This window comes from Natronococcus sp. JC468 (assembly GCF_012163165.1).
GTDB lineage: Archaea > Halobacteriota > Halobacteria > Halobacteriales > Natrialbaceae > Natronococcus > Natronococcus jeotgali.
The window spans coordinates 1-111,478 of sequence record NZ_JAAVUO010000005.1; the positions used below are offsets into that span (position 1 = coordinate 1).

Here is a 111,478-nt window from a genome sequence, read left to right on the forward strand (position 1 = left end):
ATGTTAATGGTTTCAAACTCAGATGTGCTATTGACTGTGGACGGAGGAGTCAATTGTTGGATTCATCCCCGTGCTAAAGCACGGGGCTTTCTCTTTGCCCTTCCGTAAACCGAGGGGTGAAAGTTGAGTGAGCGACTGCCGCCCTGGGGTCGCCCTCCCATAGACTCGGCGGGTATCGGTCGCCTCCGTCGGTTGGGCAGTAGCCGTCGAAATCGGGACGGAGAAGCGAACTCGGCGATCCTACGCGAACAGCTGTCTCGCGTCGTCGAGCGCCGCCACCAGCTTGTCGACCTCCTCCCGCGTGTTGTAGACGTAAAAGGAGGCTCGAGCCGACGCCGCGACGCCAAGCTTGTCGTGCAGCGGCTGGGTGCAGTGGTCGCCCGCCCGGATCGCGACCGTGTGGTCGTTCAGGATCGAGGTGAGGTCGTGGGCGTGGACGCCCTCGACGTTGAAGCTGACGAGCCCGCCCCGATCGTCGCCGGGTTCGGGGCCGTAGATCTCGACGTCGCCCTCGTCCTCGAGCTGGTCGTAGGCGTAGCGCGCGAGCTCCTGTTCGTGATCCCGAATGCGGTCCATACCGATCTCCTCGAGCCAGTCGACCGCCGCGTGGAGGCCGACGGCCTCGGCGATCGGCGGTGTTCCGGGCTCGAACTTCCAGGGGAGTTCGCCCCAGGTCGAGTCTTCGAAGGTGACCTTCCGGATCATCCCGCCGCCGTAGAGGTAGGGTTCCATCGCCTCGAGCAGCTCCCGCTTGCCGTAGAGGACGCCGATCCCGGTCGGGCCGGCCATCTTGTGGCCCGAGAAGGCGTAGAAGTCGGCGCCGATCTCCTTGACGTCGACGGGCTGGTTGGGCACCGCCTGGGCGCCGTCGATAAACGAGAGGGCGTCGTGCTCGTGGGCCAGTTCGGTCAGCTCGGCGACGGGGTTGATCGTTCCCAGCGTGTTCGAGACGTGGACCGCCGAGACGATAGCGGTGTCGTCGCCGATCAGTTCCCGGGCGTGGTCCATGTCGAGGCGGCCGTCCTCGTCGACGCGGACGTACTCGACGCTGGCGCCGGTTCGCTTGGCGATCTGTTGCCAGGTCACCAGCGAGGCGTGGTGTTCCATCTCGGTGAGGACGACCTCGTCGCCGGGCTCGAGTTCGTTCAGTCCCCACGAGTACGCGAGCAGGTTCTCGCTCTCGGTGGTGTTCTTCGTGAAGATGATCTCCTCGCGGCCGTCGGCACCGACGAACTCCGCGACGCGGTCGTGGGCGCTCTCGTAGGCCTCCGAGGCCTCCTGGCTCAGGTGGTGAATCCCCCGATGAACGTTCGCGTTGGACTCGCGGTAGTAGTCGCTCATCGCGTCGACGACGGGATCCGGGGTCTGGGTCGTCGCCGCGTTGTCGAGGTAGACGACCTGCTGGCCGTCGAACTCCCGCTCGAGGATGGGGAACTCGTCGCGGATGGCCTCGACGTCGACGGCGAGGTTCTGGTGGGTCATTACGCGTAGGGAGGATTCCCAGACAAAACACTCCTTCGGTCCGGCGACAGCGCGGCCGCTCAGTGGTTCGGGTGTCGAACTGAAAGGGTGGGTGGGTGGTGGTGTGTCACGACAGGGAACGCCGAACGACTCGGGTGTGTGACTCTGGTGTGGTGGTGGTAGGGCCCTGTCGTAGTTCCACGTAGGACCGCTCCGTAAATACCGTTAACCCCAACACACTTTGGTATCATTCACGATTGACGTAACATCAATAGGGAGTATACCGGCTCAAGAAGGCCGTAGACGGCCGCAACCGGCTACTACATCCGCAGCAGCTGGGCGTGTCTCGTTTCCCCGACCTCGAGGACGTTCGCCTCGTCGATAAAGCCCTCTTCGAGGGCGAGTTCGACGGCCCGCGTCCCGACGATGTTGGCGACCGTCGCGCGCGCGAGACTGTCGACGACCGCCGTCTCGTCGACGGCGTCGCCGCCGTAGAACTTCTCGGTTACGGTCAGCGTAATCTCGTCGCCCTCGAAGGTCTCGCCGAGGACGTCGGCGTCACAGACCGAGACGAGCAGGCCCTCCTGGGTCTCGCGTTCGTTGACGATCATGCCTCACTCGAGTTGCCACTCGTCGTCGGCCTCCGGCGCTCGGCCGGGATCGGTGACCTCGACGTCGTCGCGTTCGGGCGGGCGACGGCCGCCAGCCTGCTGGCCAGTCATCTCCTCGCGTTCTTCCATCACGCGCTGTTCGGCCCGCTCGCGCATCTCGTTCGCCTCCTCGGCGATCTCCTCGGCCTCGTCGTACTCGCCGAGTTCCTCCAAGATCTCGGCCTTCTCTTCGAGCACCCGGGAGTTGCGCATCCCCAGCCGGATCGCGTTGTCGATGCAGTGGAGGGCGTCCTCGGACAGCCCGCGCTCGGAGAGGAAGAAGGCGCGGTTGTACCACCCCTCGGCGAACCGCTCGTCGAGCTCGACGGCCCGCTCGGCGTGCTCGAGGGCCTGGGCGGTCTCGCCGAACTCCCAGAGCGCGTAGGCGAGGTTCGTCTCGGCGGTGGCGGCGTGCTCGCTGTCCTCGTCGATCGACAGCGCCTCGCGGTAGGCGCCGATCGCCTCGTCGTACTCCTCGAGTTCGGCGTGGGCGACGCCCTTGTTCGTCCAGGCCTCCTGCTCGAGGCGGTCGTCGTCGGCGAAGCGGGCGGTTCGCTCGAAGGCCTCGGTCGCCTGCTCGTAGCGGTTGATCTGCATGTAGTTCAGCCCGACGTCGAGCAGTTCGCTCGCGTCGACCTCGTCGCTGTCGATGCTGTGTCTGTCGAGGGTGTCGGTGACGACCCGCGAGTCGACGGGGTCGACCTTCGCGGGGTCGACGCCGAGCTCGGGCGGGTCGAGATCGAACTCGTCGTAGTCGTCTCCGAACCCTTCCCCTTCGGAGAAGGGATGGTCGGAGTCGCCCTCTCGGTCAGTCATTGATGGAAAGTGGGCGCGACGACTGTTAAGGGCTGCGACCTGGTGATATCTGCGTTCCGTACTCACAGCGTTGGCAACAGAACGAACACCACGAAAGCCCCGCCACCCGTCGGTCGAAGCCCTCGCTGCGCGCTTCCCTCGCTCGGCTCGGTCAGTGCTTGCATCGGCCATCTTCCCGACGGGTGGCGGCCCCTTTCAGTCCCACCCGTGCCGGCTGATCGGTCAAGCCACCGCGGGCGGGACTGAAAGGGGCTGCGTGCTCGACGAACCCGGACGAAGCGAGCACCGCCGGAGGCGGCGCACAGCGAGTCCTGGGAGTCGAGCACGCAGGGGCTTTCGTGGTGTTCTCGGTAAGCACCGTGTTCGCATCGGCTGGCTCTGTAGCGCTCTTCAGGTCGCGTTATCGTAGCTCTCCCGAGAGCACCTTCGCCGCGACGAGGACGGGATCCCACGTCGTGTTGAAGGGCGGCGCGTACGCCAGATCGTAGTTCTCGAGGTCCTCGACGGCCGCGCCCTCGTGGAGGGCGGCGACGACCGCGTGGCTGCGGTGGACCGCCCCCTCGCCGTACTCGCTGACGAGGCTTGCCCCGAGGACTCGCCCGGTGTCGCGGTCGGCGGTCAGCGTGACGGTGACGGTGCCGTCCTCGGGGTAGTAGCCCGCCCGCGAGTTCGCGTCGATCGTCTCCGTGACGGGGTCGAACCCGGCCTCGCGGGCCTCGTCGTGGTCGAGAATTCCCGTTCGGGCAGCCTCGACGTCGAACGCCTTGATCGCCGCCGTCCCCGCGACCGCCCCGCCCGTCGTCGGCTGCCCCGCGACGGTCTGGCCGACCGCGCGGCCGTGACGGTTCGCGGTCAGCGCCAGGGGGACGTACGTCGGCTCGCCGGTGACGGCGTGGGTCGCCTCCGCGCAGTCGCCCGCCGCGTAGACGTCGTCCGCGCTGGTCTCGCGGTAGGGATCGGTCGCGATCGCACCCGTCGGCCCGAGCTCGAGTCCCGCGTCCTCGGCCAGCTCCGTCCGCGGACGAACCCCCGTCCCGAGCAGCGCCATCTCGACGTCGACCCGCTCGTCGGCGGCGACGACCGTCTCGACCGCGTCCTCGCCCTCGAGGGCCTCGACCTCGCTGCCGAGGTAGACCCGGACGTCCCGCTCCCGGAGGTGGTCGGCGACGGCCTCGCTGGTCGCCTCGCCGAACGCCGGCAGCAGGCGCTCGCCGCGCTGGAAGAGGTGGACCTCGAAGCCGTTGGCGGCCAGCGCCTCGGTCATCTCGATGCCGACGTAGCCGCCGCCGACGACCGCGACGGGGCCCGTACAGTCCTCGAGGTACTGACAGGCCGGCCCGCGGTCGGGCTGTTGAAACGTCTCGTCTTCGCGAGCCCTGGCGACGTACTCCCGGAGCTCCTTCCCGTCGCTCATCGAGCCTAGCGTGTAGACGCCCTCGAGGTCGGTGCCCTCGACCGGGGGTTCGGTCGCCGCGGCGCCCGTCGCGAGCAGCAGGGAGTCGTACGACTGTGTAACGGTGCCGTCCTCGCTCTCGGCGGTGACCGTCCGTTCGTCGGGATCGATCGCCACGACCTCGTGGCCCGTCCGCAGGTCGATGTCCCGTTCCTCGCGGAACTGTTCGGGGGTCACGGAGACCAGCTCCTCGAGCGACTGGATCTCCCCCTTGACGTAGTAGGGGAGCCCGCAGGCGCCGTAGGAGACCCACTCGCCCTTCTCGAAGACGACGACCTCGAGGTCGGGGTCGTCGCGTTTGGCCTTGCTCGCCGCTGACATCCCGGCGGCGTCGCCGCCGACGACGACGAAGGTGTCGGACATGGCTCCTCGTTTCTCGCCCAGCCGCTTAAGCAGGGTCCACTCGGCTGCCGGATTCGGCCCCGGTCACCGTCACCGTTGAGTACGATCCCGTCCAAGGGACGCGTATGCGACTGTTCGTCAGTGTCGATCTCCCGGACGACCTCGCGGAGCCGGTCGCCGACCTCCAGGCGGAGTTCGCCGAGGCGAGCGGGCTGCGGTTTACCGACCCCGAGCAGGCCCACCTCACGCTGAAGTTCCTCGGCGAAGTTGCGGAGGACCGCGTGCCGACGCTCTCGAGGGAACTGCGGGCCGCGGTCGACGAGGCCGCGGTCTCTCCGTTCACCGTTCGGTTCGACGGACTCGGCGTCTTCCCCGACCTCGAGTACATCAGCGTCGTCTGGTTCGGCACCGAAGCCGGCGGCGCGGAGCTCACCCGGCTCCACGAGGCCGTCGAGCAGCGGACGACGGCGATGGGGTTCGACGAGGAGTCCCACGACTTCACCCCCCACGTCACGCTCGCGCGGATGGAACACGCCGGGGGCAAGGAGCTGGTCCAGAAGCTCGTCCGCGAGCGCGACCCGACGGTCGGTGAGATGCGCGTCGACGAGATCCGCCTCACCGAGAGCACCCTGACCGAGGACGGTCCCGAGTACGCGACCGTCGAGCGGTTCCCCCTCGAGTGAGCGGTGACGGCGCTGCGCCCCGCGAGATGGACAACATTTTAAGCCACCGCGGGCTACGTCCGGCTACTATGGGTAAGAAATCGAAGGGCAAGAAGAAGCGACTTGCCAAACTCGAGAACCAGAACAGCCGCGTGCCGGTCTGGGTCATGATGAAGACCGACATGGAAGTGCAGCGGAACCCGAAGCGGCGCAACTGGCGGCGCAACGACACTGACGAGTAACAATGAGTGCAAGCGATTTCGAGGAGCGGGTCGTCACCGTCCCGCTGCGTGACGTCAAGAAGGGCGCCAACCACGAGGCCGCGGACCTGGCGATGCGGCTGGTTCGGGAACACCTCGCGAAACACTTCGCGGTCGACGAGGACGCCATCCGACTGGACCCCTCGATCAACGAGGAAGTCTGGTCGCAGGGTCGATCGAACCCGCCGCGGAAGCTCCGCGTCCGCGCGGCCCGCTTCGAGGAGGAGGGCGAACCCGTCGTCGAGGCCGAGGTCGCCGAGTAAACTTGCAGCGTCTCGCCTTCGCCGGATCGGCCTACGTCGGCGTTTTCGCCCGCGCGACCGACGCCTGTGTCATCGTCCGCCCCGACGTCGACGACGACACCGTCGCCGACCTGACCGACGAGCTCGAGGTGCCTGCGGTCCAGACGACCGTCGGCGGCTCCTCGACGGTCGGCGCCCTCGCGACGGGCAACGAGAACGGCCTGCTCGTCAGCTCGCGGGTACTGGAGTACGAGCGCGAGCGACTTGAGGAGGAGGTCGATCTCCCCATCGCCGAGCTGCCGGGTAACGTCAACGCCGCCGGGAACGTCGTCCTCGCGAACGACTACGGCGCCTACGTCCACCCCGATCTGACACGGGAGGCGATCCAGGTCGTCAAGGACACCCTCGAGGTGCCCGTCGAGCGCGGCGACCTCGCGGGCGTCCGCACGGTCGGCACCGCCGCGGTCGCGACTAACAGCGGGGTGCTCTGTCACCCGAAGGCCACCGACGAGGAACTGGACGTCCTCGAGGACGCCTTAGACGTCCGGGCCGACGTCGGCACCGTCAACTACGGTGCGCCGCTGGTCGGCTCGGGCCTGCTCGCCAACGAGGCCGGCTACGTCGTCGGCGACGAGACGACCGGACCGGAGCTGGGCCGGATCGAGGACGCGCTGGGCTACCTCGAGTAACCGACCGCGGGACCGTCCGCTTCGTTTTTCTCTCTCGAGCAGCGTGCTCTGAGTCGACTACTGCTGGCGTTCGAACCGGTGGCGCACGACTTCGCTGTCGTCGTCCCACTCGAAGTCGTCGTGGGCGCGCTCGAGCAGGCGCTCGTAGGCCTCGAGGTCGTCCATCCCCTCCGCGCGGGCGTCCTCGTCGGTCAGATCGCCCAGCGTCCGCTCGGTGACGTCCGTCACCTCGAAGGTCGTCCCCTCGATCGCGAACGTGTCACCTTCCTCGGCGTACCGGCTGCCGCGGTGGATCTGGGTCACCTCGCCCTCGAGGGCCTGCTCTTGCATTCGCTCGTTGGGTAGCAACGCCGCCGGATCGTGTTCGGACATGATCGGGCGTACGCAACCTCGGGTGAAACCGTTTGGCCCTCCGGAACCGTCGGCGGCGTGAACCGTTCGTCCCGCCTCCTCGCCGTCCCGCCGTTCGACCCCCGTTCACCGGCCTCGCCGGAAGGGAAGATTCTTCCGACTGCCTGCCGCAAACAGTGCTATGGGACAACAGCAACTTCAGCAGCTCTCACAGGAACTTCAGGAGATCGAGGAACAGATCGAGACCCTTCAGGGGAACGTTCAGGACCTCCAGCAGGAGAAACACGACGTCGACGAGGCCATCGAGGCGCTCGACACCCTCGAGAGCGACGCGACCGTCCAGGTCCCCCTCGGCGGGGGCGCCTACCTGCGGGCGACGATCGAGGACATCGACGAAGTGATCGTCGACCTGGGCGCCGACTACGCCGCGGAGTTCGAGGAGGACGACGCCGTCGACGCCCTCGAGAACCGCAAGGACCGACTCGACGACCAGATCGAGGACGTCAACGAGGAGATCACGGAGCTCGAGGCCGAGAGCAGCGAGCTCGAACAGCAGGCCCAGCAGCTCCAGCAGCAGGCGATGCAACAGCAGATGCAACAGATGGGACAGGGGCAGGGCCCGGACGAGTAGTCTAGCGGGTCGCACCCATGTTCGACAACCTGAAGAAGAAACTCGGAAGCTTCCGGAAGGACGCCGAGGAGGCCGCCGAAGAGAACGTCGAGGAGGTCGAGGCGGGCGAGGACGACGGCCGGGTCGACGCCGAGTCGGCCGACGCTGGCGGTGCGGTCGCCGACGAGTCGACGCCGGGGGAGTCCCCGAGCGACGCGTCCGAGCCGACCGACGCGGCGTCGGAGCCCCGCATCGAGGACGAGCCGACCGATACCGGAGCCCGGCCCGACGACGCGACCGCTACCGACGTCGAGAGCGTCGAAACGGGCGTCCCCGCCGAGATCGAGGACGCGGACACGGTCGCGGAAGACGCCGACGCTACCGCCGAGATCGAGGACACCGATTCCGCCGCCGGGACGCTCGACGGAACCGCGACCGCGGCGCCGGACGAGGACGCCGATGCCGACAGCGGCGGTCTGAGCTTCGGCGACAAGGCTCGCTCGCTGGTCAAAGGCGAGTTCATGATCGCCGAGGAGGTCCTCGAGGAGTCGCTCGAGGAACTCGAGATGGCGCTGCTCACGAGCGACGTCGAGATGGAGGTCGCCCGGGAGATCATCGACAACATCCGCGACGAGCTGGTCAACGAGACCCGGTCGTTTACCTCCTCGACCGAGGAGGTCGTCGAGCAGGCGCTTCAGGACGCGATCCGGGACGTGATCAGCGTCGGACAGTTCGACTTCGACGAGCGGATCGCCGTCGAGGACAAACCTGCCGTCCTGCTGTTTACGGGCGTCAACGGCGTCGGCAAGACGACGACGATCGCGAAGATGAGCCGTTACCTCGAGGAGCGCGGGTACTCGACGGTGCTGGCAAACGGCGACACCTACCGCGCGGGCGCGAACCAGCAGATCCAGGAGCACGCCGACGCGCTCGGTCGAAAGTGCATCAGCCACGAGCAGGGCGGCGACCCCGCGGCCGTGCTCTACGACGCCGTCGAGTACGCTGAGGCCAACGACGTCGACGTCGTGCTTGCGGATACCGCCGGACGGCTCCACACCAACGAGGGGCTGATGGACCAACTCGAGAAGATCGATCGGGTCGTCGATCCGGATCTGACGCTGTTCGTCGACGAGGCCGTCGCCGGCCAGGACGCGGTCAACCGCGCCCGCGAGTTCGACGAGGCCGCGGAGATCGACGGCGCGATCCTCACGAAGGCCGACGCCGACTCCAACGGCGGCGCGGCGATCTCGATCGCCCACGTGACGGGCAAGCCGATCCTCTTCCTCGGGGTCGGACAGGGGTACGACGACCTCGAGCGGTTCGATCCCGACGAGGTAGTCGCTCGCCTCCTCGAGGAGGAGTAGCGACGCCGCCTCCGGTGTCGGATCGGAGCACGGCCCGATTTCGACCGTCGTCGACGCGGTTTTTCTCGAGCGGTGCCGTCGAGACGTCCCTCCTTCCAGAAACCGGCGGCAGTTGCCGCCATCTCCGACTCGAGACGACGTTCCGGAGCGACAAACGGCGTCCTCGAGCCCAGCTCGGCTACTCTCGGACGCAGCCCGGACGGGTAGTGGCAACTATTACCGCATCGGCCTAGCTCCGTCAGGGATCGCCTGTTCGCGGAGCCGTATATGTGTGGGATGGTATTACGCAGCAAATGATGGTCCCTCGAGAGGCCCCCCTCGGCGCGTCGATCGCCGAGCCGGTACCCCGACGGTGGTACAGATGAACGAGACCGAACGGCACAAGCAGAACAAACACCCGCTCGACGTGATCGACGACGTTTACGAGTACGCCGCCGACGGGCTGACGTTCGAGCAGATCGAGGAACGGGCCGGCGGCGGGGAGTGGGAGCGTCTGAAGTGGGCCGGGATGTACGCCCAGAAACAGGAGGGCTACTTCATGATCCGGACCAAGGTGCCGGGCGGTAACCTCACTCCCGAGCAGGCGGAGGTCATCGGCGAGTGCGCCGCCGACTATGCCGTCGCCCCCGAGGAGTACGGCGGAACGGAGCAGAACGAACTCTGGGGAGACGCCTACCTCGACATCACGACCCGACAGGACATCCAGAAACACTGGATCCGCGTCGAGGACGTCCCCGAGCTGTGGGAGCGTTACGACGAGGTCGGCCTGACGACGGTTCAGGGCTGTGGCGACTCCGCGCGAAACGTGCTCGGCTGTCCCGCGGCCGGCCTCGACGACCACGAGTGCTTCGACGCCCAACCGGTCGTCGACGCCGTCTCCGACTTTTTCACCGGAAACCGCGAGTACGCCAACCTCCCGCGGAAGTTCAAGCTCACGATCACGGGCTGTGCCCACGACTGCGCGCAGTCCCAGATCAACGACGTCGGCCTCGTCCCCGCGAGGAAGGAACTCGGGGGCGACCACCGCTACGGCTTCCACGCCCGTGTCGGCGGCGGCCTCTCGGACGGGCCGCGGATGGCCTCCGAACTCGACGTCTTCGTCCACCCCGAAGACGCCGTCGAGTTCTGCCGCGCGGTCGCACAGACGTTCAAGGAGCTCGGCGATCGGAACAACCGCGGCGTCTGCCGAATGCGGTACCTCGTCGAGCAGCTGGGGGCCGAGAGATTCGAGGAGGCGGTCCGCGAGCGCTGTACGGTCGACCTGCCCGACGGCGGCCGGAGTCTGACCGTCGGCTACCGGGGCGATCACGTCGGCGTCCGCGACCAGAAGCAAGACGGCCTGCAGTACGTCGGGTTCAACGTGATCGCGGGACGCATGGGCGGCGACGAGTTCGCCGCGGCGGCTCGCGCCGCCAGGGAGTACGGCACCGAAAACGCCTCCGTCCGACTCGCGACGGACCAAAACTTTCTCATCACGCACGTTCCCGAGGAGAACGTCGACGACCTCCTCGAGGAGCCGTTCGCCCGGGAGTACCAGCCCGACCCGGGTCCGTTCTCTCGGGGTGCGGTCGGCTGTACGGGCAACGAGTTCTGCAACTACGCGATCATCGAGACCAAGAAGCGCACCAGGCGCTGGGCCCGCGAACTCGACGAGCGTATCGACGTCCCCGACGACATCGAGGCGATCCGGATGCACATGTCCGGCTGCTCCGCGTCGTGTGCCCAGCCACAGATCGCCGACATCGGGTTCCGCGGGGAGACGGTCAAGCTCGACGACGAGGACGGGTCCGATATCGTCGAGGGGATGGACGTCGGCCTCGGCGGATCGCTCGGCGCGGACAACGAGTTCCTCGACTGGATCGAGAGCGCCGTCCCCGCCGACGCCGTGATCCCGGCACTCGAACAGTTGTTCGACGCCTACGCCGACGGACGCGAGGACGGCGAACGGTTCTACGGGTGGTGCCGTCGCGTCGACAACGATCGCCTGCGGACGATCATGCAGGGCGCCGAGGCGCCGGTTGCCGGAGGTGTGGCCCATGGGGATTGAGGATGAGGACGAACATAGTGAGTCCTCAGACACGCGAGCGGGAGCGGCGGGGACCGAACGGAGTGAGAGTCCCGATGATGCGAGCGGTGAAACCGCGAGCGAGAAGCGACACGCGAGCCGCGAGGCCGAGCGAAGCGAGGCCTCGAATCGAGTGAGTAGCGCGGAGCGAAGCTCCGCGGACCGTTCGAGCGGGCGAAGCCCGCGAGAAGACGGCGAAGCCGCGAACCGAGACGACTGCGTCCTCCCGGGCGTTCCGGAGTCCGAGGACGACGACGAGGCCGTCATCGTCCCCGAGACGAACGGCGCCGCGCCCCGTTCCCGCGAGGGGATCGACCGCGCCCGCGACGGTGCGATCGAGACTGCCGCGGGCGCGGGCTGTGGGCCTGACACCTGTACGTGCGGCGAGCAAGCCGCAACCGACGCCGACGATCGGTCCGTCGCGACTGACGGAGCTGGGGTCTCCAACGTCGACGAGAACGGTAGCCTGGGCGATCTCGAGTTCACCGAGCCCGCCGAGAACGTCAGTCAGAACGTCGACGACGGCGAGCCCGACGTCCGCGTCGGCGTCCCCGAGGGCGTCGACCTCGAGACCCCCGAGTACTCCATTCGCTCGGAGATGAACGACATCGAGACGCCCGACGAGAAGACCTGGTTCATGGAACTGGACGAGGCGGTCATCGACGAGGGGCGGTGCATCCAGTGTGGCACCTGCGTCGCCGCCTGCCCCTCCGATTCGATCGGCGTCGGCGAGGACGACCTGCCGAAACTCGTCAAGATGTGCACGGGGTGCTCGCTGTGCTGGGACTTCTGTCCCCGCGGTGGGCTGCGCTACGAGCGCCAGTGGGTGATTACGGGCGGCGAGGACAACGTCAAGGGCGCGGGCGACCCGATCACGGAGTTTTCCGCGCGAGTCGACGAGGACTGGACCGACGGCGCCCAGGACGGCGGCGTCGTCACCGGGATGCTCGCGAGCCTGCTCGAGGCCGGCGAGATCGACGGTGCGCTGATCGCGACCGAGAGCGAGGACGAACCCTGGAAGGCCGAGAGCTTCCTCGCGACCACCGTGGAAGAACTCGTCGAGAACGCAGGGACGGTCTACAACCAGACGCTCGCGCTGGGCAACCTCGACCTGAAACGGTGGGAGCACAAGCTCCCGGACAAAAGCTGGGACGAACTGAGCCTCGCCCTGGTCGGCACGCCCTGTGAGATCGAGGGGCTCCGCGCGCTGCAGGACTTCGAGTGGGACTACCAGGCCCACGACGAGGGGATCGGCGCCGTCGAGTACACGATCGCGCTGATGTGTACGAAGAACTTCAACTACTACAGCCTCATGGGCGAACAGCTCGAGGAGCAGCGGGGCATCTCGCCCGACGAGATCGGCAAGATGGACGTCCTCCACGGGAAGCTGATGGTCTACGACCACGACGGCGGGATGATCTTAGAGGAGGACATCGGGAACTTCCACGACGCCGCGCTCAAGGGCTGCGACGAGTGTGCCGATTTCACCGGGTTCTGTGCCGACGTCACCGTCGGCTCCGTGGGCTCGAGCGACGAGTACTCGAGCGTCATCCTCCGGACCGAGCGCGGCGTGCGAGCCTGGGAGCACACCGAGCCGAAACTCGACTACCACGACCTCGAAGACAAGTCGGCGGTCGGCAAGCTCCAGGGCTGGGACAAGAAGAAGGCCTTCGAGAGCCTCGAGCGCCCCTTCGATCCCGACGCGCCCCGCTTCATCGACTACGCCGACCACGCCGAGACCTACGGAACGGCGATGAACCCTCACGACGAGGGTCGCTAGCGGGGGTCGAGCACCACCGTTTTTGTACCGGTCGTCCGACGTGAGACGTACGCGATGATTCAGCACGGGTATCGTAGTCGACAGCCGATCGTGATTCGGGGTTCGTTCGATGGGTTCTAAACCGAACGAGGCGGGTCCGACCGACCCCGCGGATCGCATCGTCGGCCTCGACGCGCTCCGCGGGTTCGCCCTGCTGGGCATCTTGCTGATCAACGTCTGGGTCTTCTCGATGCCCGAATCGACCCTGTCGAATCCGACGCTGTACGGCGACTTTACGGGCGCGAACTACTGGGCCTGGTTCGTCAGCCACGTCTTCGCCCAACAGAAGTTCATCACCCTGTTCACGATCCTGTTCGGGGGCGGCGTCGTCCTGTTTACGCGCAACGCCGAACGGCGCGGGGACGCGGTCTCGGAGCTGTTCTTCCGGCGGTCCGGGTGGCTCGTTGCGTTCGGTCTCGCCCACGCGTACCTGCTGTGGTACGGCGACATCCTCGTCGCCTACGGGGTCTGTGCGTTCGGCGTCGTCGCCGTCCGGGACCTCCCGGCGCGAACGCTCGCGCTCGCGGGGATCGGGTTGGTTGCGTTTCCTTCCGTCAGCGAGGTCCTGGCCGGGCTGACGATGGATCCGTCCGCGATCGCGGGCACCTGGCAGCCCCCCGAGTCGGCGCTCCTGTCCGAGGTCCGGACCTACCGAAGCGGGTGGCTCGAGCAGATGACCCACCGGGTCCCGACGTCCGTTCAGCGTCAGACCACGGGACTGATCGGTTACACCGCCTGGCGCGTGGGCGGGACCATGCTGTTCGGGATGGCGCTGTTCAAGTGGGGCGTCCTGACCAACGAGCGCTCGTCGCGGTTCTACCGCCGGCTGATCGGGGTCGGCGCCGTCGCCGGACTCGCCGTTATCCTCGCGGGCGTCTGGTACATCGAGGCCAACGACTGGGGGATCGGGGCGGCGCTGTTCTGGCGGCAGTTCAACTACTGGGGGAGCTTTCCCCTCGCGGGCGCGTACATCGGCGCGGTGATGCTGTACTGTCGGCGGCGCCCCGAGGGGCTCGTCACCGGAGCGCTCGCGGCCGTCGGTCGAACCGCGTTCAGCAACTACATCCTGCAGACGGTGCTCGCGACGTCGATCTTCTACGGCCACGGGCTCGGCCTGTTCGGACAGCTGAACCGCCTCGAGCTGTTCGGCGTCGTCGCGGCGATCTGGGCGGTCCAGGTTCCGCTCTCCGTGCTCTGGCTGCGGTACTTTCGGTTCGGGCCGATGGAGTGGCTCTGGCGGACGCTCACCTACCGGTCGCGGCAACCGCTCCGCATCGATCGGTCCGAGTGAGCGCGGCCGCGAGCCGGCTCCGGCCCGTCACCGAACGACGGCGAGACGGACATCAGCCGAGTCCCCCGTCCGCGCTTCGGCGCGTTTATTCTCCGGGCGCCGAACCCTCGCGTATGGAATCGGAGTCCCGCATTCGCGTCGCGACGCCCGCGGACGCGCCCGCCGTCCGCGAGATCTACGCGCCCTTCTGCGAGTCGACCGCGGTGACCTTCGAGGAGACGCCGCCGACCGAAGACGAGTTGGCCGACCGCATCGCCTCGACGCTCGAGGACCACCCCTGGCTCGTCTGTGAGCGGGCGGGCGAGGTGGTCGGCTACGCCTACGCCGGCCCGCTGCGAAAGCGCCGAGCCTACCAGTGGGTGGTCGAGCTGTCGGTCTACGTCGCCGAGGGCGCCCGCCGGGCGGGGGTCGGCGAGGCGCTGTACGAGTCGCTGTTCGCCGTCCTCGAGCGCCAGGGGATCCGCGACGCCTACGCGGTGACGACGGTGCCGAACCCGTCGACCGTCGGCTTCCACGAGCGACTCGGTTTCGAGCGGCTGGTCGACTTTCCCGCGATCGGCTACGCCGAGGACGAGTGGCGCGACGTCGCCTGGTGGCGCCGATCGATCGGGGAGAAACGGTCCGATCCGAACCCGATCCGGCCGTTCCCGTCGGTACGCGAGGACGACGACTTCGAGGCGCTGCTGGCAACCGGGATCGAACGGCTCGAGTAGCGATCAGGCCTCGAGGGTGTCGGCCAGCTCGTCCAGCCCCTCGACGACGACGTCGGGGTCGGGCCCGAACGGCTCCTCGGGATAGCCCTTTCGGTCGAGCCAGGCCCCGCCCATGCCCGCGTGGACCGCTCCCTGGACGTCGAACCACAGCGCCGAAACGTGGACGATCCCGTCGATCGGGGTTCCCGTCCGGCCCGCGGCGTGGCGGTAGAGCTCGGGGGCGGGCTTGAATGTCTCGAGTTCGTGGGCGCTGATGGCGTCCTCGAGCAGGTCGCCGATCCCGGCGCTCTCGATCATCGATTCGAGCATCTCGGGGTTGCCGTTCGAGAGGACGTAACAGTCGTAGCCCGCCGTCCGGAGTCGCTCGACGCTCTCCCGGACGTCGTCGAACACCCGCAGGTCGTGGTAGGCCGACAGGATCTCCTCGCGCTCCTCGGGGTCGCAGTCGACGCCGTGAGCCGCGAGGGCGTACTCTAAGGCGTCGCGGTTGACCTCGTAGAACGTCTCGTAGGCGTCGAGGTGGTTCGCGACGAGCGTGTACTGCATCGAGCGCTCGCGCCAGGTCCGGGAGATCGGCGCGGGGTCGTCGACGGGAGGGTGGATCTCGAGCGCGCTCTCGACGGCGTCGACGTCGACGAGCGTGCTGTAGGAGTCGAACGTGACCGTTTCGACGGAGTCGGGCTCGAGCGCCATGTGCGCCCCGTTGGGAGCCAGCACCATTACTGCTCGGCTCCCTCGGTTTCCAGTCGAGCGACTTGGTCCCGTCGACCCGGCTCGGGAACGCCCCACGAACCGTCGTCTCTTTTGCCCGGAAGCGCGCAGTACCGACCATGGAGCCCTCGACCTGGCGAACCTACCTCGTCACGCAGGCGTCGATCGCCGAGGATCGGTCGACCCCCGAGGTCGTCCGCGCGGCGATCGAGGGCGGGATCGACGCCGTCCAGCTCCGCGAGAAGGAGACGAACGCGCGCTCGCGGTACGAGCTCGGCCTCGAGCTGCGCGAGCTGACCGCCGAGGCGGGCGTCGACCTGATCGTCAACGACCGCGTCGACATCGCCGAGGCGATCAACGCCGACGGCGTCCACGTCGGCCAGTCGGATCTCCCCGTCTCGGTCGCTCGCGACCTGCTCGGTCCCGAGGCGATCGTCGGCTGCTCGGCGTCGACCGTCGAGGAAGCCCGACGCGCCGAGGCCGACGGCGCCGACTACCTCGGCGTCGGCAGCGTCTACGGGACCACCTCGAAGGACGTTCCCGAAGCGGAGAACGGAATCGGCCCCGAACGGATCGCCGAAGTCGTCAAGTCCGTCTCGATCCCGGTCGTCGGTATCGGCGGCACCACGGCCGGCAACGCAGGTCCCGTCGCCGAGGCCGGCGCCGCCGGCGTCGCGGTCATCAGCGAGATCGCGGCGGCCGACGATCCCGCTGCCGCGACCGACGCCCTCGCGCGAACGGTCGAAACGGCGAAGGACCTCGAGCGCCGAGAGTGACGGAACCATGACGAGATCCGACACGACCCGGCCGACGCTCGCGGACTCCCTCGGGGAACTCGCCGAAACCGAGCCGCTGGTGCAGTCGCTGACCAACGAGGTGACGATCAACGACGTCGCGAACCTCACCCTTCACTGGGGCGGATTGCCCGTGATGGCCGACTCCCCCGGCGACGCCGGCGAGATGGCCGAACTCGCGAGCGCCGTCCTGCTGAACATCGGCCAGATTCCCGACTCGAAGCTCGAGGCGATGCGCGAGGCGGCCGAGACGGCCAACGACCGCGGGATTCCGATCGTCCTCGATCCGGTAGGCGTCGGCTCGACGCCGACGCGGGAGGCGGTCGCCGAGGAACTGCTCACCGAGTACGAGTTCGCCGCGATCAAGGGAAACTACGGAGAGGTCAGCGCGCTCGCAGGCGTCGAGGCCGAGGTTCGGGGCGTCGAGTCGGTCGGCGACTACGACGCCATCGAGTCGACGGCTCGCTCACTCGCCGAGTCGACCGGCGCGGTCGTCGTCGCCTCCGGCGTCGAGGACGTCGTCGCCGACGCCGACGGCGCGACACGGATCGCGGCTGGCCACGAGCGACTGGGCGAGGTCGTCGGCACGGGTTGTATGCTCGGCGGGACGATCGCGACGTTCTGTGGCGCCCTCGAGGACGCCCACAGGGCGGCGGTAGACGGAACGCTCGCGTTCGGGATCGCGGGGGAACGGGCCGCGGAACTCCCCCACGAGGGGCCGGCGAGCTATCGGACGAATTTCCACGACGCCGTCGCCGGGCTCTCCGCCGAAGCCGTCGCGGAGTACGACCTCGAGTCGCGGCTCGAGCCGATCGCGTGAGCGATCAACAGACCGGTTTCGGGTTCGCGCCCAGCTCCTCGAGGGAGGCGACGTACTCCTCGTAGGCGGCCTCGATCGCACCGCTGGCGGCCTCGAGTGCGCGCTCGCGGTCGGCCTCGTCGGGACAGACCTCCTCGAGCAGGTCGGTCGCGCGCTCGAGCTGGTCGTCTAAGTCGTCGCCGAACTCGCGGAACAGCCCCGCCGTCTGGGGGTCGGCGTCGCCGACGAAGTAGCCGACGATCTGGCTCTTCGAGCGCTGGCTCGCGAGGATCCGACCGATCAGCGCGCCGGTTCGTTCGACGGTGTCCTCGCGGTCGCGCAGGTATTCGTGGAGGTTCGGCACCGTCTCGGGCTCGTAGCCGTCGAGCTTCTCGGCGACCGTCTCGTAGTGATCTCGCTCCTCCGTGGCCGTCGCCTCGAAGGCCGCGCGGGCGTCGTCGTGGTCCTCGTCGTCGGCCCAGGCCTCGAAGGTCCGCCAGGCGGCGTACTCGGCGTCGGCCGTCGCTCGCAGGACGGGTTCGGTGTCGATCTCGCCCCCGGTGTCGGCGTACAACGACTTCGAGGAGCCGAGTCGGGAGAGTTCGGTTTCGTTTTCGGCGCGGACGGTCTCGAGGAATTCCTCGGCGTCTGTCATCGAACCACGGTTCGTTCGGAGACGGGTTATGCCTGCCGTTACCGACAGCCACGACCCGCCTCGAGGGGAGTCGTCGCTCCCGGAACCGATCGAACGCGAGGAAATCCGCAGCGCGGGCCGACCGCGACGCGTCGGTTACTCGCCGGTCTCGACCGGGGCGTTCACGAGATTGCCCCACTCGGTCCAGGAGCCGTCGTAGTTGACGGCGTCCTCGTAGCCCAGCAGCTCGTGCAGGGCGAACCAGGCGACCGACGAGCGCTCGCCGATCCGGCAGTAGGCGATGGTCGTCTCGTCGCCGTCGATGCCCTCCTCGGCGTAGAGCTCCTCGAGCTCGTCGCGGCTCTTGAAGGTACCGTCCTCGTTCGTGACGGCGGACCACGAGATGTTCCTTGCGCCGGGGACGTGGCCACCGCGCTGGGCGGTCTCCTGCATGCCCGCGGGAGCGAGGATCTCGCCGGTGAACTCCTCGGGCGAGCGGACGTCGACGAGCGGGACGTCGCGTTCGATCGCCTTCTCAACGTCGTCGCGGTAGGCGCGGATCGTCTCGCGCGGGCCGCCGGCCTCGTAGTCGGTCTCGGAGAACGCCGGTACCTCGTCGGTCGTCGGGTAGCCGTTCTCGAGCCAGTACTCGCGGCCGCCGTCGAGCAGGTAGACGTCGTCGTGGCCGTAGTACTTGAACTGCCAGTAGGCGTAGGCGGCAAACCAGTTGGCGTTGTCACCGTAGAGGACGACCGTCGAGTCCTCGGTGATGCCGTGGCTGCCCAGCAGCTCCTCGAACTCCTCTTTGTCGAGGATGTCCCGTCGGGTCTGGTTCTGGAGCTGCGTCTCCCAGTTGAACCCGATCGCGCCGGGGGCGTGTTCCTCGTCGTACGATTCCGTGTCGACGTCGACCTCCACGAGCCGGAGCCCGGGGTCGTCGCTCTGGAACTCCTCGAGTCGGTCCTCCACCCAGTCGGCCGTGACGAGCGCGTCGGTCGCGTAGTCGTTCGTTGCCATACCCGATCCGTGGCGTTCCGTCCACATAGGCCCGAGCTAACCGGTCAATTCGGTCGACGCTCGACTTTCCCGGAGTATATTGCCCCTACTCTCCCGTCCCCGAGCGCGGCGGCGAAGACGATCCGTCGTTCGCCCGTCGAACTCGGCGGCGGCGGCGGCGTTCGATCGGACGGCGCTGCAAGTATTGCCACGATCTCGGTACGTCGGGGAGACGTGCCGGAACCGGAGTCTACTCGGGCACCCCGCGACAGGTCGGAACCGATGGACGAATCCGTCGTCGTCTCGCCCGACTGGCTTGCGACCCGGCTCGAGGACCCCGACGTCGCGGTCGTCGACGTTCGAGACGCCTGGGAGTACGACGGGATCGGTCACGTGCCCGGCGCCGTGAACGTTCCCTTCGACAGCTACCGCAACGAAACGGGACCCGACCCCGGGACCCTCCCCGGACGGGAGGCGTTCGAGGAACTCCTCGGCGAGGTCGGCATCGAACCCGAGGACACGATCGTCGCCTACGACGACACCCACGGCGTCTTCGCGGCCCGGTTTCTCCTCACCGCGAGGGCGTACGGCCACGAGGACGCGCGTCTGCTCGACGGCGACTTCAGCGCCTGGAACCGCGAGCGCGAGACCGACACCGAGACGCCGACCGTCGAGCCGACCGCGTACGCGGCCGACCCCTTCTCGTTCGACGGGAGTCCGCTGATCGACCGCGCGGGCGTTGAGGCCGCCCTCGAGGGCGATGCCGTCCTCGTCGACACCCGCGACCCCGAGGAGTACGCGGAGGCTCACCTTCCCGGAGCCGTTCGACTCGACTGGCGCGCGGCCGTCGACGACGAGACGCGACGCCTGAAACCCACCGACGAGCTCGAGGCGCTGTTCGACGACCGCGGGATCACCCGCGATCGGGAGATCGTCCTCTACTGCAACACCGCCAGGCGGATCAGCCACACCTACGCGGTCCTCGCGGCGCTCGGCTACGAGACCGTCTCCGTCTACGAGGGAAGCCTGACGGAGTGGCTCGCGGCCGACGGCGAGATCGAGACCGGGTCGACCGCGTAGCCGGCCTCAGACGGTCCCGCTCGAGGCGTCGGGCAGGGTGAGTCGAAACGTCGTCCCCTCTTCCGGATCGGGCTCGATCCAGATCTCGCCGCCGTGGCGCTCGACGACCCGCTGACAGAGCGCGAGCCCGATCCCGGTTCCGGCGTGGGCCTCGTGGCTGTGCAGCCGTTCGAAGACGTCGAACACCCGCTCGCGGTCGTCGGGCTCGATCCCGATGCCGGCGTCGCTGACCGAAATCACCCACTTTCCGTCGCCCCGCGAGACGGATTCGCCCCCGTCGGGCGCCGAGCCCGACGCAGTCTCCCGATCTGCCGCAATCCGTACCGTCGGCGGCTCGTCGCCGCTGTACTCGACGGCGTTCTCGAGCAGGTTCTGGAACACCTGCCGGAGCTGGTCGGCGTCGCCCTCGACTCGGGGGAGCGAGCCGATCGACACCGTCGCGTCGGTCTCCTCGAGCCTGAACTGCAGGTCGTCGACGACGTCCGCGAGGACGGCCTCGAGGTCGACGGGCTCGAAGGGATCGCCCTGAGTCTCAACCCGGGAGTACGCGAGCAGCCCCTCGATCATCTCGCGCATTCGATCGGCACCGTCGACGGCGAACGCGAGAAACTCCCGGCCCTCGGCGTCGAGGTCGTCGCCGTAACGCCGTTCGAGCAGCGAGAGGTAGCTCGAGACCATCCGCAGAGGCTCCTGGAGGTCGTGGGAGGCCGCGTACGCGAACTGCTCGAGCTGCTCGTTCGAGGACTCGAGGCGCTTTCGGTAGCGCTGTCGTTCGATTTTGTACCCGACCCAGTTCGCCAGCAGCCCGACGAAGGTGCGCTCCCAGTCGGAGAACCCGCCGGGACAGGGCTCGCGGTCGTAGAAGCAGAACGTCCCGTACACCGAGCCGTCGACGAAGATCGGCGTGCCGAGGTAGCAGGCGACCGCGGCCGCCCCGTTCGCGACCCCGTCGGCCGGCTCGGGCGCGTCGGGGTCGGCCCCGACGTCCTCGATCGCGACCGTTCGTCCGGCGTCGACGACGCGCTTGCAGTTCGTCCGGTCGAGGGGCACCGTTCGCCCCGCCTCGAGGTCGATCCCCTCGGCCGCGTCGACGGCCTCGAGGGTGTACTCGTTGGTCCGTTCCTGAACCGACGACAGCGTTCCGCACTCGGTGCCGAGCGTCTCGCGGACGATGCTCAGTAGCACCTCGATCTGCTCCGAGAGCGGCCGGTTCGCATCCGCGAGAGCCTCGTAGGCGTCCTGGAGCGCGCGCTCGCGCCGGCGGAGCTGGTCCTCCCGGCGGACCCGATCGGTCACGTCCCGGAAGTGGACCGTCACGGCCGTCTCGTCGGGATAGACGCGCAGTTCGTACCAGGCTTCCAGCGAGTCGAAGTACTCCTCGAACCCGAGCGACTCCTGGGTCTCGAGGGCGTGTTCACAGCCCTCGCGAACCGTCGCTCCGACCCCGTTCGGAACCGCCTCCTGTATCGCCGTTCCGCGGAGCTGCGCACCGCTCGCGTCCAGTACCCGCTCGGCGCCGGCGTTACAGAACGTGATCCGAAACTCCCCGTCGAGTCCGACCACCGCGTCGGTGATCCGCTCGTAGGTTCGCGCCACCCCGTCGCTGCCCGGGGTCGTCGACCCCGATCGTTCACCCATTTTGGATACGTAACGGGCGTCCGATAAATAAATCACTCGTCACCGGCGTCTCGCCAGTCCGGCGCCGTCGAGTACGGCCTCGAGGACAGTTCGTCGAACGCCGCGTAGACGACCTCCGAGAGCGCGGGGTGGACGTGAACCGGGTCCGCGACGTCGTCGACGGTGCCGCCGCCGTCCATCGCGACGACGACCTCCTGGATCAGCGTCGGCGCCTCCGGGCCGACGACGTGACAGCCCAGGATCTCCCCGTCGGGCGCCGCGAGGACCTTGACGAACCCCTCGTCGGGATCGAGGATCAGCCCAAGCGGTGCGGCGTCGTAGCTCACGCGGACCGACTCGTACTCCCGGTCGGCCTCCTCGAGTTCCGCCTCGGTCCGGCCGACGCTCGCGACCCGCGGCGAGGTAAAGATCGCGTGGGGCATCGCCCCGTAGTCGACGGTCCGCTCGACCGTCTCGAGGACGTTCGTCGCCACGATCCGGGCCTCGTAGTCGGCCGCGTGCTTGTAGGGCTCGTCGCCGAGGACGTCCCCGAGCGCCCAGATCCCGTCGACGCTCGTCTCGAGGCGCTCGTCGATCTCGACGTACCCGTCCGCGTCGGTCTCGACGCCGGCGTTCTCGATTTCGAGGGTATCGGTGTTGGGCCGTCGGCCCGCCGCGACCAGAACATCGTCGGCCTCGAGCTCGACCGATTCGCCCCCACCATCGTCGGACGGCTCCGCGGTGACAGTAACCCGCTGCCCGTCCTCGCTCGCTTCGACGGCCTCGTAGCCCGTGTAGAGCTCGCAGTAGCGCTCGAGCCCGTCGGTCACCGCTGTGCTGACGTCGCCGTCCTCCCACGGGACGAGCTCGTCGCTCCGGCCGACGATCGAGATGTCGGCGCCGAGCGCCCCGAAGAAGTAGCCCAGTTCGGCCCCGATGTACCCCCCGCCGATCACGACGAGTTCGTCGGGTCGCTCGTCGAGGTACAGGGCGTCGTCGCTGGTGAGAACGTCGACGTCCTCGAGGCCATCGACCGGGGGCATCGTCGGGCGACTGCCGACCGCGATCACGATCGTCTCGCCGCGGATCCGTTCGCCGTCCCCGTCGTCGGAGCCGTCCCCGTCCGCGGGAGCGCCGTCCCCGTCCACGACGGGGTCGATCGCCACCGTATGCTCGTCGACGAACCGCCCCTCGCCGCGGTAGAGCGCGACGTTCTCGGCCTCCTCGAGCGATTCGGCCTGACGCTCGGCCTTCCCGTAGACCGTCTCGCGGATCGACGACGTGATCTCGTCGTAGGCGACGTCCTCGAGGGATGCGCCGACGCCGAACCGCTCGGCGCGGCGGATCCCGTCGACGACGTCGGCCCGGTGGATGAGCGCCTTCGAGGGGACACAGCCACGCGTGATGCAGGCGCCCCCGAGCGGTCCGGGTTCGATCACGGCCGCCTCGAGGCCCTCCTTGGCCGCCGCGGTGGCTACCTGGCTTCCCGATCCGCCGCCGATGACGACGACGTCGAACTCGTCCATATCGTGTACACGACCACGCTATCCACCGTAAAACGGCAGGCTGCGTACGAAACGGGGTGCTCCGGCGCTACAGCCAGTCGTCGCCGGTGTCGTCGGACTGACCGTCCGCGTAGGTGGCGACCGCCTCCGCGAGGTTCGCGATCGCTTCCTCCTCGGTGGGGCCCTGGCTCGAGACCCCGGTCTCCTCGTCGTCGGCGATGTAGAAGCCGTCCTCGGCGCGGACTGTGACGTCGGCGTCGGCCAGGGCGGGATACTCGTCGGCGTCGATGTCCGGGTTCGTCGGCATACCCGAACGTTGTCGGCGGGCGGCTGAAATACCCTCCGACGCCGCGGTTCGAACCGTCGGCCGTCCTCGAGGCGCGTAGGTACGCACTCGACGACAGCCCGCCACCGCGAGGGTCCGGGATCGCCGAAACGGAGGTCGGTCGATCGAAAGCGCTGGCGGTCGAGAAAAAGCCTTTAACGCCATCGCCCCGTACACCGGGCAAATGGTACTCGACGATCTCGGCACTTCTCTGCGGGGCACGCTGGACAAACTCCGCGGGAAGTCACGCGTCAGCGAGGAGGACATCGGGGAGATCGTCAAGGAGATCCAACGCTCCTTGCTCTCCGCCGACGTCGACGTCTCGCTCGTGATGGAGCTGTCGGACAGCATCGAACGGCGCGCGCTGGAGGAGGAACCCCCGGCGGGAACCCCGGCCCGGGACTTCGTCCTCCGGATCGTCTACGAGGAACTCGTCGGCCTGATCGGCGAGTCGACCGACCTCCCCCTCGAGGAGCAGACGATCCTGCTGGCCGGCCTCCAGGGGTCGGGGAAGACGACCTCCGCCGCGAAGATGGCCTGGTGGTTCTCGACGAAGGGGCTTCGCCCCGCCGTGATCCAGACGGACACCTTCCGGCCCGGCGCCTACGACCAGGCCAAGGAGATGACCGAGCGCGCGGAGGTCGACTTCTACGGCGATCCCGACGCCGACGATCCCGTCGAGATCGCCCGCGAGGGCCTCGAGGCGACCAGCGAGGCCGACGTCCACATCGTCGACACCGCGGGGCGACACGCCCTCGAGGACGACCTGATCGACGAGATCGAGCAGATCGAGGGCGTCGTCGAGCCCGACACCTCGCTGCTCGTGCTCGACGCGGCGATCGGGCAGGGTGCGAAGGAGCAGGCCCGCCAGTTCGACGAGTCGATCGGCATCGACGGCGTCGTCATCACCAAACTCGACGGGACCGCCAAGGGCGGAGGGGCACTGACGGCGGTCGACCAGACCGACTCCTCGATCGCCTTCCTGGGAACCGGCGAGGAGGTTCAGGACGTCGAGCGGTTCGAACCCGACGGCTTCATCTCGCGGCTGCTGGGCATGGGCGACCTCGGCCAGCTCGCCGAGCGCGTCGAGCGGGCCATGCAACAGACCGACATCGAGGACGACGAGGAGTGGGACCCCGAGGACATGCTGACGGGGCAGTTCACCCTCAACGACATGCAAAAGCAGATGGAAGCGATGAACAATATGGGCCCCCTCGACCAGGTGATGGACATGATCCCCGGCTTCGGCGGCGGGATCAAGGACCAGCTGCCCGACGACGCGATGGACGTCACCCAGGAGCGGATGCGCACCTTCAGCGTCATCATGGACTCGATGACCGACACCGAGAAGGAGTACCCCAAGGCGATCGGTGCGAGCCAGATCGAGCGCATCGCGCGGGGCTCCGGAACCAGCGAGGACCAGGTCCGAGAGCTGCTCCAGCAGTACAAGATGATGGAACGCACGATCAAGCAGTTCCAGGGGATGGGCTCGGACAAGGAGATGCAGCGGATGATGCAACAGATGCAACAGGGCGGCGGTGGCGGCGGAATGGGCGGTATGGGCCCGTTCTGAGCGCGTTCCGTTTCCCGAGCGCACCGACCCCGCTATCGAGACGAGAGGGCGACCGTCGCCGGAACCGACTCGCCCGTCTCAGGGGTCGACCGGTCGGCCGTCCTCGGTCGGCGGCGCGACGCGGTCGACGTAGCTCTCGAGGTCCGGCTCCCGGACGCGGACGCGGACGGCGATCTCCCCGAGCTCGTCGGGCTCGCCAACCGAGAAGTTGACGCGGTTCTCGAAGGCTGCCTGCTTTTTCAGCGCGAAGCTAAACGCCTCGCCCTCGCGGTTTGCGAAGAACTCCCCACGGGCGGTGTCGAGGATCTCCTGGCGGTGTAACAGTTCCGAGAGATGCTCGAGCGAGTGGGCCTCCCCCCTGATCTCGCCGAACTCCTCCTCGAGGTCGGCGTCGGGAAAGACGTTCGCGACGGCGTCGGCGACGCGGCTCGTTACCTCGGTGTCGTAGACCGGCGCGGTGATCTCGACGTCGACGCTGTAGATATCGGTCATGGTCGTTCGGCCTCGGATTCCGGTTCGTCGATCGGTTCCGTCTGCTCGCGGACGAGTCGGCGGATCCGCTCGCGGAACGCCTCGAGCGAGTCGGTGTTGTCGACGACGACGTCGGCACGGTCCATCGCGTCGTCCATCCCGAACCCGCGCTCGCGCTCGTCGCGTTTCTCGAGGGGCTCGCCGCCGTCGTTCGCGCCGGCGTCCCGCCCGCGCGCGTCGATGCGTTCGGCTCGCACGTCGAAGGGGGCTTCGATGCTGACGAGCGTAAACGCCTCGCCGAACCGCTCCTCGAAGGCGTCGACCTCGACGCCCGATCGGATCCCGTCGACCAGTACGGCGTCGTGATCCTCGAGACGGTCGTCGATCATCGGCAGCGAGCGCTCGGCGATCGCCGCCGGACCGTTCTCCTCGCGAAGCGCCTGGGCGACCCCTCCGTGGTCTTTCGCGGGATCTAACCCGCGGTCGGCCGTTTCCTGGCGGACGACGTCGCCCATCGTCACGACGGGGACCCCTTCCTCTCGCGCGACGGTGGCGGCCTCGCCCTTGCCGCTTCCGGGCAGTCCCACCGTTCCGATGACGTGCATCGATCGAACGTACCGTCGAGACGTGCATAAGACCTGTGTTCGTCGCTCACCGCGTCGACCCGCGGGGTCGCGGCCCCTCGGTTGCTTCTCCCGCAACCTCGTTATGTATCGGCATATCGGATCGAAACACGCCGATTTTGGAGCACAGACCGTCCGTAACCCCGAAACGACGGTCTCGAGTCGACCGCTCGACTCGGCTCGACTACCGGCGGTGCTTTCGGTTCTGAAACGGCGCCCCCGATCACAATCTCTCGTTTGCCGTGGCTCCGTCGGTTCAGAACTCGAGCAAATCGAGATCAATCGTCGAAACGGAACGTGGCTGTTATTTACTGACTCGAATTTGGCACCGGCTGCGTACTATGACAGCAATCGATAGACGGCGATTCACGATGGCGGCCGGCACCGGACTGATCGCGGCGATCGCGGGCTGTTCGGACGGCGGGACGGACGACGAATCCGAGAACGGGGCGGACGAGTCCGAAAACGGGATGGACGAAAACGGAATGGACGAGTCCGAGAACGGAATGGACAACGAGTCCGAGGACGGCGGACTCGGCGAGGACAACGAGTCCGAGAACGAAACGGACAACGAGTCCGAGGACGGCGGGCTCGGCGAGGACAACGAGACCGAGAACGAAACGGACAACGAATCCGAAGACGGCGGACTCGGCGAGGACAACGAGACCGAGAACGGAATGGACAACGAGTCCGAGGACGGACTCGGCGACTGATAGCCCCGTCGACTACCCGGGGATCTCGCGTCCGTCAGCCCGAACGCGGGTAGGCCGCGGCTCCCGCTCGAGCGGGGCGACGCGGTATCGGATCGCTACGGTTGCGAAGCGCCTCGGCGATGCGATCGGACGGGGACAAGAGCCCGCTCTCGAAGAACGGGTTTCGGCCCCCGACTGCGCCACCGGCGAATCCCAACCGCTTATACCGTTCGACGGACGACTCGTACTCGAGGGCACGTAGCTCAGTCCGGAAAGAGCGTCGGACTTCTAATCCGACGGTCGTGGGTTCGAATCCCATCGTGCCCGTGCAACGAGCCGCAGAGCGACGAGTAAACCGGCACGCGGGTTCGAATCAGGGAGCAGCCTGCTGCGACCGCGGTTCGAATCCCATCGTGCCCGCTGATTCTGCGACAGTTGTTAATCGGGTACTCGAATTTCAGACGCAGCTGTGTATCGCGCTCGGTGGCCGGCGTTCGCGTTCTCGAAAACGTCTCCCGAGACCGTCGACTGCGGAATCGGCGAGCGTCGCTGACGGTGGCCGATCCGTGCGATCGGCTGTGCAGGCCGCCGATACAACCCGCTCGAGTCGCTGTCACGAATATGGACGAAACGATCGCAGCCGCGGACACGTTCGCCGAACAGGCCAGTCGACGCGCGGCGACCGAGCGGGAGGCCATCGAGTGGGCCGTCGACGAACTCGCCGCCGCGATCGACGACCGCGGGATCGAGCTCGAGCCGCTGCTCGAGTACGGTCGGCGGAGCCGCGAGAGTCTGCCCGACCGTCACCGCCGGGCCTACGAGGCGATGGCCGCGGAGCTCGATGTCGATCGGGCAGTCTACGACGCGTACGTGTTCGCGTACTCCGAGCTTTGCGAGGAACTGGCCGACGGGAGGGGACGCTCCGAGAAGAACCCGAAAGGGTGTACGAACGTCCTCGTCACCCGACCGACGGTCGACTCGGAACCGTCAACGGACGCCGGATCGACGACCGGCGGGCCGCTCGTACTCAAGAACCGGGACATCGCCGGTCGGGGGTCCCGTCCGAAGTCGATCGTCGAACAGCCGCCGATCGACGACTACTACGGGTTCCTGACCGTCGACACCTGCGGAACGGTCTCGATCTTCAAGGGGGTGAACGATCAGGGACTGGTCGCGGCGAACACCTACATCGACAGCGAGCGAGACGACGTTGATCCCGAGGATCAGCTCCGGAACGGGACCGTCAGCCGGATCGTGTTAGAGGAGTGTGCTACCGTCGAGGACGCTCGGTCGCTACTCGAGTCCGTCCCGACCCGACGCCTGTGCGGGCAGACGCTGTTTCTCGCCGACGAAACCGACGCCGTCCTGCTCGAGATCGACCCGGTCGCCGAGCGGATCGGCGTCGACGACGCGGCCGTCGTAACGCGAACGAACCACTTCGTACTCTCGGAATCGACCGAGACGGAGAGTTCGATCGAGCGACGGGACCGGGCCCTGGCGCTGCTCGAGGACGCCGACCAAATCGATCGGGACGATCTGTGGGCGCTCGCGCGGGATCACGAGAACGGCCCGGGAGACGGCTCGATCTGCCGGCATCCGGAACCCGAGACGGACGAGCCACACGCGTTCGGTCAGCTGACGACCGCGAGCGCGGCCGTTTTTGAGGGGGGCTCGCCGACGATCGAGGTCGCGATGGGCAACCCCTGCACGGCCGATCGCACGCGGTGTTCGTTCGGCGACGAGGTCCCGACCGATCTTCGAACGGGGCGCCGGTGGCTCGATCGTCGGTAGCCCTCGCCGCTTGACGCGGTGGTCGTGCTGCTCAGGCTCGGACGCGTGCCCGTTCGAGGTCGGCCTCGAGTCGACGCGCCGCCTCGAGTCGGAGCCGCTTCGCTCGGCGTTTCGCGAACCGCGAGTCGGGGAGCCGATCCGCCAACGGCTCGTAGGCCCCGGGAGAGAACCCGAGTTCCCGCAGGTAGCGGCTCACGCTCGGGCTCTCGAGTCCGTCGTGGACTGCCGCGTCGGTGACCGATTCGACGGTTCCGAAGTCGGGAAGCGTCAGCTTCCCGTCGGCGGCGTCGGTCGCGGACTCGGCGCCGTCGACGACGGTACCGCGGGCGTCGGCGTGTGCGACGATCGATCGCACCGTCTCGGCCAGCCGGAGCACCTCGCTCGGCAGGGCCGCGTCCGGCGAGCGCCACTCGACGGTCGGCATCGCCTTCCGCAACCGAACGGGGGTCCAGACCGCGTCGTAGGGATCGAACTCGTCGTCGAAGCGAGCCGGTTCGACGCCGCGGTCGAGGGCGCGCTCGCGGAACCCCTCGTAGGCGTCCTCGAGTCGCCGTTCCCAGTCGGCGACGCCGTCGACGTAGGGCCAGAGCTGGCCCTGCTCGGGACAGGCCTCGTAGCACGAGCGCCGGTAGAGGTAGGGACGCGCACACTCGACGATGCGCTCCCCGCGGTAGTGCGACGAGCTGTTGAGGAGGACGAACGCGGGATCGATCGCCGTCAGGGCGTTGAGCTGAGCGGCGACGTTCGATTGCTCGAAGTGCATGTGCGTGCCGGCACAGATGCGGGCGTCGTCGAACGTCGGTCCCACGATCCGGCGCTGGAGATCGGTCCCACGCTTTTCCCGGTACGGAACGTCCGCCGGCGAGGCGTACAACGGGGTCGCGAGCGGAACGAGTCGCTTGTCCCGGTCGTGTGCCGCGTCGACGACGCGTTCGATCCGTCCGAGGAACTCCTCGCGGAGTTCGGCCGTCGACGAACAGGGCGTTGTCTTGATTTCGAGCATCGGCTCGACGAACTCGGGATCGACCTGCTCCGAGACGTCGAGCAGTGTTTCGGGTGGTACCAGATCGCCGCCGTCGTCGACGACCCAGTACTCCACCTCGAGGCTGGTTTTCATAGATGTCTCCGTTGAGCTGCGGTATCATCCGACCGTCGGGCGGATCGCCGTCGGGTCGTCGTTGCAGTCGGACGCTATCGACCGAACCGCGAGCCGGCGTCCGATTCTTTCTCTCCGGATGACGGGGTATGCCGCTCTCGGGTGAAGCGCTTGAGCCTGCACGCGACGGGCCCTTCGACTCCCGACGAACGACGGTTTCGGGTGTACGGACTCCAGCGCCGTCGATACTGGGGTCGTCCCGTCTCGTCGGTGCCAGGTTCGACAACCGAAGGCGGCAAGGAGTAGACCGCGACCGGGCGACAGTGGCGACGAGCGAACCGGCGGCGGTTCGGCTCCGATGGGAGGTGTCGCTTCGGCGGATGATCTCACGACCGTGGTGGTTGGATCGGGTCTTATCCAGTTGCAGCGCCTACGGACGACCGTGACCGCAGCCAGCCCGACCAGACGCCGCGCGCTCTCGCGTCTCTGTCTCGCGGCGGGGACGCTGCTCACCGCCGGGTGCGTCGGATCGGGCGACGACGACGCGGACGACGAGAACGAGGAGCCGATCGTCGACGCCGCGCGCTCGCTCGAGAACGACACCGACCCCGAGACGTGGCGGGACGTCTCGGAGATCCGCCTCGACGCCTACGTCGGCGGCTGGGTCGGCGTCGAACCCGCCCACGTCGACCGCGTCGAGAACCCGACACTGGTGCTGTTCGCGGATCGATCCTACGAGATCACGATCGAGAACCGCGACAACGTGAAACACAACCTGGCGATCTGGGACGCCGACGGCGAGCGCGTCGGGGAGCACGCGACGGACGTCGTCGTCAACACCGGGACGACCGAAACGCTCGCGTTTACGGCGACCGAGGAGATGGCGATCTACATCTGCGAACACCAGCCCCGGATCCAGCTCGGCGACCTCGAGATCGTCGCCGAGTGAGCCGGATCGCGGCTCGCCGTCGCTCACCGAACGATAGTCACCGGCACCGGCGCCCGCCGGGCGATGCGCTCGGCGACGCTGCCGAGCAGGACCCGGGAGACGCCCTCGCGGCCGTGGCTGCCGATGACGATGTGGTCGACGTCGTGCTCCTCGGCGAAGGAGACGACCTCGCGTTCGGGTTTGCCGACGGCGGTCTCGGTCCGGAACTCGATGTCTTCGGTGTCGATCTCCGCCGTGGCGTCCGCGAGCTCGTTCGCGGCCTTCTCTTCGCGGTCCCGCAGCGCCTCCTGCAGGAGGTTGATTCCGGCCTCCGTGGAGCCGTCCGCGGCCTCGACGACCCGCAGCAGGACGATCTCCTCGTCGGCGTGGGCGTCGAACGCGTACTCCACCGCCTTTCGTGCCGGCGCCGAACCGTCGTATGCGACGAGTACCGTCATACGACACCTACCCGGTTCGACGTTATAAACGCGATGCACGAACCGTCCTCGCGGGTCCTCGCCCGACGCTCGCACTTCGCCTCGAGCACGCGTGCCGGAGTCGCGAGGGCACCGCTTCGACTCGAGGCAGTTCAGCCGTCGAAGCCGTCCTCGAACCGGAAGGTGCCGTTTCGCTGGACGACCTCGCCGTCGATCTCGATGTGGGGGTCGCTCCAACCGTTTTCCGCTCGGGCCGCCTTCGGCAACCACTCGCGCAAAACCGTTGATGGAAAAGCCGCTCGCTCCCGTCGGTCGCTCGCGGTACTACGCTTCGAAGCCGTCCTCGAACCGGAAGGTGCCGTTTCGCTGGACGACCTCGCCGTCGATCTCGATGCGGGAGTCCTCGCTCATGTCGACGATCATGTCGACGTGGACGGCCGATTCATTTGCCTCGTTGCCCTCGCCGACGGTGTCGTCGTAGGCCCGGCCGACCGCCATGTGGACCGTGTCGCCCATCTTCTCGTCGAACAGCATGTTGTACGTAAAGCGGTCGATGTCGCGGTTCATCCCGATGCCGAGTTCGCCCAGTCGGCGGGCGCCGTCGTCGGTCTCGAGGACGTTCGTCAGCACGGCCTCGTTTTTCGCGGCCGAGTGGGAAACGACCTCGCCACCCTCGAACTCGAGGAAGACGTCGGTGATCTCGCGACCCTGGTGGTACAGCGGCATGTCGAACAGTACCTCGCCCTCGACGCTGTCGGGGACGGGCGCGGTGAAGACCTCCCCGCCGGGGAGGTTGTGCTCGCCGTGGTCGTTGAGTGTCGGGTTGCCCGCGATCGACATCGTGACGTCGGTCGTCTCCCCGCTGACGATGCGGATCTCCTCGCCGTCGTCCATCAGCTCGACCATGTTTTCCTGGTGGTCGCGCTGGGCCTCCCAGTCCTTGTTGACGGCGTCCCAGACGAACCCCTCGTAGGCCTCGGTGCTCATCTCGGCGAGCTGGGCGTTCGCGGGCGCGGGGAACTGCGTGAGACACCACCGCGTCGAGAGCCGTTCCTCGAGGATCGGCTGGCGGGCCTGTCGGGAGGCCGCCTGCGTCTCGGGGTCGACGTCGCTGGTCTGGGTGACGTTGTCGCTGGCCCGGATCGCGATGTAGACGTCGGTGTTCTCGATGAGCGCGAGCTCGTGGTCGGGCGTCTCGAACTCGTCGTCGGAGGCGCGGAGGTAGGCCCGTCGCAGGCGCTTTCCGGTTCGTTGACTGGTCGCCACGGGGTTGGCGCCGCGGTCGCCGATCACCTCGTGGAGGGCGACGGCCAGGTCCTCGGCGACGGGGTGGGCGTCGACGACGACGTTGTCCCCCTCACGGAGGTCGACGGAGTGGTTCGCGATGATCTCGGCGTGTTCGCGGATGCGCGGGTCCATGTGACACAGATCTTGCCACGCCGGAATACCGTTTTCGAATCGAAATCCGGGCGCCGTTCGGCGGTCCCGGGCCGTCGGGCGATCGTGCCGGATATCGAGGGATCCCGCGGCCGACCCGAGGGGACCGCGCCTCGAGAACGGCGGCTATTTGGCGGATCGTCGGCTACCCGATCCCATGATCGATCTACGCTCGGATACGGTGACGAAACCCGGCGAGGAGATGCGGGAGGCCGCCGCCGCGGCTACGGTCGGCGACGACGTCTACGGCGAGGATCCGACGGTAAACGACCTCGAGGCCCGCGCGGCCGAGCGGGTCGGCACGGAGGCGGCGCTGTACGTGCCGACGGGAACGATGGGCAACCAGATCGCCGCACGAGTCCACACCGAGCGGGGCCAGGAGGTACTGGCCGATCGCAAGAGCCACGTCGTCAAGTACGAACTCGGCGGACTTGCCCAGCTCGCGGGGCTACAGGTGCGGATGCTCGACGCCGACCCGCGGGGCGTGCCGACGCCTGCCGAGATCGACGCGAGCTACGTCGCGGAGGACCTCCACCGCCCGGGAACCGGGTTGCTCTGCCTCGAGAACACTCACAACGCCCGCGGCGGGCTCGCGATCGCACCCGAGAAGATCGAAGCTGCGGCCGACGCCGCACACGCTCGAGGGGTTCCGGTCCACGTCGACGGCGCGCGGATCTTCAACGCCGCGACGGCGCTCGACGTTCCCGTCACCGAGCTCACCGAGCCCGTCGACTCGGTCATGTTCTGTCTCTCGAAGGGGCTCGGCGCCCCCGTCGGTTCGATGCTCGCGGGCTCCGCGGAGTTTATCGACCGGGCTCGCCGGGTCCGGAAGCTGTTCGGCGGCGGGATGCGCCAGGCCGGGATCGTCGCCGCGCCGGGGCTGCGGGCCCTCGAGAACGTCCCGGACCTCGAGACGGACCACGAGAACGCGCGCCTGCTGGCCGACGGGCTCGGCGAGATCGACGGCCTCGACGTGCAGGAACCGGAGACGAACATCGTCCTCGTCGACGTCTCGGGGCTGGGGCTGACCAGCGAGGACGTCCTCGAGCGCTTCGAGGGCGGCGGAGTCCGTGCGTCGGCGTTCGGCGAGACCACGCTGCGGTTCTGTACCCACCGCTGTGTCTCGCGGGACGAGATCGAACGGGCGGTCGAACTGGTCTCCGAGGAACTGTAGGTGGTCAGCGACCCTCCATCCCGTCGCGGAACTCGAGGACCGTGCGGCGCAACAGGAGGTACGTAAAGAAGATCAGTCCGAGCAGGATCAGGACGATCGCGATGATAACCGGATCGTCGGGGAGGAAACCGAGCATACTCGAGCCGTACAGCGCGGGTCCGCAAAACCGTTTCGGCGTTTTATTTCTTATACTCCAACGGTGTAGTGTTCGGTGGCTACTTCCTCGTCTTCCGGCGACGGCCGCGTCTCTCACCCGCTGTCTCCCCTCGTGTCGGCCTCGACGATCGATCGGCCGTCCGACGATCCGCTCGCGCTCACGCCCGGACGTCGATGGTCTCGAGGACGGTCCCGTCGGGCTGGCGGAGCTCGCCGACCAGCCCGTCGCCGTCGCGCTCGAGGACGGCGAACCCCGGTCGGTTGCCGCGGGGCTGGGCGTGGCTGCCGGGATTTATGAGGACCGCGTCGCCGGCGTCGACGACGGTCGGTCGGTGGGTGTGACCCGAGACGACGACGTCGGCGTCCCGTGAGCGACCGAACATCGCCAGCCCGGTCGCCCCGCCCTCGCGGCGGTGGGTGACGGCGAAGCGAGCCCCGTCCACCTCGACGACGCGGGCCGTCGGCAGCCGCTCTCGAACCGCCGCGCCGTCGGCGTTGCCGTGGACGGCGAACAGCCGCGAACACTCCGCCCGGAAGGCCTCGAGCGCCGCCGCGCTCGTGAAGTCGCCGGCGTGAATCACGGTGTCGGCCGTTCGGGCCGCCTTGAGGGCCTCGCCGGTGAGCTCGTGGCTGTCGCCGCTGTGGGTGTCCGCGAAGATCGCGATCATGGTCGCCCTTCGGGAGTTCCCGTCAGGTTCCTTTCGGTGTCGGCGGCACCGTTTCGGAGCGCGCCCTCGGCGGGGCACCCGGCTCTAGAACGGCTCACACTTTACTCCCGACCGTCCGTACTTCCCGTCGATGGCCAGTAGTACCTCCGTCGTCCTCGCTGCACTGTTCGCGAACGGCGCGATTGCGGTGTTGAAATTCGGCGGCTTTCTGTTGACCGGAAGTCCCGCGATGCTCTCGGAGACGTACCACTCGATCTCGGACACGGGCAACCAGGTCTTCCTGCTGATCGGCATCAAGTACGGCGCGCAGGAGGCCACCCGGAGCCACCCGTTCGGCCACGGGAAGGCCCAGTTCTTTTACAGCCTGCTCGTCAGCGTCATGCTGTTCGGGATCGCCGGCTGGGAGAGCGCCCGCCACGGCTACAGCGCCCTGCGAGAGGGCGGCGTCCACCGGGCCAGCGGGGACGTTACGCTGCTCGGGGCGACGTTCGACCCCGTCTACGTCAACTACGCCGTCCTGCTCGGGGCGATCGCCTTCGAGACCTACGCGTTCTGGAAGGCCTACCAGGGGATCTCTGCCCAGATGGACGAGTACGGCTGGGAGACGTTCCGCGAGGCGTTTCACAAGACCAGCGACGTCACGACCCTGACCGCGCTCACCGAGGATACCATCGCCCTCGCGGGCGCGGGGATCGCCCTCCTCGGCGTCTACCTCACGCGGACCACCGGGAACCCGGTGTACGACGCCGGCGCCGCGCTCGTCATCGGACTGATGCTGATGGGGTTTGCGATCGCACTCGCCTGGGAGAACAAACGACTCATTCTGGGCGAAAGTCTCCCCGAACCGGCCGAGGACGAACTTCGTGCGATCGTCGAGGGCGCCGACGGCATCGCCGATCTCGTCGACTTCCGGACGGTCTACTTCGGCCCCGAGGACCTGCTCGTCACCGCCGACGTCTCGTTCGACTCCGAACTCGACTCGGATGCCATCGACGCTCGGATCACCGAGATCGAACGGGCGCTCCGGGACCACGACGATCAGGTGGGCAAGGTCTACATCGAGCCGGCGGCGTAGTCCGTCACTCCTCGCCGGCGTCGCCGCCGGCGTAGACCGCGACGATCGTCGTCCCCGGGGGGCGCTCGCCCAGCGTCGCCGACACCGTCGTCTCCTCGAGGTCGACCGTCGACTCGAGGCGCGTCCAGCCGTCGCCGTCGTCGACGGCGATCGCGACGTCGGTCGGACTCGCGCCGGGGGGCAGTGCCGACGGGTCGTACACGAGTTCGATCCGGAACGCCTCGACGGCCCGCAGCTCCTCGAGGCCGACGAGCTCGATCGAGTCCGCGAGCGCGGTCGCCGTCGGATCCCGGGCGCTGCGCTCGAGGCCGAACGCGTCCGGGACGACGCCCGCGACGACCTCGGCGCGGGCGCCCGCGCGGTCGAGTGTGTACTCCACGACATCGCCGGAATCGTAGCCGGGGATGGCCATACGCGAGGCCAGGCCCTCGAGCGATATGGCGCTGTACCGTGCGTACGCCGGGGGTGGGGAGGGATACCACGGCGGCGGTCGCACCGTCGCGGTCCCGGATCCGGCACCGGGCGGAGACGAATCCTTTTATCGCAGCGGGAACCACTCAGTACCGTGTCCGAGACAGCCGGGTACATGCGATTCTTCCCGTACGAGCGACCCTACGAGAACCAGCGCGAGGCGATGGACCGCATCTACAACGCGCTGGTTCGGGACCAGGACGTCCTGTTCGAGGGCGCCTGCGGGACCGGAAAGACCCTCTCCTCGCTCGTTCCCGCCCTCGAGGTCGCCCGCGAGCAGGACAAGACCGTCGTCATCACGACCAACGTTCACCAGCAGATGCGCCAGTTCGTCGAAGAGGCCCGGGCGATCACCCGCGAGGAGTCGCTCCGGGCGATCGTGTTCAAGGGGAAGGGGTCGATGTGTCACATCGACGTCGGCTACGAGGAGTGCCAGACCCTGCGGGACAACACCCGCGCGGTCGTCGACGCCGAGCGCGACCGCGAGCAGCTAGAGCGGCGTCAGCGGGAGCTACTCGCCGAGAGCCAGGAGGGGAGCGACGGCTCCGCGGCCGACGCTCGCAGCGCGGTGATGGACGAACTCGAGAACATCGAGGACCGGCTGGAGGACTTAGCGGACAAGAACGTCTGCGAGTACTACCGGAACAACCTCACGCAAGATACCGACGACTTCTTCGCCTGGCTGTTCGACGACGTCCGCACACCCGAGGAGATCTACGAGTACGCCGAGACGCGGGAGTTCTGTGGCTACGAACTCCTGAAGGAGGGGATCGAGGGCGTCGATCTTGTCGTCTGTAACTACCACCACCTGCTGGATTCGACGATCCGCGAGCAGTTCTTCCGCTGGCTCGGCCGCGACCCCGAGGACATCATCGCCGTCTTCGACGAGGCCCACAACGTCGAGGACGCCGCCCGCGAGCACGCGACCCGGACCTGCTCGGAGCGCACCTTCGAGTCGGCGCTCGACGAACTCGCCGACAGCGACGACCCCCGGGCCGAGGACGCGACCAACGTCCTCTCGGCGTTTCACCGCGCGCTGGTCGAGACCTACGAGGACTCGTTCGGTTTCGGCGACCGAAAAGGGATCGGCGAGAACTGGGCGGACGTCCCGATCGCCAACGAGGACCGACGCGACGAGCTCACCCTCGAGTTCCTCCGGCGGTACTCGGGGCGAGGGATCGACGACGACCTCGAGGCGGCGATGGCGCTCGGCCAGGAGTTAGACGAGGAGTACGAGGAGGCCTACCGCGAGGGCGAGACGGCCACGCGAACGGAGTGCCAGACTCTGCAGGCGGCCGGCTTCGTCAGCGCCTGGATGGACGAGGGGACGAAGGAGGGGTTGTATCCCGTCGTCTCCGTTACACGGGACGCCGGCACCGACGAGATCTACGGCCGCGCGGAGCTGTACACCTGTCTCCCCCGTCAGGTCACCGGGCGACTGTTCGAGGAGGTCTCCGCGACGATCCTGATGAGCGCGACCCTGCAGCCCTTCGACGTCACCGAGGACGTACTGGGTCTCGAGGACCCGATTTCGATGGCCTACGGGCTCGAGTTTCCCGAGGACCACCGCCGCACCTACGCCGTCGAGACGCCGCCGCTGTTCTCCTCGGACCGGGACGACCCCGCCGTCCAGGAGACCGTTACCGACGCGCTCGACGACGCGGTCCGGATGACCGCCGGCAACACGCTGGCCTTCTTCCCGAACTACGGCGAGGCGAGCCGCTACGCGGAACGGCTCGAGCGCCGCGAGTCGGCGACGGTCTACCTCGACGAGCCGGGCGTCGCCGTCGAGGAGCTCCGCCGGGAGTTCGTCGCGGACGACGACGGCGTCCTCTGTACCTCGCTGTGGGGCACCCTCGCGGAGGGGGTGAGCTTCGACGGCGACGACGCCCGGACGGTGGCGGTCGTCGGCGTCCCCTATCCCCACCTCGACGACCGGACAGAGGCGGTTCAGGAGGCCTACGACGCCGCTTTCGAGGGAACCGACACGGGCTGGCGGTACGCCGTCGAGATCCCGACGGTCCGCAAGACCCGCCAGGCGCTCGGTCGGGTGCTTCGCTCGCCCGAGGACATCGCGGTGCGCGCGCTGCTCGATCGGCGCTACTCGAGGGAGGCGAAGTCAGATCTGGGTAAGTACAGCGTCAACGGAACCTTCCCCCACGAGGAACGCGAGGAGCTGCTCGACATCGAGCCCTCGAAGCTCAAGTTCGCGATGCGGAACTTCTACGGCGATCACGGCGCCTACGAGGGGGATCCGCCGGCGCCGTAGGCGACCGCGGAGGGCCGGAAAACGGGACGGGAGACCGCGTCAGGCGTCGTCGATCGTGACGCTGGCGGCCCCGTTCGTGACGATGACGATGTGCTCGCCGTCGTCCTCGACGGTCACGTCGAACGTCTCGGCGTCGGCGATCGATCGCGTCTCGAGGGGACCCTCGTCGGCGTGATCGAGCCGAAAGCTAACCGCGCTCGGACTCACCTCGGCGTCGTCGTCCGGCTCGGCGAGCTCCTCGACGGTGACCGACACGGAGAGCCGATCGCCCGAATCGGCGGTGAACGTCGCCGTCTGTTCGTCCCGGATCGTCTCGTCGACGGCGACGTCCTCGCCGAGCGACGCCAGATCGCTACAGCCCGCCGCCAGCGTCGCCATCGCCGCCGAACCCGCGAGCAGCGTTCGTCGGTGCATGGCTCCCGTCTCGTATCGGTTCGCATGAGTTTTCTGGCCGGCGGCCGTCGTCAATCGGCGCTCGCGGCCTCGAGGGGTCCCCAGGCGTCGTAGCCGCCGGCCATGCTCGCGACGGCGTCGACGTCGCCGTACTCCTCGATGAGCCGGGCCGCCTGGACCGAGGTCTGGCCGATGTAGCAGTAGACGACCACGTCGTCGGCCCACTCGCGGTCGGCGACGGTGTCCTCGAGCTCCTCGATCGTGACGTGTTCGGCGCCGGGGAGATGACCCTCCTCGTAGGCCTTGGCGTCGCGGACGTCGAGGAGGTCGAACTCCCCGTCGCCGTCGATGCGCTCGCGAACGGTCTCGGGGTCGAGTTCGGCGACCATTATCGCTTGCGGAGGTAGATGCGGTAGGTCGCGTCGCCGCTTCGCCAGACCCGCGCCTCGGCGTCGTCGCCGACGGCCCGGGGGACGTTCTCCGTACAGGGGACGTGATCGGTCTCCTGGACGAGGAGGTCGCCCGACTCGAGGTCCTGCAGGCCCTTCTTGGCCTCGACCTGCGGGTACGGGCAGACCTCGCCCATCATGTCCTGGACGAGGTCGGCCTCCTCGAGGAGTTCGTCGGCTCGGTCGTCGCTCAGTTCGTCCGGTGCGTTCGTGACGTCGTCGATGGATGGCATTGTCGTGCGTTCGTACTCCGAGTCGATTAGCGAGCGATTCAGATCGCGCAGCCGACCTCGCGGTAGATCCAGTGGGTCATCACGTAGACGCCGGCGACGATGCCGACGGCCGCGATGAACGAGTGGACCGACAGCTCCGCGATGCCGGAGTAGATGTTGCCGATGTTACAGCCCGGAGCGAGCCGGGAGCCCGCGCCCATGAGCAGGCCGCCGCCGATCGCGTTCGGGAGGCGTCGGCGCTTCGGGACCCGAACCGAGAAGTCCCCGCTCCAGGACGCCGCCAGAAACGCGCCGACGATGACGAACCCGATCATCACCATATCGGTCGTGACGTCGACGCCCTGGCCCTGAAAGAGCACCGAGCCCCAGTAGTCGTAGGACTCGGCGTCGACACCGACCTGCGAGAGGAGGTAGCCGGTCCAGCGGGCCTCAGGACCGGTGACGCCGACGATCGAGGCCTGGGTGAACCAGAGTACGGCGGCACCGGTGATCCCGAGAGCGGCGGTGCGGGGGTCCCACGGCCGCTTACTCGCCGCGAGCGGATCGCGCCACGCCTCGACCAGCCCGGCGACGTACTCACGGGTTCCGCGAGCGATCCGTCGGAGGCCGGCAATCGGCGCGAGCAGCGCCGTCAGCTGGACCGACGCGACGTCGGACCGCCCCTCGAGGGTCCCGGTCTCGCTCGAGCGCCCGAGCACCGCGGCGTAGACGAGGACGGCGCCGCCGGCGACCGCCAGGGCGAGCAGCCCCGCCGGAATCGAGGAGACGGTAAAGAGGCTGACCCCGGATCCGAACGTGAGCGCCTCGAAGTAGGTGCTCTCGAGCGTCGGGAACGCGACCGCGAAGGCCGCGTAGCCGACGCCCATGAACAGCAGGGTCAGCCAGAACTGGAGGTACCCCTCGCCGGCCCGGTAGAGGGTGCCGCTGGCACAGCCCCCGGCGTAGGTCATCCCCACGCCGAAGACGAAGCCGCCGACGAGTCCCGTCAGTCCCCACTCGGGCGTCCACAGCGCTCCGTAGTAGCCGAACTGGTAGGCGATTCCCCAGAAGACCATCGTCAGCAGCGTCGCGACGGCGACGCCCTTCGTGACCCGGGAGTCCTTGTACGCGAAGAAGTCCCGGAACGCGTTCACGAAGCAAAAGCGTCCCTTCTGAAGGAAGACGCCGAGCGCGAGGCCGACGACCGCGGCGACGAGTATCGTTGCGACCACACCCCGGGTAACGGTTCGCCGAACTTAACCCGCCGCCAGCCGGGAAGGGGTACCTCGAGCCCGGACGATCCGGTCGGGCGGCGAAGCGCGCGGTCTCGAGGGGAAGCGACGACGACGCCCGACGTTCGTCGCGCGGTCGGCGACGGAGGACGCGGCAACAATTGGGGGGTTCCGGCGCTATCCGGAGAGTACGATGCGACCCTCCGGCGAGCCGTCGGACTCGCTCCGAAACTCGAGTTCGCCGACGGTCCACTCGATCGCGTCGGTATCGCGGTCGGCGAGCCGCTTCGCGGTTGCCTCGTCGCCGCCTCGGGCCAGGGTTACGTGGGGGACGTAGTCGGCACCCTCGAGCCCGTCGACGGCGCCGAACTCCTCGGCGAGGCGGGCGTGGATCGCCTCGAGGGCGGGGCTGTCGACGGCGAGGTAGACGACGGGGGCCGCCCCCAGCGGCGGGTCGGCGAAGTAGTCGATCCCGGCGACGCGGGCCTCGATCGGCGGGGTCCCCTCGAGGGCGCGGCGCGTACGGTGCTGGAGCTGTGCGGCGTGGTCGGGCTCACCGAGGCGTTTGAGCAGGCAGGAGTGGTTCTCGCGCACGGTGTCGAATCTGACCAGATCGGGGTAGAGGGCGGTCGCGAGCTCGCGGACGCGCCCGGGGACGGGAACGGTGACGCTGTACACGTCCCCGCGAGTAGGGATGGTCGCCGTATGAGTGTGGCGTTCGATCGACTTCCGTCCGACGTGCCGACGACGCTCGTCGCACGTCCCTCGCTCCGTTCGGGCGATCGGGAGCGATAGCGGAACGCGGGTCGCCGCCGTCGTCGGAAAGACCTATTTAGACGGCTCTACCAACGTCCCGTAATGGATGTGCGGGGGCTCCGAGCCCTAGTGGTGCTCGTGGTGGTCGGCTGTCTGTTCGTTCCGATACCCGCCTCGGCCGTGGTGGCGGCCGACGGCGACACCGGGACCCAACAGCGGGCGCTCCAGCAGGTGGACGGGGAGGGCCTGCAGCTCGACGACGCCGACGAGATCTACATCGACGTGACGATCCACGAGAACGGATCGGCGACGTTTCTGGTCGACTACCGCTTCCCGATAAACGGCGAGAACGCCTCGGCCGAGGAGTGGGAGTCTCTTCAGGACGATATCGAGTCGAACCCCGAACCGTACGTCGAGCAGGAAGCCGAGGGCTGGAACGATGTCCTCTCCGACGGCGAGAACGCGACTGACCGCGAGATGGAGATCTCGAACTTTTCGGTGAGTACGGACGAAAGCACCGCGCCGCGGGAACTGGGCCACGTTCAGTACCGGTTCAACTGGTCCTCGTTCGCCCACGTCGAACTCAACAGCATCGAGGTCGGGGACGCGCTGTCGGGGTTCACGCTGGTCGACGACACGACGCTACAGCTCTCCTGGCCCGAGAGCTACTCGGCCTACGAGATCGATCCTGAGTCCGACGATCGGGGGGAGGGGTCGGTCCTCTGGAACGGCGACGGCACCGAGTTCGCCGACGACCAACCCCGCGTCGTGCTGATCGAGGACACCGAATCCGCGGGCGAGTCGCCCGAGTCCGAAGGGGGACCGGAGATGTCCTGGCTCGCGGCGGGCGGCGCGCTCGGCGCGCTCGCGCTGGCCGCGGTCGCCGTGTGGTGGCTCCGGCGCGACGCGGAGCCCGGCCCGGGGGCGTCCGAGACGGACGTCCCGACGAAATCGACCGCGCCCCGACAGGCCGGCCCGCCGGCGGAGTTGCTCAGCAACGAGGAACGGGTGTTGCGCCTGATCGAGGACCGCGGGGGCCGGATCAAACAACAGGAGGTCGTCTCCGAACTCGACTGGACCGAGGCCAAGACCAGCCAGGTCGTCGGCGGACTTCGGGAGGACGACGAGATCGACGTCTTCCGTATCGGTCGGGAGAACGTCCTCGCCCTTCCCGAGGAGGACGTCGACGAGGAGTAACGCGACCCGTCGCAACACTTGCACGTCGGGCAGGGTTTAAGAGGTTCCGTTCTCTTAGAGAGTCCTAATGAGCGGTTCCGCCGATAGATCGGTCGCCCTTTTCGCTACCGCCGGAGCCGTTACGCCGCGACGACCGCGACGACCGGGCCTTTGAGCCCGTACTATACCCCACCTCTGTTCCGGATCGAACTCACTTCCCGAAATTGCTAATTCTTCGGCGTAGCGTGGTCTATGGAGTTAATTTACGTAGCTAAGAACGATGAATTTAAGTCTATCCTCCCTCTCCACTCGAGTAGCTATGACACGCGTTGCACTCGCGTTCTCGGGGGGACTCGACACGACTGTCTGCGTCCCGCTGCTCGAGGAGGAGTACGGCTACGACGAGGTAATCGGCGTCACGGTCGACGTCGGCCAGCCGGAGTCGGAGTTCGACGAAGCCGAGGAGACCGCCGAGGCGCTCGGACTCGATCACTACGTCGTCGACGCGAAAGCGGAGTTCGCCGACCTCTGTTTCGACGGGGTCCGCGCGAACGCGACCTACCAGGGCTATCCTCTCGGGACCGCGCTCGCGCGCCCGGTGATCGCCAGCGCGATCCTCGAGGTCGCCGAGGAACAGGACTGTACCGGGATCGCCCACGGCTGTACGGGCAAGGGCAACGACCAGCTCCGCTTCGAGGCGATCTGGCGCGACTCCGACCTCGAAGTGATCGCACCGGTTCGCGAGCTCGGGCTCACCCGCGAGTGGGAGAACGAGTACGCCGCCGAGAAGGACCTGCCCGTCGAGGGCGGCGACGGCGGCAAGTGGTCGATCGACACCAACCTCTGGAGCCGCTCGGTCGAGGGCTCCGAGCTCGAGGACCCGAGCTACGTCCCCGGCGAGGAGATCTACGAGTGGACCGAGGCGCCCTCGGACGAGACCGAGGAGATCGAGATCGCCTTCGAGGAGGGCTATCCCGTCGCCGTCGACGGCGAGTCGTACGACCCCGTCGACCTCATCCAGCACCTCAACGAGCTCGCGGGCGCCTACGGCGTCGGCCGCACCGATTCGATGGAGGACCGCATGCTCGGGCTGAAAGTGCGCGAGAACTACGAGCACCCCGCGGCGACGACGCTGCTCAACGCCCACGAGGCCCTCGAGAGCCTCGTGCTCACCCAGGAGGAACGCGAGTTCAAACAGCAGATCGACCAGAAGTGGTCGAAGAAGGGCTACGAGGGACTGGTCGACGCGCCGCTGGTGAGCGCCCTCGAGGGCTTCATCGACGAGACCCAGCAACGCGTCACCGGAACGGTGACGATCCGCTTCGAGGGCGGGCGGGCCCGCGCGGTCGGCCGCGACAGCGAGTACGCCGCCTACTCGGCGGAGCACGCCTCCTTTAACACCGAAACGGTCGGGAAGATCAGCCAGGAGGACGCCACGGGCGTCGCGAAGTACCACGGCTTCCAGCGCCGCCTGGCCAACGAGTCGATCGCCGCCCAGAGCGACGAGGAAGTCGAACTGGCGACCGACGGAGGCGAGGAGTGAGATGAGCGGAGAGGAAGCTCCCGACGGCGAGGACGGGTCGGGCGTCGTCCGACGGGACCGCTTCAGCGGCGGCCCCGCCCGGAGCTTCCTCTCCTCGCTTGCGGCCGACGAGCGGATCTTCGAGGCCGACCTCGAGGTCGACCGCGCCCACACCCTCATGCTCGCTGAGCAGGGGATCCTCGCGGACGACACCGCAGGGGAGATCCTGACGGCGCTGGACGCGATCGAAGTCGACGGCCACGACTCCCTGCCCGACGGCGAGGACGTCCACGAGGCCATCGAGACGGCCGTCATCGAACGGATCGGCCCGGACGGCGGGAAGATGCACACCGCCCGCTCGCGCAACGACGAGGTCGCGACCTGCATCCGCTACCGCCTGCGCGAGGACGTCCTCGAGGCGATCGAGACGACCCTCGCCCTGCGCGAGGCCCTGCTCGAGGTCGCCGACGAGGGTCGGGAGACGATCATGCCCGGCTACACGCACCTCCAGCCCGCCCAGCCGACGACCGTCGCTCACTGGGCGCTGTCCTACGAGGGCGCGGTCCGTCGCGACACCGAGCGCCTGTTCGACGCGTACGGACGGATCAACGAGTCGCCGCTGGGCGGGGCGGCGTTCGCGGGCACGACGTTCGACATCGACCGCGAGCGCACGGCGGAACTGCTCGGCTTCGAGGGCGGTCCCGCGAGCAACGCGAGGGGGAGCTCGGCGGAGCGGCGCTCCGCCGTTGTTATCGAGAACTCGATGGACGCCTCCTCGAGCCGCGACTTCCTGCTCGAGACGACCCAGGCGCTGTCGACCCACGCGACGACGCTGTCGGGGCTCGCCGAGGACCTCGTGATCTTCGCGAACCGCGGGTTCGTCGACCTCGCGGACGACTACTCCTCGACGTCCTCGATCATGCCCCAGAAGAAAAACCCCGACACGCTCGAGCTCGTCCGCGCGGTCGCGGGCGACGCCGCGGGTGGGGTCCAGGGGCTGACGACGACGTTGAAGGGACTTCCCCGCGCGTACAACCGCGACCTCCAGCGGGCGACGACCCACGCCTGGGAGACCGTCGACGCCGTGACGGAGGCAAGCGAGGTCGCCGCGGGTGCGGTCGCGACGGCCGACTGGAACGAGGGGACGCTCGCGGCGGAGGCCGGCAAGGGGTTCTCGACGGCGACCGGCGTCGCCGACCTGCTGGCGGCGAACGGACTGCCGTTTCGCACGGCTCACGAGATGGTCGCGAGCGCGGCGGAGAACGGGGGCGACTACGAGGCGCTCGAGGCCGCCGCGGGGGACGTACTCGGTGAACCTCTCGAGAGCTACGTCGACCCCGCGGCCGTCGAGGACGCGCTGGATCCCGAGGCGAGCGTGGCGAGTCGGGACTCGCGGGGCGGCCCCGCCCCCGAGGTGGTCGCCGAGCAGCTCGAGGACGCCCGCGAGGCACTCGCGGCCGACGAGGCGACCCACGCGGCGACCGACGAGGCGCTCGAGGACGCCCACACGGCGCTTCGCGAGGAGGTGAACGCCTATGTCTGAGCTTCGCTCGGTGTTCCCCGTCGGCCAGCTCCGATCGGCGACCCCGATCCCGCCGCCGTCCCCGCGAGGGGACGATATACAATTTGAATGATACGAGGGACAAAATCTGCCGGAAAACGCGCGTCACACACCGTTAGCGTGTAGTGCAGCTATTGTAATTTTGTTGTTAGGTTCGAAGGTTTTAAGGGTTCGGCGGTCCCAGTATGGAGTACAATGACAGAATGCGTCGAGTGTGGGGCGGAAGTGTCCCTGCACGACGATCTGGAAGTGGGAGAGATCGTTGACTGTACGACCTGCGGAGCCGAGCTGGAAGTCGTCGACACCGAGCCGCCAGTCCTCGAGCGAGCCCCGGAGCTCGAAGAGGACTGGGGTGAGTGACCTTGAAGGTAGGAATACTCTACTCCCGGATCCGCAAGGACGAGAAGCTCCTCCTCTCGGAGCTTCGTGAGCGCGATCACGAGGTCGAAAAGATCGACGTCCGCAAGCAGACTTTCGACATCGGCGAGGCCCCCGAGGCGTTCTCGGATCTCGACGTCGTCGTCGACCGCTGTCTGGCCACCAGCCGCAGCCTCTACGCGACGCAGTTCTTCGAGGCCTACGGCATCCCGGTCGTCAACAGCAACGAGACGGCCGAGATCTGCGCCGACAAGGTCAAGAACAGCCTCGCGCTCGAGAAGGCGGGGGTTCCCACGCCCGCGACGAAGGTCGCGTTCACCAAGGAGACCGCCCTTGAGGCGATCGAGGAGTTCGGTTACCCCTGCGTACTCAAACCCGTCGTCGGCTCGTGGGGCCGCCTGATGGCCAAGATCGACTCCCGCGACGCCGCGGAGGCGATCTTAGAGCACAAGGCGACGCTGGGTCACTACGAGCACAAGGTGTTCTACGTCCAGGAGTTCGTCGAAAAGCCCGGTCGCGACATCCGCGTCGTCGCGATCGACGGCGAACCCGTCGCGGGAATGGTTCGGTCGTCGGACCACTGGATTACCAACGCCGCGAAAGGTGCCGAGACGGACGTCTTCGAGCCCGACGACGAGGCCGCCGAACTCGTCGAGAAGGCGAGTGACGCCGTCGGCGGCGGCCTGCTGGGTATCGACCTCATGGAGACGGAGGACGGGTACACCGTCCACGAGGTCAACCACACCGTCGAGTTCAAGGCGCTCAACGACGCCGTCGAGACCGACGTCGCCAGTACCGTCGTCGACTGGCTCGAGGAGAAAGCCGCCGAGAACGGCGCCGAGGAAGTCGAGGTGACGCCCTGATGGCGGTCGGCACCGACGCCAGCGCCGACGAATCCGCCGAGACCGTCACCGCGACGGTCGTCGGCGGCAGCGGCTTTACGGGCGGGGAGCTCCTGCGCCTGCTCGCGGGCCACCCCAACTTCGAGCTCGCGGAGGTGACGAGCCGCTCGAAGGCCGGCAAGAGCGTCGGCTCGGTCCACCCGCCGCTGCGTGGGACCGACCTGCGCTTTACCGAGCCGGAGGACTTCGAGTCGGTCGACGTCCTGTTCGCCGCGACGCCACACGGCGTCTCGATGGGGCAGGTAGACGAGTTCTTCTCCATCGCCGACACCGTGGTCGACCTCTCGGCCGACTTCCGGCTCGATACGGAGGAACAGTACGACGAGTGGTACGACGGCCACGACGCGCCAGAGTACCTCGAGAAGGCCGAGTACGCCCTGCCCGAAATCAACCGCGAGAACCTCGCGGGCGCGGAGCTGATCGCCGGCGGCGGCTGTAACGCCACCGCCACCATTCTGGGGCTGTACCCGCTGTTCGAGCACGGAATCCTCGAGGGCGGCGAGCAAGTCGTCGTCGACGTGAAGGTCGGCTCCTCCGAAGGAGGTGCCGGCGGCGGTGAGGCCTCCTCGCATCCGGAACGGTCGGGCGTCGTTCGCCCCTACGCGCCGACGGGCCACCGCCACGAGGCCGAGATCGAGCAATTCCTCGACACCTCGGTCGCCTTCACCTGCCACGCCGTGGACATGATCCGCGGCGCCAGCGCGACGGGCCACGTCTTCCCCTCGGGACCGGTCTCGAAGGGCGACCTCTGGAAGGCCTACCGCGGCTGCTACGAGGACGAGCCGTTCGTCCGGATGGCCGCGGGCGGCTCCGGCGTCTACCGCTATCCGGAACCGAAGTCGGTCGCGGGGACGAACCTCGCCGAAGTCGGCTTCGAGCTCGACCCCTCCAACAAGCGCGTCGTCGTCTTCTCGGCGATCGACAACATGATGAAAGGCTCCGCGGGACAGGCGGTCCACGCCGCCAACGTCGCGCTCGGCCTCGAGGAGACGGCCGGACTCGAGTTTACGGGGCTCCACCCCGTGGGGGCGCCCTGAGATGACAGTGGTCGTCAAAATTGGCGGTGCACGCGCCGTCGACCCCGAGGGTGCGCTCGCCGACGTCGCCTCCCTCGTTGACGACGGCGAGGACGTCGTCCTCACCCACGGCGGCTCGACGGCCGTCGACGAGACCCTCGAGGATCTGGGTCAGGAACCGACCTACGTCGAGACTCCGGGGGGAGTGGTCGGTCGCTTCACCGACGAGGAGACGATGGACGTCTTCAAGATGGTGATGCCCGGCAAGCTCAACACCGACCTCGTCGAGAGCCTCCAGAACGAGGGCGTCGACGCCGTCGGCCTCTCCGGAACCGACGGCAAGCTCCTCGAGGGCAAGCGAAAGTCCGCCGTCCGCGTAAAGGAGGACGGCAAGAAGAAGATCAAACGCGGCGACCACTCGGGCAAGATCGAGGCGGTCAACGCGGACCTCCTCGAGACCGTGCTCGCGGGCGGCTACACGCCCGTCGTCTCCGTACCCATCCTCGGGAAGGAGAAGTCGGGCGGGTACACCGCCGTCAACGCCGACGCCGACCGCGCCGCCGCGGCGATCGCGGGCGCGCTCGAGGCCGATCTGGTCGTGCTGACCGACGTCTCGGGGATCTACGAGGATCCCGACGACGAGTCGACGCGGATCGACTCGGCGTCGACCCCGGAGGAGTTCGCGGCGGTCGAGGACGCCGCGGAGGGGTTCATGACCAAGAAGGTCATGGCTGCCCAGGAGGCCCTCGAGGGCGGCGCCTCGTCCGTCATCGTCGCCGCTGCGAACGCGGACGAGCCGATTACCAGCGCACTCGCGGGCGAGGGGACGACCCTCGAGCCGGGCGCGCTCGCGGACGAAACCGAGGAGGTGGCGCAGTGAGCGACCACGACTTCGTCTCCGGCAGCAAGCCCATCGGCCTCGAGCGCGGCGAGGGACCGTCCCTCTACACCGCCGACGGGACGGAGTACCTCGATGCGGGCGCGAGCTTCGCGTGTACGCCGCTGGGCCACTCCCATCCCGCGGTCGTCGACGCGGTACAGGAGCAGGTCGGCGAGCTAACCTTCGTCGACTCCTCGTTTCCCGTCCAGTCCCGCGAGGACGCCTACGCGGCGTTCGTCGCGGCGACGCCCGACGGACTCGAGTCGGCCTGGTTCTGTAACTCCGGGACCGAGGCCAACGAGGCCGCGCTGAAGTTCGCTCGCTCGGCGACCGGCGAGTCGAAGATCATCGCGGCGACCCGTTCGTTCCACGGCCGGACGATGGGAGCGCTCGCGGCGACCTGGAAGGACAAGTACAAAGAGCCCTACGAGCCCCTGGCCGGCGACGTCGAGTTCGTTCCCTACGGCGATAGCGAGGCCCTCGCCGACGCGGTGGACGACGAGACCGCGGCCGTCATCCTCGAGCCGATCCAGGGCGAGGGCGGGATCAACCTCCCGCCCGCGGGCTACCTCGAGACGGCCCGCGAACTGACCGACGAAACCGGTGCGGCGCTGGTCTTCGACGAGGTCCAGACCGGGATGGGCCGCACGGGATCGATGTGGGCCTGCCAGAACGCGGGCGTCACGCCCGACGTGCTCACCACGGCGAAGGGCCTCGGGAACGGCCTGCCCGTCGGCGCCGTCGCGGTCCGAGACTGGATCGCCGACGGCGCGGCCTCGCACAATGCCACGTTCAGCGGCGGCCCCGTCGTCGCCGCCGCGGTCCACGCGACGATTTCGACGCTGGTCGAGGAGTCCTGGCCCGCCCACGCCGCCGAGGTCGGCGACTACCTCGTCGACGAACTCGAGGCCGCACTCGGCGACGCGGTCCGCGAGGTCCGCGGCGAGGGGCTGCTCGTCGGCATCGAGTTGAAACGCGGCGCGAACCGCGTCGCTCGCGACCTGGCGATGAACCACCAGGTGCTGGCGCTGCCCGCGGGCCGGACCGTCCTGCGCCTGCTGCCGCCGCTCGTGATCGACGAGGGCGAAGCCGACCGACTCGTCGAGGCGCTGACCGAGACCGTCGTCCCCGAGGCCGCATCAGAATCATGAGCGCGAGTGTGACCGACGCGACCGACGTTTCGGCGGAGGACGCCCGAAACCTGCTGGTCGATCTCGTCTCGATTCCCTCGCCGACCGGGGAAGAACGGGAGGCGGCCGAACGGCTCGTCGAGTTCTTCTCGGCGAACGGCCGCGAGGCCTGGATCGACGAGGTCGGCAACGTCCGCGCACCCGCTGACGACGCCGTTTTGCTGACCTCTCACATCGACACCGTTCCCGGCGAGATCCCCGTCGAGGTCCGCCCCGCCGACGCCGAGGACCTCGAGGACGAAGTCGCCGAGGAGGAAGGCGAGGACGTCCTCTGGGGCCGGGGCAGCGTCGACGCCACCGGTCCGCTCGCGGCGATGGCCGTCGCCGCCGTCCGAACGGGAGTTTCCTTCGTCGGTGTCGTCGGCGAGGAGACCAACTCCCGCGGCGCCCGCCACCTGGCCGTCGACCGCGAGGAACCCGACGCCGTCGTCAACGGGGAACCCAGCGGCACCACCGGGATCACGCTGGGGTACCGGGGCTTTCTCTCCGGCACCTACGTCGCGACCAGCGAGTCGGGCCACACCTCCCGGCCCGAACCGAACGCGATCCAACACGCCACCGAGTGGTGGACCAACGTCGAGGCCGCCTTCGAAGACGACGAGTACACGCCCGTCTTCGAGCGGGTCACGGCGAAACCCGTCGACATCGACGGCGGGGTCAGCGAGGACGGCCTCTCGGTCGAGACGACCCTGCAGGCCCAGCTTCGGATTCCCCCGTCGCTCGACGCCGAGTCGGTCCGCGAGACCGCCGAGGCCGAACTCGAGATCGGCACCGTCTCCTGGGCCGAGCCGATCCCGCCGGTGATGGAGAGTCCGCGCACCGAGGTCGCCCGCGCGTTCCGCGCGGCGATCCGTAAGGAGGGTTGCGACCCGCGGCTGCTCCGGAAGACCGGCACCAGCGACATGAACCTCTACGCCGGCGCGTGGGGCTGTCCGATGGTCACCTACGGCCCGGGCAACTCCGAGCTCGACCACGCGCCCGACGAGCGCCTCTCGCTCGCCGAGTTCGACCGCTCGGTCGAGGTGCTGACGCGAGTGGCGACGACCCTTCGCGGAGGCGACGACTGATGGCCGAGCCGCGACACTTCCTCGAGATCGACGACCTCTCGCGCGAGGAGCTGACCGCGGTCCTCGACCGCGCCGAGGCGTACAAACGCGCCGAGGCGAACGGCGAGGACCACGCCGACCTCGAGGGACAGACCCTGGGGATGATCTTCCAGAAGCCCAGCACGCGAACCCGCGTCTCCTTCGAGACGGGGATGACCCAGCTGGGCGGCCACGCGATCTTCCTGGGCGCCGACGACATTCAACTGGGTCGGGGCGAGCCGCTGAAAGACACCTCCCGGACCCTCTCGCGGTACGTCGACGTCGTCATGGCTCGGCTGTTCAAACACGACAACGTCGAGGTACTGGCCGAGCACTCCTCGGTGCCGATCGTCAACGGGCTCACCGACGACGCCCACCCCTGTCAGACGCTGGCGGACCTGCTGACGATCCGCGAGGTGGCGGGTGGGTTCGAGGACGTCTCGGCCGCGTGGGTCGGCGACGGCAACAACGTCGCCCAGTCGTTCGTCATCGGCGCGGCGCTTGCCGGCATCGACCTCGCGGTCGCCACGCCCGAGGGGTACGGCATCGACGACGCCGTCCTCGAGCGCGCCCGCGAACTCGGCGGCGACCCGACGACCACGACCGACCCCGCTGCGGCGGTCGACGGCGCGGACGTCGTCTACACCGACGTCTGGATCAGCATGGGCCAGGAGGACGAACGCGACGTTCGGACGGACGCCTTCGAGGGGTTCCAAGTCAACGCGGACCTGCTCGAGGACGCCCCCGACGCGTCGGTGATGCACTGTCTGCCCGCCCACCGCGGCGAGGAGATCACCGACGACGTCATCGAGAGCGACCGCTCGATCGTCTTCGACCAGGCCGAGAACCGCCTCCACGCCCAGAAGGCGCTGTTGAGCTGGCTGCTCGAGTAGCGAGCGAATTTTTCTCGTTTACCGCTCGAGGAACCCGTACGCGATCCCGAGGACGATCCCGTAGACCGCGTGGCCCAGCAGACTCCCGACGTCGACGTTCGGCAGCGGCGGCGCCATCGGGAAGCCGACGGCCGAGAGCCAGATCGGCATGACGACGACTGCGAGACCGACCCAGACGACGATTCCGTAGGCGAGCCCGAGGACGGCGCTCCGAACCATCCCGTTCTGTCCCGTCGCCGTGAGCGCCGCCGCGAAGACGACGCCGAGCACCGCGCCGTGTGAGACGTGGAGGATCCAGCCGGCGAAACCGCCTTCGAGCCCGTACATCGCCGGGATCGCCATCTCGAGCACGTCCGGCATCTGCATCGCCATCATCGCGCCGAAGGCGATCGCGCCGACGATCGCGCCGACGACGCCGGCCTGCCAGGGTTCGAGTGCGGTTCCGGTACGTTCGCCCGTTCGAGTTCGTACTTTCGATACCATACGGTACCAATACACTCGAGGGTGCGTAGCAGTGTTCCGGTCTGGTACCGGTCGCGCACGGGTGCCGAACGTCGGAGCGACGCGAAGGTTCTTGGCGCGGGCTCGCCCAGTTCGTTCCGATGGCGGATCCGCTACGCATCGAGGCCGGAGATCTCGAGGCCGACGCGATCCTCGAGGCGATCGAGGACGGTCGACGCGTCGTGGTTACGACCACGACCCTCGGCGACGAACACGAGGTCACGCTGCGGTACGACGGATCGGTGTACTACTGCGATACCCCGACCCGATTGCACCGCCACGAGAGCGCACGAGAGATGCGGACCTGTATCCGGAACATGGGGTACGGAACGGTGTCCGTTGGCGACGACACGTGACGCTTTCACTTCCGGGGCCGTAGCGTCGCGTATGTCGACCGATCCCGACCACCGTTTCGACGAGCTGATGGAAACGTCGGATCCCGGATTCGCCACGGTGATGAGCTGCGTCTTCGGCATCGAACCCCACGAAACCCGAACCTACCTCGCGCTCCTCGATCGGCCCGGTAGCACGATCGACGAGCTGGAGGCCCCGCTCGATCGCGACCGGAGCACGATCAACCGTTCGCTGACGACGCTGTACGAGCGCGGAATCGTCAGCCGGAACCGACGGCTCCTCGACGGCGGGGGGTACGTCTACCAGTACACCGCCGTTTCGCTGCCGGAGGTCAAGCGGATGCTTCACGAGGCGCTCGACGCCTGGACGGCGACGGTTCACGGGGTCATCGACGACTTCGACGAGACGTGATCGCTCCGTCGATCCCGCAGCGACGCTGACTTCGATCGGCCCCCTTTTTGCCCGTGGGCTACCACGCTCCGGTAATGAGTCTCAGCCTCTCCGCCGAGGACCCGACCGTCCCCGACGACGCGGCCGACGGCGCCTGGCTCGAGTGTATCGACTGCGGCGAGACGTTCGCTCCCTTCGCGGACGTCCGCTACACCTGCGACGACTGCGACGGGTTACTCGAGGTTCGGTACGCCGACCTTCCGACCTTCGATGACTTCGAAGGCGAGGGCGTCTGGCGCTACGCCGACGCCTTGCCCCTGGAGTCGGGCGTCTCGATCCGGGAGGGCGCGACGCCGCTGTACGAGGTGCCCCACCTCGAGGACGAGATCGGCGTCGAGACGCTGCGGATCAAACACGAGGGGATGAACCCGACCGGCTCGTTCAAGGACCGCGGGATGACCGTTGGCGTCGCCGTCGCGCGGGAACTCGGCGTCGACCGACTGGCCTGCGCCTCGACGGGCAACACCAGCGCCGCGCTGGCGGCCTACGGCTCCCGCGGGGGAATGGAGACGCTCGTCCTGCTTCCCGCAGGCAAGGTCGCCGCGGGGAAGGTCGCCCAGGCGAGCCTCCACGGCGCCCGCATTCTGGAAGTCGACGGCAACTTCGACGCCTGCCTCGACATCGTTCAGGAACTCGCGACTCAGGGCGAGGCCTACCTGCTGAACTCGCTGAACCCCTTCAGACTCGAGGGTCAGAAGACGATCGGTCTCGAGATCCTCGAGGCCTTCCGCGAGGACTACGGCGCCGTCCCCGATCGGATCGTCCTCCCGGTCGGCAACGCGGGCAACACCGCGGCGCTGTACAAGGCGTTCCGCGAGCTCGTCCAGGCCGGCGAACTCGAGCCTGCGGCCGTCCCGAAGCTCACCGGGGTCCAGGCCGAGGGCGCCGCACCGATGGTCGAGGCCATCGAGAACGGCGCCGACGAGGTCCGGCGATGGGACGACGTCGAGACCCGCGCGACGGCGATCCGGATCGGCAACCCCGTTAACGCGCCCAAGGCCCTGCCCGGGATCCGCGAGACCGACGGTACCGCGATTTTGGTCTCCGACGAGGAGATCACCGACGCCCAGCGCGCGCTCGCGGGCGAAGGCATCGGCGTCGAGCCCGCCTCCGCGGCCTCCGTCGCCGGGCTCCGCAAGCTCCGCGCCGAGGGAATCGTCGGGAGCGACGAACGGGTCGCCTGTCTCACCACCGGCCACCTGCTCAAAGATCCCGACGCGGCCGCCGCGGCCGGCAACGACCCCGAACCGGTTCCGGCCGACACCGACGGCGTCCTCGAGCGTCTCGCTGACGGAAACTCGTCGGACCGATAGCGCCATCGACGTGCTCACCCGTCTCAAGGGGAGGTCTCGAGTCGGTGGGCCGAACGGCGACCCGATCCGACCGCCACTTATTTCCAACATTTTCTAGAGGATATCTTACATTTTAAGTAGCAAGAAGCGACATAGTTCTCCCTAACCGGTGATCATTACCAATGGCTGCAGACGATTCGACTGAAAGCTGTTCGGAATGCGGCGGACGACTGCGGGCGACGGAGACCGAGCTGATCTGCGAGAACTGCGGACTCGTCTCTGGAGAGGACGCGATCGACCGCGGCCCCGAGTGGCGTTCGTTCGACGACGGACCGGATCGCCGACGGACGGGCGCGCCGCTGACGCGCTCGCGACACGACCGGGGACTCTCGACTGAGATCGGCTACGGAAGCGGCTCCAGTCCTCGGTCTCGCCTGACCGGTCGAAAACGACGGCAGATCGCCCGTCTCAGGCGGGAACACAACCGAGCTCGGATCTCAACGAAGGCCGAGCGCAATCAGGTGTACGGGTTCACCGAGATCAAACGCGTCAACGGATTGCTGTCGCTTCCCGCCTCCGTTCGGGAGCAGTCGTGTACCCTCTTCGAGTCGGCCCAGTCCGAGGGGCTGTTACAGGGGCGGTCGCTCGAGGGGTTCGCTGCGGCCGCGATCTACGCGACCTGTCGGACGAACTCGCTGGCCAGAACGATCGACGAGATCGTCGCCGTCGCCCGCGCCGACACCGACGAGCTCAAGGCCGCCTACGACGCCCTGAACCGCGAACTCGAGCTCCCGACCGGCCCGATCGATCCGACCCAGTACCTGCCGCGGTACGCCTCGAAACTCGAACTCGAGCCCGCGATCGAGAACCGGGCTCGCGAGCTCGTAACGGCGCTGCTGGAAGACGGGGCCATCGGCGGGCGGAACCCGAGCGGCGTCGCCGCGGCCTGTCTGTACGCGGCCGCCGGAGAACGGGAGGAGTGGCCGTCGATCACCCAGACCGCCGCGGCCGACGTCGCCGACGTCGCACCCGCGACGATTCGGTCGACGGCCGTCGCACTCGACGATCGGGAGCAGTAATCGTTAGGTCGTTCGGAGCGTGTCGGTGCTCGGCTCGTAGACCTCGCCCTTCTGTTTGAGCTTGTCGATCTCGTGTTCGGCCTTGGACTCGTCCATCCCGATCTCGTCGGCCCGCTCGAGGACGATGTCGACCGGGGCGCCCTCGTCGTACTCCTCCTCGATGTCGCTGATCAGCCCCTTGATGTTCTTGATCCGGTCGCGCTGGGACTTCGAGGTGCCGGCCTCGACGATGTCGGCGTCGAACTCGCCGGTTTCCGGGTCGACGCCGATATCCTGCAGGCACGAGCGGACGATCTCGACGACCCGCTCGGCGTCGCGCTGTTCGACGGTATCCGAGAGGCGAACCCGGGCGCTTGCCTCCGAGAGCCGCACCAGTGCCTCGAGCTTTCGAGCCGTGACCGGAACCGGGGCGTCCTCGTCGGTCCCCTTCGCGCGCAGGTCGACGTAGAAATCGCGGATCGTCTCGCGGGCCTCCTCGGTCATCCGCGGGTGGCAGTTCTGTTTCGCGTAAGCGATGTACTTCCGGAGGAGTTCGGCGTCGATGACGGGGTCGACCTGCTCGGTCATCTCCTCGATCTCGCCCTCGCTGACGTCGAGGCTGGTCATCTCCTCGCGCTGGGTGGTCAGCTCGCCCGCGTAGTTGGTCGTCAGGATGTGCTCGGCGAGGTTCTTGTCCTTCTCCTCGTCGGGCTGGTCCGTAACCGTGAAGATGAGGTCGAACCGCGAGATGAGGGCCGGCTCGAGGTCGATCTGCTCGCCGATCGGCTCGTACTGGTCGAACCGGCCGTACTTGGGATTCGCGGCACCGAGCAGCGAGCAGCGGGACTTGAGCGTGGCGTTGATTCCGGCCTTCGAAACCGAGATCTTCTGTTGCTCGAGGGCCTCGTGCATGGCCGACCGGTCCTCGGAGTTGTGAACGACCATGCCGTTGGCGATGAAGTTGTGGGTCCCTTCGACTGTTAGATCGTAAACGTAGTTCCAGCCCTTGCTGTCGATTCGTTGAATCTCGACGATCTCCTTTGGTTCGATATCTCGCAGACTCGGATCCGTTGATTGCTCGGCGGTCACGACCCCGCCATCGGTAGCGACTGCCGGTCGATCGCACGGAGCCAACGTTCGGTCGCCGACCTTGAGGGTCTCTGCACTCCGTTCGGCAATCTCGTCGTTCTCGTAGACGAAAAACGGATGATCAGGCGTCGATCGCAGCCGGTTCCCATCTTCGGTAACGACCTCGATCAGTTCCGGCGGCGCCTCGTATTCGTGGACGGCAGTAACTGGTCGTTCGGCGATTGCTCCGGAGTCGGTCATCGTTCGGACGGTAAGGTCTACGTCTCGGATCGTGCGACCGTTCTGGAGATCTTCGATCGAACCGTTCACTCCCGCTTCCCGTACGATTTCGCGAATTTGTCTGTTTCCATCACATGTCTGCACCACTGTATCTCCTGTGACACACCGCATCTTGTCGAGCTCGTCGACCGCTGCGATGCCCTGATCGGCGAGAACTAAAGCGCCGGCTTCGAGCGTCCACTGCTGTCCATCGCCGAAATCATCCCTCACAGCTGCTGCGGTAAGCCCGGCCGAAGACGATCCCTTCCCGGAGGTGTAGACTGATCGAGGTGCAATATTTTGGATATACCCTAGCATTTGAGACTTACCGGTACCGGGGTCCCCTATGAGGAGCATATGCAGATCGCCACGGATCCGCGAGCCGTCGGGCAACTGCTTCGTCACGCCCGAAAAGAGCTGCAAAATCATCGCGAGCTTCTCCTGCTCGTAGCCGTAGATCGAGGGCGCGATCGAGCCGACCATCTGCTCGTAGATGTCCTCGCTCGAGGAGAGCCGGACGATCTCGGCTTTGTCCTCGTCGGTGATGTCCATGTCCTCGAACTGCTCCTCGTCGATGTCGACGGACATGCCTTCCATGTAGAAGTCGAAGACTGGAGACTTGTCCTGGCCGTCGCCCTGTTGTTCGAGGCGAAGCACGCCGGTCGCGGAGACGTGGTCGCCCGGCGTCACCTCGCCGGTGATGTCGTCCTCGACGTGGACGTCGAGCGACTGGGGCGTCTCCCCGCCGCGCAGGCCCTCGGGGCTCTCCTGGATGCGGAGCTTCTGGGAGTCGACGAACTCCGACTGATCGAAGTTCACCCTGAAGGGCCCCTGGCGTTCACAGCCCTGGCACTCGTGGGGTTCCTGGAAGTCGCCGCTGGACTGGGGCACTCGAGTGAGGGTGCCACAGAGCTGGCACTCGAAGGCGGCCTCCTCGATCTTGGGGCGGACGTCGGTCGCCTTGCGGACGATCCCTCGAGCCTGCACGAGGGAGTTCATGTCGCGGGCGCGGATGTCTCGGATCTCGGGCGACTCCGTCTCGGGGAGGTTTCGAACCCGAACGTGGGCCTGGCCGAGGCTCACGTCGATCGGGAGGTCGTACAGCCGCAGGGCCTCCTCGGCGTAGCGCTGGAGCTGTTCGGGCTGGGCGAGGAAGTCGTCGGCCAAGTTCGGATCGTACCGGTAGAGATCCTGCCAGTCGACGTGGAGCGATCGCTGCTCGTTGGGGTACTGCTGCGCAAGCTGCTTGATCTCGTTGTCGTAGTAGTTGCGGAAGAACTGCTCGAACGAGTCGACGAGTTCAGAATTTCCCGCTTGCGCCATTGCACGTCCGTAGGGTCGCCACCGTGTATAAATGGTCGCAAAGCGGACCGAAACTGGTCGCGAGCGCGAGTTACCGATCCGCGGCCGAACCGATCGCCGAACCGTCCGCAGTCGGCCGATCGGCGTCCTCGTCCGGTTCCGCGCCGAGTTCGTCGACGGAGACGCCGAGCGTCGCGATCGAGCGCACGGCCTCCTCGACGGTGACGTCGACGTCGTAGACGTTGTCGATCGGAATGTGCATGATGTAGCCGTTGGTCGTGGGGTTCGGACCGAGCGGGACCATGACCGTCAGCATCTCGCCCTCCCCGACGACGCGTTCGACGCTCGCCGGCGTATCAGCCGTCAGAAATCCGAACACGTACGCGTCCTTGTGCGGAAACTCGACGAGCTTGACCTCCTTGAACTGATTCGTGTCGTCGTCGACCAGAATGTTACTCGCCCGACGAACGCTCTCGTAGAGCGTGCTCACGCCGGGAATGGTCTCCATCGTCGCGTGGATTCGCTTCGAAACGTGTTTTCCCGGCGTGTGCTCGGCGGCGAACCCGACGAGCAGGAAGAACCCGACCAGCGAGAGCAGCATCGTCGACTGGATCACGACCCGTGGGGGTTCGTTGGGCCAGACGTACTGTACCCCGTCGACGATCGGCGAGAGAATTCCGAGGACGAAATCGATCACGACCAGCAACACGAGCAGCGTCACGACGAGCGGGACCGTCAGAACGATCCCGTTGACGAGCCACCGCTTCGGTCGCTCCGAAACCGCATTCATACGGTTACGTGGCCGACAATCGGTAGAAAGCGTTCGGGTTGCGTTTGCGATTCGTCTCGAGCCTCGACCGATCGCGTCGCGCCGAGCCGACGGATTCGCCTCGAACGCGTCGATCGCTGTCCGTAACGATCGGAACCGCGTAAGAACGGTAGCCCGCGCCGTACGGCCGGACGCTACACCCTTCGTGGCCGAGGGTCTCCACGGCCGTGACCGAGAGCTGTGCTTTTATCCGTCGGGAGCGTACGGACTGCATGACACCACGATCGGCGCCGCGTTCGGACCGCACCCGCCAGCGGGCCGTGACCGCCCGTCTCGAGGCAGCGACCGAACGACTCGATACCCTGGAGGGTCGCCAGCGACAGCTCGAGCGCACGGTCGCGGCGGTGGCTCGGGAGGCCGGAGTGTCGGTCGGCTCCCCGTGCACCCGGTGTGATCGAAGCCACACGCTCGTAAAATCCGGGCTCGTCTACTGTCCGGAGTGTGGGTACAGACGGACGCTTTGAGGTTCGGAACCCGGAAGCGAACCGTCTCGAAAAATCTGTGCGCCGACCGACGAAACAGCCTAACGCGGTCGCTGTGTCGGTCGAAAGACCCCGATCGCACGCCGATCGTACGATCGGTGGAAAAGCTGATGCGGTCGCCGTTCGGCGACCGACTATCGCCTGGTTAGACGCGCTCGACGTTCGTCGCGCGCGGACCCTTGGGGGCCTGCTCGATGTCGAACTCGATCTCGGTACCCTCCGTCAGGTCCTCGCCGCCGACGTCCTCCATGTGGAAGAATACGTCCTCGTCAGCGTCCTCAGTCTCGATGAAACCGTAACCGCCCGTGTCGTTGAAGAAGTCAACCGTACCGTTTGCCATTACAACCAGACAGTATCCCGGCACACGGATAAGGGTTGGCATTCGTCCCTCTAAATCCGGGTGCTGTATACGAATGTCTACTAGCATCGGTAATACGAGAACTTTATGCGAAGTGGATCGGTTCTGTGCGCAGAGGCTTCCCAACTCCCCGCCTCTGACCGGTACGAGCGAAGAATCTACCGTTCTCGTTCCCGAACTGCGACCGAATCCCGACGGCTCGGCGTCGCGTCCCGAACGAGCCGTTCGGTTTTGGGCACAATCCACCGTCCGTCCTCGTCCCTTTCCGGAACTGTGGTAGTTCCGCAAACTCCAGGAACCGAGCCGTCAGTGACGACCCGTAGCGGGCGATCCTCTCCGCCGACCGGCGCCTTCGTGTTTCGGCGAGCCCTTTTTGCTCCGCTGTGGCGTAGCTCTCGTATGACTTCCCGAACACCGGTGTTCTGTCAGGTGTGCAACGAGACGATCGATTCCGAGCACTCCCTCGAGCACCACCTGATCTACGAGCACAGACCTCGCGAGCTAGCCAGCCGGCTGGCTTCCGAGTGGGAGGCCGAGGAGCTCGGCACTGAGGAGTAACGACGGGTTCCGAACTCGGTGAATGTTCGCATTGAGACGCTGTCTCTCGGCGGTCTCGAGTCGCGTTCGGCGAGACCGCCGCCGCTCACGGATTTGCTCGCAGCAGTACTATGGGATCGCCCGGATTTGGACCACGCGAACGGCTCGCGGTGCTCGCCGTTCTCTAGTTCAAATCGGCCGATATAACGAATTTGTCGCTCACGCTGTTGTTCGCGACAAAAGTAGTGGGATCGCCCGGATTTGAACCGGGGTCACGGGCACCCAAGGCCCGAAGTATACCAAGCTAACCCACGATCCCGTATCTCTCATTCCGGACGAACCGCTTAAAGCGTTTCGTTCCGTACCGAACGGCTTTCCCCGCTTCGCTCGCTACGCTCGAGTATGGTTACAGGAATCGAGATTCTCCTCCTGGTGATCGTTCTCGTCGCCGTACTGGGCGCGACGACGATCATCCAGACGGTTCGTCCCTTCATCGTCAACGCTGTCGTCGGACTGCTCGTGTTGTTTCTGGCCCAGGCCGGCTTCGGCGTCTCGGTCGCGATCACGCCGATCGCCCTCCTGATCGTCGCGCTCGGCGGGCTACCCGGCTCGCTGCTGGTGTTGTTGCTCTCGCTGTTCGGCGTCGCCTTCGTCCCCTGACTCGAGAAGCAGCTCGGTTCGTCTACCGTCCCCGCTCTCACGACTCCATCGAGTTCCTACAGATCCTCGTCTCGAAGCTCGATATCGGCGATCAGGTCGTAGGGGTGGGCCTCTTTCCGAATGCCGTCGACGAGCGCGAACGCCTCGCCGGGCGAGAGGAAGTGCCGCGTGACGACCTGGCCCAGCGGTGTCGGCTCGAACCCGTCGATAAAGTCGTACTCGAGGAGCTTCCCGATGGCGTGTTTGGTCGGCACCTCGCCGAGCATCCGATCGTTGAGGCGCTTGGCGGCTTTGCCGCCGACCACGACGTTCGCCAGCGTCTCCTCGACGGCGGCGTCCTCGTCGTAGTGGGTCATCACCGACTCCATCTCTCCCTTGAGGAGCTTGAAGGCGACCTCGTCCTCGGTCATCTCCATCGAGCCGTGGTACGAACAGTCGGGTTCGACCAGCACGTACACCTTGCCCTCGTCGTGGTAGTCCGGCCGACCCGCACGGCCGAGCATCTGGTGGAACTCCTGGACCGAGAGCCACTCGATGCCCATCGCCAGCGAGTCGAAGATCACCTGCGAGGCCGGGAAGTCCACGCCGGCCGCGAGGGCGGCGGTCGTCACCACGGCGGAGAGTTCCTGCTCGCCGAACTGGCGCTCGACCTGTTTGCGTCGCCCGTAGTCGAGTCCGGCGTGATAGGGCGCGGCGGAGTACTCGAGCTTCCGCGAGATCTCGTGACACCGCCGGCGGGAGTTCGTGAAGATGATCGTCTGGCCCCGATACCCCTTCGAGGACTCGGTATCGAACTCCCGTTTGACGAGTTTGTTCTCGATGCGGACCTTCTCCTGGCCGTCGGCGAAGGTGACGTGGCGCTCGATCGGGACGGGTCGCTCCTCGAACTCGATGAGCTTCGACTCGAGGACCTCGGCGAGCTGTTCGGTGTTGCCGACCGTCGCCGAGAGGTAGATCCACTGGGCTCCTCCGTACTCGTCCCGTCGGGCCGCGCGCTGCTCGCAGGTGTACTTGAGTCGGGAGATCAGCCCGTCGAGTCGGTGGCCCCGTTCCTCCTCTTTGAGGGTGTGGACCTCGTCGATGACGACGGTGCCGATGTTGCCGAGGTCCTTGCCCGTCCGCAACGCGTGGTCGATCCCTTCGTAGGTGCCGACGATGACGTCGGCGTCGGGATCGAACCGGTTCCCGTCGTCGGTGATCCGGCTCGCACCCACCCGCAGCGAGACGTCGACAAGGTGGCCGTACTCGTCTTCGAAGTCCTCGTGTTTCTGGTTCGCGAGTGCGACGAGCGGAACCAGAAACAGCATCTTCCCCTTGCCGTTGAGCACGCGGTTGAGGCCGGCCATCTCGCCGACGAGAGTCTTCCCGGTCGCGGTCGCCGAGACGACCAGCTGGTCGTCGCCCTCGAAGAGGCCGTTCTCGACCGAGAGGCTCTGGACCGGCAGCAGGGTCTCGAATCGGTCCTCGAGCAGCCCCTGTAATCCCGGATGCAGATTCAGCGAGTCCACCCGGACGGGGTCGACCTCGTCGGTCGTCGCCGAGATGGTGTCGAACTGGGTGAGGTCGGGGTCGAGCTGGCCCTGCAGCAGGTTGACGATCCGCTGGAGGTCCTGCACCTCGAGCATCAGCTCCTCGAGGCGCTCCTTCGCGGCGCCGGTGACCGCCCCGCTGCCGGAAAAGGAGAGCTGGCGCTCGAGTTCCTGGCGGGCGCAGTCCCGACAGATCCAGTCGGTGTCGTCCTTGACCGCGGTGTCGGTCGTCACCGGGGAGTACCGCCCCGCGGAGGCGCAGTAGCGGCAGGTCCGGACGGCCTTGGCCTTGTCCTCGAGCTGGTAGCCCGACAGCATCTCGGTGAGCTCGCGGCGCTTCTCGGGCGAGGTCTGTTCGGAGATACGGATACGCTTCGCTCGACGGGCGAGCTCGACGAACTCGTCGGGCTGGCGGGGCTCCTCGCTCGAGCCGTCCTTCAGCCGGAACTTCGCGGGGCGGGGACCCGCGGAGGTCTCGGAGAGTCCGAGTTTCGCCCGGAACAGTCGCTTGCCGTCTTGCTGGACGACGACGAGGTAGTCGTCGCCCGTCTGGTGGCAGAATATCGTTTCGACGTCCTGGACCTGCTGCGACACGACGACGAGTACGGCGCGACGGTATTTCAGCGGTTCGGACTCGAGCGGTCCGTTCAGGCGTCGCCGTTGACGATGTCGCTAACGGCCTCGGGGTCGAACAGCTGCTCGTCGACGTCGTAGACCTGCTCGGCTGCGCGCTGGGTGACGACGAGGTTCGTGATCGGCCCCTGGTAGAGCGGCCCGCCGCGGTAGACGTCGCCGTTCCGGACGGCCGTCAGCTCGCCGCCGGCGGCGTCGGCCTCCATGTCGGCGACGACGGTCTCCCGGAACTCCTCGGCGCTCGCGTCCTCGTTGCCGCGACAGAGGATGACGTCGGGGTCGACCTCGAGCAGCGTCTCGTAATCGATCTGTCCGCGGGAGCTGTGGAAGTCCTCGACGTCGCTCTCGGCGAGGGCGTCGCGGACGCCCAGGTCGCGCCACTGCTTGAAGCTCGTCCCCTCGTTGATGACGTACGGGAGGAACGTGCCGTCGCCGTTGGGCCACAGGACTGCGACCGCCGGCCGCTCCTCTTCCGGCGGCACCACGTCCTCGAGGGTCGACTGGAACTCGTCGTGAAGCTCCGCAAAGGCCTCGTAGCGCTCCTCTTCCTGGAATACCTGCGAGAGCTTCTCGAAGGCCTCGTACAGCGTGAGGTACTCGTAGTCGTCGTGCCAGTCGTACTCCCGCGAGAAGATGCTGTTGCCGAAAAACGGCCCGACCCCCGCAACGTCCTCGATGTCGCTTTCCTCCCAGCCGTCGTAGCGGTTCTGCAGGAAGTTCGGATCGATGACGTGGACGTCGGCGTCGTGGTCGTAGAACTTCTCCTTGTCGACGCCGTCGCCGTCCTCGTACAGCGCGTCGATCGAGCCCCCGTCGATGGAGACGTCGGGGACCTCGTCGTAGTAGCGAGTGTGATACCGCGAGGGCATCCAGAGCGCCTCGGGGGGGTCCCGACCCAGCGCGACGCCCATGTCGGCCCAGCTACCGTTGTTGGCGACCCACGTCTCCGGGACGCCCTCGAACTCGACCTCGTCGACGGGCGGCATCGATACGCTGTACGACTCCCCGTCGCCCGAGCCGTCGCCGCTTCCCCCGTCTCCATCGCTGATACAGCCGGCCAGCGCGGTCCCGGCGGCGACCGCGGCGCCCGTTCGAACGATGTTCCGTCTCGTCCACTGTCTCGTGTCGGCCATCACCTTTTAGGCTAGCCTAAAAGTATATAGTTATTACGACTATCGGGAGAGAAGTGGTGGTTTGCGGATCGAGACGCTCACCGATCGGACAGCGCGCGCTTGGGGAGCACCTGCAGTTCGGGTTCGCGCGTTACCCTGGCCTCGACGCCGAAGACGTCGGCGAGGAGCTCCTCCGTGACGACCTCCTCGGGCGGCCCCCAGTCGTAGAGCTCGCCGTCGCGCATGGCGACCAGGTAGTCCGCGAAGCGCGCCGCCTGCGAGATGTCGTGGAGGACGACGGCAACGGTGACGCCCTTTCGCTCGTTGAGCTGGCGGATCGTCTCGAGGACGCGGAACTGGTGGTGGACGTCGAGAAACGTCGTCGGCTCGTCGAGCAACAGCACGTCGGTCTCCTGGGCGAGGACCATGGCGATCCAGGCGAGTTGCTTCTGGCCGCCGCTGAGCTGGCCGAGTTCGGTCTCGCGGAGCGCTTCGATCCCCGCCAGCTCGACTGCGCGGTCGACCGCCTCGTGGTCCTCGACGTCGACGCCGTCGAAAAAGCCCCGGTGGGGGTAGCGGCCGTGGTAGACGAGGTCCTCGACGGTGATCGAGCCCAGCGAGTCGTTCTCCTGGGAGAGCACGCCCAACTCCCGGGCCAATTCCTTGGGATCGAACGAGTTCAGGTCGTTCCCGTGGATCGTGATCGTTCCCGCGTCGGGTTCGAGGTGGTTCGAGAGCCCCTTCAGGAGCGTGCTCTTCCCGCTGCCGTTCGGACCGACGAGCGCGGTGACGGCCCCCTCTGGAACGTCGAGGCGCGCGCAGTCGACGACGGTCTCCTCGCTCGTCGGGTAGCTGAGTTCCAGCCCCTCGCCGACCAGGGCGCTCTCGACGGCGACGCCGTCGCCGTCGGTGATTCGATGCCGTCCTCGGTCCGTATCGCGTTGCGTTCGTGCCATTAGAGTTCACCCATCGATCGCTGCTTGCGCATCAGATAGAGGAAGTACGGACCGCCGATCAGGCCGGTGACGACGCCGACGGGCATCTGTACGCCCCCCAGCGCGAGCCGTGCGGCGACGTCGGCCGTGACCAGCAGTGCGGGTCCGGCGAACGCGCAGCCGATCATCAGTCGCCGGTAGTCGCTTCCAACGGTGTTTCGCACGATGTGGGGGACGACGAGCCCGAAGAAGCTGACGATACCCGCGATCGCGATGGCGACGCTCGCGGCCAGGATCGCGAGCGCCGACAGCAGGAACCGGACCCGTTCGACGCGCATGCCGAGCGACCGGGCGGTGCTCTCGCCGAGCATCAACACGTTCAGCTGTCGCGAGCCCGCGAGCGCGAGCGCGATTGCGACGATCGCCGGCAGGATCGCGATCCGGACCTCCGCCCACCCGGTTCCGGTCAGCGATCCCGTGAGCCAGGCGATCGCGCTCTGGACGACGCCCAGATCGTCGGCGAAGAAGAACAGCCCCTGCTGGAGGGACTGGAAGACCATGTTGACGATGACGCCGGCGAGTACGAGTCGGACGGGACTGGTCCCGCCCTTCCAGGCGATCGTGTAGACGACCAGAAACGCGAGCGTGCCGCCCAAAGCGGCGATCAGCGGCAGGAACGGCGAGAGGCCGCTGAAGACGACGAGCGTCGCCAGGACGGCGAATCCGGCCCCCGAGCTGACGCCCAGAACGAAGGGACTCGCCAGTTCGTTGCGTGTCACCGCCTGGAAGATCGCCCCGGAGACGGCCAGCGTCGCGCCCGCGATAACGCCGACGAACACCCGCGGCAGTCGGAGGCTCCAGACGACGACGCTCTCGGTGCTCACGTCCGGCGGTTCCGTTCCGAACAGGAACGACGACCAGGCCTCGAGGTTGAAGATCACTGCGGGGTTGAACACCGCCTCCCAGGCCCCGCGCAACGTCATCGAGTACTCTCCGAAGCTCACCTGTATTAGCCCGGCGACGACGGTGACGACCGTGCTCGCCAGACAGAAAAGCACGAGCGTTCCCGTCAGCCAGTTTTCCCGTTCACGGGCCGACGGGTGTCCCCCGACCGACTTCGCTTCTCCCATCACCATTTAGGTGTGCCTAAAAGACATATAGGAGTTGTGATTGCGAACCGACGCGACGGCGATCGGTTCGACCCTCGAGCGGGAGTCCGTCGGCGATCGACTGTCGGGGGCCGTCTCGAGGGGCGGCCGTTCACCGAACGACTCGGCCCTGTCGCTTCTCGCGGAAACGACTTCCGGCCGTCGTTCCGTCTTTCGGGCGCTCGGATTCGTCGCTCGATTCCGCCGCCCCGACCGAACGTGTCACTGCTCTTTATTTAGGCCGACCTAAAACCAGTGGATTTACAATCTTTTAGGGTAGCCTAAATCGATACATGCGAGGAGATCCGAATCGAAATCAGCGGTATCGTGTGCAGAAATCAGCCGCGTGCGGAGGTGTCGCCCCGTGAGCTACCGCGGACGCGGCAACGAGGAGCTACTCGCACAGCAGACCGAACGCGAGTCCGCCGCGCGGACGTACCCTCGCCACCTCCCCTTTGCCATCCGCGAGGCCGACGGCGTGACGGTGACGGACATGGACGGCGACGAGTACTACGACTGTCTCGCGGGGGCGGGGACGCTCGCGCTCGGGCACAACCACCCGCGGGTGATCGATGCGATGGAGCGGGTTCTCGAGGCCGATCGGCCGCTGCACACCCTCGACATCTCGACCCCTGCAAAGGAGCGGTTCGTCGACTCGCTGTTCGAGAGCCTCCCCGACGAGTTCGCCCGCTCCGCGAAGGTGCAGTTCTGCAGCCCCGCCGGAACGGACGCCGTCGAGGCGGCGCTGAAACTCGTCAAGACGGCGACGGGTAACCGGAGCGTCCTGGGGTTCCAGGGCGCCTACCACGGGATGACCAGCGGCGCGCTCAGCCTGATGGGCGACACCGACGCCAAGGAGCCCGTTCCGGGGCTGATGAGCGACGTTCACCACCTCCCCTACCCCAACGACTACCGCTGTCCGTTCGGCATCGGCGGGGAGGAGGGGCACCGAACGGCCAGCCGGTACGTCGAGCGCCTCCTCGAGGACCCCGAAAGCGGGATCACCGAACCCGCGGGGATGATCCTCGAGCCCGTTCAGGGCGAGGCGGGGGCGGTGCCCGCGCCCGAGGACTGGCTCCGCGAGATCCGACGGATCACGCGCGAGCGCGAGATCCCGCTGATCCTCGACGAGATCCAGACGGGGCTCGGCCGCACGGGCGAACGCTACGCGTTCGAGCACGCCGACGTCGTTCCCGACGTCCTCACGCTCTCGAAGGCGATCGGGGGCGGACTGCCCCTCGCGGTCGTCGTCTACGACGAGTCGCTCGACGTCTGGGAGCCCGGCGCCCACGCCGGCACCTTCCGGGGCAATCAGCTCGCGATGGCCGCCGGCGAGGCGACGATCGACTACGTCCTCGAGCACGACCTCGCGGACCACGCCGCCGACGTCGGCGCGCGCCTGCGCGAGCGCCTCGAGGCGACCGCCGAGCGGTTCGACGCGGTCGGCGACGTGCGGGGTCGCGGCCTGATGCTCGGCGTCGAGTTCGTCGACCGGGACGCCGACTGGCAGGGTCCTGGCCACCACGCCCCCGACGGCGACCTCGCCGCGGACGTCCAGGCCGCGTGTTTCGACCGCGGTCTCGTCGTCGAACTCGGCGGTCGGGGGAGCGCCACCGCGCGATTCCTCCCACCGCTGATCGTCTCGCGCGAGCAGGTCGACGAGATCGCATCGATCTTCGACGAGGCGGTCACGTCCGTCCTCGAGGGGGGCAGGCGAACCCCGGAGGCGAGCGCATGAGCGCCGACGAACTGTTCCTCGGATCCGACCGCGGCGACGCCGCCTACCGCGAGGCGATGGAGCTGGCGACCGACGCGGTGCTCGATGCGGTCGCCGCGGGCGACGATCCCTACTCGGGGGCCTCGCCTGCGGCGCTCGCCGAGCGCTTCGACGATCCGGTCGTTCCGGAGGACGGGCAGGGGCTCGAGGCGACGATCGAGGCGGTCGCCGAGCGAGTCCTCGTCCACTCAGTCGACCCCTCGAACCCGCGGTGTGTCGCCCACCTCCAGTGTCCGCCGTCGATCCCCGGGCTGGCCGCCGAGGCGATGCTGTCGGCGACCAACCAGTCGCTTGACTCGTTCGACCAGGCGCCCGCCGCGACGGTCCTCGAGGAGCGCGTCGTCGACGCCCTCTGTGACCTGTTCGACCTCCCCGCGGGCGCGGACGGCGTCTTTACCAGTGGCGGGACCCAGTCGAACTTCCAGGCCCTGCTGCTGGCCCGCGATCGGTGCTGTGCCCGCCGGTTCGATCGGGACGTTCAGGCCGAGGGGATCCCCCCGGGTGCCGACTCGCTGCGAGTTCTCTGTTCGGACGCGGCGCACTTCACGGCCAAACAGGCCGCCCACCACCTCGGCCTCGGCGAGGACGCCGTCGTCACCGTCCCGACCGACGACCGCCGTCGGATGGATCCCGACGCGCTCGAGGAGACGCTGGATGACCTCGAGGGCCGGGACGCCGAGCCGTTCGCCCTCGTCGCCACCGCGGGGACCACCGACTTCGGCAGCATCGACCCGCTCGGGGCGCTCGCCGACGCGGCCGCCGAGCACGGGCTCTGGTTCCACGTCGACGCGGCCTACGGCGGCGCCCTCGCAGTAAGCGAGGAGTACGGGGACCTCCTCGAGGGACTCGAGCGGGCCGACTCCGTCGCCGTCGACTTCCACAAGCTGTTCTACCAGCCGATCAGCTGCGGGGCGTTGCTCGTTCGGGACGGCGACGCGTTCCGGTGGATGGCCCGCAACGCCGCCTACCTCAACCCCGAGGCCCACGACGACCGCGGGGTGCCGAACCTCGTCGCGAAGTCGGTCCAGACGACGCGGCGGTTCGACGCCCTGAAGCCCTACGTCGCGTTCCGCGCGCTCGGGCGGTCGGGGATGGCCGCCCTCGTCGAGGACACCCTCGAGCTGGCCGACGAGGCCGCGGCGCTGCTCGAGGCGGCCGCGGACTTCGAGCTGCTCGGCGACCCGACGCTGAACGCGGTCGTCTTCCGCTATCGCCCCCGCGAGGGGATGACCGACGCGGAGGCCGGACGGCTGAACGCCGCCGTCAGGCGGGAGCTCCTCGAGGACGGACGCGCGGTCGTGGCCCGCACCGAGGTCGACGGCGCGACCAGTCTGAAGCTCACCCTGCTGAACCCGACCGCGACCATCGAGGACGTCGGAGCGATCCTCGAGGCCGTCCGCGAGTGCGGATCCGCAGTCGCCGACGCCAGGGGGGTGGTCGCGTGAGCAGCGGCCTCGATCCCCGGATGGCGGACGAGGCGACGGACGTGGACGTCGATCCCGCCGAGCGGGCCGACGACGCCACCGTCCACGCCTTCTTCAACTGCTACCTGCGCGAGACGGGCGCGTACGAGGTCCGCGAGGACGGGGTCGCCGGCGTCGATCCCGGACCCGACGGGCTCCTCCGGGCGACGCTTCCCGAACAGGGCGTCGATCTGCTGGCCCCGCTCGCGTACCGCTCGCCCACCGAGCGACACCTGTTCGAGACGCCCGTTCGGTACCGGCTCCCCGACGGGACGGCCCCATCGGTCGACGCGGCCACCCTCGCCGCGCTCGTCGTGAAGGACCTCTCGCTCGCCGCCGACGGCGACGCGGTTCCGGACGACCTGCTCGAGCGGGTCCTTCGAAGCAAGCGCAACGTCGCGTCGTTCGTCGCGGCGCGGGCGGGCGACGAGGCGAGACTCTACGCTCCGGAGCTGTCCTTCCGGGACGCCGAACAGGCGCTGGTCTTCGGCCACCACCGCCACCCGACCCCGAAGAGTCGGCAGGGGATCGCGGCCCGCGACCGCGCGACCTACGCGCCCGAACTGCGGGGCTCGTTCCCGCTGCAGTACTTCCGGGCTGACCCCGCCCTCGTGACCGCCGACTCGGCGCTCGAGCGAAGCGCCGCGAGCTGGGTGAACGACGCCCTCCGGAACGATCCCGAGGTGTCGGCGTCGTTCGTCGCCGAGCACGTCGAGAGCGAGGACGTCCTCCTGCCCGTCCATCCCTGGCAGGCCGACTACCTGCTCGACCAGCCCCGGGTTCGGGACCGCCTCGGGGACGGCCTCGAGCACCTCGGTGCGGTCGGCCGGGAGTTTTACCCGACGACGTCGGTCCGAACGCTGTACAGCGAGGCCGCGCCGTTCATGGTGAAGTCGTCGCTGCACGTGCGAATCACGAACTCCGTGCGAGCGAACAAGCGCCCCGAACTCGAACGGGGCGTCGCAGTCGCCGAACTCCTCGAGACCGAGTTCGGCGACGAACTGGACGCGGCGTTTCCCGCCTTCGACGTCGTCCGCGATCCCGCTTACCTCGCGCTGGACGTCGGCGACGACCGCGAGTCCGGACTCGAGACGATCCTTCGATCGAACCCGTTCCGCGGGGATGCCGCCGAGAACGCGACCCCGCTGGCGTCGCTGTGCCAGGACGGGATCGCGGGCCCCTCGCGGCTCGGCCGGCTCGTCGCGGGGATCGCCGACCGGGAGGGTCGGTCCACGGAGACGGTGAGCGAGGAGTGGTTCCGCCGCTACCTCGAGATCGGGATCCGCCCGGTGCTCTGGCTCTACCTCGTCCAGGGGGTCGGCCTCGAGGCCCACCAGCAGAACTCCGTCCTCGCGCTCGACGACGGGGGCTACCCCGACGCGTTCCGGTATCGCGACAATCAGGGCTTTTACTTCCCCGAGTCGGTCTACCCCGCGGTCGACGACTACCTGCCCGGCGTCGGCGAGCGCGCAGACACCGTCTGTGCGGACGCCGTCGCTGACGAGCGACTTCGGTACTACGTGATCCTGAACAACGCCGTCGACCTGATCAACGCCTTCGGCTGCGCCGACCTCGTCGGGGAGCGCCGGCTCCTGGCGCTGCTGCGCGAGGAACTCGAGCGCGCCCGCGAGCGCTACGACCGCCCCTCCTCGAACTTCCTCGGCCCGCTGCTCGAGTCCCCCACGATCCCGTGCAAGGCGAACCTGCTGACCCGCTTCCGGGGGCTCGACGAACTGGAGAACGACCTCGAGAACCAGTCCGTCTACGCGGACGTGACGAACCCGCTCGTCGCGGAACTCGATCCATGACACGACCGAAAGCTACCGTCGCGGCCGACTACGACTACCAGGCCCACGACCGACGTATCGATCGGACGATCTCGCTGCGCCAGGCGACCCTCGAGCGCGACCTCGGGCGTCTCCACGCCTGGCTCGGAAGCGAGCACGTGAAACCGTACTGGCGGCTCGACCTGCCGCTGGCGGCGTTTCGGGACCGCCTCGCGGACAAACTCGCGGACGACCACCTCACGCCGTACGTCGGCTGTCTCGACCACGTCCCGATGAGCTACTGGGAGTGTTACCGGGCGGCCGAGGACGACGTCGCGAACCACTACGACGCCGACCCCGCGGACCGGGGCGTCCACCTGCTTATCGGCCCCGAGGAGTACCTCGGCCGGGGGTACGCCCGACCGCTGTTGCGGGCGGTCGTCGCCATGCAGTTTCGCCGCTCCGAAACCGACCGGGTGATCGCCGAACCCGACGCCCGCAACGACCGCGCGATCGCGGTCTTCGAGGACTGCGGGTTCGAACCCCGCGGGGAGTTCCGCTTCGAGGAGGCCGAGAAGGACGCGCTGCTGGTGGTCTGCGAGCGCGAGCGGTTCGAGTCGGCGGCGCTCGCCGATTCCCTCGCCGTCGACGAGGGCGTCGCCGACGACGACCTCGCTCGAGCCGGCGCCGGAGGTGGGACGGATGACTGACGACGGCGTCTACGACGTCGTCGGCGTCGGCCTCGGGCCGTTCAACCTCGGGCTCGCGGCGCTACTGGACGGCCTCGAGGAGGACGTCGACGCGGCCTTCCTCGAGCGCGACGCCGAGTTTCGCTGGCACGAAGGGATGCTCCTCGAGGGCGCAACCCTGGAGGTCCCCTTCCTCGCGGACCTGGTGACGCTGGCGGATCCGACCAATCCCCACAGCTACCTCAACTACCTGCGCGAGACCGGACGGATCTACGAGTTTTACTTCTACGAGCGGTTCCAGATCCCCCGGCGGGAGTACGACGACTACCTCCGCTGGGTCGCCGAGCGCCTCGGGAGCTGTCGGTTCAGCCGCGAGGTGACGGCGGTCCGGTGGGACGCCGACCGCGAGCAGTACGTCGTCGCCGCCGAACACCCCGAGACCGGCGAGCGCTTCGAGTACCGCGGCGAGCACCTCGCGCTGGGGATCGGCTCCCGACCGCAGGTCCCCGACGCCCTCGAGTGCGAGGCCGACGAGGACGTGTTCCACACCGCCCGCTACCGCCACGAGCGAGACCGCGCGCTCGCGGCCGACTCGATCACCGTCGTCGGCTCCGGACAGAGCGCCGCGGAGGTGTTCCAGGACCTGCTCGAGCGCCAGCCCGAGGGCGGGTACCGCCTGGACTGGCTGACCCGCTCCGAGGGGTTCTTCCCGATGGAGTACTCGAAGCTGGGGCTCCAGCACTTCTCCCCGGAGTACGAGCGCTACGTCTACGATCTCCCCCAGGAAGTCAAGGACGACCTGATCCCGAACCAGGATCTGCTGTACAAGGGCGTCGATCCCGGAACGAGCGCCGAGATCTACGACCTGCTCTACCGGCGCTCGATCGGCGACCGCGAGCCCGACGTCGGGCTCTTCGCGATGACCGAGGTTCGGGACGTCGAACCCGTCGGGGACGCCTACGCCCTCGACTGCCGCCAGTGGCAGGCCGAGGAGCCGTTCGTCCACGAGAGCGAGGTCGTGATCCTCGGGACCGGGTACGAGCGCCCGGTTCCCGACTTTCTCGAGCCCCTCGCGGATCGCATCGCGTGGGACGACCGCGGGCGGTTCGAGGTGACCGCGGACCACCGCCTCGAGATCGACGCCGCGGGCGACGTCTTCCTCCAGAACGCCGAGGTGCACACCCACGGCGTGGGCGTCCCCGACCTCGGGCTGGGCTGCGACCGGAACGCGGGGTTCGTCAACCGGCTGGTCGGCCGCGAGGCCTACCCCGAGGACACGGACACCGTCTTCCAGGACTTCTCGGTCGAGCGATTCCTCGAGCGCGCACCAGGCGCCTCCCGTCCCGGGAGCGAACCGACCCCGACGCCGACGCAAGACGACTGACATGAACCCGAACGACACCATCCGACGGAACGCACTGGACGCGGAGGTATGGGAGACGGTCGAGCGCCGCCTCCTGACGAAGATGCTCGAAGAGTTCGCCTACGAGGAGATCCTCGATCCGCGGTCGGTCGAGGCCGGCGACGACCGCGCCACCTACCGGGTCGACCTCGGCGATGCGAGCTACCGCTTCGAGGCGACCGAGCGACTGATGGACAGCCTCCACGTTCACGGGGAGACCGTCCAGCGGCGGGAGGGGAACGGGACGTGGGCCGCCCTCGACGACCCGCTTCGCCTGTTGCGGGATCTCGGCGAGGCGACCGATCTCGAGGGCCTCACCGAGGGGAACCTCGTCCGGGAGTACAAGCGCACGCTGCTGGCCGACGCCCACGTCGAGGCCCGACGGCGCGAGCGCGAGGAGTTCGACCCCCTCGAACTCGACTACGCCCGCCTCGAGGGCGAAACGGACGGCCACCCCTGGATCACCTACAACAAGGGCCGGCTCGGCTGGGGGTACGACGACTACCGGCGGTACGCGCCCGAGCTGAAAGAGCCCGTGACCCTCTCCTGGGTCGCCGTTCGCCGGGAGAAGGCGACGTTCGTCGGCACCGAGGACGTCGATCACGACTCGCTCGTCCGTAGCGAACTGGGCGACACCTACGACGTGTTCCACGATCGCCTCGCCGATCGGGGGCTCGACCCCGACGCCTACTACCTCCTGCCGGTTCACGACTGGCAGTGGGACAACAGCATCATCCCGCTGTTTCCCGACGACATCGCCGCCGACGACGTCGTCCCGCTGGGCGAGGGCCCCGACGAGTACCTTCCACAGCAGTCGGTTCGCACGTTCGTCAACCTCGACGACGAGTCGAAACACCACGTCAAGGTACCGATGCGGATCCTCAACACGCTCGTCTGGCGGGGCCTGCCCGGCGAACGCACCGAACTCGCGCCGACGGTCACCGAGTACATCCGGGGGATCTACGAGGACGACGAGTTCCTGCAGGAGCAGGGCGTCGTCCTCCCTGGCGAGATCGCCGGCATCAACTACGATCACGGCGACTTCACCGATATCGACGGCTCGCCGTACCAGTACCACGAGCTGCTGGGCGCCGTCTGGCGCGAGTCGATCTACACGTTCCTCGAGGACGACGAGCGCGCTGTCACCCTCTCGGCGCTGTTTCAGGTCGACGGCGAGCCCTTCATCTCCCGGCTCGTCGAACGCTCCGGGCTCACACTCGACGAGTGGCTCGAGGAGTTCTTCGACACCGTGCTCCCGCCGCTGTTGCACTTCCTCTACCGGTACGGGACGGTGTTCTCCCCGCACGGCCAGAACACCATCCTGATCCTCGAGGACGGCGTGCCGACGCGACTGGCGGTCAAGGACTTCGTCGACGACGTCAACGTGAGCGACCGACCGTTGCCCGAACTCGAGGCCCTGCCCGACGAGGTTCACGACGTGCTCCGCAAGGAACCCCCCGAAGGGCTCTGTCAGTTCATCTTCTCCGGGCTGTTCGTCTGCGTGTTGCGCTACGTCGCGGACGTCCTCGAGGTCCACGAGGAGTACCCCGAGGAGCGGTTCTGGACCCATGCCCGGGAGGCGATCCTTGACTACCAGGCGCGGTTTCCCGAACTCGAGGACCGCTTCGAGCTGTTCGACCTGCTCCGGCCGGAGTTCACGAAGCTGACCCTCAACCGCAACCGGATCTTCGACTCCGGCTACGACGACGCGCCGGGTCGGCCCCACGCCGCCGAGCACGGGACGGTCGCGAACGCGCTCCACGAGGTGGCCGACGGCCGTCCCGACTACGCGACGCCGGATCCCGCCGACGACTGACGGGACCGTTCGGGCTCACAGCAGCCCGACCAGCGGGACGACGCCGAACCAGACGATGTAGCTCAGCGAGGCCGCCATCAACAGGTCGATGCGCTGAGCGCCCGCGTCGGGCTCGAGTCGCTCCCGAAGCAGCCAGACCAGCCCCAGCGCGTGGACGAGCGAGAGGTAGATCGCCGGACCGTAGCCGGGAACGACGTCGAGCAACCCCAGGAGAGCGCCCAGCAGCGCACCGAGGACGGCCGTCCCCGCGGCCACGGTCGCGGCGCCGTCGACGCCGAACCGGACGGCGATCGTCCGCTTGTCCGCGAGCCGATCGGCGGCGACGTCGGGCACGCCAGCCAGGGTGATCGCGGGCAGCACCGACAGCAGGAACGGGAGTCCCAGCAGCCACGGGAGCGGGTCGCGCCACGAACCGCCGAGAACGAGAAAGCCAAGCACCAGGACGCCGACGCTGTGGGTGACGGCGACGTCGAGCTCCCCCAGCGTGCGGTAGGCGAGCCGCAGCGGCGGGAGCGTGTAGCCGAGCGCCAGCGCCGCGAGCACCCCCATCGTCCCCGCGGTCGCCGCCGTCGAGCCGACCCCGGCGAGCGCCGCGGCACCGCCGAGTGCGACGGCCGCCGCGAGGAACGCGCCGATCCCGGCCCGCACCTGCCCGAACGACAGTTCGTCGTCGACCAGCACGCGGGAACCCCCGGTGAACGGGCCGGCGAAGGTGTTCTCCCGGTCGGTCTCGTAATCCGCGTACTCGTTGCTCAATACCGTCGCGGCCTCGAGGACGAAGAGGAAGCCGAGCCCGAGCCAGTACGCGCCCGCCGAGAACGCGTCCGAGCCGGCCGCCGCCAGCGCGCCGACGGTGTAGGCGATCCAGGCCATCGGGTAGAACTGCAGGCGCAGCGCCTTCAGCCAGCTCGTCGCCGTTCGCTTCGCCCGTCCCAGCCGCGTGTCGGGCCCCGTCTCGAGGCTGCGGCCCAGCTCCCGGACCTCCTTGAGCCAGTCCTCGCGTTGCTCGAGGCTCGAGTCCTCGATCGGTCCCAGGTTCGTCACTCGCGTCGTTCGCACGCCCGCGTAGCCGAGCGTCGCGCGCTTGAGGGCGTGGTTGCCGGGCTGGCGAAGGAACCAGCGGTAGATCCGCGGGGGGACGTCCATCGTGACGATCAGTTCGGCGGTCTTGTCGTCGAGCAGCTCCTCCTTGCCCGCGCCCTCGCCCTCGTCGTAGAAGGAGAAGGCGAAGCCCGGCCTGAACATCCGGTCGAAAAACCCCTTGAGTCGGGCGGGCATCGTCCCCCACCAGTTCGGGTAGACGAAGACGAGGTGGTCGGCCCACTCGAGCTCCCGTTGGGCCGCCCGCAGGTCCGGCTCGAGGGGCTGGTTCTCGGGAGAATCGGCGCGGACGTCGGGGTCGAACTCGAGGTCGGCGACCGCGAGCTCGCGCACGTCGCCGTCGGCCTCGCGAGCGCCCTCGCGGTAGGCGTCTGCCAACGCGGCGCAGTAACTGTCCGTCCGTGGGTGCCCAAGGATCAGCAGTACGTTCACGGCTGTCCGGACGGTTGGATCGTCGCCCGTATAGAACTGTCCGCCCGCTACTCGAGGAGTTCGATCTCGTCGTCGCCGTTGGGAACCGCACAGAGGAAGGCGCCGGGTTCCTCGCCCTCGTTGCGGTACCAGTGGACGGTGCCCGCGGGGATCAGCAGGGAGTCGCCCGCCTCGACCTCGCGTTCCTCGTCCCCGATGCCCACCGTGTACTCACCCTCGAGGACGTACTGTTCGTGCTCGACCGCGTTCGTGTGTTCGGGGACCTCGGCGCCGGCCTCGAGGACGAATCGCCGGATCGCGAAGTTCGGCGCGCCGTGGCTCTCGTCGATCAGAACGCCCTTCTCGAGGCCGTCGGCGGCGTCGACTGCCTCGTACTCGATCTCGTTTCGACGGCGAACGCGCGGTTCGGGTTCGGACATACCCGTGAGTCGGGTGGGGAGCCACTAAACGTTGTAGTTCGGCCGTCTCGCCGTGACCGGAGCCGCGGCTAAGAAGTGTAAAATACTGCAGTCAAGAGCCGATACCGTTACGAATCCGCCTTACAGGCGCTCGACGTTCGTCGCGCGCGGGCCCTTGGGGGCCTGCTCGATGTCGAACTCGAGCTCCTGTCCTTCCTCGAGGTCCGGGCCGCCGATGTCTTCCATGTGGAAGAAGACGTCCTCGTCCGCGTCCTCAGTCTCGATGAATCCGTAGCCGCCAGTGTCGTTGAAGAAATCAACGGTTCCTTTCGCCATTGCTTCTGAAGAGAGTGGACGGATATGTATAAACGCTGCGGTTCGTCGATCGACAGCGTACCGGCTGTCACGTTCGCCGTCGTCGGCGATTTTCGCCCTTGTATCGGGGTACCCGTCGTCGGCCTCGAGAAACGGGTGTTCGTCCGCTCGTCACCCGGGATCGACGACGAGCGCCGTACGACGGCCCGGAACGCGGGATTCGGGCGAAGTCCCTTATATTGGCCGGTCGAAACGACCCGGTATGGCCGAGTACGAACTCGACGCGGTCGACCGGGAGATCCTCTACGCGCTCCAGGAGGAGGCCCGGAACCTTTCCTCCGGCGAGATTGCCGAACGGACCGACGCGTCCTCGAGTACGGTCCGCAAGCGGATCCAGCGCTTGGAGTCGGAAGGGGTCATCAAGGGGTACAGCGCCAACATCGACTACACGAAGTCCGGCTATCCGATCCGGATGCTGCTCTTCTGTACGGCGCCGATCCCGGAGCGGGGCGACTACCTCGAGGAGATCCTGGACATTCCCGGCGTCGTCTCGGTCCAGGAACTGGTGACGGGCGAGGAGAACCTCCTCGTGACGGCCGTCGTCAAGAACGATCGGGGCATCACGCCGATCGCCCAGGAGCTCTCCGATATGGGCCTGACGATCACCGACGAGGTCCTCGTGCGCAGCCACGAGTCGACGTCGTTCGACGAGTTCTCCGCTGAGTGACCGCGCCGTCACCCGGTTCCCGTTCGATTTTTATACTACTTCGCACCGTCCGAGTCCGACGGTAACGCCGCGTCGGCGGCGTCTTCGTCGTACCAGCGCGGCGGACCCTCAAGATGCGCGGAGAGTCGGCAGGTCGGTTCGCGGCACTTCTTGCGGGAGACCATGCTGTTCTTTCACACGGTTTTCGGCGAACGATTTGTTCGAACAGCAGGTTATAATAACCAGGATGTTCAAAACGGTGGTAGCGACGACCAGACGGGCCCCGCAGTGTGACCGTCCGAACTGGTCGGAGGAAAGATTCGACGCATGACTGACGAACGCTCGATCGACGCCGCACAACTCTCGGAACTGACGACGACGGACGATTCGGTCGTTCCGCGAGCGTCGACGCGATTGGTGTGGGTGCTGTTCCTCTGTAGCGTCGGCGTCCTCGCGCTGACGGTCCGACGGGGCGAGCCGTGGACCGGCGCCGACTACGCGGTCGTCGACGGACTGACCGCGGTGCTGTGGGTAGTGGTCACCTTCTTCAGCGGCATCGTCCACAGCTACTCCCGGCGCTACATGGCGGGCGACCGCGACCTCGAGCGCTTTTTCGCTCGCGTGTTCGCGTTCACGCTCGTCGTGATGGTGCTTACGGCGGCGAATCACGTCGCGCTGTTCGTGGCGGCGTGGCTCGCGATGGGCCTGCTGATGGCCGGCCTCATCGGCCACGTCCGCGAGTGGGAGCAGGCGCGGGCCGCCGGCGCGCTGGCGCGTCGGTACTTCGTCGCCAGCAGCGCGGCCCTCGCCGGGAGCCTGGCGCTGCTGGCCTGGGAGACCGGGACGACCTCCATCGCCGGCATCCTCGGCGGTCTCGAGGGCGTCTCCGGGACGGTCGGCCTCGTCGCCGCCGGCGGGATCGTCCTCGCGGCGCTGATCCAGTCGGCGCTGTTCCCGTTCCACGGCTGGTTGCTGTCCTCGATGACGGCGCCGACGCCTGCCTCGGCGCTGATGCACGCCGGCTTCGTCAACGCGGGCGGGGTCCTGCTGACACGCTTTGCCCCGCTGGTCGCCGACCACCTCGCGATCATGTCGATCGTCGTCCTTCTGGGCGCGGTCAGCGCCCTGCTGGGGCAGGCGATGCTGCTCGTCCAGACGAACGTCAAGCGCAAGCTCGGCAGCTCGACGATGGCCCAGATGGGCTTTATGATCCTCCAGTGTGGACTGGGCTTTTTCGCGGCCGCGATCGCCCACCTCGTCCTGCACGGCTTCTACAAGGCCTACCTCTTCCTCTCGTCGGGGGCCGCCGTCGAGGAGACGGCGCCTCACTCCACCGCCAAACACGCCGGCCACACCGAGTTCGGCTTCTCGAGCGCCGTCGTCAGCCTGTTCACGGCCGTCGGCGGCGGCGTGCTCTTCGGCGCGCTCACCGGGAAGGCCACGGGGCTGGCCTTCGACAGCGGGACGATCCTGACGCTCGTCGTGGTCCTGACGACCCTGACCGCGGCGCGGGACATCCTCAACCGGACGACGCTGCCACGGTCGGTCCGGTTCGTCAGCGTCCCGCTGGTCGTTCTCACGGCTATCGGGGGATACGCCCTGCTGTACAACGCGATCTCGGCGGTGGTTCCCTCCGCGATGACCCACGCTTCGACCGACGTAACGATCGCCCACGGCCTCGTCGTCGCCCTGTTCGTCGGGGCCTACCTCGCGACGGAACTGGGGTGGCACCGCTCGAGCGAGCGCCTCTACGTCGCGCTGTTGAACCTCTCGCAGCCGGATTCGTCGACCGTCCTCACGAACAAGGAGGAGTACAAAGATGTCTAAGCAGACGGCCCAAGACCTCGAACGCGCCCGGACCGAACAGACACCACAGCAACGCGACCAGACTGACCGCCCCGAGACGGACTCCGATCGGGACCCCATCGCCGCGACGATCGAGCGGGCGGCCGAGCGGGTCGGCTCCGTCTGGCCGCTGTACTCGTTCGTCACGGCCAACCCCCTCTCGGGGTTCGAGGAGCAGCCGTTCCACCGGGCCGTCGACGAGGCCGAGCGCCTGTTCAGCGGGCGGGGCTACCCGCACCCCGACGTCTTCCGCACGGCGTGGGAGCGCGGCCAGATCGATTCCGACGTGCTCGCCGCCGAACTCGAGGCCCGCGGGATCGACCGCGATCCAGAGCGACTCCTCGAGGAGCTGGCCGAGACCGAAGCGACGCGCGACGCCGAGTCCGACGGCGCGACCGAGACCGTCGACCGCGTGCTCTCGAAGTGGCTCGGCGCCTTCCTCGACGAGGGCCAGGCCAAGTGGCCGATGCCGAACCGCGAGGAGGGGTTCTACGCCGCCTGGCGCTCGGTCGCGCCCTACGGCGGCGACGTGCCGGGCTGTGACGATCCCTCGGACCTCCCGGAAACGGCGACCGAGGCGCTCGAGTCAATCCTCGACGAGCACCCCGAGAGTCGGTGGACCGACATCGCCGAGGGCCACTTCGCCGCGCTGCCGGGCTGGACCGGATTCATCAAGCAGCGCGTCGACGACGATACCGACCCCTGGCAGGCCGAGTACCCGATCACGCTGCGGGAGTATCTCGCGGTGCGCCTGACGCTTGCGGACCGACTGGATGCGCCGATCGAGCCGCCGTCTGCGGACGAGGATTCCGATTCCGGCGACGGCGAGGACGCGGAGCCGCCGCTTTCCGAGATCTGGCTGACCGCCTGGGAGAGGAGCTACCGCGGGCGCTTGCTCGAGCAACTCGACGGCTCCGTGACCGATCCGGCCGACGCGGGCGAGACGTCTCGGCCCGCCGGGCAACTGGTGTTCTGCATCGACACGCGCTCGGAGATCGTTCGCCGTCACATCGAGCAGCAGGGAAACTACGAGACCCACGGCTACGCCGGCTTCTTCGGCGTCCCGATGCGGTACCAGGGGTACGAAGCGACCGCCTCCGTCGACGCCTGTCCGCCGATCGTCGAGCCCGAGCACCGCGTGGTCGACCGGCCCGACGACGAAGAGACGGTGACGAAACGCGACCGCTGGACCGGCCTCGCGAAGGTGACGCGGAAACACTTCAAGCGGCTCAAGGCCAACGTCGTCGCCGCCTTCCCGTTCGTCGAGGGCGGCGGTGCCGCCTACGGCTCGGCCATGGCCGCGCGGACGCTCGCTCCCTCGGCGATCGCCTCGCTCGAGAACGCCGTCGACGAGCGCGTCCCGAGCCGACACGAGTTCTGCTCGCCGGCCCTCGAGTACGCCGACCACGAGGACCACACGCACGCGGACCACGACCTCCCGCAGGGAATGAGCCTCGAAGCGAAAGTCGAGTACGCCGAGAACGCCTTCGCGCTCATGGGCTGGACGGACTTCGCCCGCCTGGTCGTCTTCGCGGGCCACGCGAGCCGGACGACGAACAACCCGTTCGATTCGAGTCTCGACTGCGGGGCCTGCGCCGGTAACCCCGGCGGACCCAACGCCCGCGTGCTCGCGACGATCTGCAACGATTCGAACGTGCAGGCGGAACTCCGCGAGCGCGGCTTCCACATCCCCGACGATACGGTCTTCCTCGCCGGCGAGCACAACACGACGACCGACGAGATCGAACTGTTCGACGACGCGGTCCCCGAGACGCACCGCGAGGATCTCGAGCAGTTGCGCGCCGACCTCGAGCGCGCCCAGGCCGGCGCGGCGGCCGAGCGCCTCGAGTCGATGACCGACGGCGACGTCGACCCCGACGAGGCCGTCGCCGAAGTCGAGCGCAGGGCGGCCGACTGGGCCGAAACCCGTCCGGAGTGGGGGCTAGCCGGCAACGCCTCGTTCGTCATCGGGCCGCGCGAACTGACCGACGACGAGAACTTAGACGGCCGCGCGTTCCTCCACTCCTACGACTGGACGACCGACCCCGAGGGCGAGGCCCTCGAGGCGATCATGACGGGGCCACTGGTCGTCACCCAGTGGATCAACAACCAGTACTACTTCGCGACCGTGGACAACGGCGTCTACGGCAGCGGCTCGAAAGTCACGCAGAGCCCGCTGGGCAACGTCGGCGTCGTGCAGGGAAACGGCGGCGACCTGATGACCGGCCTGCCGCTCCAGTCGCTGCAGCTCGACGACGACGAGCCGTACCACCAGCCGCTCCGGCTGACGGCGGTCATCTGCGCGCCGCGCGAGCGCGTGACCGAGATCCTCCGCCGCCACGACGACGTCGAACGGCTGGTCGACAACGGCTGGATCGGCGACCTGCTAGTCGTCGACCCGCAGCGGAACGCCGAGGCGTTTCGCTATCTGGGCGACCTCGAGTGGACGGCGGTATCGCAGTCGCGGACGGCGGCTCCGGCCCGCGATCGGGAGCAAGAGCAGGAAGGCGTTTCAGCGTCGGTGCGGGACTGACCCGATCGTCGCTCGCGGCAACGACCGCGCAGCGGCGTAGTAGAAACCCGTCGGACTCGAGGAGCGAACGCAGGTCGGTTCCGGGAGTGGACAACGACGGCCGACTCGCGGAACCGTGTTCGACGCTGCGTGACGGGGACACCCGAGTTAGGACAGTAGGCTGACGGCCGCCGTCTCGTAGCCGTCCGGAACGCACTCGCGGATCGCCGCCGGATCGGTCTCGCCGTCGACGTTGACCAGGTACGCGCGGCCGTCCGCGTCGCCGTAGATCCTCTGAAAGTCGTACACGAACCCGTATATCGAGATATCGTCGGGAACGTCCGCCGCGTCGCGGAGGAACTGCACCTGTCGATCGACGTTGTACTCGACGAGCTGGTTGACGACCGTCTCCTCGTCCGCGTCGGCGTCGACGGCGCCGCGCTCGAGGGCCTCCTCGACGACGGGGACCAGCATTTCGACCCACTTGTCGACGCCCTGGGGACCGGGCACGTTGCCGCCGGTCGCGACCCGGTACGCCGCCGTGACGGCGCCGCAGCCGGTGTGGCCGACGACGGCCGCCACCGCGGTCTCGGTGTGGTAGATCGGGTAGAGGATCCCGCCGTCGACGATGCGCTCGCCGTCGTCCTCGTCCCAGACCTGGTTGCCGATGTTACTCGGCGTAAAGACCGCGCCGGGGTGGTCGAACCCCCACATGTGCTCGTGGGGTACTCGGGAGTCCGAACAGCAGATCGCGACGACGCCCGGGTGCTGACCCGTCCGGACGTCCCTGAAGTAATCGTCCGGCAGCGAGTCGACGTGGCGTCGGTTACCCGCGAGCAGGGTCTCGAGGACCTCGTGGTCGCAATCGCGCTCGCGGTCGGGGCCGTCGGGAGTCGCGTTCGCGTCGGCATCGCCCTCGTCGCGATCGCCGTCGTCGTTGTCGGTCGCCATGTGGTACCGTACGCGGACGGTGGTGAAAAAACTCCGACGCCGGTCGCGTCTCGTCGGAGGTCCTCGAGCGCGCTCGAGGCGTCTCTCGCCCCGTTCGATCGCAGTACCGGACCTGACTTCCGCGAGCCCGCGGTTCATCCGTCGCCGACCACTCCGTCTCGGTATGGCAGAAACCAGACAGTGGCGACTCGCCAGTCGTCCGACGGGCGAACCGACTCGCGAAAACTTCGACCTCGTGACCGTCGACCGTCCCGAACCCGAGTCGGGCGAGGTCCTCGTAAAGACCCGCTACCAGTCCGTCGACCCGTACATGCGCGGGCGGATGCGCGACGAAGAATCCTACGCCGAGCCGTGGGACGTCGGCGAACCGATGGGAGCCGCCGTCGTCGGCGAGGTCGTCGAATCGGAAGCCGACGCGTTCGACGAGGGCGACGTCGTGACGGGGAACCTCCTGTGGGCGGAACACGCCGTGGCCGACGCCGACGCGCTGCGCCGCGTCGACCCCGACCGGGGACCGATCTCGACGGCGCTCGGCGTCCTCGGGATGCCGGGCGTGACGGCGTACTTCGGGACCCTCGACGTCGCCGAGCCCCGGCCCGGCGACACCGTCGTCGTCTCGGCCGCGGCCGGCGCCGTCGGCTCGGTCGCGGGTCAGCTCGCCCGACTGAGCGGCGCGCGGGTGGTCGGCACGGCCGGCAGCGACGAGAAGGTCGACTGGCTCACCGACGACCTCGGCTTCGACGAGGCGATCAACTACGACGAGACCGACGACCTCTCCGGGGCGATGGCCGATGCCTGTCCCGACGGGATCGACGTCTACTTCGATAACGTGGGCGGACCGATCACCGACGCCGTCTGGCCGCTGCTGAACGTCCGCTCGAGGGTGGCCGTCTGCGGTCAGATCGCGCTCTACAACGCGACGGAAGTCCCGACGGGGCCGCGGAAGCTCGGAAAACTCGTCGAGTCGCGCGCCCGCGTGGAGGGTTTCCTCGTGGGCGACTACGAGGGTCGGTGGGACGAGGCCCTCGACCGCCTCGCGGCGTTCGTTCGGGACGGGCGGATCCGGTACCGCGAGAACGCCGTCGAGGGCTTCGAGAACGCGCCCGACGCGTTCCTCGGTCTGTTCGAGGGCGAAAACGTCGGGAAGCAGCTGGTTCGGGTCGGCGATCCCGACGAGTAGCCGGGAGTCGACGAGCCGTCAGTCGGTCAGTCCGTACCCGGTTTTGAACAGGTAGACGTCGATCGCCAGGACGACGAGGGTACACGCCGTGAGTACCGCCAGCGAGACGAGCGGCGCGAACTCGGCGTAGGGTGCGGGCAGGATCCCGACGCCGGTCAGGTCCGAGTAGCCCAACAGCCCGTACCGGACGCTGTCGACCATGTACACCATCGGGTTCAGCAGCGAGAGCCCGACCTGCCAGGCCTGCTCGAACGTCTCGAGCGAGTAGAAGACGGCCCCGAAAAAGACCAGCGGCCGGAGGATGAACTGGTTCATCACGGTCAGGTCGTCGAAGTCCCGCGCGAGGAGTCCGCCGACGATCCCGAAGCCGGCGAACAGCGTCGTGACGACGCCCATCGTCGCGACGAGGTAGAGGCCGTGCTCGATGCTGATCGGGACGAACAGCCGGCCGACCGCGGCGATGATGACGCCGACGATGAGCCCGCGAACCGCGCTGGAGCCGACGTAGGCGACGACCATCTCGACGTACGACAGCGGCGAGGTCAGCGTCTCGTGGATGTACTCGTTCCACCGTCCGTGGAAGATCGAGAACGAGGCGTTCTCGAAGGCGTTCGAGATCGCCCCCAGCACGACGAGGCCGGGGACGATAAAGAGGATGTAGTCGAAGCCCGCGATCCGGTCGATCCGGTTGCCAAGGATCACCCCGAAGACCGCGAAGTACAGCACGTTCGTGATCGCCGGCGGCATGAACGTGTTCTTGGGTCGACGGACGAACCGCAGGACCTCGCGTTTGAACAGCGCGCGGAACCCGACCGAGAGCATCAGACGACCCCCTCCTGGGTTCGCTTGGCCGGCTCCTCGCCCGTCTCGTCCGCGCCCTCCGACGCGCTCGAGCGGGTGACCGTCCGGTCCTCCTGGGCCGTCAGATCGACGAAGATCTCCTCGAGCGAGGTCCGCGAGATCTCGAGGTCGGCGATCTCGTGGCCCGCGGCCTCGAGGTCGTTGAGCAGCCGCGGCGCGGTCGAGCCCCCGTCGTCGACGCGGACCTCGACGCGGTCGCCGCGGGTCGTCACGTCGCGGGCGTACGGCCCGAGCGCGGGCTCGAGGGCGCCCGCGGCAGGCGGCGCCGACTCGAGGCGGACGTCGACGGTGTCCGATCCGCGCCGTTTGAGGTCGTCGGGCGTCGCGACCGTGACCTTGCGGCCCTCGTTCATGATCGCGACGCGGTCGCAGAGCCGTTCGGCCTCCTCGATGTAGTGGGTCGTCAACAGGATGGTGGTGCCCTCGTCGTTGAGCTCGGTGACGAGGTCCCAGAGGTCGTGGCGCAGCTGGACGTCGACGCCCGCGGTCGGCTCGTCGAGGATCAGCAGATCGGGATCGGTCACGAGCGCGCGTGCGAGCAGCAGTCGGCGCTTCATCCCGCCGGAGAGCCAGTCGAAGCGCTCGTCGCGCTTGTCGTAGATGCCGACCCGCTTGAGGACCTCGTCGGCTCGCTCGGCGGCCTCGTCCTCGGGGATTCCGTGGTAGCCGGCCTTGTGCATGAGGACCTCGCGGATGGGGAAAAAGCGGTCGACGTTGAACTCCTGGGGTGCGAGCCCGATCGCGTCACGGGCCTGCCGGTACTCGGATTCGACGTCGTGACCGAAGACCCGAGCCTCGCCGCCGGTCTTGCGGACGAGCCCGACCAGCGTGTTGATAAACGTCGTCTTCCCGGCCCCGTTGGGTCCGAGCAGTCCGAAGAACTCGCCTTCCTCGACGGTGAGCGAGAGCTCCTGCAAGGCGCACAAGTCGCCGTACTCCTTGACGAGATCCGTCGTCTCGATGGCCGGTGGCATCGGTGGCCCCTCGGCCGCGCCCGCGGTTAAGAATGTTGGATCCGGCCGTCGAGACGCCCGTCAATCGCCCGTTCGAGGCCGACCCGAGGGATCGACGGCGCCGCTTTGCTGGACGATGTCGAAGGCGGTCATCACGTCCGACCGCGAGATCAGTCCGACCAGGTCGCCGTCGGTCCTCGAGGCCGGGTCGCCGAAGGAACCCTCGGCGCCGCGGCCATTCGGCGGTTCGACCACCAGGAGCCGTCCGATGTCGTGCTCTCGCATCCGCTCGATGGCGGTCATCGCGTCCGAGTCCGGATCGACCGTCTTCAGGTCGGTGGTCATCACGTCGGCGACGGTGTAGGCGTCGCGCTCGACGGGCTTGATGTCGCGAGCGTCCGACAGCGTCACGAGCCCCACGAGTCGCTCGCCGCCGGCGCCGCCGGTTTCGACGACCGGGTAGCCCGTGTGTCGCTCGGTGAACATCCGCCGGAGCAGCTCCGCGACCGACGCGTTCGGCTCGACCGTGTGGAGGTCGCCGGCGGGGGTCATGATGTCCCGCACCGTCACGTCCCGGAACGCGGCCTTCATCGTCACCTGCTGGGCCTCGCTCGAGGCGGCGATGTAGACGAAGAAGGCGACGCCGATGAGGATGATGTTGATCTGGAACAGCCCGAACAGCCCCATCGCGATCGCGAACAGCTTCCCGATGCTCGCGGCCTGTTGGGTGGCCTGTGCGTAGGGGCGGCCGCGAGCGAGCAGCGCCCGGAGGACGCGACCGCCGTCCATCGGGAACGCAGGGATCATGTTGAAGGCGGCGAGTGCGACGTTGAGCACGGCCAGGTAGCCGAGGACGAACCGCGCCCCGCCGAACGCCTCGGGCGTGAGCGCGAAGAGCCCGTAGGAACCGACTCCGACGAGTACCGAGACGATCGGTCCGGCGATCGCGATGACGAACTCCTGTCGCCAGTCCTCGGGCATCTCCGAGAACGCGGCGATGCCCCCGAACAGCCAGAGCGTGATCGACTCGATCGGAAACCCGTACCGCCGGGCGGTCAGCGAGTGGCCCAGTTCGTGGAGGACGACTCCGACGAACAGCCCGACCGCCGCGACGAAGCCGAGGATCCAGGGAGTAAGGCCCGCGGTGACGTCGGCCGTGTCGATCCCGGCCTCGAGGACACCGTTTAAGATCTCCGTCACCTCGAGGGTTTGCACACCAATCAGGTACGCGAACAACGGCAGTACGAGCAAAAACGTCAGGTCGAGTTTGATCGGGATCCCGAACAGGGATCCGATTCGAAAACTCCTCGCCATACCGGTAATTTCGGTGGCAGGTCCTTAAACGCGCCCCCGTCACAACGAGACGACCGCGGCGGCGTTTGGCCGACGCGGGCGGGACCGTCCCGGACCACTTCGGGGCGAATATTAGCCTCCTTATACGGAACTGAGAGTGGGGATAGATACCACGTTTCGTTATTGATCTGTGCCGACATGCTCAGACTGTTGAACGGAATGGGCCGATACGCTCGAGATATTTACCGGTGGTAGCTCGAGCCACCGATATTACTGTTCGGACTATAGAAGAATTTATGGGGGTGCTACGGGATTCTCGTGGTGTAATATGGCATCGTCGATTAAGATTATATTGATATTATGTCCCTTATTCTGTGCCCACAATATTGCCCAGGTGCACAATAGACTTATATAGAACCTCGTCGTGCCTTCTGGTACGATGATAGAACAACAACTCGCCACTACCCAGCTCGACCCGCTTCCCGACCAACTCGACTCCCCGCAGGCCAAACTCGTCTACCTCTACCTCGAGGCCAGCGGCGGAGCGACGGCGACGGATCTGAACGAAGTCCTGGCGATGAAAAAGATCGCCGTCCTCTCGGTCCTGAGCTGTCTCGAGGGGGAGGGCCTCGTCGAAAAGAACGACGCCGAGTACGTCGTCTGTAACTGAGCGACGATTTTTGCCGCGCTGTCGTCCACCGTTTCTATAGTGGCAACTGAAGCGGCTCACACACCGATCGCAGTGCAGTCCGCCGCTCGGGCGTTCGTCGACTCCCAGTTGGGACACGCGGGAGACGGCGAGCGAACCCCGGCGTTTCCACCGGGGAGACCGTCACAGCTCCCCGCACGCGTCGGCGCCGTCGACGGGCGGCTCCGAACGTATCGGTTCGAAGGCTTTATCCCCACGGTAGGCCTCCGTTTTCGTAAGTAACCACAACCATGTCAGACAAACCCGCCTCGATGTACCGGAAGATTAGCAAGCCGGCCTACACGCGACGCGAATACATCACCGGCATTCCGGGTTCGAAGATCGCACAGCACAAGATGGGCAACGTCAGCGCGGGTCCCGAGGACTACCCCGTTCAGATCAGCCTCGTTACCGAAGAGGAGGTCCAGATCCGCCACGGGAGCCTCGAGGCCTCGCGCCTGTCGGCCAACCGTCACATGCTCAAAAACGCCGGCGAGAACAACTACAAGATGATCCTCCGGAAGTTCCCCCACCACGTCATCCGGGAGAACAAGCAGGCGACGGGTGCGGGTGCGGACCGTGTCTCCGACGGGATGCGTCAGGCCTTCGGGAAGATCGTCGGCACCGCCGCGCGGATCGACGCCGGCGAGCGCATCTTCACGGTCTGGTGTGACGTCGACGACGCCGACCACGCCAAGGAGGCGTTCCGCCGCGCGTACAACAAGATCTCGCCGCCGTGTCGCATCGTCGTCGAGAAGGGCGAAGAGCAGCTGATCTCGTAACCCGGATCGTCTCTCCGAAACGGTCCTCGTCTCGATTTTCCCCGCAGCGTCGATCGCTCGAGCCGCGCCCGTCGATCGCGGACACGCGAGGAGAGGACGCAGCTTTTTGCGTCGCTGGACCCGACGCTCGAGCATGATCGACCTCGCGGTCGCAAACGCCGAGGAGACGTTCCGTCGGATGCGCGAGCCACTCGCCGAACGCGGTATCCGAGCCCGTCACGTGCCGGTAAGCGAACGCGTCGTCCCGCTTGGAGCCGACGTGCCGTGGTCGGCCGACGAGTACGACGTCGGATTCGTCTACCCCGGCCGAGCGATGGAGGGCGGCGTCGCCGACGCCGCCCTCGAGCTCCCGTGGCTCAACGACCGCGACGCGATCCTCACCTCGCGGAACAAAGCCGAGGTGCTCGCCCGCCTCGGGCGAGCCGACCTGCCGGTCCCGGAGTCGGTGTACGTCTCGAACGACGTCGGCGAGGACGAACTGGTCGATGTGTTCGATCGCTTCGAGCCCCCGGTCGTGGTGAAACCCAACTCGACGACCCGAGGAGTCGGGGTCGCGAAGGCCCACGACCTCGATTCCTTTCTGGGGATCTGTGACTACCTCTCGCTGGTCCACGACTACCGGGCGACCGGCGACCGATCCTTCCTGGTTCAGGAGTATCTCCCCGGGGCGACCGACTACCGGGTGATGGTCGTCGACGGCGAGTACGCCGGCGCCGTCGAACGCCGCCTCCCCGACGAGGCGGTCCGCGAGGGCCAGTGGAAGCACAACGTCCACCGCGGCGCGGCGGCGCGGGGAGTCGACCTGCCCGAGGAGTGGCGCCGGTTGGCCGAGTCGGTCGCCGACGTCCTCGAGATTCCGTTCCTCGGCGTCGACCTGCTCGAGACGGCGGATCGGCTCGTCGTCAACGAGACCAACGCCCGGCCGACCATCGACGAAGCGACGAAGTACCAGCCGGGGTTTTACGACCGTTTAGCGGGCGTAATCTCGGATTGTGTGGGCGTTTCGAGGACTGTCTAACCGCCAGCGCGCCTCCGTTTCGGACTGATACCTGCCCCTACGCGAGTGGAACGATCGGCCGCAGCGTTCGTACCTGGTAGTTGATCTCGTAACGATCTGATCGATTAATACGAACCCCCGGAATTGGCTGGCAGTGGGCCACGGAGCCCGTAGATTCAGATGACAGAAGACAACACAAGCACTCGTCGCAGTATGCTTCGTCTCGCCGGAACGGCAGGTATCGGCCTCGTCGGCCTCTCCGGCGCGGCGTCGGCCGACGGAAAGAACCACGGCGGCGACCGACATCGCGGTGACGACCACAATCGCAAACGACGCGGTGACGATCACAACCGTAAACGACGCGGTGACGATCACAACCGTAAACGACGCGGTGACGACCACAACCGCAAACGACACGGGGACAACCGACGAAACGAAATGGGCCGTGACGGCCGCAACGGCAAGCGAGACGATCACCGCGGGCGCGATGGACGCGACGACAACGACGGACACCGCGGGAAGGACGGTCGACGAAACAACCGCGGGAAAGACGGCCGACACCGCGACGGCGATAACGACCACCAGCGCTACGGAGACCGCGGACGCGACGGCGGGCGACAGCGCAAACGCGACGATCACCGCGACGGCCGCGATCACGGCGGACGACGGCGCAAACGCGACGACCACCACGACGGCCGCGATCACGGCGGGCGCGGAAAACACGGCGCTCCGAACCCGACGACCGACACTGACGGGTTCATCAAGTACACGCTGAACAAATCGCTGGGCGGCTCCAAGAAATAGCGGCTCCGGGGCTTCCGCGAGCGGTTCTTTTTCGATCGAACCGAGACTCGAGCAACGTCGGTGCCGACCGCGACTCGACTCCGCGTCGGTTACTCGAGGCTGATCCCCGAGGAGCGTTCGGCCGACTCGAAGACGACCTCGAGGACGCCGTTGTTGTAGGTCGCCGAGGCACTGTGTTCGTTGACCCGCTGGGGGAGCGACACGCGCTCGTCGTACTGGCGGTGGTCGCTACTGGCGGAGATCGTCAGCGTCTTGCCGTCGCACTCGAGGTCGATGTTATCCTTCTCGACGCCGGGCAGGTCGGCGACGACGCGGATCTCGTCGTCGGTTTCGTGGATGTCGACGTGGGTGTCCATGCCGAACCCGCTGTCGACGGCGCTAGAGGAGTCGAAATCGACGTCGGCACCGTTCATCATCTCGTTCATCATCCGCTCGATTTCCCGAAAGAGATCGTCGAAGGGTTCGTCGCGGTCGTCTCGTCGCATAGCTGGTGATAAGGAAGGGACGGCCAAAAGCTTTCCCCGACGCCTCAGTCCGCGGTCTGTCGATCGGCGGTGCGGTTCTCGGGTTCGTCCAGTCGCCCGAGCCCGATCCCGAGCGTCTCGTCGGTAAGCGCGCGACTCTCCGGGCCCTCGAGCAGCCCCGTCACCGAACGGATCGCGTCGACGTTCTCGGGAACGACGTCGGACTCCTGGTGGATCGCCTGCATGCAGTAGAGGTCCTTGCCCTCGACGGTGATCGACTCCTCCCAGATGCAGTTCTCCCAGATGTCCCCGCGCGGGCGACCCGCGTCGAGCGCGAGGTCTTTGAGCGTTCCGGCGCCGTCGATGCCGGCGTAGTCGGGGATCAACAGGAGGCGGTTCTCCTCGCGGAGTCGGTTCCGGACCTCCTCGACGCTGTCGGGGACCTCCTCGAGGGTGATGTTGACCGCGTGGACGTGCATCATCGTCGTCGGGACCTTGAGTCCGATCGTGTCGATGTCGAGTTCGGGGAAGACGGTCTGAACGTCAGGGCCGTGGTGGGAGGGGATCGAGACGGGGTCCGGCAGGGCGTCGTTGATCGGGCCGCGGCCGGTCTGGTTCGGGTCGCCGCCGCGTCGGACCAGCGTCGTCCGGACCTTCTCGATGCCGTAGTCCTCGTGGATGGGGGCGACCAGCCGGGAGAGTCCGGTCGTGTTACAGGAGACGACGCGGACGTAGTCGGCGTCGGCGGCTTCCTCGTAGTTCGCGCGGGCGTTGAAACTGACCTCCGCGACGGTCGCGTCCTCGCCGCCCTGGAAGAGCGCCGGGGTGTCGTGGCGCTCGTACAGCGGTCGATTCTGTTCACCGATTCCGGAGGGCGTGGCGTCGACGACGACGTCGCTGTCGGCGACGAGTTCGTCGACGGTACCGGCGAGGTCGACGCCGGCTTCGCGGAACCCATCGGTGCGGTCCTCGTCGACCGCGTAGAGCGGGTACTCCGCCTCGGCCGCCCCGAGGGCGACGTAATCGGGGCTGACCTTGGCGACGCCGGCGACTTCCATGTCAGGCTGCGATCTCACGGCGTCCGCGACGCGTTTGCCGATGGTTCCATAGCCGTTGATTCCGACGCGGAGCATACGCGTCGACATCCACCGCCGACCGGCATAACTGTTTTGCAAGAATCTGATAGATGTTAACTCGAAATCGAGTTTCTTAGGCATATTCTGGCGAAGAACGGGCCCTAACCTGTATATTCGGCTAATATATAATATATACTGAATGTAATATGATGTGTGGTACCACGGTGAACACACCTCCCGGCTGACGGGCCGTGATCCTTCCTGATCGTCAATCAACGTTGCGAAAGGGGCAAGTGATTTAATCGTGGACCCCGTACTACTCGGATATGAGTGAAAATTCGTATACGGAGAACGAGTTCGAAGGAACGCTCCGGATCGGTCTCAACGGGTTCGGCCGGATCGGACGGAACGTCCTCCGCGCGTCGCTCGAGTACGACGGCGTCGAGATCGTCGGGATCAACGACGTCATGGACAACGACGACATGCGGTACCTGATCAAACACGACTCGGTCCACGGTCGGCTCGAGGACGTCTCACTCGAGGGAGACACGCTCACCGTCGAGGGCAACGAGATCCGGCTCTGCTCCGAGCGCGATCCGACCCAGCTGCCCTGGGACGAACTCGACGTCGACGTCGCCTTCGAGGCGACGGGGATCTTCCGCACCCACGACGAGGCCGCCCAGCACCTTGAAGCCGGCGCCGAGAAGGTGTTGATCTCGGCCCCGCCGAAAGGCGAGAAGGAGGTCCAGACGATCGTCTACGGCGTCAACCACGACGAGTACGACGGCGAGGACGTACTCTCGAACGCCTCCTGTACGACGAACTCGGTCGCGCCGGTCGTGAAGGTGCTGGACGACGAGTTCGGCATCGAGTCCGGGCTGCTCACGACCGTTCACGCTTACACCGGCACCCAGAACCTCGTCGACGGTCCGCTCAGCAAGCGCCGCCGCGGTCGCGCCGCTGCCGAGAACATCATCCCGACCTCGACCGGCGCCGCGATCGCCACCACCGAGGTCCTCCCGCAACTCGAGGGCAAGCTCGACGGAATGGCGATGCGCGTTCCCGTTCCGAACGGCTCGATCACCGACCTCACCGTCGACCTCGAGGAGGACGTCACCGAGGAGGAGCTCGCCGACGCGATCCGCTCGGCGGCCGACGACGAACTCGCCGGCGTGCTCGGCTACACCGACGAGGAGATCGTCTCGCGGGACATCGTCGGGATGCCCTTCTCCTCGTACGTCGACCTCGAGTCGACGATGTCACTCGAGGACGGCCTCGTGAAGGTGTTGACCTGGTACGACAACGAGTTCGGCTTCTCGAACCGGATGCTCGACCTCGCGACGTACGTCGCCGCCGAAGCGGAGAGTCGGGAGGGCGACGAGGTCGCCGCCCGCTGAACGGCTGCTACGTGAACTACCCCACCCTACCGCTCGCCTGACGGCTCGCGCTTGAGGGTAGCGCGGGACCTTCGGTCCCGCTGACCATGCGAACGGGCGCTTCGCGCCCGTGAGCAGATGGGGCTTCCTGCTTCGAGGACGCGCTTTGCAGGAACTGAATGGGTCCCCGTAGGGAGCGCAGTCTCCACAGGCGTTCGAAAATCGCTGCGCGATTTTCGCAGCCCATCAGAATCGTGAAGCGATTCTGAGGACGTTGATTTGGAGTGTCCCACTCCTACTTTGTTGAGACCGCGAGAAAGGATGTTCCACGACGCATTCGCATCTCTGTCTGCCTCGAAACCACACGATGGACACGAATGCTCACGTACCCACAGCGGTTTGTCCGTCTCCGTTCCGCACGACGCGCACTCTTTGGTCGTACCTCGGGGGTCCACGGCGACGAAGTGCGTTCCTTCTCGCTTGCACTTGTACTCGAGCATTCGGAGGAATGTTCCCCATGAGGCCCCGGCCCGGTTCCGAGAGTTGCCCGGTAGTTCGACCAATCCCTTCGCGTCCAAATCCTCGACCGCTACAAGGTCGTACTCGCGGGCGTAGTATGACGAGAGTTTGTGCAGGAAGTCACGGCGCTTTCTCTTCAACTCGGCATGGCGTTCGGCCACAACCTTCCGCTGTTTCTCCCAATTGTTCGAGCCGTGTTCTTTCTTCGAGAGGTCACGTTGGGCGCGTTCGAGTCGTTCGCGTTCCTCGCTGAAGTCGGGACTCTCGATGGCGTACCCATCGGTGTCGTGGGCGTACTTGAGAATCCCCACGTCGATACCAACGACCTTCTCGGGCGTCTCTGGTTTTTCAGGCGTGGCTTCCTCCACGTCGATCCCAAACGTGGCGTACCATTCACCCGTGGGTTCTTGTTTGACCGTGACCTGTTTGATGGTCGCATTCTCGGGGATATCGCGGTGGAGGTAAATCGGAATCTCACCGATTTTGCTCACCCACAGGACAGGCCGACCACTCGTATTCTTGAGTTTGAAGCCGGACTGGTTGTAGGTGAGCGACCGATACTCCCGAGGAGGTTTCCACTTGAGCATTCCAACAGCGCGTCCGTTCTCCTTCTGTGCTTTGAGCGTGGAGAGGTTGTCGTAGACGCGCTTGACGACCATCTGGAGGACTTTTGAGTGTACGTTGGACAGGTCGTCCCACCACGTTTTGAGGTCGGGGAGTCGTCCCTGCACCTCGTAGCGGGCGGGAATGTCGTCTGCCTCGTTGAGCAGATAGAGGACGTGATTGTACAGTTGCCTACAAGTATCGACGTGGTGCAGAAGCGTCTCGGTGAGGGCTTCTGGCGGGTTGAGTCGATACTTGTAGTTGTACTGCATGTCCTACTTGTCTGAGCTGGGTTCGGAGACGCGGACGACTTTCACATCGGCTCCGCGCCAACGTTTGGGAACGATGACGTGAGCGCTGTTGCCCGACGGTTTTGCTGTTCCATCGAGGACTTCCTCGCCTTCGATTTCAAATCTATCCATCGCTGTTGTATATACTTTGGATAGACATAAAGGTAGCGGTGGGCCTGTGGGCCGAGTGTCGCGGGTGTATGAGAACCGTCCGGCGCTGTATCCCCTCCCTACTGCGTCCTCAGAACGCGAAGCGTTCTGATGTGCGAACGAGAGCTTCGCTCTCGTTAACGCTACTCGGTCGCTTCGCTCCCTGTGTTGCTCCTTGAGGAAGGGGACTTAGCGCCTAATTCCAGTTAAAATTTTAAGCGCGTTCGGCACGCCGTCCCTGTATGTTCAAGACGATCGACGATCTCGATGCCGAGCAGCGACTGCTGGTCCGACTCGATCTCAACGCCCCCGTCGAGGACGGCGTCGTTCAGGACAACCGCCGGTTCGCGCGCCACGCCGAAACCCTGCGAGAGCTGCTCGAGGACGGCCACGCGGTCGCCGTGCTGGCCCACCAGGGTCGACCCGGTCGCGACACGTTCGTCTCGCTCGCGGACCACGCCGAGATCCTCGCCGACCACCTCGAGCGGGACGTCGACTTCGTCGCGGATACCTTCGGCGAGGACGCCCTCGCGGCGATCGAGGGTCTCGAGGGCGGCGAGGTGCTCGTCCTCGAGAACGCCCGGATGTGCGACGAGGAGTTGCCCGAGGAGGATCCGGACGTCAAGGCCGACACCGAGTTCGTGCGGACGCTGGCCCCGGAGTTCGACGCCTACGTCAACGACGCCTACTCGGCGGCCCACCGTTCCCACGCCTCGCTGGTCGGCTTCCCCCGGGTGATGGACGCCTACGCGGGACGCGTGATGGAACAGGAGTACACCGCGAACTCGTCGATCCAGGAGCGGGAGTTCGACGGCACCGTCACGATGGCGCTGGGCGGAACGAAGGCCGAGGACCTGATCCCCATCATCGAGCGAGTCGACGACACGGTCGACCGGTTCTGTCTGGGCGGGATCGTCGGCGAACTCTTCTTGCGCGCGGCGGGCCACGACGTCGGCTACGACGTCGACGGTACGGACTTCTTCGACGAGCAGTGGGACGAGCAGCGGGAGACGATCGAACGCATCCTCGAGGAGTACGACGAGTCGCTGTACCTCGCGACCGATCTCGCCTACGAGGGCGAGGACGACGAGCGCGCCGAGGTCGACGTCGAGGGCCTCGAGAAGGACACGTCCTATCTCGACGTCGGCTCCGACACCGCCGAGACGTACGCCGACCTGGTCCGCGAGTCCGAGGCCGTCTTCGTCAAGGGCGCCCTGGGCGTCTTCGAGGACGAACGGTTCGCCGACGGCACCGTGGCGGTGCTCGAGGCGATCGCCGAAACCGACTGCTTCTCCGTCGTCGGCGGCGGTGACACCTCCCGTGCGATCGAGATGTACGGTCTCGAGGAGGACGACTTCGGCCACGTCTCGATCGCCGGCGGCGCCTACGTCCGCGCGCTCACCGGCGAGCTCCTGGTCGCGGTCGAGGTGCTCGAGGACGCCGCCGAGTAGCGCCCGTTAGCTGAATCGAGACGCTAAGCCCCCCTTCCTCAGCGAGCGTCATCAGAACGCTTCGCGTTCTGATTGGCAGTCAGAAATCGAAGATTTCTGACGACGCCCGAAGGCGCGAGCAGGGAGGGGATACAGCGTCGATCGTGTTTCTTGGATAGCAAGGTCTTTCGGCTCGCTCGTCCCAGATTTGGGTATGTCCGACCTTCGCGCGGCCGCCGAGACGGCCGTCCGACAGTGTCTCGCCCTCGAGTCCTCGGAGAGCTGTGCCGTCGTCACCGACGACGAGCGCGAGTCGATCGGCGAGGCGATCTACGAGGTGGCCAACGAGATCACCGACGACGCCGTCATCGTCCGCTACCCGTCGGGTGAGACCCACGGCGCCGAACCCCCGCAACCGGTCGCGGCGGCGATGGCCGGCGCCGACGTCGTGCTCGCGCCGACGACCAAGAGTTTGAGTCACACCCGCGCCCGCGGCGAGGCCAACGAGGCCGGCGCCCGCGTCGCCACGCTGCCGGGGATCACCGAGGAAGTGTTTACGACGGGACTGGACGCCGACTACGAGGCGATCGCCGTCCACTCCGCCGACGTCCTCGAGCAGGTCGACGACGCCGAGGAGATTCGGGTTACGGCGCCCGCGGGAACCGACATTACGTTCGGGATCGGCGACCGGGAGTTCCTCTCCGATACCGGCATCGTCCACGAGTCCGGCGAGATGTCGAACCTTCCCGCGGGCGAGGTGTTCGTCAGCCCCGAAACCGCCGACGGGACATTCGTCGTCGACGGCACGATGCGACCCCACGGGCTGCTCGAGGACGACCAGGAGCTTCGCTTCGAGGTCGAGGACGGACTCGTCACCGACATTACCGACAACGAGATCCGGGAGACGGTCGAGACCGCCGCGAAGGAGGTTGGCGACGCGGCCTACAATCTCGCCGAACTCGGCATCGGCACCAACGTCGCGGTCACCGCCCTCGTCGGCTCCGTCCTGCTCGACGAGAAAGCGGGCGGCACGGTTCACATCGCGATCGGCGACGACGCGGGCATCGGCGGCGACGTCGACGCGCCGATCCACCTCGACGGGATCCTTCGGGAGCCGACGGTGTGGGCGGATGGGGAGGTCGTAGACCTCCCGATGGCGAACGGCGACGAGCCGTGAGCGGGCGTGGAAGTTCCACTTCCACGTACTGAGTGAGCGGCGGAAGCCGCGAACGCGGGGAGGTCGTAGCCCTCCCGACGAGCGGTGAAACCGCGAGCAGGCACGAGATCGAGCGTCCCGAAACGACGTCGGATTACGTCACCCTCGAGCGGGGACGCCGAATCGGGGCGGACGACGACCCCGACGTGTCGGTACCGATCCGCGACGGTGCGAGCCAGTAACGGGCCCACACGCGGTCCAATCGCCTTTTAGGTGCGTGGCGTCTACGGCGTGTTATGAACGACGTTCCAGACCGGATCCCGACGCCCTGTCCGTCGTGCTCGCCGGATCTCGAGACGGTCCACGAGGTACTGACGGAAGGTGGCGGAGCGCTTACGGTTCGCTGCAGCGAGTGTAGTCACGTTCACAAGGTACAGCCCGATCCCGAACGCGAAGTCACCCTCGACGTCGTCGTCTCCCAAGAGGGCGAGTCGTTCACGGCGAACGTCACCGCCCCCGAAGACGAGACCGTCGAGGTCGGCGACGAGTTCATCCTCGAGACCGACGAGGTGCTCTCGACGGTCCGGGTCACGAGCGTCGAACTCGACGGTCACCGCCGCGTCGAGGAGGCCGACGCCGACGACGTCGAGACCGTCTGGACCCGCGAGGTCGACAACGTCGCGGTCAACGTCACGGTTCATCCCCAGGACGGCTCCCGGGACGACAGCCGGAGCATCACCGTCTACGTCCCCGGCGACTACGAGTTCGAGGTCGGCTCGATCGAGGAGTTCGGCGACGACGAGTTCGAGATCGACGCCTTCGTCGTCCGCCAGGACGCCTCGGGCTACGACCGGGACCGCTACGACATGGAGGGTGACACGGGGATCGCGAAGGACCTCAAGCGCGTCTACGCCTACGACGAGCAGACCAGCGCCTGGTCGGCCTGGTAGTCGAACCTTCGTCCGAACGAAGAACTGGCATGCAGTTGCGTCCCACAGGCTATTGTCCGCGAGCCCGTAGGTCTCGCCATGTTCGATCGATTCGGCTCCGACGGCTCCGAAGACGATTACGAGACCGCTCGCGAGCGGATGGTTCGAACGGTCACAGACCGGGTCGACGACGACCGGGTCCTCGAGGCCCTCCGGGCGGTTCCGCGCCACGCGTTCGTCCCGCCCGATCGGCGCGGCGAGGCCTACCGGGACCGCCCGCTCCCGATCGGCGACGGCCAGACGATCAGCGCGCCCCACATGGTCGCGATCATGGCCGATCGGCTCGAACTCGAGCCCGGCGAGGAGGTCCTCGAGATCGGCACCGGCTGTGGCTACCACGCCGCCGTCACGGCGGAACTCGTCGGTGCCGAGGGCGTCTACAGCGTCGAGTACGGCGAGGAACTCGCCGAGAACGCCCGGGAGCGACTCGCCGAGACGGGGTACGGCAACGTCTCGGTCCGCGTCGGCGACGGCCGCGAGGGGTGGGCCGAGCACGCACCGTACGACGCCGCGTACTTCACCTGCGCGACGCCGTCGTTTCCGGACCCTGTCGTCGACCAGGTCCGACCCGGGGGACGGCTGCTCGCGCCGATCGGAACCGGCTTCCAGACGCTGGTGCTGGCCGAGAAGCGCGAGGACGGAAGTCTCGAGCGAAGTGAACACGGCGGCGTTCGGTTCGTTCGGATGCGAAGCTGATCGCGGGTTGCGCGGGCGGGCGCGCAGTTGATAATGCTTCGTCCGCTATCCCGGATATGGACCCTGCGGTACTCCGCGAGGACATGGTCGACGGCCTCGAGTCGCCGACCAAGGGTGCCCTCGACGACGAGGCCGTCGCCATCGCCATGCGGGACGTTCCCCGCCACGAGTTCCTCGAGGACGACCGCGCCGCCTACGCCGATCGGGCACACGAGGTCCTCGAGACCCGCGTCCTCGCGCCGAGTACGGTCGCCCGCCTGTTCGAGGTGCTCGCCCTCGAAGAGGGCGACGACGTGTTGATCGTCGGCGCCGGCGTCGGCTACACGGCGGCCGTGGCGGCCGAGATCGTCGGCGAGCACGGCGTCCACGCCGTCGATATCTCACGCCCCCTGGTCGCCGAGGCGCGAGCCAACCTCGAGCGGGCGGGCTACGAGGGCGTCCTCGTCGACTGGCGCGACGGGGCGGGCGGACTCCCGGAGTACGCCCCCTTCGATCGGATCCTGCTCGAGGCGGCCGCGGTCGACCCGCCCCGACGGCTGCTCGACCAGCTCGCCGACGGCGGTCGGCTCGTCCTCCCTCGCGGGACCCAACCCCAGCGAATCACGGCCGTCGACGCCGACGGCTCGAGCGACGAGTTCAACGCGGTCTCGTTCGATCCGCTCCTGCTCGAGGGCGAGCAGTCCGGCGCCGTCGAACGTAATCGGACGAACCGCGAGGATGTGGAGTACGCTCGGCAACGGGCGGAGTCGCGGACGGGGTGGGAACAGGAATGGATCGCGTGGGACGACCGACTACGCTGATCGGAACCTCCCGCCGCGTCGATTCTCAGCGCTGGGCGCCGACGTCCTCGAGCGGGCCTTCGTGGAACGGATCGAAGCGGACGTTGGAGACTCCGGACTCGAGCGACTTGGAGATGGCGTCGCCGTCGCCGTCGGCCGGCCGTCCTGTCTCGGAATCGGTAAACGGCTCGTCCGGCGCCACGTACTCGTACCCCGTGTCTTGGTCGCTCCAGCGTCGCTCGAGGCTCGAGGGGCCGTTGGCCGCTCCCCAGTAGTTGTCGATCGCCTGAACCCGTGCTTCCTGCGCCGGCCACGATTCGGATTCGTCGACGACGAGTTCCGGGTAGGCGTCACCGTAGACGCCGTACTCCTCGTTGTGACAGATATGACTCCTCTCGATAACCGTACTGGACCCCTGTGCTGCCGCCAGAATTCCGTTGCGATTCCGGACGATCCGACTGGTTTCGATTTGCGCTTGGCTCTCGGCTCCGACCACGATTCCTGGCCCCCCGTTCGACCGTATCGTACAGTTCTCGAAAGCGCTTCCCGCACCGCCCCACACTTCGGTATCTCCGCCGAGAACGATTCCCGTATCGTTTTCGGCGACGACGCAATTCCGAAACCCGCCGCCGCTGACGTACGAATCGAAGCCGACTCCGTTATCGACGAGCGTGACGTCGGTAAACGCTCCGCCGCCCGCTAGTCTCGAGCTGATACCCGAACCACCACCGCGGATCTCGAGGTCGTCGACTGCCATCTCCCACTGGGTCTCCGGAAGTTCGTTCCATCTCCGACCGGGGTTGAACACGAGTCCGCCGAGACGCTGCCGTGAACGTTCGGGCTCGAACTCGGTATCGGTCAAGTCGATAGTGTGGCCGTTTCCGTAGAGGGTGAATTCGCCGCGATTGATGAGTTCCCCTCGTTCGTCCCGAAGATCGACCACGATACAGCCCGACTGCTCGAGTTCCTCTGGCGCGAGGTCGGCGACGAGTTCGTACTCGCCCGGCTCTTCGATCACCGTCGGCGAGTCGATCGGTGTCGGATCGCCGTCGCTCGAGGCGGCGACCGACGTGCTGGCGGCAAGTCCCAGGCCCGTAGCGCCGATAGTTCCCATGAAGGCTCGACGGCTCCGGTCGCGGCTCGAGTCGGTCTCGTGAACCATGCCACCTCCCTTTCATTCACGGCGTCTTAACTCACGGCCCTTCAATAAATTCGGTCCGCGGTGGTTGTCTGTGTATACGACTTTCGACCGGGCTGATACCCGATCAGTGAACGCGTCGTCGGATAGCCGTCATCGGTACGCCGACCGATCGAACGCCGGCTCGAGGAGCTCTCGAAACCGGCTACCGAACTGAGATGTTTTTCGCCGAACAGCTCACGAGACGGTAGTCGGTCGATGGCTGGAAGGATGCGCTCGAGCGGAAGTGAACCGATCTGGTAGGAACGAGAACGGATCAGATTGGACAAACGTGACGGAACCAGCCGATCATACGATCAGGGACAGTTCTCGCTGAACTCGTAGTCGGCTGCCCAGTTAATCGACGGATGGTCGATAGCAGCATCGAACCGTAGTTCCATCTTTTGTGTTGTCGCCTCGTTAACCGATATCCAGTAGAGCTGATCCGTTTCCGGATACCGAACACAGAATGCGTCGATTTCCTCTCGGTAGATCTGTTCGTGATACTCTCCGTTCCTGGTCGTCTGTGAATGGGTGTTAAATCGGATCGTTCGTGGTTTGTTCTGCCACGCGGTCTTACACTGAACTCGATGTAACGTCGCTCCATCATCGACTACGAGATCGTACTTATCGTTGTCACCGAACGGAACCGAGACACTGTATCCAGCCTCTATGAGTCGTGAGGCGATTTTGATTTCTGTTTCGTCTCCTTTCTCTTTCGAGTTCCGCATCGTGGTTCGTAACTATAGATGTAATTTGGTTTAATATTAGGAATGGCTACGACTACTGGTTTTGGAAACCATGAGCGCGCCTGATTGAATACATCTGTTCAGATTGTTTGTAACACAGCAGGCGGACCGCTCACGATATTGAGAAAGCGCCCGGAGCGGGATTTGAACCCGCGTCACAACCGTGACAGGGTTGTATGATGGGCCACTACACCATCCGGGCAGACAAGTCGCAAGAAAGCGCCCGGAGCGGGATTTGAACCCGCGTCACAACCGTGACAGGGTTGTATGATGGGCCACTACACCATCCGGGCAGACAAGTCGCAAGAAAGCGCCCGGAGCGGGATTTGAACCCGCGTCACAACCGTGACAGGGTTGTATGATGGGCCACTACACCATCCGGGCTTGCTTGCGGCGTCTTGCGACGCATTTCTCCGTTTCCCGGTGAGAGTATTAAGGCTTTCCAATCGTGGAACGTGTGGTAGGACGAACCGGGACACGTCCGTCTCGAGGGCGTCTACTTTCACTCCCCACAAGGAATATAACCGAGAACGGGCTACGTACGAACGTGACAGATAGTCCCGGTCAAGTTCGCCAGGCCGGATAGCCCCGCTTTTGGGTCGAGTTAGTAACCGTTAAATGCGTCCCGCCGCTACGTGCCTGTAGTATCTCGTGACAGCCGCTTCTCTCCCGATAGCCCGCACCAACACATGGTAGACGTAAGCCAACACGAACTCGTTCCGGAGCACACCGTTCTCGAGGAGGACGTCCTCGAGGAGGTCCTTTCGGAATACGACATCGACCGTACAGACCTGCCGAAAATCAAGCGCAACGATCCCGCTCTCCCGGACGAGGCGGCGGTCGGCGACGTCGTCAAGATCGTTCGGAACTCACGTACAACCGACCAGGCCGTCGTATACCGACTTGTGGTGGAATAAATGGCAATGGAACTCGACCGATCGAAACGACGGGACATCTCGCGCGAATACTTCTCGAAGGAACGGCTCGCCGAACACCACTACCGCTCGTTCAACGCCTTCCTCAACCGGGGCATGCAGGAGGTCGTCGACGAGAAGGAGACGATCGATACGGACATCGGCGACAAGGAGGGCGAGGAACCGGTCCACGTCAAGCTTGGCGACGTCCGCGTCGTGACGCCTCGCGTTCGAGAGGCCGACGGCTCCGAGGAACTGCTGTACCCCCAGGAGGCCCGGCTCCGGAACATCACCTACTCCGCGCCCGTCTTCATGGAGATGTCGATCGTCAAGGGCGAGGAGGGCGACCAGCGGGTCGTCGACTCCACGGAGACGAAGATCGGCCGGATGCCGATCATGGTCGGCTCCGACAAGTGTAACATCGCCGGCTTCAGCGACGAGGAGCTGATCGAGATCGGCGAGGATCCCGCCGATCCCGGCGGCTACTTCATCGTCAACGGCTCCGAGCGGGTGCTGATGACCAGCGAGGACCTCGCGCCGAACAAGATCCTCGCGGAGTACGACACCAAGTACGGCGACGAAATCCAGGTCGCCAAGACCTTCTCCCAGCGGCGGGGGTACCGCGCCCTCGTGCTCTGTGAGCGGACTCGAGACGGGCTGCTCGAGGTCTCGTTCCCCTCCGTGTCGGGTTCGATCAACTTCGTGACCCTCGTTCGGGCGCTCGGACTCGAGAGCGACGAGGAGATCGTCCACAAGGTCTCGAACGACCCCGAGGTCGTCAAGTACATGCTCGAGAACCTCGAGGAGGCGGAGGTTCAGACCGAGGAGGAAGCGATCGAAGCGCTCGGTAAACGCGTCGCGTCGGGCCAGGGGAAGAACTACCAGCTCAAGCGCGCGAACTACGTCATCGACCGCTATCTCCTGCCCCACCTCCACGAGGAAGGGGTCGACGAAGAGGACGTTCGGATCAACAAGGCTCACTACCTCTGTCGGATGGCCGAAGCCTGCTTCGAACTCGCGCTCGGTCGACGCGAGGCCGACGACAAGGACCACTACGCGAACAAGCGCCTGAAGGTCTCCGGCGACCTGATGAAAGACCTGTTCCGGACCGCGCTGAACAAGCTGGCCCGGGACGTGAAGTACCAGCTCGAGCGCGCGAACATGCGCAACCGCCAGCTCTCGGTCAACACCGTCGTCCGCTCGGATGTGCTGACCGAACGGCTCGAGCACCCGATCGCGACGGGGAACTGGGTCGGCGGTCGCTCCGGCGTCTCTCAGCTCGTCGACCGAACCGACTTCATGGGCGTCCTCAGCCACCTGCGCCGACTGCGTAGTCCGCTCTCTCGCTCGCAACCGCACTTCGAGGCGCGGGACCTGCACGCGACCCAGTGGGGTCGTATCTGTCCCTCCGAGACGCCCGAAGGTCCGAACTGCGGACTGGTGAAAAACTTCGCGCAGGCGATGGAACTCTCCCAGAACATCGAGGACGAACAGGAACTCAAACGCGAACTCGCCTCGATGGGTGTCGAGGGGATCCCCGGCCTCGAGGGCATCGAGCGATCGACCGCAGACGACTGATCAACCATGAGCAGCCAACAACGAGAAGCGAAAGTCTACGTGAACGGGTCGCTGGTAGGGACCCATCCCGATCCGCACGAACTGGCCGAACAGATCCGCGAAGCGCGACGCATCGGTGACGTCAGCGAGATGGTCAACGTCTCGGTGAAAGAGCGCACCCGGGAAGTGATCGTCAACGCCGACGCCGGGCGCGCGCGTCGTCCCCTGCTGGTCGTCGAGGACGGCGAGCCCCGTATCTCCGAGCAGGAGCTGTCCGCCTTTCAGGACGGCGACCTCGAGTTCGAGGACCTGGTCGACCACGGCTACATCGAGTTCATCGACGCCGAGGAGGAAGAGGACATCTACGTCGCCGTCGACGAGGACGACCTGAACGAGGACCACACGCACCTCGAGATCGACCCGCAGCTGATCTTCGGGATCGGCGCGGGGATGATCCCCTACCCAGAACACAACGCCTCGCCCCGGATCACGATGGGCGCGGGGATGGTCAAGCAGTCGCTCGGGCTCCCGAGCGCGAACTACCGCATCCGGCCCGATACGCGCCAGCACCTGCTGCACTACCCGCAGCTCTCGATGGTCAAGACCCAGACCACCGAGCAGATCGGCTTCGACGAGCGACCCGCTGCCCAGAACTTCGTCGTCGCCGTGATGAGCTACGAGGGCTTTAACATCGAGGACGCGCTGGTCATGAACAAAGCCAGCGTCGAGCGCGCACTCGCCCGCTCGCACTTCTTCCGGACCTACGAGGGCGAGGAACGCCGCTATCCGGGCGGTCAGGAGGACCGCTTCGAGATTCCGAGCCAGGACGTCCGTGGCGCTCGCGGAGAGGAGGCGTACACCCACTTAGACGAGGACGGCCTGGTCAACCCCGAAACCCGAGTCGACGAGAACTCGGTGCTGCTCGGGAAGACCTCGCCGCCGCGATTCCTCGAGGAGCCCGACGACATGGGCGGACTCTCGCCCCAGAAGCGCCGCGAGACCTCCGTCACCATGCGTTCGGGCGAGTCGGGCGTCGTCGACACCGTCACCCTGATGGAAGGCGAGGACGGCTCGAAGCTCTCGAAGGTCTCCGTGCGCGACGAACGGATCCCCGAACTCGGCGACAAGTTCGCCTCTCGGCACGGCCAGAAGGGTGTCGTCGGCCACCTCGCGCCCCAGGAGGACATGCCCTTCACCGAGGAGGGCGTCGTCCCCGACCTCGTTCTCAACCCCCACGCGCTGCCGTCGCGGATGACCGTCGGTCACATCCTCGAGATGATCGGCGGGAAACTCGGCGCGATGGAGGGCCGCCGCGTCGACGGAACGCCGTTTTTGGGCGAGGACGAGGACGAACTCCGCGAGGGACTCGAACGGAACGGGTTCAACTCCGCCGGCAAGGAGACGATGTACTCCGGGGTTTCGGGAGAGAAGATCGAGGCCGAGATCTTCGTGGGGATCATCTTCTACCAGAAGCTCTACCACATGGTCTCGAACAAGCTCCACGCCCGCTCTCGGGGGCCAGTGCAGGTGTTGACCCGCCAGCCGACCGAAGGACGGGCCCGCGAGGGCGGACTCCGTATCGGGGAGATGGAGCGGGACGTCTTCATCGGTCACGGCGCCGCGATGACGCTGAAAGAGCGGCTGCTCGACGAGTCCGACCGGGAGTTCATCCACGTCTGCGGCCAGTGTGGGATGAGCGCGGTCGAGAACGTCGAACAGCGCCGGGTGTACTGTCCGAACTGCGACGAGGAGACCGATATCCACGAGATCGAGATGAGCTACGCGTTCAAGCTCCTCCTGGACGAGATGAAAGCGCTCGGCATCGCACCGCGACTGGAACTGGAGGACGCCGTCTAACCCACCATGCAAAACAGCACACCAAAGGACATCGGATCGATCAACTTCGGGCTCATGGAGCCCGAGGAGTACCGGGAGATGAGCGCGACGAAGATCATCACGGCCGACACCTACGACGACGACGGCTTCCCCATCGACATGGGGCTGATGGACCCCCGTCTCGGGGTTATCGACCCCGGCCTCGAGTGTAAGACCTGCGGGAAGCACTCGGGATCGTGTAACGGTCACTTCGGGCACATCGAACTGGCCGCGCCCGTTATCCACGTCGGGTTCACGAAGCTCATCCGGCGGCTCCTTCGGGGGACCTGCCGGGAGTGTTCGCGACTCCTGTTGACCGAGGACGAGCGCGGTGAGTTCTACGACCAGATCGATGACTCCCGGAAACTCGGTCGCGACCTGAACGACGTCACGAAGGCGGCGATTCGACAGGCCCGCAAGAAGGATCGCTGCCCCCATTGCGGCGAGATCCAGTACGACATCGACCACGAGAAGCCCACGACCTACTACGAGGTCCAGCAGGTGCTGGCAAGCGAGTACTCCCAGCGTATCGCCGGCGCGATGCAGGGCGACGAGGAAGCCGGCATCGAGCGAACGACGCCCGACGAACTCGCCGAGAAGACCGAGATCGACATCGGACGGGTCAACGAAATCCTCTCGGGCTCGTTCCGACCGCGCGAGAGCCAGCGCAAGGCCATCGAGAAGGCCCTGGACATCGACCTCACCGAGGAGGACACGAACAAGCTGATGCCGAGCGATATCCGGGACTGGTTCGAGGCCATCCCGGACGAGGACATGGAAGTGCTCGGTATCAATCCCGAGCGGTCACGTCCCGAGTGGATGATCCTGACCGTCCTCCCGGTTCCGCCCGTAACCGCGCGGCCGTCGATTACCCTCGACAACGGACAGCGAAGCGAGGACGACCTCACGCACAAGCTGGTCGACATCATTCGCATCAACCAGCGGTTCATGGAGAACCGTGAGGCTGGCGCGCCACAGCTGATCATCGAGGACCTCTGGGAGCTGCTGCAGTACCACGTCACCACCTTCATGGACAACGAGATCTCGGGGACGCCGCCGGCTCGCCACCGCTCCGGCCGTCCGCTCAAGACCCTCTCCCAGCGGCTCAAGGGCAAGGAGGGACGATTCCGTGGCTCGCTGTCCGGGAAGCGCGTCAACTTCTCGGCTCGAACCGTCATCTCGCCGGACCCGACGCTCAGCCTGAACGAGGTCGGCGTTCCCGACCGCGTCGCCAGCGAGATGACCCAGACGATGAACGTCACCGAGCGCAACGTCGAAGAGGCCCGTCGGTACGTCTCGAACGGCCCCGAGGCCCACCCCGGCGCGAACTACGTGCGCCGCCCCGACGGTCGTCGGCTGAAGGTGACCGAGAAGAACTGCGAACAGCTCGCCGAGAAGGTTGACGCCGGCTGGGAGGTCAACCGCCACCTCGTCGACGGCGACATCGTCATCTTCAACCGCCAGCCGTCGCTGCACCGGATGTCGATCATGGCCCACGAGGTCGTGGTCATGCCGTACAAGACGTTCCGGCTGAACACCGTCGTCTGTCCGCCGTACAACGCCGACTTCGACGGCGACGAGATGAACATGCACGCGCTGCAAAACGAGGAGGCCCGCGCCGAGGCCCGCGTCCTCATGCGCGTCCAGGAACAGATCCTCTCGCCCCGGTTCGGCGAGAACATCATCGGAGCCATCCAGGACCACATCTCGGGGATGTACCTGCTGACCCATGACAATCCCCGATTCAACGAGACCCAGGCGCTCGACCTGCTTCGGGCGACCCGAATCGACGAGCTACCGGAACCCAGCGGCGTCGACGACGAGGGCGAGCCGTTCTGGACCGGTTACGACGTCTTCTCGGAGCTGCTTCCCGACGATCTGAACCTCGAGTTCACCGGCACCGTCGGCGACGACGTCGTGATCGAGAACGGCCAGCTACTCGAGGGGACGGTCGCCGAGGACGAGGTCGGCGAGTTCGGCGGCGAGATCGTCGACACGATCACGAAAGTCTACGGCAACACCCGCGCACGGATCTTCGTCAACGAGGTCTCGACGCTCGCGATGCGGGCGATCATGCACTTCGGGTTCTCGATCGGGATCGACGACGAGACGATCCCGGAGGAAGCTCAGGCCCGGATCGACGAGACGATCGAAGACGCCGACGACCGCGTCGAGGAGCTCATCGAGGCCTACGAGCGCGGCGAACTCGAGAGCCTGCCGGGTCGAACGATCGATGAGACCCTCGAGATGAAGATCATGCAGACGCTCTCGCGTGCGCGTGACAACGCCGGGAACATCGCCGACGAACACTTCGCCGACGACAATCCGGCAGTCATCATGGCCGAATCCGGCGCCCGCGGTTCGATGCTCAACCTGACCCAGATGGCCGGCGCGGTCGGCCAGCAGGCGGTTCGTGGCGAGCGCATCAACCGCGGCTACGAGGACCGCACCCTCAGCCACTACAAACCCAACGACCTCTCCGCGGAGGCCCACGGGTTCGTCGAGAACTCCTACACTAGCGGCCTGACCCCGCGGGAGTTCTTCTTCCACGCGATGGGTGGCCGCGAGGGGCTAGTCGACACCGCGGTCCGTACCTCGAAGTCCGGATACCTGCAGCGTCGGCTGATCAACGCGCTGTCGGAACTGGAGACTCAGTACGACGGTACCGTCCGCGATACGTCCGATACGATCGTCCAGTTCGAGTTCGGCGAGGACGGCACCTCCCCGGTCAAGGTCTCCTCGGGCGACGACAACGAGATCGACGTCGAGCAGATCGCCGACCAAGTGCTCGACTCCGAGTTCGCATCCGAGGAGGAGCGAGCGGAGTTCCTCGGTACCAAAGCGGAGCCGACGAACCTCTCGGAGTACGCCGACGATCGCCTCGTCGAGGGAACGGAGGTGACCTCCGATGACTGAGGTCGCCTACGACGTCGACGACGATACGATCGCCGTCGTCGAGGACACCGACCTTCCCCGTCGGCTCAAGGACAAGGTCTACGCGACCCTCGAGGAGCGCGGCGATGCCACCGTCGAGGACGCAGACGAGCTCGCGAAGGCCGTCGAGGCTCGTTACCTCGATACGCGGGTCGACCCGCTCGATCCCGTCGGCACCGTCTCGGCGCAGTCGATCGGCGAACCCGGAACGCAGCTGACGATGAACACGTTCCACTACGCGGGGGTCGCCGAGATCGACGTGACCCAGGGGCTGCCGCGGCTGATCGAGCTGGTCGACGCCCGCAAGACCCCGGACACGCCGATGATGACGATCTATCTCGAGGACGAGTACGCCACCGAGCGCGAGAAGGCTCACGAGGTCGTCTGGAAGATCGAGGCGACGAAGATCCTCGCGCTGGGCGACGTCTCGACGAACGTCGCCGACATGCGCGTCCAGATCTCGCTCAACGAGGACACCCTCCAGGAGCGGATGATCACGCCCGAAGAAGTCGCCGAGATCATCCAGGACAACCTCGGCGTGAAAGCCATCCAACAGGGAACCCAGATCGAGTTCGGTCCCGAGGAACCCTCGTATCGGGACCTGCTCCAGCTGGTCGAGGAACTGCGCGAGATCACGTTCAAGGGGATCGAGGACATCTCCAGGGTCGTCATCCGTCGTGAGGAGCTCGACGACGGCTCCGAGGAGTTCGTCCTCTACACCGAGGGGTCGGCCTTTGGCGACGCCCTCGAGATCGAGGGCGTCGACGCCTCCCGATCGACGTGTAACAACATCCACGAGATCCACCGCAATCTCGGCATCGAGGCCGCCCGCGAGGCGATTATCGAGGAGACGAACAACACGCTCGCCGAGCAGGGGCTCGACGACGTGAACGTCCGCCACCTGATGTTGGTCGCCGACATGATGACTAACCGCGGCGAGATCGAGTCGATCGGCCGCCACGGGATCTCGGGGTCGAAGGACTCGGTACTGGCTCGCGCGGCGTTCGAGGTGACGGTCAACCACCTGCTCAACGCCGCGATCCACGGCGAGGTCGACGAGCTCGACGGCGTCACGGAGAACGTCATCGTCGGAAAGCCGATCAAGCTCGGCACCGGCGACGTCGACCTTCGGATGGGGTCGACGACCTCCGGCTCCGGCCGAGCAGACTGATCGATGGCGATAACCCTCGACGACGACGCACGCCGGTATCTCGCGCTGTTCGAGGAGGTCACGGATGTCGCCGGACAGGACTGCCTCGTCGACGAGCACGACGGGGAAGAGCGGCTGGTCCTCGTCGTCGCGAGCGGTCGGATGGGTGACGCGATCGGTCCCGGGGGTCGGACCGTCCGACGGTTCGAAGATCGCATCGAGGCCCCGGTTCGCCTCGTCGAAGACGCCAACGATCCCGAGACGTTCGTTGCAAACGCGCTCGCTCCGGCTGCGGTCTACAACGTTACGATCAGCGAGAACGACGATACGGTCGCCTACGTCGAAGTCGCCAACGAGGACCGCGGCGTCGCGATCGGTTCAGACGGACGAACGATCGACACCGCCCGACGGCTCGCCGCCAGGCACTTCGACATCGACGACGTCCAGCTGATCTGACTCCCGCCTCGCGAGAGCGTCGCTCGAGCGACGAAACGTCCTCAGATTCCTTCGTTACCCCCAATCGAGCGCTCTCGTGGCGTAATCGCGTCTCCAAACAGGGACGCTTAAGTGTCTCCGACCGA

At 66.9% G+C, this 111,478-nt stretch carries 109 protein-coding genes and 5 tRNA genes; 64 read left to right on the forward strand and 50 right to left on the reverse strand.

From position 1 onward, the window contains the following. Positions 1–240: 240 nt before the first annotated feature. From GWG54_RS04415 to GWG54_RS04430, 4 genes are all read right to left on the reverse strand, one after another. Complete coding sequence (locus GWG54_RS04415) at positions 241–1,482, reverse strand: aminotransferase class V-fold PLP-dependent enzyme (protein ID WP_167936629.1); 1,242 nt, start codon at positions 1,480–1,482, stop codon at positions 241–243. Positions 1,483–1,781: 299 nt separating this feature from the next. After that, a complete protein-coding gene (locus tag GWG54_RS04420; protein WP_167936630.1) occupies positions 1,782–2,072 on the reverse strand; it encodes a DUF424 domain-containing protein in 291 nt (96 codons plus the stop codon). 3 nt (positions 2,073–2,075) lie between these two features. Beyond that, positions 2,076–2,927, reverse strand: a complete 852-nt coding sequence (locus tag GWG54_RS04425) for a tetratricopeptide repeat protein (RefSeq protein ID WP_167936631.1) — start codon at positions 2,925–2,927, stop codon at positions 2,076–2,078. Positions 2,928–3,327: 400 nt separating this feature from the next. Next, on the reverse strand, positions 3,328–4,743 hold the full coding sequence (locus GWG54_RS04430) for an FAD-dependent oxidoreductase (protein WP_167936632.1): 1,416 nt from the start codon (positions 4,741–4,743) through the stop codon (positions 3,328–3,330). Positions 4,744–4,847: 104 nt separating this feature from the next. Between GWG54_RS04430 and thpR the strand changes: the two genes are divergently transcribed. The 4 genes from thpR (at position 4,848) to GWG54_RS04450 (ending at position 6,575) form a co-directional block, all read left to right on the forward strand. Further along, positions 4,848–5,405, forward strand: a complete 558-nt coding sequence (gene thpR, locus GWG54_RS04435) for an RNA 2',3'-cyclic phosphodiesterase (protein WP_167936633.1) — start codon at positions 4,848–4,850, stop codon at positions 5,403–5,405. Positions 5,406–5,473: 68 nt separating this feature from the next. Then, on the forward strand, positions 5,474–5,626 hold the full coding sequence (locus GWG54_RS04440; RefSeq protein WP_008421366.1) for a 50S ribosomal protein L39e: 153 nt from the start codon (positions 5,474–5,476) through the stop codon (positions 5,624–5,626). Between the two features lie 2 nt (positions 5,627–5,628). Then, positions 5,629–5,907 carry a 50S ribosomal protein L31e gene (locus GWG54_RS04445; RefSeq protein ID WP_167936634.1) on the forward strand — a complete coding sequence of 93 codons (279 nt, stop codon included), beginning with the start codon at positions 5,629–5,631 and terminating at the stop codon, positions 5,905–5,907. A gap of 2 nt (positions 5,908–5,909) precedes the next feature. After that, positions 5,910–6,575 (forward strand): translation initiation factor IF-6, encoded by a 666-nt coding sequence (locus tag GWG54_RS04450; RefSeq protein ID WP_167936635.1) that lies wholly within the window; start codon positions 5,910–5,912, stop codon positions 6,573–6,575. Between the two features lie 57 nt (positions 6,576–6,632). Here the strand turns inward: GWG54_RS04450 and GWG54_RS04455 are convergent, their stop codons facing one another. Beyond that, positions 6,633–6,947, reverse strand: a complete 315-nt coding sequence (locus GWG54_RS04455) for an ASCH domain-containing protein (RefSeq protein ID WP_167936636.1) — start codon at positions 6,945–6,947, stop codon at positions 6,633–6,635. 160 nt (positions 6,948–7,107) lie between these two features. Between GWG54_RS04455 and pfdA the strand changes: the two genes are divergently transcribed. From pfdA to GWG54_RS04485, 6 genes are all read left to right on the forward strand, one after another. Next, complete coding sequence (gene pfdA, locus GWG54_RS04460; RefSeq protein ID WP_167936637.1) at positions 7,108–7,557, forward strand: prefoldin subunit alpha; 450 nt, start codon at positions 7,108–7,110, stop codon at positions 7,555–7,557. 17 nt (positions 7,558–7,574) lie between these two features. Further along, a complete protein-coding gene (ftsY, locus tag GWG54_RS04465) occupies positions 7,575–8,900 on the forward strand; it encodes a signal recognition particle-docking protein FtsY (RefSeq protein WP_167936638.1) in 1,326 nt (441 codons plus the stop codon). A 361-nt stretch (positions 8,901–9,261) separates the two neighbouring features. Beyond that, positions 9,262–10,947 (forward strand): nitrite/sulfite reductase, encoded by a 1,686-nt coding sequence (locus GWG54_RS04470; RefSeq protein WP_167936639.1) that lies wholly within the window; start codon positions 9,262–9,264, stop codon positions 10,945–10,947. After that, positions 10,937–12,745: a Coenzyme F420 hydrogenase/dehydrogenase, beta subunit C-terminal domain gene (locus GWG54_RS04475; RefSeq protein ID WP_167936640.1), complete on the forward strand. Its 1,809-nt coding sequence runs from the start codon at positions 10,937–10,939 to the stop codon at positions 12,743–12,745. Before GWG54_RS04470 ends, GWG54_RS04475 begins: the two co-directional genes overlap by 11 nt. A 109-nt stretch (positions 12,746–12,854) precedes the next feature. Next, positions 12,855–14,075 carry a DUF418 domain-containing protein gene (locus tag GWG54_RS04480; protein WP_167936641.1) on the forward strand — a complete coding sequence of 407 codons (1,221 nt, stop codon included), beginning with the start codon at positions 12,855–12,857 and terminating at the stop codon, positions 14,073–14,075. A 113-nt stretch (positions 14,076–14,188) separates the two neighbouring features. Further along, entirely contained in the window at positions 14,189–14,788 is a 600-nt protein-coding gene (locus tag GWG54_RS04485) for a GNAT family N-acetyltransferase (RefSeq protein ID WP_167936642.1), read from the forward strand. A gap of 3 nt (positions 14,789–14,791) precedes the next feature. On the opposite strand, the gene GWG54_RS04490 is transcribed toward GWG54_RS04485, so the two are convergent. After that, positions 14,792–15,481, reverse strand: a complete 690-nt coding sequence (locus GWG54_RS04490; protein ID WP_167936771.1) for a haloacid dehalogenase type II — start codon at positions 15,479–15,481, stop codon at positions 14,792–14,794. Positions 15,482–15,618: 137 nt separating this feature from the next. On the opposite strand from GWG54_RS04490, the gene thiE reads away from it, so the two are divergent. Both thiE and thiM read left to right on the forward strand, forming a co-directional pair. Further along, positions 15,619–16,275, forward strand: a complete 657-nt coding sequence (gene thiE / locus GWG54_RS04495) for a thiamine phosphate synthase (protein WP_167936643.1) — start codon at positions 15,619–15,621, stop codon at positions 16,273–16,275. A 7-nt stretch (positions 16,276–16,282) separates the two neighbouring features. Then, the gene (thiM, locus tag GWG54_RS04500) at positions 16,283–17,113 is read left to right on the forward strand and encodes a hydroxyethylthiazole kinase (RefSeq protein WP_167936644.1); all 831 of its coding nucleotides are present in this window, start codon (positions 16,283–16,285) and stop codon (positions 17,111–17,113) included. Between the two features lie 4 nt (positions 17,114–17,117). Here the strand turns inward: thiM and GWG54_RS04505 are convergent, their stop codons facing one another. Both GWG54_RS04505 and GWG54_RS04510 read right to left on the reverse strand, forming a co-directional pair. Further along, positions 17,118–17,747, reverse strand: coding sequence for a rubrerythrin family protein (locus tag GWG54_RS04505; RefSeq protein ID WP_167936645.1), 630 nt, complete (start codon positions 17,745–17,747; stop codon positions 17,118–17,120). Between the two features lie 135 nt (positions 17,748–17,882). Next, positions 17,883–18,743 carry a sulfurtransferase gene (locus tag GWG54_RS04510; protein ID WP_167936646.1) on the reverse strand — a complete coding sequence of 287 codons (861 nt, stop codon included), beginning with the start codon at positions 18,741–18,743 and terminating at the stop codon, positions 17,883–17,885. A 261-nt stretch (positions 18,744–19,004) separates the two neighbouring features. Here GWG54_RS04510 and GWG54_RS04515 point away from each other — a divergent pair, with 261 nt between their 5' ends. Then, positions 19,005–19,802 carry a sulfurtransferase gene (locus GWG54_RS04515; protein WP_167936647.1) on the forward strand — a complete coding sequence of 266 codons (798 nt, stop codon included), beginning with the start codon at positions 19,005–19,007 and terminating at the stop codon, positions 19,800–19,802. Between the two features lie 6 nt (positions 19,803–19,808). Here the strand turns inward: GWG54_RS04515 and GWG54_RS04520 are convergent, their stop codons facing one another. The 3 genes from GWG54_RS04520 to GWG54_RS04530 all read right to left on the reverse strand — a co-directional run bounded on the left by GWG54_RS04520 (position 19,809) and on the right by GWG54_RS04530 (position 23,231). Then, a complete protein-coding gene (locus tag GWG54_RS04520; RefSeq protein WP_167936648.1) occupies positions 19,809–21,440 on the reverse strand; it encodes an ATP-binding protein in 1,632 nt (543 codons plus the stop codon). A gap of 32 nt (positions 21,441–21,472) precedes the next feature. Next, on the reverse strand, positions 21,473–22,945 hold the full coding sequence (locus tag GWG54_RS04525; protein ID WP_167936649.1) for a dihydrolipoyl dehydrogenase: 1,473 nt from the start codon (positions 22,943–22,945) through the stop codon (positions 21,473–21,475). 67 nt (positions 22,946–23,012) lie between these two features. Next, entirely contained in the window at positions 23,013–23,231 is a 219-nt protein-coding gene (locus GWG54_RS04530; RefSeq protein ID WP_167936650.1) for a type II toxin-antitoxin system HicB family antitoxin, read from the reverse strand. A 202-nt stretch (positions 23,232–23,433) separates the two neighbouring features. Here GWG54_RS04530 and GWG54_RS04535 point away from each other — a divergent pair, with 202 nt between their 5' ends. After that, positions 23,434–24,822 carry a signal recognition particle protein Srp54 gene (locus GWG54_RS04535; protein WP_167936651.1) on the forward strand — a complete coding sequence of 463 codons (1,389 nt, stop codon included), beginning with the start codon at positions 23,434–23,436 and terminating at the stop codon, positions 24,820–24,822. A 78-nt stretch (positions 24,823–24,900) separates the two neighbouring features. On the opposite strand, the gene GWG54_RS04540 is transcribed toward GWG54_RS04535, so the two are convergent. Together GWG54_RS04540 and GWG54_RS04545 are read right to left on the reverse strand one after the other, a co-directional pair. Beyond that, positions 24,901–25,314 carry an RNA-binding domain-containing protein gene (locus tag GWG54_RS04540; protein WP_167936652.1) on the reverse strand — a complete coding sequence of 138 codons (414 nt, stop codon included), beginning with the start codon at positions 25,312–25,314 and terminating at the stop codon, positions 24,901–24,903. Continuing rightward, the gene (locus GWG54_RS04545) at positions 25,311–25,898 is read right to left on the reverse strand and encodes an AAA family ATPase (RefSeq protein ID WP_167936653.1); all 588 of its coding nucleotides are present in this window, start codon (positions 25,896–25,898) and stop codon (positions 25,311–25,313) included. Before GWG54_RS04545 ends, GWG54_RS04540 begins: the two co-directional genes overlap by 4 nt. A gap of 359 nt (positions 25,899–26,257) precedes the next feature. Between GWG54_RS04545 and GWG54_RS04550 the strand changes: the two genes are divergently transcribed. From GWG54_RS04550 to GWG54_RS04560, 3 genes are all read left to right on the forward strand, one after another. After that, positions 26,258–26,629, forward strand: coding sequence for a hypothetical protein (locus tag GWG54_RS04550; protein WP_167936654.1), 372 nt, complete (start codon positions 26,258–26,260; stop codon positions 26,627–26,629). Between the two features lie 231 nt (positions 26,630–26,860). After that, positions 26,861–26,935, forward strand: a tRNA-Arg gene (locus GWG54_RS04555). Positions 26,936–27,229: 294 nt separating this feature from the next. Beyond that, complete coding sequence (locus GWG54_RS04560) at positions 27,230–28,399, forward strand: C45 family peptidase (RefSeq protein WP_167936655.1); 1,170 nt, start codon at positions 27,230–27,232, stop codon at positions 28,397–28,399. 31 nt (positions 28,400–28,430) lie between these two features. Here the strand turns inward: GWG54_RS04560 and GWG54_RS04565 are convergent, their stop codons facing one another. Continuing rightward, complete coding sequence (locus GWG54_RS04565; RefSeq protein ID WP_167936656.1) at positions 28,431–29,516, reverse strand: glutamate-cysteine ligase family protein; 1,086 nt, start codon at positions 29,514–29,516, stop codon at positions 28,431–28,433. A 421-nt stretch (positions 29,517–29,937) separates the two neighbouring features. On the opposite strand from GWG54_RS04565, the gene GWG54_RS04570 reads away from it, so the two are divergent. Next, positions 29,938–30,444 carry a hypothetical protein gene (locus GWG54_RS04570; protein WP_167936657.1) on the forward strand — a complete coding sequence of 169 codons (507 nt, stop codon included), beginning with the start codon at positions 29,938–29,940 and terminating at the stop codon, positions 30,442–30,444. A gap of 23 nt (positions 30,445–30,467) precedes the next feature. Here GWG54_RS04570 and GWG54_RS04575 read toward each other — a convergent pair whose 3' ends face one another. Together GWG54_RS04575 and GWG54_RS04580 are read right to left on the reverse strand one after the other, a co-directional pair. Next, positions 30,468–30,881, reverse strand: a complete 414-nt coding sequence (locus GWG54_RS04575) for a universal stress protein (protein WP_167936658.1) — start codon at positions 30,879–30,881, stop codon at positions 30,468–30,470. Positions 30,882–31,184: 303 nt separating this feature from the next. After that, positions 31,185–32,279 carry an aminopeptidase gene (locus tag GWG54_RS04580; protein ID WP_167936659.1) on the reverse strand — a complete coding sequence of 365 codons (1,095 nt, stop codon included), beginning with the start codon at positions 32,277–32,279 and terminating at the stop codon, positions 31,185–31,187. Between the two features lie 175 nt (positions 32,280–32,454). Between GWG54_RS04580 and GWG54_RS04585 the strand changes: the two genes are divergently transcribed. Beyond that, positions 32,455–33,471, forward strand: a complete 1,017-nt coding sequence (locus tag GWG54_RS04585; RefSeq protein ID WP_167936660.1) for a low specificity L-threonine aldolase — start codon at positions 32,455–32,457, stop codon at positions 33,469–33,471. Positions 33,472–33,475: 4 nt separating this feature from the next. On the opposite strand, the gene GWG54_RS21140 is transcribed toward GWG54_RS04585, so the two are convergent. Together GWG54_RS21140 and GWG54_RS04590 are read right to left on the reverse strand one after the other, a co-directional pair. After that, positions 33,476–33,607 carry a hypothetical protein gene (locus GWG54_RS21140; protein WP_008421398.1) on the reverse strand — a complete coding sequence of 44 codons (132 nt, stop codon included), beginning with the start codon at positions 33,605–33,607 and terminating at the stop codon, positions 33,476–33,478. A gap of 178 nt (positions 33,608–33,785) precedes the next feature. Further along, positions 33,786–34,295: a metallophosphoesterase gene (locus GWG54_RS04590; protein WP_167936661.1), complete on the reverse strand. Its 510-nt coding sequence runs from the start codon at positions 34,293–34,295 to the stop codon at positions 33,786–33,788. Positions 34,296–34,425: 130 nt separating this feature from the next. On the opposite strand from GWG54_RS04590, the gene GWG54_RS04595 reads away from it, so the two are divergent. Further along, positions 34,426–35,370, forward strand: a complete 945-nt coding sequence (locus tag GWG54_RS04595; RefSeq protein WP_167936662.1) for a cation diffusion facilitator family transporter — start codon at positions 34,426–34,428, stop codon at positions 35,368–35,370. A 4-nt stretch (positions 35,371–35,374) separates the two neighbouring features. Here the strand turns inward: GWG54_RS04595 and GWG54_RS04600 are convergent, their stop codons facing one another. Continuing rightward, entirely contained in the window at positions 35,375–35,782 is a 408-nt protein-coding gene (locus GWG54_RS04600; protein ID WP_167936663.1) for a hypothetical protein, read from the reverse strand. A 153-nt stretch (positions 35,783–35,935) separates the two neighbouring features. Between GWG54_RS04600 and GWG54_RS04605 the strand changes: the two genes are divergently transcribed. Continuing rightward, a complete protein-coding gene (locus GWG54_RS04605) occupies positions 35,936–38,110 on the forward strand; it encodes an ATP-dependent DNA helicase (protein WP_167936664.1) in 2,175 nt (724 codons plus the stop codon). Between the two features lie 39 nt (positions 38,111–38,149). On the opposite strand, the gene GWG54_RS04610 is transcribed toward GWG54_RS04605, so the two are convergent. The 5 genes from GWG54_RS04610 to GWG54_RS04630 form a co-directional block, all read right to left on the reverse strand. Next, positions 38,150–38,524 carry a hypothetical protein gene (locus tag GWG54_RS04610; protein ID WP_167936665.1) on the reverse strand — a complete coding sequence of 125 codons (375 nt, stop codon included), beginning with the start codon at positions 38,522–38,524 and terminating at the stop codon, positions 38,150–38,152. 50 nt (positions 38,525–38,574) lie between these two features. Further along, positions 38,575–38,892 carry a rhodanese-like domain-containing protein gene (locus GWG54_RS04615; RefSeq protein WP_167936666.1) on the reverse strand — a complete coding sequence of 106 codons (318 nt, stop codon included), beginning with the start codon at positions 38,890–38,892 and terminating at the stop codon, positions 38,575–38,577. Next, a complete protein-coding gene (locus tag GWG54_RS04620) occupies positions 38,892–39,185 on the reverse strand; it encodes a sulfurtransferase TusA family protein (RefSeq protein WP_167936667.1) in 294 nt (97 codons plus the stop codon). Before GWG54_RS04620 ends, GWG54_RS04615 begins: the two co-directional genes overlap by 1 nt. A gap of 38 nt (positions 39,186–39,223) precedes the next feature. Continuing rightward, a complete protein-coding gene (locus GWG54_RS04625; protein WP_167936668.1) occupies positions 39,224–40,396 on the reverse strand; it encodes a YeeE/YedE family protein in 1,173 nt (390 codons plus the stop codon). Between the two features lie 177 nt (positions 40,397–40,573). Beyond that, positions 40,574–41,074: a 2'-5' RNA ligase family protein gene (locus tag GWG54_RS04630; protein ID WP_167936669.1), complete on the reverse strand. Its 501-nt coding sequence runs from the start codon at positions 41,072–41,074 to the stop codon at positions 40,574–40,576. A 180-nt stretch (positions 41,075–41,254) separates the two neighbouring features. On the opposite strand from GWG54_RS04630, the gene GWG54_RS04635 reads away from it, so the two are divergent. The 10 genes from GWG54_RS04635 to argF all read left to right on the forward strand — a co-directional run bounded on the left by GWG54_RS04635 (position 41,255) and on the right by argF (position 51,755). Continuing rightward, positions 41,255–42,349: a hypothetical protein gene (locus GWG54_RS04635; RefSeq protein WP_167936670.1), complete on the forward strand. Its 1,095-nt coding sequence runs from the start codon at positions 41,255–41,257 to the stop codon at positions 42,347–42,349. 298 nt (positions 42,350–42,647) lie between these two features. Beyond that, positions 42,648–43,871, forward strand: coding sequence for an argininosuccinate synthase (locus tag GWG54_RS04640; protein ID WP_167936671.1), 1,224 nt, complete (start codon positions 42,648–42,650; stop codon positions 43,869–43,871). Between the two features lies 1 nt (position 43,872). After that, positions 43,873–45,393 carry an argininosuccinate lyase gene (gene argH / locus GWG54_RS04645; protein ID WP_167936672.1) on the forward strand — a complete coding sequence of 507 codons (1,521 nt, stop codon included), beginning with the start codon at positions 43,873–43,875 and terminating at the stop codon, positions 45,391–45,393. 213 nt (positions 45,394–45,606) lie between these two features. Then, the gene (lysW, locus tag GWG54_RS04650) at positions 45,607–45,771 is read left to right on the forward strand and encodes a lysine biosynthesis protein LysW (protein ID WP_005554620.1); all 165 of its coding nucleotides are present in this window, start codon (positions 45,607–45,609) and stop codon (positions 45,769–45,771) included. After that, entirely contained in the window at positions 45,768–46,652 is an 885-nt protein-coding gene (gene lysX / locus GWG54_RS04655) for a lysine biosynthesis protein LysX (RefSeq protein ID WP_167936673.1), read from the forward strand. The genes lysW and lysX overlap by 4 nt, the downstream gene beginning before the upstream one ends. Beyond that, positions 46,652–47,728, forward strand: coding sequence for an N-acetyl-gamma-glutamyl-phosphate reductase (argC, locus tag GWG54_RS04660; RefSeq protein WP_167936674.1), 1,077 nt, complete (start codon positions 46,652–46,654; stop codon positions 47,726–47,728). Before lysX ends, argC begins: the two co-directional genes overlap by 1 nt. Before the next feature lies 1 nt (position 47,729). Then, entirely contained in the window at positions 47,730–48,587 is an 858-nt protein-coding gene (locus GWG54_RS04665; protein ID WP_167936675.1) for an acetylglutamate/acetylaminoadipate kinase, read from the forward strand. Next, positions 48,584–49,738: an aminotransferase class III-fold pyridoxal phosphate-dependent enzyme gene (locus tag GWG54_RS04670; protein WP_167936676.1), complete on the forward strand. Its 1,155-nt coding sequence runs from the start codon at positions 48,584–48,586 to the stop codon at positions 49,736–49,738. Before GWG54_RS04665 ends, GWG54_RS04670 begins: the two co-directional genes overlap by 4 nt. Then, positions 49,735–50,844 (forward strand): [LysW]-lysine hydrolase, encoded by a 1,110-nt coding sequence (locus GWG54_RS04675; RefSeq protein ID WP_167936677.1) that lies wholly within the window; start codon positions 49,735–49,737, stop codon positions 50,842–50,844. Before GWG54_RS04670 ends, GWG54_RS04675 begins: the two co-directional genes overlap by 4 nt. Continuing rightward, complete coding sequence (gene argF / locus GWG54_RS04680) at positions 50,844–51,755, forward strand: ornithine carbamoyltransferase (RefSeq protein ID WP_167936678.1); 912 nt, start codon at positions 50,844–50,846, stop codon at positions 51,753–51,755. The genes GWG54_RS04675 and argF overlap by 1 nt, the downstream gene beginning before the upstream one ends. A gap of 18 nt (positions 51,756–51,773) precedes the next feature. Here the strand turns inward: argF and GWG54_RS04685 are convergent, their stop codons facing one another. Beyond that, positions 51,774–52,238: a histidine kinase gene (locus tag GWG54_RS04685; protein ID WP_167936679.1), complete on the reverse strand. Its 465-nt coding sequence runs from the start codon at positions 52,236–52,238 to the stop codon at positions 51,774–51,776. A 119-nt stretch (positions 52,239–52,357) separates the two neighbouring features. Between GWG54_RS04685 and GWG54_RS04690 the strand changes: the two genes are divergently transcribed. The 4 genes from GWG54_RS04690 (at position 52,358) to GWG54_RS04705 (ending at position 55,431) form a co-directional block, all read left to right on the forward strand. Further along, entirely contained in the window at positions 52,358–52,612 is a 255-nt protein-coding gene (locus GWG54_RS04690) for a hypothetical protein (RefSeq protein WP_167936680.1), read from the forward strand. Positions 52,613–52,643: 31 nt separating this feature from the next. Further along, positions 52,644–53,021: a helix-turn-helix domain-containing protein gene (locus GWG54_RS04695; RefSeq protein ID WP_167936681.1), complete on the forward strand. Its 378-nt coding sequence runs from the start codon at positions 52,644–52,646 to the stop codon at positions 53,019–53,021. A 74-nt stretch (positions 53,022–53,095) separates the two neighbouring features. Next, positions 53,096–54,373, forward strand: a complete 1,278-nt coding sequence (thrC, locus tag GWG54_RS04700; RefSeq protein ID WP_167936682.1) for a threonine synthase — start codon at positions 53,096–53,098, stop codon at positions 54,371–54,373. Between the two features lie 161 nt (positions 54,374–54,534). After that, a complete protein-coding gene (locus GWG54_RS04705; RefSeq protein ID WP_167936683.1) occupies positions 54,535–55,431 on the forward strand; it encodes a transcription initiation factor IIB family protein in 897 nt (298 codons plus the stop codon). A 3-nt stretch (positions 55,432–55,434) separates the two neighbouring features. Here the strand turns inward: GWG54_RS04705 and GWG54_RS04710 are convergent, their stop codons facing one another. After that, entirely contained in the window at positions 55,435–58,080 is a 2,646-nt protein-coding gene (locus tag GWG54_RS04710) for an AAA family ATPase (protein WP_167936684.1), read from the reverse strand. A gap of 70 nt (positions 58,081–58,150) precedes the next feature. Continuing rightward, positions 58,151–58,849 (reverse strand): DUF502 domain-containing protein, encoded by a 699-nt coding sequence (locus tag GWG54_RS04715; protein ID WP_167936685.1) that lies wholly within the window; start codon positions 58,847–58,849, stop codon positions 58,151–58,153. 251 nt (positions 58,850–59,100) lie between these two features. On the opposite strand from GWG54_RS04715, the gene GWG54_RS04720 reads away from it, so the two are divergent. Next, on the forward strand, positions 59,101–59,352 hold the full coding sequence (locus GWG54_RS04720; protein ID WP_167936686.1) for a hypothetical protein: 252 nt from the start codon (positions 59,101–59,103) through the stop codon (positions 59,350–59,352). Positions 59,353–59,515: 163 nt separating this feature from the next. Here GWG54_RS04720 and GWG54_RS04725 read toward each other — a convergent pair whose 3' ends face one another. Next, positions 59,516–59,710 (reverse strand): cold-shock protein, encoded by a 195-nt coding sequence (locus GWG54_RS04725; protein ID WP_167936687.1) that lies wholly within the window; start codon positions 59,708–59,710, stop codon positions 59,516–59,518. Positions 59,711–60,127: 417 nt separating this feature from the next. On the opposite strand from GWG54_RS04725, the gene GWG54_RS04730 reads away from it, so the two are divergent. Further along, on the forward strand, positions 60,128–60,286 hold the full coding sequence (locus GWG54_RS04730; RefSeq protein ID WP_167936688.1) for a hypothetical protein: 159 nt from the start codon (positions 60,128–60,130) through the stop codon (positions 60,284–60,286). Between the two features lie 225 nt (positions 60,287–60,511). Here GWG54_RS04730 and GWG54_RS04735 read toward each other — a convergent pair. Next, positions 60,512–60,584 (reverse strand) — tRNA-Pro (locus GWG54_RS04735). A gap of 83 nt (positions 60,585–60,667) precedes the next feature. Between GWG54_RS04735 and GWG54_RS04740 the strand changes: the two genes are divergently transcribed. Beyond that, positions 60,668–60,925, forward strand: coding sequence for a pro-sigmaK processing inhibitor BofA family protein (locus tag GWG54_RS04740; protein WP_008421456.1), 258 nt, complete (start codon positions 60,668–60,670; stop codon positions 60,923–60,925). Positions 60,926–60,981: 56 nt separating this feature from the next. On the opposite strand, the gene GWG54_RS04745 is transcribed toward GWG54_RS04740, so the two are convergent. The 4 genes from GWG54_RS04745 to GWG54_RS04760 all read right to left on the reverse strand — a co-directional run bounded on the left by GWG54_RS04745 (position 60,982) and on the right by GWG54_RS04760 (position 66,264). Then, a complete protein-coding gene (locus tag GWG54_RS04745) occupies positions 60,982–63,048 on the reverse strand; it encodes a DEAD/DEAH box helicase (protein WP_167936689.1) in 2,067 nt (688 codons plus the stop codon). Between the two features lie 53 nt (positions 63,049–63,101). Next, the gene (locus GWG54_RS04750; protein ID WP_167936690.1) at positions 63,102–64,220 is read right to left on the reverse strand and encodes an ABC transporter substrate-binding protein; all 1,119 of its coding nucleotides are present in this window, start codon (positions 64,218–64,220) and stop codon (positions 63,102–63,104) included. 77 nt (positions 64,221–64,297) lie between these two features. Continuing rightward, on the reverse strand, positions 64,298–65,155 hold the full coding sequence (locus GWG54_RS04755) for an ABC transporter ATP-binding protein (RefSeq protein WP_167936691.1): 858 nt from the start codon (positions 65,153–65,155) through the stop codon (positions 64,298–64,300). After that, positions 65,155–66,264 carry an iron ABC transporter permease gene (locus tag GWG54_RS04760; protein WP_167936692.1) on the reverse strand — a complete coding sequence of 370 codons (1,110 nt, stop codon included), beginning with the start codon at positions 66,262–66,264 and terminating at the stop codon, positions 65,155–65,157. The genes GWG54_RS04755 and GWG54_RS04760 overlap by 1 nt, the downstream gene beginning before the upstream one ends. A gap of 382 nt (positions 66,265–66,646) precedes the next feature. Between GWG54_RS04760 and GWG54_RS04765 the strand changes: the two genes are divergently transcribed. From GWG54_RS04765 to GWG54_RS04790, 6 genes are read left to right on the forward strand one after another with little or no spacing between them, the layout of a single operon-like run. Then, positions 66,647–68,020 (forward strand): diaminobutyrate--2-oxoglutarate transaminase, encoded by a 1,374-nt coding sequence (locus tag GWG54_RS04765; RefSeq protein WP_167936693.1) that lies wholly within the window; start codon positions 66,647–66,649, stop codon positions 68,018–68,020. Beyond that, entirely contained in the window at positions 68,017–69,504 is a 1,488-nt protein-coding gene (locus tag GWG54_RS04770) for an aspartate aminotransferase family protein (RefSeq protein ID WP_167936694.1), read from the forward strand. The genes GWG54_RS04765 and GWG54_RS04770 overlap by 4 nt, the downstream gene beginning before the upstream one ends. A gap of 20 nt (positions 69,505–69,524) precedes the next feature. Next, complete coding sequence (locus tag GWG54_RS04775) at positions 69,525–71,330, forward strand: IucA/IucC family siderophore biosynthesis protein (protein ID WP_167936772.1); 1,806 nt, start codon at positions 69,525–69,527, stop codon at positions 71,328–71,330. After that, positions 71,327–71,998, forward strand: coding sequence for a GNAT family N-acetyltransferase (locus GWG54_RS04780; RefSeq protein ID WP_167936695.1), 672 nt, complete (start codon positions 71,327–71,329; stop codon positions 71,996–71,998). Before GWG54_RS04775 ends, GWG54_RS04780 begins: the two co-directional genes overlap by 4 nt. Further along, positions 71,991–73,361, forward strand: a complete 1,371-nt coding sequence (locus tag GWG54_RS04785) for a lysine N(6)-hydroxylase/L-ornithine N(5)-oxygenase family protein (protein WP_167936696.1) — start codon at positions 71,991–71,993, stop codon at positions 73,359–73,361. The genes GWG54_RS04780 and GWG54_RS04785 overlap by 8 nt, the downstream gene beginning before the upstream one ends. Before the next feature lies 1 nt (position 73,362). Then, a complete protein-coding gene (locus tag GWG54_RS04790; RefSeq protein ID WP_167936697.1) occupies positions 73,363–75,195 on the forward strand; it encodes an IucA/IucC family siderophore biosynthesis protein in 1,833 nt (610 codons plus the stop codon). Between the two features lie 15 nt (positions 75,196–75,210). On the opposite strand, the gene GWG54_RS04795 is transcribed toward GWG54_RS04790, so the two are convergent. The 3 genes from GWG54_RS04795 to GWG54_RS04805 form a co-directional block, all read right to left on the reverse strand. Continuing rightward, entirely contained in the window at positions 75,211–76,728 is a 1,518-nt protein-coding gene (locus GWG54_RS04795; protein ID WP_167936698.1) for an NAD(P)H-dependent oxidoreductase, read from the reverse strand. Between the two features lie 47 nt (positions 76,729–76,775). Continuing rightward, the gene (locus GWG54_RS04800) at positions 76,776–77,147 is read right to left on the reverse strand and encodes a cupin domain-containing protein (RefSeq protein ID WP_167936699.1); all 372 of its coding nucleotides are present in this window, start codon (positions 77,145–77,147) and stop codon (positions 76,776–76,778) included. 120 nt (positions 77,148–77,267) lie between these two features. Then, positions 77,268–77,462, reverse strand: a complete 195-nt coding sequence (locus tag GWG54_RS04805) for a cold-shock protein (protein ID WP_007259363.1) — start codon at positions 77,460–77,462, stop codon at positions 77,268–77,270. Positions 77,463–77,703: 241 nt separating this feature from the next. On the opposite strand from GWG54_RS04805, the gene GWG54_RS04810 reads away from it, so the two are divergent. The 3 genes from GWG54_RS04810 (at position 77,704) to GWG54_RS04820 (ending at position 82,525) form a co-directional block, all read left to right on the forward strand. Continuing rightward, a complete protein-coding gene (locus tag GWG54_RS04810) occupies positions 77,704–78,168 on the forward strand; it encodes an Lrp/AsnC family transcriptional regulator (RefSeq protein WP_167936700.1) in 465 nt (154 codons plus the stop codon). 306 nt (positions 78,169–78,474) lie between these two features. Then, entirely contained in the window at positions 78,475–79,974 is a 1,500-nt protein-coding gene (locus GWG54_RS04815; RefSeq protein WP_167936701.1) for a proton-conducting transporter membrane subunit, read from the forward strand. Then, positions 79,967–82,525: a DUF2309 domain-containing protein gene (locus tag GWG54_RS04820; protein ID WP_167936702.1), complete on the forward strand. Its 2,559-nt coding sequence runs from the start codon at positions 79,967–79,969 to the stop codon at positions 82,523–82,525. Before GWG54_RS04815 ends, GWG54_RS04820 begins: the two co-directional genes overlap by 8 nt. A gap of 147 nt (positions 82,526–82,672) precedes the next feature. Here GWG54_RS04820 and GWG54_RS04825 read toward each other — a convergent pair whose 3' ends face one another. Beyond that, positions 82,673–83,455 carry a carbonic anhydrase gene (locus GWG54_RS04825; RefSeq protein ID WP_245242744.1) on the reverse strand — a complete coding sequence of 261 codons (783 nt, stop codon included), beginning with the start codon at positions 83,453–83,455 and terminating at the stop codon, positions 82,673–82,675. Positions 83,456–83,618: 163 nt separating this feature from the next. Between GWG54_RS04825 and GWG54_RS04830 the strand changes: the two genes are divergently transcribed. Continuing rightward, on the forward strand, positions 83,619–84,635 hold the full coding sequence (locus tag GWG54_RS04830; RefSeq protein ID WP_167936703.1) for an NADP-dependent oxidoreductase: 1,017 nt from the start codon (positions 83,619–83,621) through the stop codon (positions 84,633–84,635). An 18-nt stretch (positions 84,636–84,653) separates the two neighbouring features. Here the strand turns inward: GWG54_RS04830 and GWG54_RS04835 are convergent, their stop codons facing one another. The 3 genes from GWG54_RS04835 to GWG54_RS04845 are packed head-to-tail and all read right to left on the reverse strand — an operon-like array spanning position 84,654 to position 87,763. After that, positions 84,654–85,457 (reverse strand): ABC transporter permease, encoded by an 804-nt coding sequence (locus tag GWG54_RS04835; protein WP_167936704.1) that lies wholly within the window; start codon positions 85,455–85,457, stop codon positions 84,654–84,656. Then, the gene (locus GWG54_RS04840) at positions 85,457–86,470 is read right to left on the reverse strand and encodes an ABC transporter ATP-binding protein (protein WP_167936705.1); all 1,014 of its coding nucleotides are present in this window, start codon (positions 86,468–86,470) and stop codon (positions 85,457–85,459) included. Before GWG54_RS04840 ends, GWG54_RS04835 begins: the two co-directional genes overlap by 1 nt. Positions 86,471–86,530: 60 nt before the next feature. Next, positions 86,531–87,763: a site-2 protease family protein gene (locus tag GWG54_RS04845; protein ID WP_167936706.1), complete on the reverse strand. Its 1,233-nt coding sequence runs from the start codon at positions 87,761–87,763 to the stop codon at positions 86,531–86,533. A gap of 418 nt (positions 87,764–88,181) precedes the next feature. Here GWG54_RS04845 and GWG54_RS04850 point away from each other — a divergent pair, with 418 nt between their 5' ends. The 3 genes from GWG54_RS04850 (at position 88,182) to GWG54_RS04860 (ending at position 90,230) form a co-directional block, all read left to right on the forward strand. After that, the gene (locus GWG54_RS04850; protein ID WP_167936707.1) at positions 88,182–88,412 is read left to right on the forward strand and encodes a MarR family transcriptional regulator; all 231 of its coding nucleotides are present in this window, start codon (positions 88,182–88,184) and stop codon (positions 88,410–88,412) included. Positions 88,413–88,681: 269 nt separating this feature from the next. After that, positions 88,682–89,212 carry a 50S ribosomal protein L16 gene (locus tag GWG54_RS04855; protein WP_008421502.1) on the forward strand — a complete coding sequence of 177 codons (531 nt, stop codon included), beginning with the start codon at positions 88,682–88,684 and terminating at the stop codon, positions 89,210–89,212. Positions 89,213–89,345: 133 nt separating this feature from the next. Next, on the forward strand, positions 89,346–90,230 hold the full coding sequence (locus GWG54_RS04860; protein WP_167936708.1) for a RimK family alpha-L-glutamate ligase: 885 nt from the start codon (positions 89,346–89,348) through the stop codon (positions 90,228–90,230). Here GWG54_RS04860 and GWG54_RS04865 read toward each other — a convergent pair. From GWG54_RS04865 to GWG54_RS04875, 3 genes are all read right to left on the reverse strand, one after another. Further along, complete coding sequence (locus tag GWG54_RS04865) at positions 90,183–90,914, reverse strand: hypothetical protein (RefSeq protein WP_167936709.1); 732 nt, start codon at positions 90,912–90,914, stop codon at positions 90,183–90,185. The two genes, GWG54_RS04860 and GWG54_RS04865, sit on opposite strands and share 48 nt — an antisense overlap. Before the next feature lie 188 nt (positions 90,915–91,102). Continuing rightward, positions 91,103–91,498, reverse strand: a complete 396-nt coding sequence (locus GWG54_RS04870) for an Hsp20/alpha crystallin family protein (protein WP_008421507.1) — start codon at positions 91,496–91,498, stop codon at positions 91,103–91,105. A gap of 44 nt (positions 91,499–91,542) precedes the next feature. Continuing rightward, positions 91,543–92,610: a type II glyceraldehyde-3-phosphate dehydrogenase gene (locus tag GWG54_RS04875; protein ID WP_167936710.1), complete on the reverse strand. Its 1,068-nt coding sequence runs from the start codon at positions 92,608–92,610 to the stop codon at positions 91,543–91,545. Positions 92,611–92,879: 269 nt separating this feature from the next. Here GWG54_RS04875 and gap point away from each other — a divergent pair, with 269 nt between their 5' ends. Beyond that, entirely contained in the window at positions 92,880–93,950 is a 1,071-nt protein-coding gene (gene gap / locus GWG54_RS04880) for a type I glyceraldehyde-3-phosphate dehydrogenase (protein ID WP_167936711.1), read from the forward strand. 26 nt (positions 93,951–93,976) lie between these two features. On the opposite strand, the gene GWG54_RS04885 is transcribed toward gap, so the two are convergent. Further along, positions 93,977–95,323 carry an RNA-guided endonuclease TnpB family protein gene (locus GWG54_RS04885; RefSeq protein ID WP_167936712.1) on the reverse strand — a complete coding sequence of 449 codons (1,347 nt, stop codon included), beginning with the start codon at positions 95,321–95,323 and terminating at the stop codon, positions 93,977–93,979. 3 nt (positions 95,324–95,326) lie between these two features. After that, positions 95,327–95,473 carry a DUF2080 family transposase-associated protein gene (locus GWG54_RS04890; RefSeq protein ID WP_167936713.1) on the reverse strand — a complete coding sequence of 49 codons (147 nt, stop codon included), beginning with the start codon at positions 95,471–95,473 and terminating at the stop codon, positions 95,327–95,329. Positions 95,474–95,733: 260 nt separating this feature from the next. On the opposite strand from GWG54_RS04890, the gene GWG54_RS04895 reads away from it, so the two are divergent. From GWG54_RS04895 to GWG54_RS04920, 6 genes are all read left to right on the forward strand, one after another. Beyond that, positions 95,734–96,942, forward strand: a complete 1,209-nt coding sequence (locus tag GWG54_RS04895; protein ID WP_167936714.1) for a phosphoglycerate kinase — start codon at positions 95,734–95,736, stop codon at positions 96,940–96,942. Between the two features lie 193 nt (positions 96,943–97,135). After that, positions 97,136–98,098: an aminopeptidase gene (locus GWG54_RS04900; RefSeq protein WP_167936715.1), complete on the forward strand. Its 963-nt coding sequence runs from the start codon at positions 97,136–97,138 to the stop codon at positions 98,096–98,098. Between the two features lie 32 nt (positions 98,099–98,130). Next, positions 98,131–98,319 (forward strand): hypothetical protein, encoded by a 189-nt coding sequence (locus GWG54_RS04905; RefSeq protein WP_167936716.1) that lies wholly within the window; start codon positions 98,131–98,133, stop codon positions 98,317–98,319. A gap of 54 nt (positions 98,320–98,373) precedes the next feature. Next, positions 98,374–99,027, forward strand: a complete 654-nt coding sequence (locus tag GWG54_RS04910) for an HVO_0476 family zinc finger protein (protein ID WP_167936717.1) — start codon at positions 98,374–98,376, stop codon at positions 99,025–99,027. A 78-nt stretch (positions 99,028–99,105) separates the two neighbouring features. Continuing rightward, the gene (locus GWG54_RS04915) at positions 99,106–99,762 is read left to right on the forward strand and encodes a protein-L-isoaspartate(D-aspartate) O-methyltransferase (protein WP_167936718.1); all 657 of its coding nucleotides are present in this window, start codon (positions 99,106–99,108) and stop codon (positions 99,760–99,762) included. A 56-nt stretch (positions 99,763–99,818) separates the two neighbouring features. Further along, a complete protein-coding gene (locus tag GWG54_RS04920; RefSeq protein WP_167936719.1) occupies positions 99,819–100,562 on the forward strand; it encodes a protein-L-isoaspartate O-methyltransferase in 744 nt (247 codons plus the stop codon). Between the two features lie 25 nt (positions 100,563–100,587). Here GWG54_RS04920 and GWG54_RS04925 read toward each other — a convergent pair whose 3' ends face one another. From GWG54_RS04925 to GWG54_RS04945, 5 genes are all read right to left on the reverse strand, one after another. Next, positions 100,588–101,703 carry a right-handed parallel beta-helix repeat-containing protein gene (locus GWG54_RS04925; protein WP_167936720.1) on the reverse strand — a complete coding sequence of 372 codons (1,116 nt, stop codon included), beginning with the start codon at positions 101,701–101,703 and terminating at the stop codon, positions 100,588–100,590. A 332-nt stretch (positions 101,704–102,035) separates the two neighbouring features. Next, on the reverse strand, positions 102,036–102,449 hold the full coding sequence (locus GWG54_RS04930; protein WP_167936721.1) for a group I intron-associated PD-(D/E)XK endonuclease: 414 nt from the start codon (positions 102,447–102,449) through the stop codon (positions 102,036–102,038). Positions 102,450–102,596: 147 nt separating this feature from the next. Then, positions 102,597–102,669, reverse strand: a tRNA-Asp gene (locus GWG54_RS04935). Between the two features lie 18 nt (positions 102,670–102,687). Then, positions 102,688–102,760, reverse strand: a tRNA-Asp gene (locus GWG54_RS04940). A gap of 18 nt (positions 102,761–102,778) precedes the next feature. After that, positions 102,779–102,851 (reverse strand) — tRNA-Asp (locus GWG54_RS04945). Between the two features lie 305 nt (positions 102,852–103,156). On the opposite strand from GWG54_RS04945, the gene GWG54_RS04950 reads away from it, so the two are divergent. Genes GWG54_RS04950 through GWG54_RS04975 form a run of 6 tightly spaced genes read left to right on the forward strand, consistent with a single transcriptional unit; the run spans position 103,157 to position 111,353 of the window. Continuing rightward, positions 103,157–103,384 carry a DNA-directed RNA polymerase subunit H gene (locus GWG54_RS04950; RefSeq protein WP_167936722.1) on the forward strand — a complete coding sequence of 76 codons (228 nt, stop codon included), beginning with the start codon at positions 103,157–103,159 and terminating at the stop codon, positions 103,382–103,384. Beyond that, positions 103,385–104,959, forward strand: a complete 1,575-nt coding sequence (locus GWG54_RS04955; protein ID WP_167936723.1) for a DNA-directed RNA polymerase subunit B'' — start codon at positions 103,385–103,387, stop codon at positions 104,957–104,959. A 6-nt stretch (positions 104,960–104,965) separates the two neighbouring features. Beyond that, positions 104,966–106,795: a DNA-directed RNA polymerase subunit B gene (gene rpoB / locus GWG54_RS04960; protein ID WP_167936724.1), complete on the forward strand. Its 1,830-nt coding sequence runs from the start codon at positions 104,966–104,968 to the stop codon at positions 106,793–106,795. Between the two features lie 6 nt (positions 106,796–106,801). Beyond that, a complete protein-coding gene (locus GWG54_RS04965) occupies positions 106,802–109,729 on the forward strand; it encodes a DNA-directed RNA polymerase subunit A' (RefSeq protein ID WP_167936725.1) in 2,928 nt (975 codons plus the stop codon). Beyond that, complete coding sequence (rpoA2, locus tag GWG54_RS04970; protein WP_167936726.1) at positions 109,722–110,918, forward strand: DNA-directed RNA polymerase subunit A''; 1,197 nt, start codon at positions 109,722–109,724, stop codon at positions 110,916–110,918. Before GWG54_RS04965 ends, rpoA2 begins: the two co-directional genes overlap by 8 nt. 3 nt (positions 110,919–110,921) lie before the next feature. Then, entirely contained in the window at positions 110,922–111,353 is a 432-nt protein-coding gene (locus GWG54_RS04975) for a NusA-like transcription termination signal-binding factor (RefSeq protein WP_167936727.1), read from the forward strand. Positions 111,354–111,478: the final 125 nt, after the last annotated feature.

Excerpts from the sequence above, each read along its gene's own strand:
- GWG54_RS04415 (WP_167936629.1), bottom strand. The coding sequence starts at position 1,482 with ATGACCCACCAGAACCTCGCCGTCGACGTCGAGGCCATCCGCGACGAG.
- GWG54_RS04420 (WP_167936630.1), bottom strand. The coding sequence starts at position 2,072 with ATGATCGTCAACGAACGCGAGACCCAGGAGGGCCTGCTCGTCTCGGTC.
- GWG54_RS04425 (WP_167936631.1), bottom strand. The coding sequence starts at position 2,927 with ATGACTGACCGAGAGGGCGACTCCGACCATCCCTTCTCCGAAGGGGAA.
- GWG54_RS04430 (WP_167936632.1), bottom strand. The coding sequence starts at position 4,743 with ATGTCCGACACCTTCGTCGTCGTCGGCGGCGACGCCGCCGGGATGTCA.
- thpR (WP_167936633.1), top strand. The coding sequence starts at position 4,848 with ATGCGACTGTTCGTCAGTGTCGATCTCCCGGACGACCTCGCGGAGCCG.
- GWG54_RS04440 (WP_008421366.1), top strand. The coding sequence starts at position 5,474 with ATGGGTAAGAAATCGAAGGGCAAGAAGAAGCGACTTGCCAAACTCGAG.
- GWG54_RS04445 (WP_167936634.1), top strand. The coding sequence starts at position 5,629 with ATGAGTGCAAGCGATTTCGAGGAGCGGGTCGTCACCGTCCCGCTGCGT.
- GWG54_RS04455 (WP_167936636.1), bottom strand. The coding sequence starts at position 6,947 with ATGTCCGAACACGATCCGGCGGCGTTGCTACCCAACGAGCGAATGCAA.
- pfdA (WP_167936637.1), top strand. The coding sequence starts at position 7,108 with ATGGGACAACAGCAACTTCAGCAGCTCTCACAGGAACTTCAGGAGATC.
- ftsY (WP_167936638.1), top strand. The coding sequence starts at position 7,575 with ATGTTCGACAACCTGAAGAAGAAACTCGGAAGCTTCCGGAAGGACGCC.
- GWG54_RS04470 (WP_167936639.1), top strand. The coding sequence starts at position 9,262 with ATGAACGAGACCGAACGGCACAAGCAGAACAAACACCCGCTCGACGTG.
- GWG54_RS04475 (WP_167936640.1), top strand. The coding sequence starts at position 10,937 with ATGGGGATTGAGGATGAGGACGAACATAGTGAGTCCTCAGACACGCGA.
- GWG54_RS04480 (WP_167936641.1), top strand. The coding sequence starts at position 12,855 with ATGGGTTCTAAACCGAACGAGGCGGGTCCGACCGACCCCGCGGATCGC.
- GWG54_RS04485 (WP_167936642.1), top strand. The coding sequence starts at position 14,189 with ATGGAATCGGAGTCCCGCATTCGCGTCGCGACGCCCGCGGACGCGCCC.
- GWG54_RS04490 (WP_167936771.1), bottom strand. The coding sequence starts at position 15,481 with ATGGCGCTCGAGCCCGACTCCGTCGAAACGGTCACGTTCGACTCCTAC.
- thiE (WP_167936643.1), top strand. The coding sequence starts at position 15,619 with ATGGAGCCCTCGACCTGGCGAACCTACCTCGTCACGCAGGCGTCGATC.
- thiM (WP_167936644.1), top strand. The coding sequence starts at position 16,283 with ATGACGAGATCCGACACGACCCGGCCGACGCTCGCGGACTCCCTCGGG.
- GWG54_RS04505 (WP_167936645.1), bottom strand. The coding sequence starts at position 17,747 with ATGACAGACGCCGAGGAATTCCTCGAGACCGTCCGCGCCGAAAACGAA.
- GWG54_RS04510 (WP_167936646.1), bottom strand. The coding sequence starts at position 18,743 with ATGGCAACGAACGACTACGCGACCGACGCGCTCGTCACGGCCGACTGG.
- GWG54_RS04515 (WP_167936647.1), top strand. The coding sequence starts at position 19,005 with ATGGACGAATCCGTCGTCGTCTCGCCCGACTGGCTTGCGACCCGGCTC.
- GWG54_RS04520 (WP_167936648.1), bottom strand. The coding sequence starts at position 21,440 with ATGGGTGAACGATCGGGGTCGACGACCCCGGGCAGCGACGGGGTGGCG.
- GWG54_RS04525 (WP_167936649.1), bottom strand. The coding sequence starts at position 22,945 with ATGGACGAGTTCGACGTCGTCGTCATCGGCGGCGGATCGGGAAGCCAG.
- GWG54_RS04530 (WP_167936650.1), bottom strand. The coding sequence starts at position 23,231 with ATGCCGACGAACCCGGACATCGACGCCGACGAGTATCCCGCCCTGGCC.
- GWG54_RS04535 (WP_167936651.1), top strand. The coding sequence starts at position 23,434 with ATGGTACTCGACGATCTCGGCACTTCTCTGCGGGGCACGCTGGACAAA.
- GWG54_RS04540 (WP_167936652.1), bottom strand. The coding sequence starts at position 25,314 with ATGACCGATATCTACAGCGTCGACGTCGAGATCACCGCGCCGGTCTAC.
- GWG54_RS04545 (WP_167936653.1), bottom strand. The coding sequence starts at position 25,898 with ATGCACGTCATCGGAACGGTGGGACTGCCCGGAAGCGGCAAGGGCGAG.
- GWG54_RS04550 (WP_167936654.1), top strand. The coding sequence starts at position 26,258 with ATGACAGCAATCGATAGACGGCGATTCACGATGGCGGCCGGCACCGGA.
- GWG54_RS04560 (WP_167936655.1), top strand. The coding sequence starts at position 27,230 with ATGGACGAAACGATCGCAGCCGCGGACACGTTCGCCGAACAGGCCAGT.
- GWG54_RS04565 (WP_167936656.1), bottom strand. The coding sequence starts at position 29,516 with ATGAAAACCAGCCTCGAGGTGGAGTACTGGGTCGTCGACGACGGCGGC.
- GWG54_RS04575 (WP_167936658.1), bottom strand. The coding sequence starts at position 30,881 with ATGACGGTACTCGTCGCATACGACGGTTCGGCGCCGGCACGAAAGGCG.
- GWG54_RS04580 (WP_167936659.1), bottom strand. The coding sequence starts at position 32,279 with ATGGACCCGCGCATCCGCGAACACGCCGAGATCATCGCGAACCACTCC.
- GWG54_RS04585 (WP_167936660.1), top strand. The coding sequence starts at position 32,455 with ATGATCGATCTACGCTCGGATACGGTGACGAAACCCGGCGAGGAGATG.
- GWG54_RS21140 (WP_008421398.1), bottom strand. The coding sequence starts at position 33,607 with ATGCTCGGTTTCCTCCCCGACGATCCGGTTATCATCGCGATCGTCCTG.
- GWG54_RS04590 (WP_167936661.1), bottom strand. The coding sequence starts at position 34,295 with ATGATCGCGATCTTCGCGGACACCCACAGCGGCGACAGCCACGAGCTC.
- GWG54_RS04595 (WP_167936662.1), top strand. The coding sequence starts at position 34,426 with ATGGCCAGTAGTACCTCCGTCGTCCTCGCTGCACTGTTCGCGAACGGC.
- GWG54_RS04600 (WP_167936663.1), bottom strand. The coding sequence starts at position 35,782 with ATGGCCATCCCCGGCTACGATTCCGGCGATGTCGTGGAGTACACACTC.
- GWG54_RS04610 (WP_167936665.1), bottom strand. The coding sequence starts at position 38,524 with ATGCACCGACGAACGCTGCTCGCGGGTTCGGCGGCGATGGCGACGCTG.
- GWG54_RS04615 (WP_167936666.1), bottom strand. The coding sequence starts at position 38,892 with ATGGTCGCCGAACTCGACCCCGAGACCGTTCGCGAGCGCATCGACGGC.
- GWG54_RS04620 (WP_167936667.1), bottom strand. The coding sequence starts at position 39,185 with ATGCCATCCATCGACGACGTCACGAACGCACCGGACGAACTGAGCGAC.
- GWG54_RS04635 (WP_167936670.1), top strand. The coding sequence starts at position 41,255 with ATGGATGTGCGGGGGCTCCGAGCCCTAGTGGTGCTCGTGGTGGTCGGC.
- GWG54_RS04640 (WP_167936671.1), top strand. The coding sequence starts at position 42,648 with ATGACACGCGTTGCACTCGCGTTCTCGGGGGGACTCGACACGACTGTC.
- argH (WP_167936672.1), top strand. The coding sequence starts at position 43,873 with ATGAGCGGAGAGGAAGCTCCCGACGGCGAGGACGGGTCGGGCGTCGTC.
- lysW (WP_005554620.1), top strand. The coding sequence starts at position 45,607 with ATGACAGAATGCGTCGAGTGTGGGGCGGAAGTGTCCCTGCACGACGAT.
- argC (WP_167936674.1), top strand. The coding sequence starts at position 46,652 with ATGGCGGTCGGCACCGACGCCAGCGCCGACGAATCCGCCGAGACCGTC.
- GWG54_RS04665 (WP_167936675.1), top strand. The coding sequence starts at position 47,730 with ATGACAGTGGTCGTCAAAATTGGCGGTGCACGCGCCGTCGACCCCGAG.
- GWG54_RS04675 (WP_167936677.1), top strand. The coding sequence starts at position 49,735 with ATGAGCGCGAGTGTGACCGACGCGACCGACGTTTCGGCGGAGGACGCC.
- argF (WP_167936678.1), top strand. The coding sequence starts at position 50,844 with ATGGCCGAGCCGCGACACTTCCTCGAGATCGACGACCTCTCGCGCGAG.
- GWG54_RS04685 (WP_167936679.1), bottom strand. The coding sequence starts at position 52,238 with ATGGTATCGAAAGTACGAACTCGAACGGGCGAACGTACCGGAACCGCA.
- GWG54_RS04690 (WP_167936680.1), top strand. The coding sequence starts at position 52,358 with ATGGCGGATCCGCTACGCATCGAGGCCGGAGATCTCGAGGCCGACGCG.
- GWG54_RS04695 (WP_167936681.1), top strand. The coding sequence starts at position 52,644 with ATGTCGACCGATCCCGACCACCGTTTCGACGAGCTGATGGAAACGTCG.
- thrC (WP_167936682.1), top strand. The coding sequence starts at position 53,096 with ATGAGTCTCAGCCTCTCCGCCGAGGACCCGACCGTCCCCGACGACGCG.
- GWG54_RS04705 (WP_167936683.1), top strand. The coding sequence starts at position 54,535 with ATGGCTGCAGACGATTCGACTGAAAGCTGTTCGGAATGCGGCGGACGA.
- GWG54_RS04710 (WP_167936684.1), bottom strand. The coding sequence starts at position 58,080 with ATGGCGCAAGCGGGAAATTCTGAACTCGTCGACTCGTTCGAGCAGTTC.
- GWG54_RS04715 (WP_167936685.1), bottom strand. The coding sequence starts at position 58,849 with ATGAATGCGGTTTCGGAGCGACCGAAGCGGTGGCTCGTCAACGGGATC.
- GWG54_RS04720 (WP_167936686.1), top strand. The coding sequence starts at position 59,101 with ATGACACCACGATCGGCGCCGCGTTCGGACCGCACCCGCCAGCGGGCC.
- GWG54_RS04725 (WP_167936687.1), bottom strand. The coding sequence starts at position 59,710 with ATGGCAAACGGTACGGTTGACTTCTTCAACGACACGGGCGGTTACGGT.
- GWG54_RS04730 (WP_167936688.1), top strand. The coding sequence starts at position 60,128 with ATGACTTCCCGAACACCGGTGTTCTGTCAGGTGTGCAACGAGACGATC.
- GWG54_RS04740 (WP_008421456.1), top strand. The coding sequence starts at position 60,668 with ATGGTTACAGGAATCGAGATTCTCCTCCTGGTGATCGTTCTCGTCGCC.
- GWG54_RS04750 (WP_167936690.1), bottom strand. The coding sequence starts at position 64,220 with ATGGCCGACACGAGACAGTGGACGAGACGGAACATCGTTCGAACGGGC.
- GWG54_RS04755 (WP_167936691.1), bottom strand. The coding sequence starts at position 65,155 with ATGGCACGAACGCAACGCGATACGGACCGAGGACGGCATCGAATCACC.
- GWG54_RS04760 (WP_167936692.1), bottom strand. The coding sequence starts at position 66,264 with ATGGGAGAAGCGAAGTCGGTCGGGGGACACCCGTCGGCCCGTGAACGG.
- GWG54_RS04770 (WP_167936694.1), top strand. The coding sequence starts at position 68,017 with ATGAGCGCCGACGAACTGTTCCTCGGATCCGACCGCGGCGACGCCGCC.
- GWG54_RS04775 (WP_167936772.1), top strand. The coding sequence starts at position 69,525 with ATGGCGGACGAGGCGACGGACGTGGACGTCGATCCCGCCGAGCGGGCC.
- GWG54_RS04780 (WP_167936695.1), top strand. The coding sequence starts at position 71,327 with ATGACACGACCGAAAGCTACCGTCGCGGCCGACTACGACTACCAGGCC.
- GWG54_RS04785 (WP_167936696.1), top strand. The coding sequence starts at position 71,991 with ATGACTGACGACGGCGTCTACGACGTCGTCGGCGTCGGCCTCGGGCCG.
- GWG54_RS04790 (WP_167936697.1), top strand. The coding sequence starts at position 73,363 with ATGAACCCGAACGACACCATCCGACGGAACGCACTGGACGCGGAGGTA.
- GWG54_RS04800 (WP_167936699.1), bottom strand. The coding sequence starts at position 77,147 with ATGTCCGAACCCGAACCGCGCGTTCGCCGTCGAAACGAGATCGAGTAC.
- GWG54_RS04805 (WP_007259363.1), bottom strand. The coding sequence starts at position 77,462 with ATGGCGAAAGGAACCGTTGATTTCTTCAACGACACTGGCGGCTACGGA.
- GWG54_RS04810 (WP_167936700.1), top strand. The coding sequence starts at position 77,704 with ATGGCCGAGTACGAACTCGACGCGGTCGACCGGGAGATCCTCTACGCG.
- GWG54_RS04815 (WP_167936701.1), top strand. The coding sequence starts at position 78,475 with ATGACTGACGAACGCTCGATCGACGCCGCACAACTCTCGGAACTGACG.
- GWG54_RS04820 (WP_167936702.1), top strand. The coding sequence starts at position 79,967 with ATGTCTAAGCAGACGGCCCAAGACCTCGAACGCGCCCGGACCGAACAG.
- GWG54_RS04825 (WP_245242744.1), bottom strand. The coding sequence starts at position 83,455 with ATGGCGACCGACAACGACGACGGCGATCGCGACGAGGGCGATGCCGAC.
- GWG54_RS04830 (WP_167936703.1), top strand. The coding sequence starts at position 83,619 with ATGGCAGAAACCAGACAGTGGCGACTCGCCAGTCGTCCGACGGGCGAA.
- GWG54_RS04835 (WP_167936704.1), bottom strand. The coding sequence starts at position 85,457 with ATGCTCTCGGTCGGGTTCCGCGCGCTGTTCAAACGCGAGGTCCTGCGG.
- GWG54_RS04840 (WP_167936705.1), bottom strand. The coding sequence starts at position 86,470 with ATGCCACCGGCCATCGAGACGACGGATCTCGTCAAGGAGTACGGCGAC.
- GWG54_RS04845 (WP_167936706.1), bottom strand. The coding sequence starts at position 87,763 with ATGGCGAGGAGTTTTCGAATCGGATCCCTGTTCGGGATCCCGATCAAA.
- GWG54_RS04850 (WP_167936707.1), top strand. The coding sequence starts at position 88,182 with ATGATAGAACAACAACTCGCCACTACCCAGCTCGACCCGCTTCCCGAC.
- GWG54_RS04855 (WP_008421502.1), top strand. The coding sequence starts at position 88,682 with ATGTCAGACAAACCCGCCTCGATGTACCGGAAGATTAGCAAGCCGGCC.
- GWG54_RS04860 (WP_167936708.1), top strand. The coding sequence starts at position 89,346 with ATGATCGACCTCGCGGTCGCAAACGCCGAGGAGACGTTCCGTCGGATG.
- GWG54_RS04870 (WP_008421507.1), bottom strand. The coding sequence starts at position 91,498 with ATGCGACGAGACGACCGCGACGAACCCTTCGACGATCTCTTTCGGGAA.
- GWG54_RS04875 (WP_167936710.1), bottom strand. The coding sequence starts at position 92,610 with ATGCTCCGCGTCGGAATCAACGGCTATGGAACCATCGGCAAACGCGTC.
- gap (WP_167936711.1), top strand. The coding sequence starts at position 92,880 with ATGAGTGAAAATTCGTATACGGAGAACGAGTTCGAAGGAACGCTCCGG.
- GWG54_RS04885 (WP_167936712.1), bottom strand. The coding sequence starts at position 95,323 with ATGCAGTACAACTACAAGTATCGACTCAACCCGCCAGAAGCCCTCACC.
- GWG54_RS04890 (WP_167936713.1), bottom strand. The coding sequence starts at position 95,473 with ATGGATAGATTTGAAATCGAAGGCGAGGAAGTCCTCGATGGAACAGCA.
- GWG54_RS04895 (WP_167936714.1), top strand. The coding sequence starts at position 95,734 with ATGTTCAAGACGATCGACGATCTCGATGCCGAGCAGCGACTGCTGGTC.
- GWG54_RS04900 (WP_167936715.1), top strand. The coding sequence starts at position 97,136 with ATGTCCGACCTTCGCGCGGCCGCCGAGACGGCCGTCCGACAGTGTCTC.
- GWG54_RS04910 (WP_167936717.1), top strand. The coding sequence starts at position 98,374 with ATGAACGACGTTCCAGACCGGATCCCGACGCCCTGTCCGTCGTGCTCG.
- GWG54_RS04915 (WP_167936718.1), top strand. The coding sequence starts at position 99,106 with ATGTTCGATCGATTCGGCTCCGACGGCTCCGAAGACGATTACGAGACC.
- GWG54_RS04920 (WP_167936719.1), top strand. The coding sequence starts at position 99,819 with ATGGACCCTGCGGTACTCCGCGAGGACATGGTCGACGGCCTCGAGTCG.
- GWG54_RS04925 (WP_167936720.1), bottom strand. The coding sequence starts at position 101,703 with ATGGTTCACGAGACCGACTCGAGCCGCGACCGGAGCCGTCGAGCCTTC.
- GWG54_RS04930 (WP_167936721.1), bottom strand. The coding sequence starts at position 102,449 with ATGCGGAACTCGAAAGAGAAAGGAGACGAAACAGAAATCAAAATCGCC.
- GWG54_RS04950 (WP_167936722.1), top strand. The coding sequence starts at position 103,157 with ATGGTAGACGTAAGCCAACACGAACTCGTTCCGGAGCACACCGTTCTC.
- GWG54_RS04955 (WP_167936723.1), top strand. The coding sequence starts at position 103,385 with ATGGCAATGGAACTCGACCGATCGAAACGACGGGACATCTCGCGCGAA.
- rpoB (WP_167936724.1), top strand. The coding sequence starts at position 104,966 with ATGAGCAGCCAACAACGAGAAGCGAAAGTCTACGTGAACGGGTCGCTG.
- GWG54_RS04965 (WP_167936725.1), top strand. The coding sequence starts at position 106,802 with ATGCAAAACAGCACACCAAAGGACATCGGATCGATCAACTTCGGGCTC.
- rpoA2 (WP_167936726.1), top strand. The coding sequence starts at position 109,722 with ATGACTGAGGTCGCCTACGACGTCGACGACGATACGATCGCCGTCGTC.
- GWG54_RS04975 (WP_167936727.1), top strand. The coding sequence starts at position 110,922 with ATGGCGATAACCCTCGACGACGACGCACGCCGGTATCTCGCGCTGTTC.